This is a genomic window from Eubacterium sulci ATCC 35585, from assembly GCA_001189495.1.
Classification (GTDB): Bacteria; Bacillota; Clostridia; order Peptostreptococcales; family Anaerovoracaceae; genus Eubacterium_B; species Eubacterium_B sulci.
In genome coordinates this window covers 230,685-346,027 of sequence record CP012068.1, presented here as the reverse complement: position 1 = coordinate 346,027, position 115,343 = coordinate 230,685, and the positions used below count along the sequence as shown (strand labels likewise).

Below are 115,343 nucleotides of genomic sequence, written 5' to 3'. Positions count from 1 at the left end.
GAGTCTACCTTTTGTGAAACAAGATAGATGCTATAACTAAAGCTCTTCTTAACTGCGATTCTAGCATTATCGGTTTTAAGGCTTCTTAGGAAGCGTCTTAACCTATACCTTCTGATTGCAATTATGATAATCAAAATGAGAATTGCCAAAAGTATTCCCAAAAGCACGAGAAGCTTCGCATATGTGAACACTAGAGTCTGGCTATTTATAGGGTTTTCAATATCCTGATTAGTGTCCTTATTCTCCTCGTCTTTCTCAGAGCTATCGCTTGAGCTTCCTTCGGCACCCTTTCCACCACCGAGTTCTGATTTTAGAGCGTCATCGGTCTTAGTAAACTTAATCTCGCCTCTATACTTTGGCGTTACATCAAAAGGTACCCAGCCTACTCCATCGAGATAGTACTCGCACCAAGCGTGAGCGCTCTCTTCTGTTACTGTTACGCTTGCTGGCTTTGATACGGAATCCTTATCATCTGAGCTACCATCTGCAATCATTTTTTCTGTGATGACATAGCCTTCGACATATCTTGCGGGAACGCCGTAATATCTAAGCATCTGAGTTGCTGCACTTGCATAAAGTTCTGACTTTCCAACTCTTGAGTTAGTTAGAAAATATCCTAGCTCATCGCTTTCCCCAGAAGATGATGTGCTATCATCGTACTTTAGGTTTTTGTTTACAAAGTCAACTATTTTTAGCTTAGCTTCGCTGGTAGAAAGCTTCTTACTATCACCTAGTAGCTTCTTCAGTGTCTTTTTGTTTGATGCTGAAATCTCAAGATAGTTCTTATGTGCGAAGTCCCTATATACTGACTCCATGTTCACTAAATCAGCCTGATCCCCTGCACTAGACACTAGCTTTTTTTGGTTTACATAGGCTTCTTTGACGCTGCCCTCGCTATAGCTTAGCTTGTATGATTTAGTCTCCTTACTATTAGCTTCTATAACAGAGTCACCTATCCTTGAATCCATGTACATACCCTTCTTTTCCTGAAGGAATGAGTATGGCAGGTACAGGTTCTTACGATCTGCATTTACGAGCTTTATGCTGAGCTCTCCAATATTGTCTTTTCCATTTATCTCGAGATTGTTTTTCGCTAGTAATGACTCTCCATAGACTCCATTTTGTCTGAGCCAGTAGAATTTGTCTCTAGCTTCTGATAGACCCGTTCCCCTGAGATTAACCCACTTATTACCATCTAGATATTCTCCTACGAAGCCGCGAAGATACATAGGCTCAGCCTTTGACATAGTGATATCTAACTGAACTCTTTTATTCGGTTCAAACTCTCCAATTGATGAGAGATTTCCCCTTGCAAGCACTTTTGTTCCACCGTAGATTTTTCGGTGCATAGCTGACTTTATCGCATCGTTTGTCTTGCCTGCCGCCTTGATTGGAAGTACATCCGAGCTTATAAACGGTGCTATCGCAAGTAAAAGTATCAGAACTGTAGCAACCACGCTAGAAGCTAAGGCTCTGCCACCTGAAATCTTTAGCGTGCCACTGTTTCCTGCTAGCATGGCCCCTGAAATCAGAAGCACTATAGATGCAGCAAGGCTCGCTGAAACTGTAAAGATACCTAGGCCAGCTAGACAAATTTCAACAATAACTAGTGCTATAAAGGTGTAAAAGGCAGCCTTTCTTATGCTTAGAAGCACAAGTTCAAAGACCGCAATTGCAAGCATGAGCGTAAGAAAATGAACTCCTATCTTTGATGCCTGGCCCTCTATAAAGTTATCGTGTATCCTTCCCTGAGACTCGGTCATAGTCATAGATATTCTTTGCATAAGCGCTCTAAGACCCTCACCGAAATCTCTATGAATAATCAGTGTTGTTATAAGAAGAAGCACTACTAAAACTAATACTCCATATTGCTTTAGAACTGCTTTGATACCTGACAATTCCCCATCTTCGCTACTTGAAATCACAATTTCTATTGTAGCTATTAAAACCAAACTGATTATAATGGCAATCATAGAAAATCCAGCCTTTTGTAGGGATAGGCTTACAAAGGCGAGGTTCAAGATTGAAAGTGAAATAAAGAAGCTCAAAGCCGTCACTACAAGTTCCTTAGCAAAGCCACTATTAAGTTCCGATATTTGTATATTAAGTTTTGATTCATTAGCTAACTTTTTCAACTTAAACTCCTAAATCTAATAAAGAATAAGTTCTCTATTATTCTGTCTATATTCCTCATCAGATGCATCTATCAAAATTACCTTGCCGCTTGTAAACTCCTTGTCGAAGCTTGTCTTGCCAATAGATATGTAAATTATGTGCGTTGCATCGCTACTTCCATACATAGAAGTATAGCTATTTGCACATGTTATATCTGACTCTAGAAGCCTAGAGCCTATTATTTGAGATATAGCATCTCCCATATCTTCACTGAACTGCATGTCCTTGACCCAAGCTACATTCTCAGCCGGCTCGTTCCAAACAAGGACAAACTCAAGCTCGCTATCTATGAGGCTTTGGCATACTGATACGGCAAGCTCTGCGAGTGCCTCCTTCTGCTCCGATGAGGTCTCTCCCTTGAGACTCTTATCCACGAAAACCATAAGCTTCTTATCAAGCGGTAGCGACGGATCCCTCACAATAAGCTTGTCAAGCTTACCTGATAGCTTCCAATGTATCTGCTTTAGGCTATCCCCCTGCTCATATTCTCTGATTTGATAGGTCTCTGTCAGGTCCCTTCCCTTTTTGTATGGGGAATAGCTGTCGTTATCAAAGCTATCACTTTCGTGAAGGTCATAGCTTATAACTACATCAAAGACCTCTGGCAACATGGTCATGGCCTTTTCAGCGTGGACATCGCATTTAACATTGAATATGCCGAATATCCCTTCTAGGCTCATTTTCTCAACGCTACACCTAACTTTTCCGCAGTGATCGCTAGCTAGGTTAAACAAGATTTTCTTTTTCTCTCTTGCGCTTAGCGATAGATTGAAAGTCTCGTGCTTTTCATCACCCGTATATAGATTTACTATCTTAAGCTTAATCTTTAGCGAGATAATTGGCATCCAGCTGTCATTTCTAACTTCTAGGATTCCCTCTGCAGTTTTGTCCGTTCTTCCACCTGTGTTTATAAATAGTCTTGCCGACAGTTTACTTCTAATTGCAAAGTCTATCGCGCATGCTACGAGCATCACAAGAACAAAGGCGAAGAGAAGAGCCAAGGAAAATCTATTCGTCTCTACGATATTCAGTATGATTAATAAAATTAAAAGTGTAAACGAAATAGCTCTTTTCATCTATCTCTCCTACAACATTTTCTTAAATGACTCAGCAGCTGGCATCTCTACATCTTTGATGATATCAGCGAGAATATTCTCTGCGCTAAGCTCGTTTAATCTAGCCTTTGAATTTAGCATGAGTCTGTGTCCGCAAACATCTGCAAAGACAGCTCTTATGTCGTCTGGTGTAACAAAGTCTCTTGAGTTGACAAAAGCATAGGCCTTAGCCATCTGGCAAAGTGAAAGCGCTCCACGAGGGCTGACGCCAAGGCTTACCATTTCGTGCTCTCTAGTTTTCTGAACCAGTTTTGCTATATATTCGTAAACTGATTTTGCAATATATACTTCGTTCGCCTTCTGAATCATTTCCTTTAGTTCTTCATCAGAGACAACTTGCTCAACCTTATCAACTGGATTTTCTGTATGTCTATCAGCTAGAATCTCTGCTTGGCTTTCTACATCTGGATATCCTATGCTCAGCTTAACCATAAATCTATCGAGCTGTGAATTTGGAAGCATCTGAGTTCCTGCAGAACCAGCAGGGTTTTCGGTTGCGAGAACGATAAACGGATCTGGCAAAACTCTTGTTACGCCGTCAACTGTTACCTTTTTCTCTTCCATCGCCTCAAGAAGAGCCGCTTGAGTTTTACTTGAGGTTCTGTTGATTTCATCTGCAAGAAGAAGATTTGTTACAATAGCACCTTCCTTATAGCTAAGCTCTCCTGTCTCCTTATCGTAAACAGAGAAACCGATTATATCTGAAGGAAGCGTATCAGGTGTGAACTGTACACGCTTAGTATCTAGACCCATAGCTCTTGCAAAAGCTAGCGCCATTGTTGTCTTACCTACACCTGGAACGTCCTCTAGAAGGACATTACCCTTTGCGAGCATGGCCATCATAACCTTGGAGATAACCTCGTCCTTACCCTTGATTACACCCTTTACCTCATTGCTAATTTTTTCTATATGCTGATTCATCTTTTGCCCTTTCTATAAGTTATTATTAAAATCGAAGAATTTACCGTTTCCCTTTTGTAATAGTCTCAGTGCTGTAAGTGCTGAAATCGCCTGTCTAGTTGCCAGCACGTTCGTCTGCTTTCCTGTGCCAGAAGAATCTAGAGCCGTATCTATTCCGCCGTCCTCTGTCTCAAAGCTTAGAAGCGCACTTACCGGATCTCCACCATTTTTGATGAAGCGCTCATCTTTTGTTGGATCTATTCCAAGTGAGCAAAGTGCGAGAATAACCTGCGAACCCGAGTCTGAGCTATAGTGATTCTGAAAAGAAAAATATCCTCCGTCGCTTTGTTTCTCTGAAAGATATGTGAGCGCACTATCTATCGCAGTCTTTACATCCACGCTCTTTCCTGCAGCATTAGTGTAGACATCCTTTTTATCTATGTACGGAGCAAGTGCCTGAATTGCCATCGAAGTAATGTCTAGGTCGCTTCCTCCTTTGTTTAGACCAAAACCACCATCTTCCATCTGGTAGGCGATAAGTTCCTTTATGATGTCATTTTCACTGTATCTTGCTCCATCTGGTGTTTTGTAGTCACCGGCTTTGATGCATAGAAGTGAATATATCAAAGCATTGCTTCCTTGATAGTCTATTTTCTCTTCCTGACACCAGTTGAATATGCCGTCATTCACTAGGTCTATTGGCGTTCCGTCAGCTTTCTTTGCAAAGTTTCTCGGATCCTTTCCGAATGCGAGAAGTACCAAAATCATTCTGTGCCACTCTGTCGACTTATACTGGTCTAGCTTTTCATCGCTTTCATATGCCTTGCTTATGTATTTTTTTAGGTTTTTGAGGTATCCCTCTTCATCAAAGTTCTTATCTAGCCCCGCTCTCTTTTCGACTATTACCATCCAGTCGCTTATAGGGTCTCCCGCCTTGAAATAACTAGCATTTGTTAAAGATTCATCCGCCTTGATTCCGCCAATTTCGTGGCAGGCTGCATCCCATCTTTTGCTTATCTTCTCATAGTTTGTTTTATCATCACCACAGGCACTCAAAACAATGCTCATGACGAGAATCATTATAAGCGCTAGAGCAGTTACTTTTTTACTTGTCTTTCTTATCATGGATTAGTCCCCTTTGGTATAACATCTCTACGAGTAGTTCCACACACCTTACACTTGTACTCTATATATCCATCTTCCGTTGCCGTTGCTTCTTTCCTAGAAGTCTCTACCCATTGATGTTCAAGTTTAGGAATAACCTTCGTTTCCTTCTCACCACACACACTGCAAACTCTCTCTTCAAGCCCCTCTTCATCACAGGTAGCATTCTTTACGACCTTCCAGTCACCAAATGTATGCCTTGGCTCGTATCCTCCATTTATCCAGATTCCACAGTAGCTGCTAAGTTTTGTTGGTGGATAGGTTACTACAAGTCCTAAATCCTTACCATAAGCAAGAGTAAATCTAAGCGTGATATGGTTATTTCGTCCATTTAGGAAGTACTGCGACATTCCCTTTCCTGGATAGTTAACTCCATCTATGGTGTACATCCATCCCGAGCCACTTGAGTACTGGAATTCTAGAATTGAGTCTCTTACAACCTTTGCGAGTTTAGTGTAGTTTGAAAGGCCATCCTCAACAACCTTATCAGCAAGATTGCTAGGCACTGATGCTCCATCAGCGATTCCGCCCGCTCTAATTCCATTTAGGTAGAAGCCTGCATCCTTTGTCCCTGAGAAATCAGCCTTAAATCCATAGTAATCTAGTGCAGCAAGTATCGCATACGAAGCAGGTTCATCTTGCTTTACATCGTACTCAAAGCCATCGCCTAGAATTCCGAGTCCTATTGTTGTTGCATCAACTGTAACATAGCACTTACCGATTACATCGCCTGAATCGACAAAGTTATATATCAGGTCGTATTTCTTAAACGTAGAGTTACCCTCGTCATCCCAGGCAGTTACAGTTATAGTGTGATGTTCTGTGTCTCCCACCTTAGGATTTTCTAAAAAGAAACTGTACTCATATCTGCCGTTTCCTGTAGGTGGATCAGCAGCTCTTCCATCAAAGGTAACCCTCATATTATCATATGGAAGTGACTTTCCCTTATATGTTAAAGCCTGAAGAATCAAAGTGAAGTTTCTATTGCTAGTCTCAATCTTTGTTCCTTCAACTGCGTCTCCATCGACCCAAGCCTTGATTGTAGGTGGATGTTTACCAATGGTTGGATTCTTCTCGTCAGCCTTCTTAGCCATCAAATTGATAAGGAAGCTAACATGGTGAGTCGTCTTACCCTTCTCCTTGACAATCAAAGTGATAATGTTTTCGCCTCTAACGAGATGGGCCTTGAAATTCTTGCCATCGCCCTTTAGAGTCTTTCCGTTATCTCCCGTTGTGGAGTTTCGTATCCTTACTCTTAGCTCAGAGTCTTTCCCGCCATTCTCAAGATATGCGTAAAACTCAAGGTCATCGTTTTTGAACTGATTGTCAGTCACATCAGCGTTTTTCAGATCTGTCATAATCTTGAGCTTGCCGTCATTTTTCTGAGGGATTATAGTCGATTTTCCGATATTACCATTTCCCTCTTTGTCAGTAGCTCTATCGCTATTGGTAATGCCATCTAGACCACCCTTGCCCTTTTCAACACTAATGCTGTTGTTAGGCTTCTCCTCTTGCTTCTTATCCTTTTCCTGCTCCTTCTTGTCCTCCTTGTCAGATTTCTTGTCGCTCTTCTCTCCATCCTTAGTCTCACCGGAATTGCTCTTTCCGACTGAATTTTGATCATCATCTGAGCCATCTGCCTGCGAAAGCGCCATCCTCTCAGCCTTAACTGCAGTCACCTTAACATCAGGTCTAGAAAAACCTATAGGTTTGACAAGTAGTGCCCATGCAAGAAATCCTGCAAGAAGTAGCAGTATTGCAATTATGTATATTAAATTTTTCCTGCTGTCTTTGAAAAACTTCATCTAATTTACCCTATTTCGTATCGTAATTTTCTTTATCGTAGTCGACGGTATAGAACCAAAGTATCTCGTCACCGTCTTTAAGCTTGACCTCTGATGCCATGTAGTTTGGCAGCTTTCCGTTCACCTTGTACATCCATCCGCTCTTCTGTCCCGCTGAGAATTCATAGAGGTAGTTTATGCCTTTGACATAGCCCTTCTTGTCCTCAATTTGGACATCCTTCTCCTTGCAGGCCTTTTGGAGAACGTCCATGACGGTCGTCTCATCGCTCTTTATCTTGAAGCTAGATTTCTTGACGATAATGCCATCCTTTGGAACATAGTCTACAAGCGCCTTATCTGTAAGCATATCCATATTTGAGCTTAACTCATCGCAGCGTATCTCTATGGTCACCTTCGCATCTTCTGGCTTTTTGTCCTGTGCCTTTAGCTTTCCTGCAATCGAAAAGCCAATCGCAGCTATTGCTACAAGCGCTAGGCACAGTAAAATAAGGTTTTTCTTCAGTTTCTTATTCTTTTGTTTCCTTAAAAAATCCTGTTCCATATCTCTTTCCGTCCTCTATTTATATATTCCGTATTTTATCTTGATTCGCTCTAATTTGTTCACCATCGGAGTGCCTATTACAAACACACAAATTGCTGCCGTGAGCGCGTGGTAAAAGTCGTAGCCGACACCACTGACATATAGAGCTTTGAGAGCTTTAACTCCAATGCCTAGAGAACCTGGCTCGTTCATCGATAGGCACATTGCAGCAAAGTTCATAATCCCGCCGTATATGACAAAGGTTACAACAAAGGTAAATACCGCCATTGTTATATTATCAGCCTTGAGCTTACCCTTTTGAAATATTACTGCTAGTAGCAATCCAATTATCCCAAATAGATAGACTCGCCATCCGAAGAAAGTCTTATCGTTTCCTGGCCATACCAGAAAGCTGATATATGCAACCAGTTCCGAGAAAATAACACATAAGACTGGAGCCATCATCTTCTTGAAATTGCCAATGCTGTTTTGTTTGCTAATTTCACGATTGAATGCAAGTCCTGCAAGAAATCCTAAAAGTCCCCAGCAGAACATCTGCCACGGAGTCCAAGCTCCCTGCCCCATATAGAAATTGCAGACAAATCTCGACATTGCACCTATCAGAAAACCAGCTTCTGGTCCGAGTGAAATTCCTGAAATTATCACCATTGCTGTCCCTATCTGAACAGGAAAAGCTATGTGAAAAAATGTATGAGATGCAACTGTAAGAGCACTCATCATGGCTATCAAAACAACCTCTCTTGCGCGAGGCTTACGCCTTTCAAATATCATGAAGAACGGTGCCATAATCATCACCAAAATTAGAAGAGAAAGTGGCATGTATAGTCGCTTGCTACCTAGGAAAACCGTCAAAGCTATCAAAGCTGGGATGACTAGAAATATCAGCACAGCTGTTAGTGCAAGTCTCTTTCTTGCCGCCGCCATGTAATGGCTTTCGTTCTTTTTCTTCAGCTCATCAAAGCTTGTAACTAGAGCAGGCTCCTTATCCATGTTCTAGCCTCCTCTCCAGTTATGATACCCTCGCACCACTTTCTTGTCAGTTTGTTTTCAACCGTGGTATAGAAGTTATTTCCTGAGAAGAATTCCTTGGCGCTACCGCTTGTCGCTATTTCTCCATCAAAGAACATAGAGCAGCAGTCTCCGAATTCAGCGCAAAACTCTATATCATGGCTAACCATGAATATGGTCTTGTTCTCCTTGCAAAGGCTTCTGAGTATTCTTCCCAAAGTTTGCTTGAAAAATGGATCAAGTCCCTTGGTTGGCTCATCTAAGAGAAGAATATCTGGATTTGAAACCATGACCTTGGCAAGCGCAAGCCTTTGCTGCTCGCCACCCGAAAGATCATAAGGGTTTGCCTTTCTAAGATGCTCTATTTCCATAAGCTTAAGCATCTCCTCGGTTCTTTGAACCTTCTCCTCAATCTCAAGCTTTTGATAGCACATCCCCTCGAGAACCTCTTCCTCACAGCTAATCTCTGTGAATAATGCCTGAGGATTCTGAGGAACCATAGCAGCCCTACAGTTATCAGCAATTTTAACCTTGCCAGACTGAGGCTTTATTATTTCACAAATCGCCTTAAGCGTTGTACTCTTTCCGCTTCCGTTTCCACCAAGCAAGCAGTGAAGCTTGCCCTCTTCTATCTCTAGATTCAGTCCTCTTAGGACGTCATCTGCATTCTTTGCATATCTAAAATATAGGTTTTTAAGCTTTATAACAGGCTTTCCGCTGTTAGCTTCTTTTTCTTCAACTAGCTTTTGCACTCCAGCTTCCTTTAGCGTGAGCGTTCCATTTTCGAAGAGCTTCTCCATCAAAATTCGCCCTTCTCTCAGCGTCATAGGAAGGCTATCCTGCCATCTCACAAGCTCCTTTGGAAACAGCTTCATCACAGGAGGCATGCCGTAGTACATAGGATGTACCGATTCCTCATCGCCACTTCCCGCAAGCTGTATCGCAACTTCACTAGGCTTTGCATTTGCAATTATCCTGCCTTCGTCCATGACAATTGCCCTATCTGCAAGAGGGAAAATCTCTTCTAGCCTATGCTCAGAAATTACAATGGTTACTCCAAGCTCCCTATTGAGCCTGTGAACAGTGCTAAGAAAATCCCTTGCTGCAATCGGATCAAGCTGTGAAGCAGGTTCATCCAAAATCAAAACCTCAGGTTGCATAGCCATAACGGACGCAAGGTTCAAAAGCTGCTTTTGACCTCCAGAAAGCTCGCTGACTGACTTTCTAAACCAGGTCTGTATTCCAAAGTAGGAAGCCATCTCGGCAACCCTTCTCTTAATTACGCTATTGCTATATCCTAGGCTTTCAAGACCAAAGGCAAGCTCGTGCCAAACTTTGTCTGTGACGAGCTGGTTGTCAGGGTTTTGCTGAACATATCCTATTTTGCTCGCCGCATCCCTGTCGTTCATCTCCTCTATCTCTTCGCCATCAAAGCACACGCTTCCAAACTTATTTCCATAAGGATTCATGCTCTTCTTGAGATGCCTTAAAAGCGTACTCTTGCCACATCCAGATTTACCGCAAAGCACGACAAATTCCGACTCTGGAATACTCAGCGAAACACTGTCTAGAGCCAGCTTATCCGAGCTTGGATAACTAAAGCTTAAATTGTCGACCTTGATCTTTTCCATTTTAATTCTCCGAATAAATCTATTGCTAGCGGCATGATTAAAAGCGTCATGAAGGATATGAACCCTGCAAATTCAAGCCACTTAGGCTCGCTCTCAACCACTTTTATAACAGGATAATAGTAGAGTTTGTTTACTCCGACTGCATAAGATACCGTCGTAATTCCTCCAAGCACTATGCTTGCAAATAATGCCAAAAGGTCTGCGGACCTCAGTTTAAATAGATTATAGCTAGTTCTACCTTTGAGCCCGTAACCTCTTGCTGCCATGGAATCTGCACTTTCTATAGAAGATTCAAGCGACCATGAGACTAGAATCGACACCTCTTTACCTAGCTGTCTTATTTTGCCAATAAAGCTCTTTTCATCTCCTGCGTAGAGCGCTCTTTGCCCTTCTCTAATAAGCTCAAAACGAGTTCTCAAAAGTGGTACAAAACGAAATATCATAGAAAGCGTAAGACCTAGGACTGGTGCAAATCTGCCGAAAATATAGATAAGCTTTTCTGATGTCATGACAACATTGAAGCTCGAAAACCAAATCATCACACCGCTTAGCATCAGCGCCATAACAAATCCATAGCATGCCGCCTCAAGTGTGACCCTGTTATTTCCCAAATAGAAAAGCACCGTACTGCCATTGTGAGTAAACAGCGCATTTATAAGTACAGTCAAAAAAGACATAAATAAGATGATAAATAGGTTGTTTCTCAGGCTTTTGCTTCCCTTTAGCAACATATCATAGCTCATTCCTATGATAATTGCGCTTATGAGAAATAGAGGGGAGTTTGAAAACATCAAAATTCCGATGACGATTGTATAGTATGAAGCTGTCACCACAGGATGCATCAAAATGAAACGCCCTGTCTCTCCTATTCCTTCTCTAAACATCAATTTATCCTAATTTATATTCCATATTAAACTACACAGGCATACATAATAAGTATAGTTAAATCATGCCCTTTAGTCAAATATTAAAGGCCCTGCAAATGCAAATTTCACATTCACAAGGCCACTGATTTTACATTAATCAAAGTCCGATTTCCTTAGAATCAAGGATGATGGTAAAAGGCCCATCATTTACAAGCGAAACCTTCATGTCTGCACCGAAAACTCCGGTCTGAACCTTCCCATCTACCTTTGATTTAATATCTTCTACTATGTAGTCATAAAGCGATTCTGCCATATCAGGCGCGCCCGCATTCACAAAGCTTGGTCTATTTCCACGCTTGCAGTCAGCATATAGCGTGAACTGCGATATCAAAAGAAGCTCACCGTCAACACTCGCAAGATCTAGATTGGTCTTGCCATTTTCATCATCGAAGATGCGCATATTTATAAGTTTTTTGATCATCTTATCAGCGATTTCTTTTGTATCCTCATTTGATATTCCTATCAAAACGAGAAATCCCCTAGAAATCTCACCTGAGACCTTTCCATCTATTCTGCACGCAGCCTCGGAAACTCTCTGTATTACAAACTTCATATATTATCCTCTCTTCTTGATTTCGCCCCTCTTTTCGTAGAAATCTAAGCACCTTTCTGCCATGATGTCCATAGGGTCAAAGTAAAAGCTTCCAAGCGAAAGCTCCTTCCTAACAACTGAAAGCTCAGTGCAAGCAAGGACAGCGGCTTCGCAGCCCTCATCCTTCACATATTCCTCTATTTTTTGCCATATTTCTTCGTCAGCAGGCTTGCCACTCTTTATACATTCGTAGATTTCGTGCATGACTAGAGCTTGAACTTCGGCCTTTGGCGTAAATGCAATTACTCCACGCTTTGATAGCTCATCTTGGTAGAGCCTTGTCTCTATAGTTCCATCCGTAGCAAGAACGGCTACCTTCCTAGCACCAAACTCGCTAGCCACTGCCTCGGCAGTCTCTCTGATTAGATGAATAAAAGGAATATCAAGCTCATCTTCTATCATATTTACAAAGTAGTGAGCAGTATTGCAAGTCACCGCTATCGCTGTACAGCCTGCATTTTGGAGGAACATCGCATCTGCGAGAAGCTTTGACCTAACTGCTTCTATCTGCGCTTCATCCTTTGATAGAATTGCTCTAGTCCTATCTGGCATCCCTGCGTGACTCAGTAAAATCAAATTGAGATTCTCCTGGTCGCAGCTCGCATCTGTCTTACTACTTATCATGTCGTAGAAAACTGCCGATGCCATAGGGCCCATTCCGCCTATAATCCCTAACACAACCGTCTCCTTAAATTATATAAATTCTCTTAGTCCGTAAACGAGCTTGCCGCGAACTCCCCGGGTTGTCTTCGCATGGTAGAGCGAGCTTATGATGGACTCTTCTAGCGCTTCAACCGCTGGCTCAAACACCTTGTCTATCGCATCCTCATGAATAGCCTTCATCTCTACAAACTTTTCATCACTGTAGTGAGGCATTCTGTTTGCTGTTGAAAAGGCAATGGCTATATCTCCTGACCCGTTACCCATGTAGGAGCCCGTTCTGCCAAGTGCTATCGCTGCTCTATTTGCAATTCTCTCAAGCTGGCGAGACGAGAGCGGTATGTCCGTTGCTATGAGCATTATGATTGAGCCCTTATCTTTTGCAAGAGAGTCGTCTATATCAGACTTTAGCCTTTCTTTAACCTTTGGCAAAAGCTCGCTTCCGTAGTGTCTTCCGCCTATTACTAGATTTCCCTCTTCACCAAAATTTGAGAGAACCAATGCTCCAATCGTATATTCGCATCCATCCAGCTCTACGCATCTAGACGCAGATCCTATTCCGCCTTTGAACCCCAGGCAGCACATTCCTGTGCCAGCACCAACTGCGCCCTCCTCAAAGTCAGGACTACTTTCTTCTGCAAGTCTAAGAGCTTCTCTAACATGTTCTTCTCTTACATGAAGCCCTCTGATGTCGTTCAGCCTGCCATCATTACACTCAGTCACAAGCGGATTCACAGTTCCCGTACTTACGCCTATGTCCTCGTTTTGCTCTAGGCAATACTTTGTCAAAGCAGTCGTAGCCTCTCCTACGGACAAGGTATTTGTCATTATTATAGGAGTCTCTATATTTCCGAGCTCCTTAAGCTGAACTATGCCAAGGCTTTTTCCAAAGCCGTTGAGTACAGAAGCTCCAGCTACCACCTTTGATCTAAAGATATTTCCCTCATGAGGAAGTATGGCTGTAACCCCTGTGTTTATCTCATTATCCTGTATAGTCACGCTAGCGACCTTTAGGCCCTTAACATCTGTAATCTTATTCAGCTTTCCTCTTTTCCATTTGTGGTGCAATTCAAGACCGCAGTCTTTTGGAAGTCCCATTTAGATTCTCCTTATGATTTAAAATTGATGAGTATTCACTAGCTATCCCTAGTGCATGAAGTCATAGGCTGTAATGTATTCCTTGAAGCTATCACACCTATAAACCACCGTATGTGCATCTACTAGCTCTGCTCCGATATAGTTTGCTGCATTGCTAGCATCCTTGTGCTCCTTGAACATAAACTCTAGTTCAAAATGCTCAGGCATATCTATGCACTTAATTTCACCCTTCTGCAGGCGTTTAACTGCCTCATATGCCTGTGCCTTAATCAAATCACAAGCATCTAGCGGATGAAGGCTGAAAGTAGCTCCGCCAATTCCTTCTTTGACTGCAGCCACGCAAACGCCAGGAAGTTCTGCCTCTGCCTTATCGCAAAGGGCCTTGTCCCCAGCAATTAGTCCAATTGGAACACCATGGTTTGCACATATCAAAACATTATTGTCCATCTCTGATATAAGCTTGCCGTTTAGCTTTGTCGCCATTAGTCTCGCATATGTCATTGTGTGAGCTAACGGGTTCTTGTTGCTATATCCCTCTGAGTGGTATCCGACCATGAAAGCAAGGTCGAAGTCTCTATCCACAAGAGCCATCATCGAGTCTGTCGAAGCCGCCCATCCGCGGATAAGCTTAACCCCCCTTGGAAGCTTGTCAGGAATTAGGTTTAGTGCACTGTCGTGGCTGTCCTTAACAACTACTTCATCTGCTCCTGCTTCTAGCGCTCCAAGACAGGCAGCTGAGACCTCTCTAGTCATCTGCTCGCAGGCCCACTCGTATCCAGTTCCGCCAATTCTCTCTGTCTCTGTCCAGTCAGTTACATTTGTAACGCCTTCTATATCTGCACTTATGTATACTCTCATCTTGTCCTCCTATATGTTATATCAAAATTAATTTTTCTTGGGTTTGGGCTCATGCCCTTAGCGATATTCTACCATAAAAATTAATCTTATAGAACCGTTTCCCCTAATGTATGCACGCTGATATTTAACTTTGATATGCCAGCTCATCTGCCTATCTTCTCAGCTTGAAAATACCTTGCTCAAAGGGTATAATTAAACAAATAATCTAGGCGGTAAAATCGCTATTACATAATGCAGAAAGGAGCGAGGGCTCGCCCTCAGCCATATAGATATGAATGTCAATTTTAATGTAAAAGAAAAGGTTGATAGCATCTACCCAGAGATTGTAAAAATTAGAAGGCAGCTTCACGAAAATCCTGAGCTAAGCCAGCAAGAGAAAGAAACCTCAGCACTTGTTTGCAAGGTTTTAGATGAGCACGGCATAAGCTACCAGAGCGGTATCGCAGGATATGGTGTTGTTGCCCAAATCGGTCATGGTTCTAGAGCTGTTGGAATTAGAGCAGATATGGATGCTCTTCCAGTATGTGAAAACACCGGGCTTCCTTACGCATCAAAGGTAGAAGGCGTTATGCACGCCTGCGGACACGATATGCACACAGCTATCCTACTTGGTACGGCCATGCTCCTCAAGGAGCTTGAGCCTGAGATAAATGCAAATGACAGCGCTGTGAAGCTATTTTTCCAGCCAGCAGAGGAAACCATCGGAGGAGCTAAGCAGTTAATTGAAGCAGGCTGCATGGAGAATCCTAAGGTCGATAAGGTCATAGCCCTGCACATAGATCCTAACTACAAAGCTGGCACTGTGGTTCTAAAGTACGGTCCTATGAATGCGGCGACTCAGGAATTTGAGCTTACTGTAAACGGCAAGGGATGCCACGGTGCTCACCCTGAGGGAGGTGTCGATGCGATAGTTATGGCAAGCAACATCGTCACATCAGTTCAGACCATATCCTCTAGATTTAACGCACCGACGACACCTGTAATCGTGACAATAGGTAAGTTTCAGGCAGGCGAAGCTCCTAATGTAATCGCAGGAACCGCAAAGCTCAGAGGAACCATGAGAGCCCTTGAACCTGCCGTTATGGATTCAATCAGAAATAAGTTTGCTCAGATTGTTGATGGTATTTGCGCTGCCTATGGTGGAAGCGCTGATATATATTGGCACAATGATGGATATCCTGCTTTGATTAATAGCGATTCAGTATGCGCGCTTGTCGAAGGTGTTGCTAGAGAGCTTTACGGAGATGAGGCAATTGCAATAATGCCTGAGCCTAGCCTTGGCGCTGATGATTTCGCCTATTTCGCCATGGCTGCAGATAGCTGCTATTTCAATATTGGTGTCACTCCAGAAAACGAAGATAGCTATCCTCTGCACAACGAGCACCTTGCTCCTAGCGAGGAAGCAATGAAGGTCGGAATTGCGGTTGAGACCTGCTCAGTACTCAGATTGCTTTAATCAAAGTTCAGCTCTTTTGATTAGCTAGACCACTTCTGATAGCTTAAGTTTTTATGTACAAGCATATCTCAGAGTGATATAATTTTATATTGAGTATAATTTAAGTTTTAAAGAGAAAATATATGTCAATAGAAATTAAACCCATTACAATTGAAGAATTTGCAAGCAGGCAGTACGACTTTGACTGTATGAATTTTCAGCAGTCTGCGGAGATGGCTTTATGCCAGAGCGCAAGAGCTGTTTATTTAGATACCGAAACTGTAAAGATTCTTAAGGACGGTCAGTTCATAGGCCAGAGCATTATAAATTACAGGAGCATATTCAGGTTTTTCAAGGAAGCCTGCATCCTAAACGGACCACTTCTCGATTACTCATCCATGAGCAAAGATGAGCTCAAGGAAGTCTTCTCTGCACTTCAAGCTTACATGAGAAAGAAGTGCGATGAGATAAGGATAAATCCACCTCTAGTTCATTTTGTTCTTAATGACGCCTTAGAAACAGAGGAAACGCTGAATGAACACGTTAAGTTAGCATTTGATGAACTCTCATTCAAAAACTTTGTAGACAGAAGCTGCGCTGAATCCATAGACCAGATTTTCGTTAAGTCCCTCAAGGGCTACGCTTCCTTTGATGAGATTTCAAAGGAGCTATCAAGCGCGTTCAGAAGTAGTATCAAAAAATTCTCTGAGTCATGCGTAAAGGTTCGCGAAATGGATGAAAGCGAAATAGGCGACTACTACAGAGTCTATTCTGAGACAGCAGAGCGCAAGAGTTTCGCACTTCAGACCGAAGAATACTACGTTCTTCTTAAGAAAAACTTCGGTGACAAGGCTAAGATTATGGGAGCATTCCTAGATTGCAAGGAATACGAAAACTATATTGCTTCTAATATAAGCATGTTCGAGGATAAGATTGCAGAGTTAAATCAGCAGGCACAGACCAAGAAAACCAAGGGTCAGCTAAACGATGCAAACGATAGACTTAGAAGCTTTATCAAGCGCAAAGAGGACTACGAAAAGCTAGGTATAAGCGAAGATATTGTCCTTCTTTCATCATATGTCCTCGTATGCTACGGCAAAGAGGTAATCATAATGAGTGGTGGTTCTATCGAGAAATACCTCAATTTCGGAGGTTCAACTCTCATCAACTGGGAGATGATTAGGTATGCTTTTGAGAATGGCTACGAAAGATATAATTTCCATGGAACTATAGAAACCGACCAGATTACAAAGGCCAAAGGAAATTACCACTTCAAGAAAAATTTTGGAGGCAACTTGCAGATTTTGCTAGGAAGCTTCATTAAGAATGTAAATCCTATACTTTCTTTGATAAAACGCGTCAGAAAGGCTCATTAGTCACTGACAAATACACGGTTAACACCTTATTCAAAAGGAGAAAATATGTCAATAGAAGTCACACAAATAAGCTTAGAGAAATTCGAGCAAAGACAGCTTGATTTCAGTAGGTCTGATTTCATGCAGAGCGCAGCCTTTGCACGTACTCAGCTTGGGATGGGAAGCTATGTGGGTCTTGAAGCCGTCGAAATCACCGATGGAGATAGGCTTATAGGACAGAGTATTATAACATATAGACCGCACATGAAGTTTTTCAAGAAGGCATGCATATATCAGGGCCCTTTGATGGACTATAGCGATCTTGTGCTCGTCAAGGCTGTTATATCAGCTATTGAGCTCTATGTTAAGAAAAAGGCGCAAATTCTAGAGTTTCATTCCTCAATAGAAAATCTCATATATAACGATAAACTAGAGGTTGAGGAAGAGAAGAACAAGGATCTTTTTGATATGATATGTGATCTCGGTTTCAATAGAACCATTGATCGCACAGGTTCTGGCTCAATCGACCAGATTTTTGTCAAGAGACTTGAGCAGTTTACTGATGCCGAAGATATATACAAGAGCTTTTACAGCTCGCTCAGAGGAAGCATCAAGAAATACAAGGAATCTCACATCAGAATCAAGGAGCTAAACATGGATGAGCTTCCTGAGTTCTACGACATACTCGAGAAGACATCCGAACGAAAGAGCTTCTTCATCCAGCCACTTGAATATTTTGAGACGATTAAGGCTGAATTTGGCGAAAATGCCAAGTTCCTAAAAGCATATATCGACTGTGAGGAGTACACAAAATATCTCGATGATAACATCGCTTTGTTTGAGAACAGAATCGCAGAGCTATCAGAAAGAGGACAATCCAAGAAGACCAAGGGTCTCATCACCGATGCCAAGGACCAGCTAGGAAGCTACCAGAAGCGTAAAAGAGAGTTTGAAGCGCTGAATATCACTACACCTACGGTAAACCTTTCATCCTACCTCTTCATGTGCTACGGAGATGAGGTAATCTTCCTCTTTGGCGGTTCCTATGCCGAGTACATGCATCTAGGTGGTGCAACTATGCTAAACTGGGAAATGATAAAATACGCCCACATGAACGGCTACCCTAGATACAACTTCTACGGCACAATAGAGACAGATCAGGCTATAAACTCAACAGGCAACTATAATTTCAAAAAGAGCTTTGGCGGAAATCTAATCCTGCTAGGTGGTTCATTCACCAAAACCCTTAGCCCACTAGTGAAATTCCTAGACAAGATAAGAAAATAGAGCAAAACAAAACCGATGATTTTGGTACCCCATTCTCATCGGTTTTTTCGTCATCAATATATGCTGTCAAAAGCGGATTATCAGAAAATAAAATACCCCTCTATTTATCTTCTACTCTGATCTTATTCTTCTGACTTGCAATGCTGTCTCCGGCTCTTCTCGCCGTGCTGTGGTTATTCGCTGCCGGTACCATAGTATCTAACACGGAACGGCTTTGATTTGGTTTATCCTTTTTCTTAAAAATATTCTTAAGCTTCATCTCAATTCCTTTCCTCACTTATAAGTCTTTAACTAACAATATCGCTGTTAATACCATTATACCTTCTAAAAAGCAAAATACAACAGATTAATTTCTCTCTATCAAATTGTCGCAATATGCACAGCGTATTTCCCCATTTGCTCCGGTCTTAAAACGCTGAGGAAGTTCCTGCTCGATTTGGGAAATGCACTTAGGATTTCCGCATTTGCAGCCCTTATCATCCTGCGCCACAGTCTTATCTCTAAGAGTTCCTGCACTTCCCTCAAGAAGTGTCAAAATAAGCGACATCCTCATAAACTTTCCATATAGCGCCTGCTTAAAATAGCACGCTCTCGGATCATCGTCAACATCAACGCTTATTTCGTTTACCCTAGGTAGCGGATGCAGAACGCTCATGCTTTCCTTAGCGCTAGCTAGCTTTGCTCTTGTCAAAACATAGCTATCTTTGAGTCTTTCGTACTCATCAAGGTCATCAAAACGCTCCCTCTGAATCCTCGTCATATAGAGTATATCAAGCTTTGGCATAGCCTCCTCTAGGGATGTCGTTTCAACAAAAGGCACATTATTTTTCTCTAAAACCTCTGTCTTTATATACGCTGGAAGCGAAAGCTCCTTAGGTGATATGAGAACAAAGCTAACCCCTTCGTATCTTATCATCGCCTTTATCAAGGAATGCACAGTTCTTCCGTACTTTAGGTCACCACATAGGCCGATAACCATATTATCGAGTCTGCCGTGCTCCCTATATATGGTCAAAAGATCTGCAAGGGTCTGTGTTGGGTGTGCGTGACCGCCATCTCCTGCATTTATAAGTGGAATTGAAGCACTTTCTGCTGCGACAAGAGGCGCTCCCTCGTATGGATGTCTCATTGCGATTATATCTGCATAGCAGCTAATCACCTTTGCTGTGTCCGAAACGCTTTCGCCCTTTGATACAGAAGCACTTGAAGCCGATGAAAAGCCTAAAACATTTCCGCCTAGCTCCATCATCGCTGCCTCAAATGAAAGCCTTGTCCTTGTCGACGGCTCGTAGAAAAGTGTCGCAAGCTTCTTTCCTTCACAGGCATTTCTGTACTTTACCGGGTTTTCCATAATGTCGCAAGCTTTTTTGATCATGGCATCGAGTTCTTCAACGCTAAGCTCGTCAATGTCTATGAGACTCCTTGGTTTTTCATTTGATATTAAAGCATCTGAAAACTTTAAATCCATCATTATTTTATCCATCCTTCGTCGCTTGGATTATTTCTGAAAGCAATAAGTCTTTCCCTATCCTCTGGTCTTATGTAGCTTTCGTCTACGGCAACCTCGCTGATTACATCAAAGTTTGTCAGTGAAATATTCTTTAGATTTTCCTGAGCCAGTCTATCTAGACCCTTCTGCATTCCGTAGGTGAAAATGCTCACGATTCCAAGAACCTCTGCGCCTGCGTTTCTAAGAGCTGTAGCCGCATCGATAACGCTTCCTCCAGTTGAGATTAGGTCTTCAACTATTACAACCTTATCACCCTTGTTAAGCTGACCCTCTATCTGATTTCCTCTGCCGTGATCCTTTGCCCCAGAGCGAACATAGCCCATAGGAAGTCCAAGAATGTGAGCTGCTATAGCCGCATGAGCGATCCCTGCTGTTGCAGTTCCCATAATTACATCAGCCTCAGGATACTCTTCCCTGATTACATCTGCGATGGAGTTTTCTATCAAAGTTCTAACCTCTGGTGCTGTTAGCGTAAGTCTATTATCACAGTAAACTGGGCTTTTGATGCCGCTCGCCCATGTAAATGGCTCATCTGGTCTAAAGAAAACCGCTTTGATTGAAAGCAAGCCCTTTGCTACATCTTTTTCTCTCATAACTTTGCTCATTTCTTCCTCACTTCCTATATCTATCCGATAAACTCCTTGCAGCATCTCTCGTATGCTGAAACAACGTCCTCAGCCTGAGTAATAGGCCTTCCCACAACTATGTAGTCAGAGCCGATTTTATTAGCCTCAGCAGGTGTCATAACTCGCTTCTGATCTCCCTTTTGTGAATCAGCAAAGCGAATTCCCGGAGTTACAGTTACAAAATCATCTCCGCACGCGCCGTGTATTCCCTCAGCCTCCTGAGCAGAGCAGACAACGCCGTCAAGACCAGCCTCTTTAGTCATCTTAGCATAGTGTAAGACAACATCAACAAGTGGCTTTTCTATCAAAAGGTCGTGCTTCATGGCCTCTTCATCTGTAGATGTAAGCTGAGTTACCGCTATCAGAAGTGGCTTATCAGCCTTCTTTCCTTCTCTTTCACAGAAGCTCTCGTAGCCTTCCTCAAGTCCAGCCTTAGCAGCCTCCATCATTCTCTTTGTTCCAGCTGCATGTACATTGACAATGTCTGCGCCTAGTCCACCTAAGACTCTCATCGCACTTGCCGCAGTATTAGGTATGTCATGAACCTTTAGGTCGACGAATACCTTGTGCCCTCTAGCTTTTAGCTCCCTGACCATATCAGGTCCCTCAGCATAGTAAAGCTCCATGCCTATCTTAACAAAGGGACGAAGCTCCCCGAATTTCTCTAGAAAATCTAAGGTCTCACGCTTGCTTGAAAAATCACATGCTATTATTACATCTCTTCCCATTAAATCGCCGCTCCTATTATTTCATTCAAATCTTTTATTCCGTACTTTTCCATAGCAGAAGGTAAACCTTCAATGATTTCCTTACATGCAAAAGGATTAACCAAATTTGCTGCACCAACCTCTACAGCCGTTGCACCTGCCATCATCATCTCAAGCACATCTTCACTTGTAGTTATTCCACCCATGCCTACTACAGGAATCTTAACAGCTTTAGCGACCTGGTATACCATTCTTAGAGCTACTGGAAATACCGCGCTTCCCGAAAGACCGCCCATGACATTTGCAAGTACAGGCTTTCTAGTCTTAAGGTCTAGTCTCATAGCTTGCAGAGTATTTATCAAAGCAACCGCATCTGCACCAGCATCCTCACAAGCCCTTGCAATCTCCACAATATCAGTTACATTCGGCGAGAGCTTCATAATAACTGGTTTATCACTCACTCTCTTAACCGCTCTTGTCACATCAGCAGCACATGAAGCATCAGTACCAAAGGACATTCCGCCGCCGTGAACATTTGGGCAGCTGATGTTAATCTCAAGCCATCCTACCTCATCCTGAACAGCCATCTTTCCCGCAGTCTCTACATATTCGTCTATTGAAAATCCGCTTACATTCGCTACAATTTTCTTATCAAAGCATTCCCTTAACTTCGGAAGTTCCTCTGATATTACCCTATCAACACCAGGGTTTTGAAGACCTACGGAGTTAATCATTCCGCCTTCGGTCTCAGCAATTCTAGGAGTAGGGTTACCAAACCTTTCCTCGCCTGTCGTTCCCTTACATGAAAAGCTTCCGAGTATGTTTATATCATATATCTCTGCGAACTCATATCCATATCCAAAGGTTCCACTAGCAGGAATTACCGGGTTATCAATCTCTATGCTGCAAAGCTTAACTTTTGTATTTACCACAGTATTTCCTCCTTTCTCATAACAGGACCTTCCTTACAGATTCTCTTATTACCTGTCAAAGTCCTACATGAACAACCCATGCAAGCACCAAAGCCGCAGCCCATTCTCTCCTCAAAGCTAAACTGTCCGCTTCCGGGACTTGCAGCATATACGGATTTTAGCATCGCCTCAGGACCACAAGTGTAGATATAGCTGTGCTTTATATCTGCGATAGGCTTATCAACAAAGCCCTTAATTCCGTAGCTTCCATCAGCTGTCGTAATTACAAGCTCATCAGCAAGCTTTGAGAACTCGTCCACATAGAACATATCCTCAGCTTTGTTGAAACCAAGCAGAACCTTTACCTTCTTCCCCTCTGAAACCAGCCTCTTCGCAAGAAGGTAAAGGGGCGGAATACCGACACCTCCGCCTATCAAAAGCGGCTCGCCTCCAGCCTCCGAAAGCGAATATCCATTGCCTAGCCCAACGAGAACGTCTAGCTCCTCGCCGGCCTCATACTCGCTGAGCTTAGCTGTTCCTCTACCCATTATCTTGTATATTATAGTCAGCTCGTCCTCTCCGAGGTCGCAGATTGAAATCGGTCTGCGTAGGAAAAATCCCTTGAGCTTGATATTTATAAATTGTCCTGGAGCTGTTATAGCCGAAACATCGCCTGCGAGTCTCATTCTATAAATGCCCTCGCTTAGCTTCTTGTTTTCGACTATCTTCAAAATCCTTTGCTGCATTTTATACCTCATATACTCTTTGATCTTGCATATATCGGGTCTTCCTAGGGGCACGCCACCGCACCCCTAAGACCCTCATATTTTCATCAAGGAGTGTAATTACGCATCTATCGTTGAAATCGTCAGTGTCATTTCCTCAAGTACATCGAGCAGAACTCTAACTGTATCCAGTGAAGTTAGCATGGTTACATTGTTTTCCGTTGCTGAACGTCTAATCTTGTGACCATCGCTCTCCTGTCCGAATGAGCCGATATCCTTAGTATTCAAAACATATGCCATGTGGCCCTGATGTATTGAATCTAGTATCTCGTGGCTTCCCTCACTGATTTTTCTCAGCATTCTCGTTCTGATTCCATTTTCCTTTAAGTAAAGAGCAGTTCCCTCAGTTGCCTCAATATTGAATCCTAGGTTATAGAATCTCTTTATCAAAGGAAGTGCCTCATCCTTATCCTTATCAGCAATCGTTGCAAATACAGTTCCGTAGTTCTGAAGGTGCATTCCCGAAGCCTGAAGCGCCTTATATAGCGCTCTGTTTAGCTTGTTATCGTATCCGATTGCCTCACCAGTAGACTTCATCTCAGGTGAGAGGTAAGCATCTAGTCCCTTTATCTTGTTGAATGAGAATACAGGTGCCTTTACATAGTATCTCTTCTTCTCCTCAGGATAGATATCAAAGAATCCCTGCTCCTTGAGGCTCTTGCCCAATATAACCTCTGTCGCAATGTCTGCAAGGCTATATCCAGTTGCCTTTGATAGGAAAGGTACGGTTCTTGATGAGCGCGGATTAACCTCGATGATAAATACATTCTCCTCTTCATCTACGATGAACTGAATGTTATAAAGTCCTATGATTCCAATGCCTAGTCCTAGCTTCTTCGCATACTGAAGGATGATTCCCTTAACCTTATCGGATATGCTAAAAGTAGGATATACGCTGATTGAGTCTCCTGAGTGAATACCTGTTCTCTCAACGAGCTCCATTATACCTGGGACGAAAACATCTCTGCCATCGCAGATTGCATCTACTTCAACTTCCTTGCCCTGGATGTACTTATCTACTAGAACTGGCTTGTCATTGTCTATTTCTACTGCAGTCTTTAGATAGTGTCTGAGCTGATTTTCATCTGCAACTATCTGCATAGCTCTTCCGCCAAGAACAAAGCTTGGTCTTACAAGTACTGGATATCCAACAGCCTCTGCAGTTTTGATACCCTCTTCGATATCTGTTACAGCCTTTCCTCTTGGCTGTGGAATATTTAGATCTACGAGAACTCTTTCAAAGCTGTCTCTGTTCTCAGCTCTTTCGATAGCCTCGCAGTCAGTTCCGATAATCTTAACACCTCTATCCTCTAGTGGCTGGGCTAGATTAATAGCTGTCTGTCCACCTAGTGAAGCGATAACTCCTTCTGGATTTTCAAGAGCGATTATGTTCATAACATCTTCAGGTGTCAAAGGCTCAAAATAGAGCTTATCAGCCGTTGTGTAGTCTGTTGAAACAGTCTCAGGGTTATTGTTTATGATAATAGCCTCATAGCCTTCTTTTCTTATGGTCTGAACTGCGTGAACTGTCGAGTAGTCGAACTCTACACCCTGTCCAATTCTTATAGGACCAGCACCTAGCACGAAGATTTTCTTCTTATCGGTTACTATGGAATCGTTCTTTCCGCTATATGATGAATAGAAGTATGGGATATATGCTCCTGTGTGGCATGTATCTACCATTCTATAAACAGGGAGCATTCTGTTTTCCCATCTTAACTTGAAAACATCAAGCTCTTCCATGCCCCACTGTCTAGCAACTTCGATGTCTCCAAAGCCCATCTTCTTTGCCTCAAGAAGTACATCCATATTGCCCTTGTTTTCTGCAAGCTTTCTCTCCATCTTAACCATATCTGCAAATGTTTCTACAAAGTATGGCGTAATCATCGTGATTTTAGCAATAGTTGAAACATCTATATCTCTTCTTAGAAGCTCACAAACTGCAAAGATTGCATCGTCTCTAAATGTCTTTATGTACTCGAGCATGTCCTCATTTGACATCTCAACAAACTTATTCATTCTGAAATGGTCAACACCGATTTCAAGTGAGCGAACTGACTTGAGAAGACACTCTGCAAGGTTTGAACCTATACCCATAACCTCACCAGTTGCCTTCATCTGAGTACCTAGCTCATTTGATGCGCTAGCAAACTTATCAAATGGGAATCTTGGAAGCTTTGCAACAACATAGTCGAGCACTGGCTCAAAAGCAGCTGTTGTATTTGCTACCTCTATATCTTTAAGGAGCATTCCCATAGCAATCTTTGCTGTAACCCTAGCAATTGGATATCCGCTGGCCTTTGATGCAAGAGCTGATGAGCGAGATACGCGTGGGTTTACCTCTATCAAGAAGTACTTGCTCGAGTTAGGATCTAGAGCAAACTGTACGTTACAACCACCTTCAATCTCAAGTTCTCTTATAATCTTTATAGCACTGTCGTTTAGCATCTTTAGGTCGTGGTCTGAAAGAGTCATGATTGGTGCTACAACCATAGAATCTCCGGTGTGCACACCCACAGGGTCAATGTTTTCCATTCCGCAGATGGTAATCGCATTGTCCTCAGAGTCACGCATTACCTCAAACTCAATCTCCTTGTATCCCTTAACACTCTTTTCTATCAAAACCTGATGAACCGGTGATAGCTTAAAAGCATTTGTTCCAAGCTCGTCTAGCTCCTCTTCATTATGAGCAAAACCGCCGCCTGTTCCGCCGAGTGTGAATGCAGGTCTTAAAACTACTGGATATCCAATCTTCTTAGCCGCTTCCTTAGCCTCATCTAGATTATAGGTGATTTCTGATGGGATTGTTGGCTCTCCAATTGACTGACAGAGTTCCTTAAATAGCTCTCTGTCCTCAGCTCGTTCAATACTTCTGATGCTCGTTCCTAGAAGCTTTACATCGCACTCCTTAAGCACGCCCTTTCTGTCTAGCTGCATGGCAAGATTTAGTCCTGTCTGTCCGCCTATGGCAGGAAGAATTGCGTCTGGTCTTTCGTAACGAAGAATCTTTGCCACATATTCCAGTGTCAAAGGCTCCATGTAAACCTTGTCCGCTATCGTCGTATCCGTCATTATAGTTGCAGGGTTTGAATTTACTAGAACTACTTCGTAGCCCTCTTCCTTGAGCGCTAGGCAAGCCTGTGTGCCCGCGTAGTCAAATTCAGCAGCCTGTCCGATTACGATAGGACCTGAACCGATGATAAGTACTTTTTTGATATCTGTTCTCTTTGCCATTTTATACCTCCAAAAATATATATGAATTTGAATTATTTACTCTCTAGTTTGCCATGCTATTATCTGCAATATGCTATCTTGCCGTTGCAGAGCGTAAGCATGCACTGTCCCTTAACCTTTTCTCCCTCAAAAGGCATCGCTCTTCCCTTTGTCAGGAACTCATCTGAGCGAATCTCATATTCCTTCTCAAGATCAAAGATTGTAAAGTCAGAAGCCGCTCTCTTTATTCCAAAGCGCTCACGCGGAGCCTTAGTCATAAGCTTTATCAATTGCTCTAAGCTCAAAACTCCCTCAAGCACTAGCTTCGTATATAGCAGTGGAAACGCAGTTTCTAGACCAACTATACCGAAGTAGCTATCCTTAAGCCCCTTGTTCTTCTCATCTAGGGTATGGGGCGCATGGTCAGTTGCAATCATATCCACGCTTCCATCTAGGATTCCTTCTATCAAAGCCTCCTGATCCTGTCTTGATCTGATCGGAGGATTCATCTTATACCAGCCATCTTCCTTTAGGCCCATGTCATTCATTATCAAGTAGTGAGGTGCTGTTTCGCATGTAACATCCACGCCGCTCTTCTTTGCATCTCTTATGAGCTCAACGCTCTCCTTACTAGAAATATGGCAGGCATGGAACGGGCATCCTGTCTCATCAGCCAGCTTGATATCACGCTCAACCTCACGCCATTCACTCTCGCTGCAGATTCCAAGGTGATTATTCTGCCGTGCATACTCACCATCGTGAATATATCCGCCTTTAACTAGGCTCTCCACCTCGCAGTGTGCTACTAAAATCTTACCTAGCTCTTTCACCTGATACATAGCCTCTCTCATGAGAGACTCGTCCTGAATTCCTCTTCCATCATCAGAAAACGAAATTGCATAAGGCGCCATAGCTTCCATATCCGCAAGCTTCTCACCCTTTTCTTCAACGCTTATAGCTCCGTAAGGATGAACATTTATTACTGCATCTCTTTTGATGATATCTAGCTGCTGTTTAAGGTGTGGCAAACTGTCTGGCACTGGCTTTAGGTTTGGCATTGTGCAAACATCTGTGTATCCGCCTGCAGCTGCCGACCTGCTTCCCGTTCCTATAGTTTCCTTATATGAAAAACCCGGCTCACGAAAATGCACATGCACATCGCAAAAACCGGGAAAAATAGCGTAGCGAGAATCATCAAAAAGCTCGCAGTTAAGGCTACTATCAGCAGTCTTTTCTACAGCTTCTATTACTTCTTCTTTATTTAGCATATATAGCTTTGTGTTATTTAGAGTCATTGGTCTTCCTTTCGATTCCTAACCCTTGGAATATATTCTATTTTGAAACAAACCCTTCGTCTTGCAATAAAAAAACCTTGCCGACGACAAGGTGAGTATACAAAAACATCATGCACAGGGCACGTTATGAGTATATATATTCCAATCTTGCCGATCTCTCTGTATCGTATTAAAGATTATAGAAATACTAACACAAAAGCATTTTAATGTCAATAATTTCGAAGTAATTCGGACTAAAAAAGCCCAGATTTCTCTGAGCTTTATCTTGCTGATTATGATATATTTTATTTGGCATTTTACAGACCTTTTTTAACATGTAGAAAGTATGAGTATCCTAATGGAATCAGATTTCCTATAAGCACAGCCGCAAGGAAGCTATAGAAAATATCAAACATTCCTATAGCTGCATTTATAATTACTAGAATGCCTATAATTATATTTATCACACCTGCTAGCCTATTAGTTTTATTCCAATTTTCCTCGTTAGCATATGTCCACGGTAGTAAACAACCGATGGTATAATTCTGCCTAGTCTTAGGTAGGTAATTTCCTATGATTATGTATGTAATTCCTAAAAATATGCCTAAAAACAAACTAATATTAAAATGTATCCCTAGATTATATATATAGATAACGGCAGTCAAGGCTAATGATAAAGATGGAAGAATCCACATATTAATCCGATAAACTTTGCTACTGATATTTTTCTTGCGAGAATCTGCAGCTATTATCATTGCCATAATTAGATGCACTGCTAATAGAATAAATGGCGCTATTATAACTGCAAACCATTTTTCTCTATAGCCATCTGCTTCATTATCAAAATTAAAATGTACAGCCATAGAATCAGGAAGCTTATTCCAAAGCAGCATTCCTACTAAAATAGGTAGTAATATAACAATACTTGTCAGAATTAAAGTCTTTTTATTCGTCTTCATATTTGACATTTGATCCGTCCTCCTTCAAATTCGTTATCCACAACGTAAAGGATTTATAAATTCTTTTTAACATGTAGGAAATATGAGTATCCCGCCGAAACTATAATCACTAGAAGTATAGCAATACCTATAATCGCTGGGCTATCAGGCAGATGTATAAACCTTCTCATAATCGTATACATTCCTAATAACATATATAGGATTCCAGCTAGATGATGGGTTCTATTCCAGTTTTCTTCATTTGCACATGTCCATGGAAACTTCATCCCTAAAGCACCATTTCTTTTGATCTTAGGGTAATAATTTCCACCAGTTATGAGAAATACACCGACCAATAGGTCCGTAAGTAAGGACGGATCTATTTTAATTCCTAAAATATATGGATATATAATATACGATATCCATATAGATATTAATGGATCTACGCATATGATGAGAGTATACATCTTTCCAATAGCCTTCCTACTTGGTGACTTAGATAATTGTATTGCCAAAAGCAAATGGAAAAATAGAACTGCAAGTGGCATTACGATAACTCCCATAAATTTATCGCTAAAGTCTACGGTCATAAAATTTAAATCTACCGAAAAAGCGATACTGCTTGCATGTTTATTCCATGATAGCAATCCTGCTAATAAAGGTAGCAAAATCAATATACTTGTCAAAATTGTGGTTCTTCTATCCCTTACTAACATTTGATCCGTCCTCCTTCAAATTTGTTATCCAAAGCATAACTTCTTCCAGAATAGATACGTTTAATTGATAGTAGATATAGTTTTTTTCTTTAGTCTCAAATATCAGATCTGCCTTTTTAAGCACCTTCAGGTGATATGAAATGGTTGCTCCAGTTGTATCAAAATTTGATGCTATCTCACCTGCGGACATGGGCCCTGCTTTAAGAAGCTCTAGAATTTTTCTTCTTTCTGGATCTGATAAAGCCTTAAAGGTCTCAGCAAAAGCCATACTCCAACCACCTTCCTTTCTATTATTTAGATAATTATCTAAATAGAATATAGTCCTATCAAATACAAAAGTCAATAGCTATTTAGAAAATTTTCTAAATAGTTTTATTCATCTTCTTGCTTTGATGCAATAAAAAATGGCCCCGCATATGCTGAGCCATCTTATATATAGTGTTTATCTTAACTTTATTTATTTAAACAAATTTAAGCCGAAGAAGCTGTCCATCTGTCCGGCTAACACGAGAATCATGATCGGTGGAACTATCCATTTTAGACAGAACTGGTAGTAGCCCTTCATTTTAAACTTCTTCTCATTGTCCGTTCCCTTATTTTCGATTTCTGCATCGAGCCAGCCTGGCTTAATCCATCCAAAGATTACAGCTGTAAGTAGTGCCGCTATAGGCATAAATATACCCTCTGAGAATAAATCAAAAAAGTCAAGCAAGGAACCAAGTCCTAGTGGATGTGGAAGACTACTCTCTCCTAGCGAGTCAACTGCTACAAGAGCTCCCTCTAGAGCTATGAAGACACCTACTGCAAGGCTTATCTTAGTTCTATTAACTGGTTTGTTCTTCTCGATTGCTCTATCCATAATAGCTGAGCTTACTGCTTCAACGAGCGATATGGATGAAGTTATTGCTGCTATGAATACAAGTCCATAAAAAAGTGTTCCAAACACCGGACCGAGCGAACCCATAGCTGAGAACACTGTCTGAAGTGTGATAAATAGAAGTCCAGGACCAGCTGCTGGATCCTGACCTGAAGCAAATACTGCAGGCATGATTGCAACACCAGCCATCACTGCAATTAGCGTATCTGCGATAGGGATTATAACTGCATTCTCCTGTAGATCCTCGTTCTTCTTCATATAAGAACCGTACGTAACCATGATAGCCATACCAAGCGATAGTGAGAAGAACATCTGTCCACTAGCGCTAGCTAGCACGCTTATCCAGCCTGTTCCCTTGAATACATCAAAGTTAGGCTTAAAAACAAACGCAAGTCCTTCAGATGCACCTGGTAGGGTTACACTTCTTACGATAACTATGCAAAGCATTACAAAGAGCGCTGGCATAGCTATAGCTGAGAATTTCTCTATTCCCTTGGATACTCCTACACTTGTGATTAAAACTGTCAGGAATACGAATATTACTGTGAATGCAACTGTCTGAACAGGGTCTGTGTAAAAGCCCTTAAAGAAAGCTGCAGAATCAGCCCCATTTACACCCCATGAAGCGCCAAAGAAGTCACCGATGTTTGCTATTGTATATTTGATGCAGTAGCCTCCAAGCATCGAATAAAAGCCCAAGATTAGCACTGGCGAAATCCATGACATCCATCCGATGAAAGTGTACTTTTGGCTGATTCCTCTATAGGCTGCGATAACGCCCTTACCTGTCTTTCTACCGAGAGCTAGCTCTGAAAGCAAAATTACTACACCTACTAATGCTACCATTATTAGATATATGAACAAGAAGGCAAATCCGCCACCCTTACCCATTACATAAGGAAACTTCCAAAGGTTTCCTAGTCCAACAGCAGAGCCTATCGCAGCCATTAGAAAGCCGAACCTACTGCCCCACTGTCCCTTTTCGTTTTGATTCTCCATGTGATATTTCTCCTATATTTCATCTATTGCTAAAACAATCCTAGTTTAAAGAATGAATCTATCTGTCCGAGCAGAATGAAAAGCATGAATACCGGTGCTATGTACTTTAAGCAAATGTGCACGAAATTCTTGCTCTTATAACTGCTACCCTTCTGTATTTCGTCATCAATATATGTTGGGTAGCACCATCCGAGGAATATGGCCATGAAAAATCCTCCAAGTGGCATCAAAAGTCCTTCGCCGAATAGATCAAATGTCTCTAGCCATGTCTCAAAGCCAAATAGGTGCTTAAGGCCACCTGTTCCAAGTCCATCTGCTGCTACTAGTAGTCCGCCTAATGATGTAATGATACAAACTATAGCAGTTATTTTTCCTCTTCCTGGCTCCTTGCCTTTTTCGATATTCATATCGATGAAAGATGCAACTCCGCCTTCTAGCATAGCGATTGAGCTAGAAAGTGCTGCAAGGAACACTAGTAGATAGAACGCTGTTGCAAACCATGGTCCTGCTGCGCCCATTGACTTGAATACCATCTGAAGAGTTACAAATAGCATGCTTGGGCCCTGTGCGGGCTGAAGTCCAGATGCGAATACCGCAGGGATAGTTGCTACACCTGCTAGAATAGCTGCAAGCATATCAGCAACTGGAACGATAAAAGCATTGCGCTCTAGATTTTCCTTGTCATCAAGGTATGAACCGTAAGCAATCTGGCATCCCGCTGCAAGTGAAAGCGAAAAGAATAGCTGCCCCCCCGCTAAAGCTAGGACACTGATCCAGCCTGTTCCCTTGAATACCTCGAAATTAGGCTTGAACATGAAGGCAAGTCCTTCAGATGCTCCAGGTAGCGTAATGCTTCTAATAACTACGACAATAAGCATTACAAAAAGCGCTGGCATAGCCACTACCGAGAACTTCTCGATACCTCCGCCAATTCCCATTGTTACAATTACGAATGTCATGAGCATAAATAATAGCGTAAATATTATTGACTGTGTAGTATTAGAAATGAATTGTCCGAAAAACTGCTCACTTGCCCTTTCGCCTACACCCCATGAAACACCTAAAATATCACCAAAGTTAGCTACAAGGTACTTGATACAGTAGCCACCAAGCACTGTGTAGAACGGCAATAGGAAGAACGGTGTAAGTGTTGCAAACCAACCATTGAAGGCAAACTTCTTATTAATAGCCTTGTATGCACCTACTGGAGCCTTTCGCGATTTACGGCCTATGGCAAACTCTCCAATCATAAGGCAGTATCCGATACAAACTACCATGACAACATATAAGAGCAAAAAGGCAAAGCCGCCGCCTTTTCCCATCTTATATGGAAAACCCCAAAGATTACCTAGACCTACGGCAGAGCCGATAGATGCCATAAGGAATCCGAAGTTCGACTTAAACTTTCCTCTCTTTTCAATATTGTCCATTAGAAACCTCCAATTTTTACCTGTGTTTTCCATAAAAGTTTGAACTCATAAACCCTTCCAAGGCTCTAATCCGAGCCATCACAAACTCTTTGCAAAAACACCAACGAATTTTATTGATCCTTAAAAAAAGAATCTTGTCCCATTATATATTTTCACAATCTTTGTGTCAATACCTAAATTTGATATAATATAATTTGTGTTTTATCACAAATTATACCTTTAATAATGAGTAAATTTAATGTTAATAAAATAAAAAAGAAGCATATCGCATAATTGACTTTTTGGGAGCTATAAACTCCCTTAATTCTGCAATAAGCTTCATATAAATTTGCTAATATTTCAGCCTTTACTAAATCTCTCTTCTGCCCTCTAGAGCCTTGAGAAGAGTAACCTCATCGGCATACTCTAAGTCGCCACCAATAGGGATCCCATTTGCAATTCTGCTCACCTTAACCCCAATAGGCTTAACCAATCTAGCAATGTACATAGCAGTCGCCTCACCTTCGATGGTTGGGTTTGTCGCAAGTATAATCTCTTTGATTCCCTCATCCTTTAGGCGCATAATGAGCGACTTGAGATTTATGTCCTCAGGGCCTATTCCGTCCATAGGTGAAATAGAGCCGTGAAGAACATGATATAGACCATTGAACTCACGGATTCTCTCCATGGCAATTACATCGCGAGGATTCTCAACTACGCAAATAACATCCTGCCTTCTGTTCTTATCACTACAGATTGGACACGGATCACTTTCCGTCAAATTTCCACAAATCGAGCAGTAACGCATAGAGTTCTTTGCTGCAACTATGGAATCAGCAAGCGCCTTTGCTTCATTATCATCAAGCGACAAAATATGAAAGGCAAGCCTCTGAGCTGTCTTCCCACCGATGCCTGGAAGCTTTGAAAGTTCTCCAATCAATCGTCCTAGCGGACGCGGATACTGTGCCATCTCTTAGGCTCCTACATAAGTCCCGGGATGTTTAGACCTCCCGTAACCTTGCTCATCTCTGTCTCTGAAGCCTCATCAATCTGACGCATAACCTCATTAACTGCAGCCATTACAAGGTCCTGAAGCATTTCCACATCATCTGGATCCACAACGTCCCTATCAAAATTCAAAGCAGTAAGTTCCTTCTTGCCATTTGCTGTTACGGAAACTGCACCACCACCTGCCGTAGCTGTGAACTCTTTTTCCTCAAGCTCTGACTGAATCATAGCAAGCTGTCTCTGCATAGCCTGTGCCTGAGCAATCTGCTGCTGCATGCTTCCGCCGCCACCGCCTCCTGGCATCTTTGGCTTAGACTTCTTTCCTGCTCTCATACCTTTTCCCATATCTGTTCCTCCTATTCGATTCGTGGCTTAATGTTAAATGAACTTTCGAGCGCTTCAGCGATTTTCTTCGCTTCCTCATCCTTGCTAGAATCAGCAGCTTTTACAGCGGTCTCTTCTAGATCAGCTGTATCATTTGCACTCCTCAAAATCATCTTTAGCGGTCTTCCGACCTCAGCTGCCACGGCCTTTGTAATAATTTCTGTATTCTTTTCGGCTAAACCCCTTACAAAATCACTGCAAGCGATTACCTTAAATTCTCTTTCATTTATACCAGCAAGACTTGTGTTCATACGAACCATGGAAATGCTTCCGTGTTCAGGAAGTCTATCCCAAACTCTTTCCCAAAGCTCATCCATCTCGTAAGATGAACCCGTGCTACTTGATATGTTATCTTGGCCTACCTTAGGCTGCGTAGCTACCTGTGCTTTCACCTCAAGTTCTGAATCCTGTACTTCCTGCGAAGCCTCTGGCCTTGCTCCTTCATCAAAATCCTCCCATGGAGGAATCTCCTGTGTTTCGCTAGACTCAAACTTTGATGGAATCTCAGCTTGTAGCTTTTCGGGCTCGCTAGGTTTAGCCGCCGTCCTATCCTTTATCTGCTTACTAGATTTTTGTATTGGAGAACTAGGCGTGCTTTCAATAAAAGCAGTAGGCGCTGCTCCTCCATCCCTTATACCATTTGCAAGAACTACTATTGCAAGCTCCATAAGAGTTCTTGGCTGAGTAGAGTATCTCGCATCGTTTATCGTATTTGCCAGTGTCAAAATCGAGCTATTTATTGTAGCAAGATCCATCCCCTGACTCTGTCTCTTTAGCTTTTCTATGTTCTCACTGGACATATTCAGTAGATTCTCTGCATCTTTGATATACTTTGCTATCAAAAGTGATCTATAATGTGCCATCCAGTCATTAAGTAGCTGCTTAACATCCTTCCCCTCGGCAAGAACTTCATCTAATAGAAGTAATGCCCCAGAGGTGTCGCGAACGCAAACCTTTTCGGTCAGCTCTAGGAAGAATCCCTCTGATACGGTTCCGAGAAACTCTAGCACAGTCTCTCTATCTAAAACCTTGTCGCTTCCTGCTAGGCACTGATCGAGCAAAGATAGACCATCTCTGACAGAACCATCAGCATTCGCTGCAAGAAGTTTAAGTGCAGAATCTGTGATTTCCACACCCCTCTTTTCGCAAATTGCCTTCATCTGTCCTGCGAGCTGGTTTTCGGAAACACGTCTGAAATTGAACCTCATACACCTTGAGAGTATTGTCTGCGGAAGTTTCTGCGGATCTGTAGTCGCAAGTATGAACATGATTCCCTCAGGCGGCTCCTCAAGAGTCTTGAGCAAAGCGTTAAACGCAGCCGTCGAAAGCATGTGCACCTCGTCTATGATATAGACCTTGCGTCTTCCTACGGAAGCAGGATAATTTACACTATCCCTGATTTCTCTAACGCTCTCTACACCATTGTTTGACGCTGCATCTATCTCTATCATATCTATGAAGGTCCCAGCTTTGATAGAAAGGCAGTTATCACAACAACCACAAGGTTTTTCACCATCTGAAGTACAGTTCACGGCCTTTGCAAGGAGTCTTGCCATAGTCGTTTTACCCGTACCTCTCGTACCGCAAAACAGATAAGCATGTCCTATGGTGTTACTTGCTATTTGATTTTTCAAAACACGCACTATGTGTTCCTGGCCTATAACCTCATCAAAGGTCTCTGGCCTTTCGGTGCGATAAAGCGCTTTATACATTCTGAAGGCTCCTAACAAAATAAAAATCGCCCTTTGATAGCTCCGCGTGACGATGAAGAAGGCTTATCTGCGGCACATAAGAGCTTCCGCTTATTGCTGCTTCCTTCCGGACCTGACAAGGTTCACGGCGTCCTATTGCGCAGGACCCAAACCATGCCAAACGAAGCTATTAAAGGGCGATATAAAACTACCCTATATTATATGTTGTTTGTGAACTTATGTCAATTCAACTTTGGCTTAGTCCACGATTTTGTGAGCGAATTCCTTTACCTGCCTGTAACTCTGTAGAGTTCATCTGTTTTAGGAGGATCAATTTCTTCTATATTTCCATCTGATTTCTTTAGCATTAGGCCTTCATCAGCCCCTGTAACTCTACCGATCTTGCTGACCATAACGCCGTTATGACATAGTTCAGCGCATATATCATCAGCTTTTTCGGGGCTCGCTACGATTATCATGCAGCCACTTGAAATAAGTCTCTTCCAGTCAGCGGAAAAATACTCACAAACTTTTTCGGTCACTTTGCTAACTGCAATCTTATCTTCATCTAGCAAAACACCAAGCTTGCTTATATTGCACATTTCCCATACTGCACCGAGAATACCACCTTCTGTGACATCATGCATACCGTGAGTTCCAATCTTGCCTGCGATTACGCCTTCCTTTACGACGCTTACATCATCAAGCATGAGCTTACCCTCTGCAAGCTCATCAGAACTTAAGACATTGGATAGCTCTTCCTCGTAATCTGAGCAGATTATACCAGTTCCTTCAAGGCCTGCCTGTTTGGTCATCAAAATGACATCTCCAGCGCGCATATCCGATGCCGACTGAGATTCACCCGCCACAACCTTACCAAATGCTGTAGATACTATAACAGGCTGGTTTACCGCTTCGGTTATTTCTGTATGTCCACCAACAATCTCGACTCCGACATCTTCGGCACTTTTTGCCGCCTGCGCCATTATCTTCTCAACATCATCTTCAGTAGTCCCTTTCGGAAGCATCACCGCAAGAGTTATGGCAATTGGCTGCACGCCATTGCTTGCAATATCGTTACATGAGATATGAATTGAAAGCCTACCAACATCGTTTATTGACGATGTTATTGGATCTGTTGAAATCACGCAATCGTAGTCACCGTAGCCTACAACAGCACAGTCCTCACCAACGCCTGCTCTGACCTTTACATCCTCGCTTTTGTATTTAATTTTGTCTATTACTATCCTCTTAAGCACATCGCTATCGAGTTTTCCAACCGGAAGCATTCTTTCCCTCCTGAGACTAGTCCATTAGCAAAGATAAATCTTCACTTTCTATACAATTCTTTATTTTCTCTTCATCTATGACTGCGATGCCAAGCTCTTTCGCCTTCTTGTTCTTTCCTGAAGTCGATGCAGTATCGTTATTGATTAAATATGAAGTCTTTGCACTTACCGAGCCCGAAACCTTACCGCCAAGTGACTCTATCAAAGCCTTAAGCTCATCTCTATTCGCATAGTGGTTGAGCGAACCAGTAATTACAAATGTTAGGCCTTTGAGCAAAGCGCCAGTCTCTTCAAAGCTCTCATCTATATCAAGCTCTGCCTTAAGGCGGGCAAGCTTAGCCTTGTTCTCTTCGTCATCAAAGAAGGAGACATAAGCCGCTGCCATAACATCACCGATTCCATCTATCTCAAGCAGCTCGGACTTTGATATCGATTCAATCTTGTCCCACTCGGCCTTGCATGCCTTTGATATAAGCTTTGCATTGGCAACGCCAATCCCTGGGATTCCAAGCGCATAAAGAAGTTTTTCAGGCTTAACCTTTCTCGAAGCATCAATTGCCTTTTGCATATTATTAAAGGATTTCTCTCCAAAGCCCTCAGTCTTAACAATCTCATCCTTATGATTCTCTAGGTGGTAGAAATCTGCTAGCTCCTTTAGGTATCCAGCATCTGCAAACTTCTCAATAGTTGCTTCAGATAATCCGTCAATATTCATTGCATCGCGAGAAACGAAAAGCGTTAGACTCTTGATTCGCTTTGCTGGGCACTTAGGGTTTGGACAATTTATCGTCTTTACTCCCTGCTCGTTTTTGATTATCACTGGAGTGTCGCATGCTTGGCAGGTCTTAGGTAATTCTAGATTTCCACTTCGCGTTAGATTTGCTGAAATCTGAGGGATAATCATGTTTGCCTTGTATACCTCTATCGTATCTCCAATTCCAAGAGCAAGCTCCTCAACTATGCTTAAATTGTGAACTGATGCACGCGAAACCGTCGTACCCTCTAGTTCAACAGGGTCAAAGACAGCAATCGGATTTATAAGGCCTGTTCTTGAGGCGTTCCACTCAATCTCCCTCAAAGTAGTCTTCTCAGTCTGGTCCTGCCACTTAAATGCAATTGAGTCCCTAGGGAACTTTGCCGTCGTTCCAAGGCTTGCACTATACTCAAGGTCATCAAAGGCCAAAACGAGTCCATCTGATGGAATTGGGTTTTCGTGAACCTCGGACTCAAATAAATCAACAGTTTCAATTATGTTATCAGCGTTTACAAGTCTTTCTTTAACAGTATCAAAGCCCTGATCTTTTAGCCAATTAATCTGCTCACTTCTCTTCTTGAAGTTAATATCCTCAGCACTCACAAGCGTAAATGCAAAGAATCTAACCCTGCGCGATGCAGTAATTTCACTATTTAACTGTCTTACTGAGCCAGCGCAAAGATTTCTAGGGTTCTTGTACTTGCCAGCGCCATCCTCAATTTCGCTATTGATCTTATCAAAGTCGGCATAGGAAATAACTGCCTCACCTCTTAGCACAAGAGCTCCCTTATATGCAATTTGATGTGGAAGGTTCACAAAGGTCTTCGCATTCGCAGTGATTACCTCGCCTACATCGCCATTTCCACGAGTAACAGCCTTAAGCAGCTTTCCGTCCTCATATGTCAAAACTATGGTTAGACCATCTAGCTTCCAAGATAGAATTCCTTGATGATCTCCAAGCCAGTCCTTGAGTTCTTCCCTGCTCTTAGTCTTATCTAGCGAAAGCATCCTCGAAGGATGAACCTCCTTAGGAAGCTCCGAAAGAATTTCATAACCCACCTTCTGAGTTGGACTTCCCGCAAGGATTATTCCACTTTGCTTTTCGAGCTCGACAAGCTCGTCATAGATTTTGTCGTACTCAAAATTGCTCATGATTTCCTCTCCACGCGCATAATATGCCTTCGAAGCCTCATCGAGCACCTTTATCTTTTCCTGCATCAAAGCCTTTACATCAGCCATTACCTAATCTCCTATATCAAAGCTATAGCTTCTTTAAAACCGCAATACCCTTTGCCATCTTCTTAAGTCCGACCTCATCAAAGATGATCGAAATTGTCTTATCATCCGCTTCTATAACCATACCCTCGCCGAACTTGCTGTGCTTAACCCTGTCACCAGATTTAAGATCATCGCCACCTGCTGCAACCTTCTTGGTGTGTGCCTTGGAATAGCTCAGCGAATCGAAAGGCTTGTAGCCAGCCTTATTGGAACTCATGTATCCATCAAAACTACCTGTGGAAACACCTGGCCCTGTAAACTCATCGCCAAGGAAGCTATCGCGCTTCTTCTCAAATATTGCATCTCCCATAAGAAGTTTCTTATCTATTTCTCTAAGGAAGGTAGACTCTCTCTGATATTCAGTTCTTCCGTAGAGCATTCTCCTTGTCGCACCTGTAAGGAAGAGTCTCTCCTTTGCTCTAGTCATGCCGACATAACAAAGCCTTCTCTCCTCTTCCATTCCCTCTGGCGAATCAAAGCTTCTTGCCCCTGGGAAGAGACCATCCTCCATTCCCGGAAGGAAAACAACTGGAAACTCAAGCCCCTTAGAACTATGCATGGTCATGAGAACAACCGCATCCTGAGTCTCATCGTGGTTGTCAACCTCTGACATGAGGCTAAGTCCTTCCATAAATTCCTCAAGACTAGGCTCTGCACTATCGTTTTCGTAGTTTTCTATAACCGACTTGAATTCCATAAGGTTTTCTATTCTGCTTTCGGCCTCGACAGTGCGCTCAGCCTCTAGAGCACTAAGATATCCCGTATTAACCAGAAGCTGGTCGTAGATATCTGCAACACTTAGTGAGTCAGCCTCTTCACGACAAAGCTCAATAGTCCTTGCCATTCTCTTTACGTCCTCAAATGCCTTCTTAGGAAGAGTGTCCAAAACCTCATCTTCCCAAAGAGACTCCATAAGGCTCTGACCCCTTACCTCAGCAAGAGTAAACAGTTTCTCAAGTGTCTTAGCACCGATTCCACGTTTAGGCTCATTGATGATTCTCGTCAAAGCAAGATCATCCTTAGGATTGATCACAAGCCTCATATAGGACATCATGTCCTTAACTTCCTTGCGGTCATAGTATCGCATTCCGGAAAGAACCCTGTAAGGTATGCCTCTTCTAGCAAAGACATCCTCAAGAGATCTAGACTGCGCATTAGTTCTGTAAAGAACCGCAAAATCGCTGTACTTGAGGTTTCCATTCTTTAGGATGTTTATCTCCCTTGCGATGAAGTCAGCCTCATCCTTTTCGTCCTCTGCCTTGAAATAGGTAATCTTCTCGCCGGCCTCTTTATCCGTCCAAAGCTTCTTCTGCTTTCTTCCTGTATTATTGGAAATTACTGAGTGAGCCGCAGCGAGGATGTTACCCTTTGATCTATAGTTTTGCTCAAGCTTGATTAGCTTAGCATTCTTAAAGTCCTTCTCAAAGTTTAGGATATTTGTTATGTCAGCACCACGCCATTCGTAGATACACTGGTCGTCATCTCCAACAACGCAAATATTGCCGTGTCTCTGCGAAAGCAGTTTCACAAGTTGATACTGGATGTGGTTCGTGTCCTGATACTCATCCACCATTATGTATTCGAATCTGTCGCTATACTCAAGAAGCACGCTCTCATCCGCCTTGAACATTCTCAGAGTGTTGAGCAAAAGATCATCAAAGTCCATTGCATTGTTATCCCTCAAAGCCTTCTCATACATCTGATACGCCCTAGCTAGAAGCTTATTCTTCATACCTATGGCATTCTCGGCAAACTCCTGTGGTGTAACGCCCTGCTCCTTCTTATCGCTTATAACCGATGCGATATACGCAGGCTTAAATTCCTTGCTATCTAGGTTAAGCTCTTTGCAAATATTCCTCACCAATGTCTTCTGGTCAGCAGTATCGTAGATTACGAAATTCTTGTCATAGCCGATAACTCCTGCGTGCTTTCTCAGCATTCTAAGGCACATAGCGTGGAAAGTCATCACCCACATGCCATGAATCTCACCACAAAGTCCCTCTATTCTCTCGCGCATCTCATTAGCCGCCTTATTAGTAAAGGTTACTGCTAATATCTTGTACGGACTTATGCCTTGCTCAATCATATAGGCAATCCTGTGAGTCATAGTGCTTGTCTTACCTGAGCCAGCTCCAGCAATTATCAAAAGCGGCCCATCTATACATCTGACCGCCTCTTGTTGTTTATCATTAAGTTTGTTTAAATCCATCTTATTCTCCCGCATTTATTTTATCATATCTGTATGGGGAATAGTATTAAAAAAGTTTTCCAAAAATATAGCGCTAGGCTCGCTCTCTCTACTCTCCACGGTAAATGTAACATCATCTCCGCAACAGCTCAAAATATGCAAAAGTATGCCCTTCATGTCCATATCCTTGCTATCAAGCCCTCCGTGCTGATCTGCAGTTCCGTCATTTGTGTGAAGATGAAAATGTCCAAGCACATCCTTTAGAACATCTATCCACTCGTAGATATCATACTTTGATTTTATTGCGTTAGCATGTCCAACATCTAGGCAACATTTGATGTTTTTCCTGTCCGTTCCTTTGATAACATCTCGCATAATATATGGATCCTCATCAAAGACATTTTCTACATAAAGCGTAAACCCTTCAGGAAGTTTATCCGAAATCCTCTGCCAAAACTCAATTGAGCGAGGCACATGCCAGTCTCTATGGTACATCAAAGGTATAAATCCACTGTGCACAACCATATCCTTTACACCAAAATGCTCGCAAATCTCAATGCTTTCCATATACCTATCCATCATTAGCTCAATTGCCCTTGGATCCATCGCATCCGGTGTCAGCTCTGTAAAAGGTCCGTGCATAAAGAGTTTTCTTCCATTTACACCAGCCTCAGCAATTTCATCCTCTATTCGCTTAATAGTTTCCTCTCTATTCTCAGGGTCTAAATTGCTCGAAATACAAAGATCATTAATCTCTAAGCTAAAACCGTATTTATTTGCAGTCTGAGTAGCACAATCTGAAAAAGTCGCAAAAAAAATTCTATCCCTAAAATCTCTCATAGTCTATCCTTCTATAAATTTATTACGTCCCTTGCTTTTATGTATCTAAGCTCGCAAAACATTTATCAAAAAAGCAAAAAAGCAGGGTGACGAAGCCTGCTTCTTGCCAATTATGAAAAAGAATGAAAAGCCGGCTCCACAACTAAAAAGAGCTGTGGCATGCCCCACAGCCCGTATTTGCTGATTGTTATTTTTCCCCATCACGGTTCACCGCCGTTTAGGAAGATTCTATGCAGGTCTCCTGGCTCGCAGCTTATCATATATAACTACCTTCCCGGACGCTCCAGTGGCTCACCTTACGATGAATGCTATATAAATACTGCTTACAGTGGCGGGACCGCACAGGCTTTTACCTGTTTCCCTCTTAGCCCAAGACAAATGCCTCAGGAACATAAAATCATATTTAACTACAATATTATTATATATTCCGCAAATATATAAGTCAACAGTCAAATCCATAAAACATAAGGGCTTAAGCCATGTATTTTAAAGTTTTTACAACAAAGTTGAAATTAATAAATAAGTTTTATGGTTAGCTTTAACTAACTTGTGGTATATACGATTTGTATATGTTAAACGTACAAATCTAGACCTAAGGTCTAATGAAAAAAGGAGAAAAAAGATGTCATTAATTAACAAGGAAGTTTCCGATTTTAAGGTTAATGGTTATTACAATAATGAATTCAAAGAATACAAAAAGGAAGATATTCTAGGAAAGTGGAGTGTTTTCTTCTTCTATCCTGCTGATTTTACTTTTGTTTGCCCAACAGAGCTTTCAGACCTACAGGACAAGTATGAGGAATTCAAGAGCGCTGGCTGCGAAGTATATGCAGTTTCATGTGACACTCACTTTGTTCACAAGGCTTGGCACGATAGCTCTGAGCTAATCAAAGAGCTAACATACCCAATGCTTGGCGATCCAACTCATGCACTAGCAAAGGACTTTGATGTATTCATCGAAGCAGATGGAATTTCTGAGAGAGGAACATTCATCATCAACCCTCAGGGAAAAATTGTTTCCTATGAGGTTAATGCAGGAAACGTTGGAAGAAATGCCGAAGAGCTTCTACGTAAGCTTCAGGCTTGCCAGTTCGTTGCTGAACATGGAGATGAGGTTTGCCCAGCTAGATGGAGACCAGGAGCAAAGACACTAAAACCTGGAATCGACCTAGTAGGTAAGCTCTAGAAGATGCTTTTAAACGAGTGTGGATTCACACTCGTTTTTTTATACGGGCAAATACGACTACTCGTTTTCTGTTATTTCATTTTTTTCTGTTAATGATTGAATTCGTAAAATTTATATGTTATATTAGAAATGCCTACTACATATATCAATCTCGATAAAATACATGTAACAATAATTGAAAGGAGTCGGTCATGGATTTAAAACCCCTAATGCAATTTGCAACTGATCATCAAAAAACTATTTTAATGATCTATATTTTAATTCTTATTGTCTCCGCATTGAATTTTGTCTGCATTATTGTCGCTAGTAAGAAGGCAAGGTCTTTTAACCCAGCATCGCCAATACTTGCTATAACAAACGCCTTTCTAGCTATGGCCTCAACGCTTTTATTAGCGGTTTGTGTCCTCTTTTTGGATACTTCTAAGGCTTTGTATGATAGCTTTGATTATCTCGTCTCAGGGGTACTTTTGCCAATTACAATAGTGATAGACGTAATTGGAGGAATTGGAATTTTCGTGCTTGCCTTTGTGGTATTGCATTACAGAAGGAAAGCATAACTATATTTAATTAAGCATATAAAAAGAGCAGGGACACAAGTTCCTGCTCTATTTATTATCTTATACGAGCTCCAAGAAAACTACTTCAGCACCATCGCCACGGCGAGGTCCTAGCTTTAGGATTCTTGTGTATCCACCGTTACGCTCAGCGTACTTAGGTGCGATCTCTTCGAAAAGATTATTGACTACTGTTTCGTCAAATATATATGCCAAAGCCTGTCTTCTGTTATGAAGATTGTCAGTCTTTGCCAAAGTGATAAGCTTTTCAGCAGTTTTTCTGGCTTCCTTAGCTCTACAATCAGTTGTCTGAATTCTGCCTTCTCTGAGTAGATCAGTTACAAGGTTTCTCAGCATTGCTTTTCTGTGAGCTGTAGGCCTGCCTAGTTTTCTATATCCTGGCATATCCTTCTCTCCTTATAATTCTTTCTATTCTTCGCTTGGTCTAAGTGAAAGTCCAAGCTCAGCTAATTTTGCTTTAACTTCGTCGAGTGACTTCTTACCGAGATTTCTGACTTTCATCATCTCTTCTTCGGTACGAGCTGTCAACTCTTCAACAGTATTGATCGATGCTCTCTTTAGGCAGTTGAACGAACGAACTGAAAGCTCAAGCTCTTCGATAGTCATCTCCAAAGCTTTTTCCTTCTGATCTTCTTCCTTCTCTACCATGATTTCAAGATCATCTGCAGCATCATCAAGCTTTACGAACAAATTGAGGTGCTCCTGCATAATCTTTGCACCTATTGATACACCTTCCTCTGGTGAGATTGAACCATCTGTCCAAATCTCTAGGATAAGTCTATCAAAGTCTGTAACCTGCCCTACTCTTGTATTCTCTACTGTGTAGTTTACTCTTCTTACCGGAGTAAAAATTGAGTCAACCGGAATCACTGAAATCGGTGTGCTCTCATCCTTATTCTGCTCTGCTGGAACATAACCTCTGCCTCTAGCAAGGTTTATTTCCATAACCAAAGTAGCATTTTCTTCGAGTGTAGCAATGTGCAATTCAGGGTTAAATATCTCTAGCTCTGAATCTCCGATTATGTCTGCTGCTGTAACCTCCTTAGGTCCAACTGCATTTATAATCACACGCTTGCTGTCATCACCGCTTAGCCTTAATGCCAGCTTCTTGAGGTTGAGTATGATTTCAGTAACATCTTCTTTGACGCCTGGAATCGTCGAAAACTCGTGTAGAATTCCATCGATTTTAATCGATGTTACAGCTGCGCCTGGAAGTGAGCTGAGAAGAATTCTTCTCATGCTGTTTCCAAGTGTTATTCCGTATCCTCTTTCTAGAGGTTCAACAACGAATTTGCCGTATGTACCATCCTCGCTGACTGTCTTTGATATTGTCGGTTTTTCGATTTCTATCATTGAAAACCCTCCTTTTCATCCAATCAATAATAGCGACTGTAATATAGTTTCTATTATTTGGAGTACAACTCGACGATTAAACGCTCTTCGATAGGTGTGTCAATCTGATCTCTAGTTGGATCAGCTAGAACTTTACCCTCTAGCTTGTCTCTATCTACTGAAAGCCAAGCTGGAACACCAACCTGCATCTCTTTGATTTCCTTAAACTTAGGAGAGCTCTGGCTCTTTTCCTTTACCTTGATTACGTCTCCAGCCTTTACGATGTATGAAGGAATGTTTACCTTCTTACCGTTTACTGTAAAGTGGCTGTGAACTACAAGCTGTCTTGCTTCTCTACGTGTTGTAGCAAGTCCCATTCTGAAAACAACGTTATCAAGTCTTTCTTCTAGCATGATAAGAAGGTTTTCACCTGTGATACCCTTCTTTGATGCAGCCTTCTTGAATGCTGTTCTGAACTGTCTTTCCTGAACTCCGTAGATAAACTTTGCTCTCTGCTTTTCACGAAGCTGAAGTCCATATTCACTCATCTTCTTGAAACTCTGCTGAGGCTTTCTATTGGATTCTTTGTAGATACCCATGTGGCTTGGATCCAACTGAAGAGATCTACATCTCTTTAGGATCGGGTCTTTATTTACTGCCATTTTCTTTGCTCCTCCCTTCTGCTATACTCTTCTTCTCTTTGGCGGTCTGCAACCGTTATGAGGAATAGGTGTAATATCTTTGATCAATGTGATCTCAAGACCAGCAGCCTGGAGTGCTCTAATAGCAGCTTCTCTACCTGCGCCTGGTCCCTTAACGTAAACTTCAACAGTCTTAAGTCCGTGCTCAAGAGCTGCCTTTGTTGCAGTCTCAGCTGCACTCTGTGCTGCAAACGGTGTTGATTTTCTTGAACCCTTAAATCCAAGTGATCCTGCGCTTGACCATGACAGAGCGTTTCCGTCCATATCTGTAAGTGTCACCAAAGTATTGTTAAAGGTGGACTGGATATGAGCCTGGCCTTTTTCAACGTGCTTACGGTCTTTTCTCTTTTTTCTTACTGTTTTCTTTACAGCTTTAGCCATTTTATCCTACCTCCTTCTTACTTTTTCTTTCTGCTTACAGTCCTCTTAGGACCCTTACGCGTTCTAGCATTAGTTTTTGTTTTCTGACCTCTAACAGGGAGTCCTCTTCTGTGTCTGATTCCTCTGTAGCTTCCGATTTCCATGAGTCTCTTAATGTTTAGAGACACCTCTCTTCTTAGGTCACCTTCTACTGCATAATCTGCTTCGATGATTTTTCTGATTCTACCAGCTTCATCTTCGGTCAGATCTTTGACTCTAGTATCTGGATTGATTTCAGCCTTTGCAAGAATGTCTTTAGCTGTATGCTTTCCGATACCATAGATATAGGTTAGACCGATTTCTACCCTTTTTTCTCTTGGTAAGTCTACACCGGCTATACGAGCCATACGTTTCCTCCTTCTCCTATCTTCCGTCACCTTGCCGGGGGTGATATAGACAGGCGATGTACAATAAATAAATTTTTACAGATAGCGGCCCGGTCTCGCTACCCAATTATTAACTTTTATTTAGCCTTGCTTCTGCTTATGCTTTGGATTTTCGCAAATAACCATCACTTTGCCATTTCTCTTAATGACTTTGCATTTTTCGCAGATTGGCTTTACTGATGCTCTTACTTTCATTTTTTCCTCCTCATCTACCTTTGATTCTCTCTGTATGTCAAAGGCTGGGCCTATTTATCACGCCATACAATACGTCCGCGAGTTAGGTCATAAGGTGATAGCTCAACCTTTACCTTGTCCCCCGGGAGAATCCTAATGTAGTTCATGCGGATCTTACCCGATATATGCGCAAGAACCTCAAATCCGTTCTCAAGCTTTATCTTGAACATTGCATTAGGCTGTGCATCTACAACAGTGCCCATTGCTTCTATGGTGTCTTTTTTCGCCATATCCTCTACACCTCTTCTTCGACTAAAGTTAGCACTTCCGGCCCATTCTCAGTAATTGCTACCGTGTTTTCGTAATGAGCTGAAAGCTTTCCGTCAGCAGTTACTGCCGTCCAATTATTCAACAGTGTTTCTGTTTCGTATGTTCCGACCGCTACCATCGGTTCAATTGCTAGGACCATACCTTCTACAAGTCTTGGACCACGTCCAGCCTTTCCGTAGTTAGGTATCTGTGGATCCTCATGCAATTCTCTTCCGACTCCGTGTCCAACAAAGTCTCGGATTACTGAAAACCCTTCCCTCTCGGCCTTCGCCTGCACTGCATGCGAAATGTCTGAAAGTCGGTTTCCTACCTTGGCAAACTCTATTCCCGCAAAGAAGCTATCTCTTGTCGCATCTATAAGACGCTGTGCTTCCTCGCTGATTTTGCCTACAGGATATGTTCTTGCGGCATCGCTTGTATATCCTTTGTATGTCGCGCCAACATCGATGCTGACTATGTCACCCTCTTGAAGAATTCTCTCGCGATCCGGAATTCCGTGCACAATCTCTTCGTTGAGCGATACGCACACATTTCCCGGGAATCCACCGTAACCCTTGAAGGTCGGTGTCATTCCGTGCTGCTTTATAAATTCGGCACAGAAGTTATCGATTTCCCATGTGCTTATTCCCGGCTTTATGAACCCAGCAAGCTTGTTTAGTAGCTCGCCTGTAACCTTGCAAGGAACACGCAACAATTCAATTTCTTCTTTGGATTTGATTACTATCATGACTATTCACCTAGAACTTCTACAATTTCAGCAAAACACTGATCAAGAGGTGTTGAGCCATCTAGCGTAGTAATGTTGTTAGCCTTTGTGTAATAATCAATAAGCGGCATAGTCTGTTCTTTGTAAACGGTAATTCTGTTCTTTACCGTCTCCTCCGTATCGTCAGCTCTCTGCACTAGCTCTCCTCCGCATCTATCGCAGATTCCTTCTACCTTTGGCGGGATGTTGACTACGTGGAAGCTTGCTCCGCACTGCTTGCAAACACGTCTTCCTGTGAGTCTGAAGATGAGCAAATCATCGTCTACCTCTAGATTGATAACGTGATCAATCTTTCCACCGTGTGCCTGCATGAATTCATCAAGCTTTTCTGCCTGATAAACCGTGCGAGGAAAACCGTCAAGAAGGAAGCCCTTCTTGCAGTCGTCTCTCAGCAATCTGTCCGTGGCGATTTCAATTACTAAATCGTCTGGAACAAGTTCGCCTTTATTCATGTATTCTTGAGCTTTCTTACCGAGCTCAGTTTGCCTCTTAATATTGTCGCGGAAGATGTCACCCGTTGAAATGTGTGGAATTCCATACTTTTCAACAATGCGTACTGCCTGAGTTCCCTTTCCTGCGCCTGGAGGCCCTAATAGAATTGTTCTCAGCAATTTTCTAACTCCTTCTATTTAAGGAATCCTTTGTAATTCCTCATTACCATCTGATTTTCTAACTGTCTCATTACATCTATTGCAACTCCGACTACGATTAGTAGCGAGGTTCCGCCAAAACGAATGTTTAGACCGGTATACTGGCTGATCAGCGTTGGCAATGTAGCTATTATAGCAAGGAACAGTGCTCCTACTATAGAAATTCTACCCATCACTTTCGCAAGATACTCAATTGTAGCCTTACCAGGTCTAATGCCCGGAATGAAACCACCGTTTGATTTCATGTTCTGTGCAACTTCGATTGGGTTAAAGCTTATTGTTGTATAGAAATAGTTAAATGCTATGATCAAAATGATATTGAATATAGCGTACACCCATACACCAGGACTTCCACTTGGTGATAGCCACTTCGTTACGAATGCAGTGAAGCCTGAATCCGACTTTAGGAAGTAGGTAATTGTAAGTGGAAATTGCAGCAGTGATACTGCGAAAATTACAGGAATAACACCTGCCTGGTTTACCTTTAGCGGAATATGTGTTGACTGACCGCCGTACATCTTTCTACCTACTACACGCTTTGCATACTGTACTGGGATTCTTCTTGTACCCTGCTGGATAAAGATTACTCCTACAACTACAAGCAGTGCAAATGCGATGAATAGGATTAGTGTGATGATGTTTATAGCGCCTTCCTTATACTGAAGAGCGATACTGCGAACATCTGAAGGGATTCTCGCAACGATTCCAGCAAAGATCAGAATTGAGATTCCGTTTCCAATACCGTTTTCGTTAATCTGCTCTCCAAGCCACATCAGGAAGGCTGTTCCTGCTGTTAGCACTAATATTATTACTACTAAGCTGAACCATGTCTGGTCAACTACCGCACGTCTGAATAGACCGATGGTCAATCCGAACGCTTGGATGAGAGCGAGGCCCACAGTCATGTAGCGAGTTATTGTCGCCATCTTCTTGCGTCCCTCGTTGCCCTCTTTTGCTAGCCTTTCAAAGTACGGAAATGCTACTGTTAGTAGCTGTACTATGATGGAGGCTGTTACATATGGTGTGATACTTAATGCGAAGATAGTAAAGTTACTGAAAGATCCTCCGGAGAACAAGTCGAACAGGTCGAATAGTCCGCCCTGATTCTTGAACATGCTCGCTAGCTGAGTTCTATCGATTCCTGGAACTGGTATGTGTGAGCCAACACAAAAGATGACTAACATCATGACAGTAAAGATAATCTTAGCTCTCATTTCCGGAACTTTAATTGCCTGCTTTACGGTCTTTAGCATATCCATATCAGATCACCTCTGCCTTTCCTCCAGCAGCGTTGATTTTTTCAGCAGCAGTCTTTGTGAACTTAACTGCCTTTACTGTGAGTGCTCTATCGAGCTCACCATCACCAAGAATCTTAACTCCGTCAATAACCTGCTTAACAAGTCCAACTTCTCTTAGAAGCTCTGGAGTAACCTCAGTGTTTGCCTCAAATCTGTTGAGGTCACCAACATTAACTGTAGCGTATTCCTTCGCCCACTTATTGTTGAAGCCTCTCTTTGGCAATCTTCTATATAGTGGCATCTGTCCACCCTCGAATCCGAGTCTAACTCCGCCACCACTTCTTGAATTCTGACCGTTCATACCTCTACCAGCAGTCTTACCCTGTCCAGTAGCAGTACCTCTGCCCTTTCTCTTGCGGCTGTGTGTTGAGCCAGCAGGAGCTTTTAGTTCATGCAGTTTCATTAGCTTGCACCTCCTATCCTACAGTTCTTCGACAGTAACAAGATGAGTTACTTTTGCGATAGCACCACGAGTCTGAGGTGTATCTGCCAATTCGACTGAATGATGCAATTTTCTAAGTCCTAAGGCCTTTACAACCTTCTTGTGCTTAGGAATAGCGCCAATAGTACTCTTTGTTAAAGTAATTTTCAACATTTTTGCCATTTCGCTGCCTCCTAACCCAATATTTCTTCAGGCGTCTTGCCTCTTAGCTTTGCAACCTTCTCAACTGTAAGCATTCCCTTAAGACCTTCGAGTGTTGCAAGAGCCATGTTTCCTGTGTTACTTGAGCCAAGTGACTTAGCTCTTACGTCCTGAATACCAGCTGACTCTAGTACTGTTCTTACTGATGAACCAGCGATAACTCCAGTACCCTGTGCAGCTGGCATGATTAGTACTCTGCCTGCTCCAAAGATACCTAGGTTTCTGTGTGGTATCGTTGTTCCTACGATTGGAACATATATTAGTTTCTTCTTAGCATCTTCTGTAGCTTTTCTTACGGCTTCAGGAATTTCCTGCGCTTTTCCGAGTCCTACGCCGACATGACCTGCTTTGTCGCCTACAACAACGGTAACGCTGAATCTCATATTTCTGCCGCCCTTAACAGTCTTAGCAACACGTCTGATATTAACGATGCTTTCTGTTAACTCGAGCTTTGATGCATCAATAGTGTTACGCATTATTTTTCCTCCTCCGTTAGAATTTCAGTCCGCCTTCGCGGGCACCCTCAGCTAGTTCTTTGACTCTGCCGTGATATAGGAATCCGCTTCTGTCAAAAGAAACAACTTCTATACCCTTAGCTACAGCCTTCTTAGCTACTGCTTCACCAACTTTTTTAGCAGCCTCTTTGTTGCCACCATATCCGATTTCAGAAGCAATATCCTTGTCAAGTGAAGATGCTGATACAAGTGTTACCTTGTTAACATCATCAATAATCTGGCAAGAGATATTCTTGTTTGATCTAAAAACGCAAAGTCTTGGTCTTTCAGGAGTTCCGGTTAAATTTTTTCTGACGCGTGCGTGTCTTTTAACACGTCTGTCATTTCTGCTCATCTGTGCCATTCTACTTCACTCCTTTCTTACTTAGAACCTGTCTTGCCTTCTTTACGACGGATAACTTCATCATCGTATCTGATTCCCTTACCCTTATATGGTTCAGGTTCTCTCCACGCTCTGATCTTCGCCGAATAGTTTCCTACAAGACCCTTGTCTATACCTTTAACTACTACTGTAGTAACGTCCTCTGCAATGGTTTCGATGCCATCAGGATCTGTCATTACTACTGGATGAGAGTAGCCAAGATTCATTACCAAATCCTTACCCTTCTTCTCAACCTTGTATCCTACGCCCTTGAAGATAAGCTTCTTCTGGAAGCCCTTTGTAACACCTTCAACCATGTTGTTTACAAGTGCTCTTGCAAGACCGTGCTGTTCTCTGTGACTTCTGTGGTCACTATTTCTTGTGAAGACAACCTCGTTGTCCTTCACTTCGATATTAATATCTGCGCTTAGCTGTTCCTGTAGCTGACCTAGCGGTCCCTTTACAGTGATAACATGATTGTCATCAACCTTAACTTCTACACCGGCTGGGAGTGCAACAGGATTCTTTCCTATTCTTGACATACTGTTTACCTCCTACCAAACATAGCAAATAACTTCGCCGCCAACGCCTAGCTTTCTAGCTTCCTTATCGCTGATGATTCCCTTTGATGTTGAGATGATAGCGATACCGAGTCCGCCAAGAACGCTTGGAACCTCGTTAGCCTTAGCATAAACCTTAAGGCCTGGCTTTGAAATCTTCTTGATTCCGTTGATAACTTTTTCTTTGCCGGCGCCGTACTTCATCTGTACCTTGATTACGCCCTGCTTGTTGTCTTCTATGACTTCGAATCCGCCAATGAATCCTTCGTTTAGTAGAATTTCAGCAATTGATTTCTTCATGTTTGATGCTGGAATTTCAACAGTCGCATGACCTACTGTATTGGCATTTCTGATTCTTGTCAGCATATCCGCGATTGGATCTGTCATTGTCATTACAATATTCTCCTTCCTCTTGCACAGTTTCCCTCTTGGGACTTGTGCATTAGTTCTTGCCTCAGTTTACCAGCTTGCTTTCTTTACGCCAGGAATTTCTCCCTTGTATGCAAGCTCTCTGAAACAAATACGGCATATTCCATATTTCTTCAACACTGAGTGTGGTCTTCCACAGATGTTGCATCTTGTGTAAGCACGTGTTGAATATTTAGGCTTTCTCTGCTGTTTGACTTTAAGAGCTGTCTTAGCCATAATAACCTCCTACTTCTCAAACGGCATTCCGAGAAGTTCAAGAAGCGCTGCAGCTTCCTCATCTGTCTTAGCCGTTGTTGTGAATACGATGTTCATTCCCTTTACAGTTTCAACATCATCATAGTTGATTTCTGGGAATATAAGCTGCTCTTTGATACCCATGGAGTAGTTTCCACGTCCATCAAATGAGTTCTTGCTTACACCCTTAAAGTCTCTTACTCTTGGAAGAGAGATGTTGAAGAACTTATCAGCGAACACGTACATGTTGTCGCCTCTAAGTGTAACCTTTGCTCCAACTGGCATTCCCTGTCTAACCTTGAAGTTCGCGATTGACTTCTTAGCCTTTGTAACAACAGGTCTCTGTCCACTGATTAGGGCTAGCTCCTGGATTGCAGATTCCATAATCTTTGAATTTTCTTTTGCTTCACCAAGTCCCATGTTGATTGTAATCTTTACAAGCTTTGGTACTTCGTTGACATTTGCATAGTTGAACTTATCTTTAAGTGCTGTGAATACATCACTCTTATATGTTTCTCTTAGTCTTGCTGTCATTATGCTCTCCTCCTTTCTTAGTCGATTTCTTTACCAGTTTTTCTGTCGACTCTGACCTTCTTGTCTCCGTCAACCTTATAACCGATCTTTACAGCCTTCTTGGCTTTTGTATCATAGTACATTACATTTGATGCATCGATTGGACCTTCAACGTGTCTAATCTCTGCAGGTGCTGTACGTGTCTGCTTCTGATGCTTTGTCTGTACATTAACGCCTTCAACAACTACGCGGTTCTGCTTAGGAAACACCTTGCTTACCTTGCCTGTCGCGCCCTTGTCTTTACCAGCGATGACAATAACTGTATCATCTTTCTTGATGCGCATTCCAGTCACCTCCTATAGTACTTCTGGTGCTAGAGATACGATCTTCATGAATCCGTTTTCACGAAGCTCTCTAGCTACAGGTCCGAAAATACGCGTTCCAACTGGAGTCTTATCAAGCTTATCTTTGATGATTACAGCTGCATTCTGGTCAAACTTTACATAGCTGCCGTCTGCTCTTCTCGCACCCTTTTTGGTTCTAACTACTACTGCCTTAACAACGTCACCTTTCTTGACAACGCCGCCTGGTGTGGCATCCTTAACAGCGCAAACGATTACGTCTCCGATATTTGCATAACGACGACTTGTTCCGCCTAGGATTCTGATGCACAGTAACTCCTTTGCACCTGAATTATCAGCCACTTTTAATCTTGTTTCTGTCTGAATCATTACTTGGTGCCTCCTTACTTAGCTTTTTCAACAATGTTGACAAGTCTCCATCTCTTATCTCTTGAAAGAGGTCTTGTCTCCATAATTCTTATTCTATCGCCGATGCCAGATTCATTATTCTCATCATGAACCTTGACCTTCTTAGTTCTCTTTACAGACTTGCCATAAAGGGAGTGCTTTACGAGGTCTTCTATCGCAACTACGACAGTTTTATCCATCTTATCGCTGACTACAACGCCAACTTTGGTTTTTCTTCTGTTTCTTTCTGCTGCCATTTTTCAGATCCTCCTTTCCTATGCCTGAGCTTTATCAAGCTCTTTTTCCCTGATTATGGTTTTAACTCTTGCGATGTTTCTCTTAACTTCTCTCATTCTTAGAGGATTTTCTAGCTGTCCGGTGACATGCTGGAACCTAAGATTGAAAAGTTCTTGTTTCATTTTGTCGAGCTCAGCTCTGAGTTCAACATCTGTCATCTCTCTGATTTTATTTAGTTCCATTATGCTTCACCACCCTTTGCTAAACTCTCTTTAGCAACAAATTTTGACTTAACCGGCAGCTTGTGCATTGCAAGTCTCATAGCTTCTCTAGCCTGAGCCTCTGTAACCTCGGCAATTTCAAACATTACTCTGCCTGGCTTAACAACTGCAACCCAGTATTCAGGAGCACCTTTACCGGAACCCATTCGAACTTCTGCTGGTTTCTTTGTTACTGACTTATGTGGGAATATATTAATGTAAACCTTACCACCTCTTTTGATAGATCTTGTCATAGCGATACGAGCAGCCTCTATCTGGTTAGAAGTGATCCAGCCACATTCTGTTGCAACAAGACCGTACTCACCGTAGGCAATCTTATTACCCTTGGTAGCAACGCCCTTCATTCTACCTCTGTGAACTCTTCTATGCTTAACGCGTTTTGGCATTAACATGGCTTAGTTCCTCCTTCCTTCTATTCTTCAGTCTGCGGAGCTTCCTCAACCTGTGGTGCTTCTGCTTCTACTGCAGGAGCTGGCTTTGGTGCTCTAATTCTCTTGTTTGCAGCCTTTGGAATTGATGGCTTTCCATCACGGCTGTTTCTATCGTTTCTTTCACGACGGTTATTGTTCTTGCGACGATCTCCATCTCTTCTGTCGCGTCTGTTACCCTTGCGCTCAGTCTTCTCACGCTTTTCTTCACGAATTGCACTCTGAAGACCCTTGTCTAGGATTTCGCCGTGGTTAATCCAAACCTTAACACCGATCTTACCGTATGTTGTATCTGCTTCAGCAAATCCGTAATCGATGTCAGCTCTGATTGTGTGTAGTGGAACGTTACCCTCTGCGTACTTCTCGCTTCTAGCGATTTCTGCACCACCAAGTCTTCCTGAACAAAGGATCTTAATTCCCTTTGCGTTAGCCTTCATGGTTCTCTGCATAGCCTGCTTCATAGCTCTTCTGAAAGAAACACGTCTCTCTAGTGCCTGAGCAACACTCTCTGCAGTTAGCTGTGCATCAAGCTCAGCTCTTCTTACCTCTACGATAGAGATGTCTACATCCTTACCTACTAGCTTAACAAGTGCAGCCTTGAGTTCGTCGATTCCGCTTCCCTCTCTTCCGATTACCATACCAGGGCGAGCAGTAAGGACAATTACCTTTACCTTATTCTCTGCGGCTCTTTCGATGACAACCTTTGAAACGCCTGCTGCATAAAGCTTTTTCTTTACGAATGATCTGATTTTATTATCTTCAACAAGCATATCAGCAAAGTTTGCTTTGCCGGCATACCATTTTGAATCCCAGTCTTTGATTACGCCCACTCTTAGGCCGTGTGGACTAACTTTCTGACCCATTCATGAACCTCCTATTCTTCGCCTTTTTCCTTTAGAGTTACACTTACATGGCTCGATCTCTTTAGGATCATTGACGCTCTGCCCTGAGCTCCTGCTCTCCATCTCTTCATTGTTGGACCCTGATTGATCTTAATCTCTGCAACATATAGATTGTCGCGGTCCATGTCAAAGTTGTTCTCTGCGTTCGCTGCCGCTGATAGAGCAACCTTCTCGACGATTTCGGAACCCTTGCCAGGAGTGAACTTGAGGATAGTCAATGCCTCGTTCAAGTCTTTGCCTCTTACCAAGTCAGCAACAGGCTTTAGCTTGATAGGAGACATTCTTACATATTTTGCAATTGCTTTTGCTTCCATTTGATTATCTCCTTTTCTTATCTAACCTTAGATGATTTATCTGCGGCATGACCCTTGTATGTTCTTGTCGGAGCAAATTCTCCGAGCTTGTGGCCTACCATGTCTTCTGTGATATATACAGGAACATGTTTTCTGCCGTCGTGTACCGCGATAGTGTGACCTATCATCTGCGGAAATATGGTCGATGATCTTGACCAAGTCTTTAGGACTTTCTTGTCGTTAGCTGCGTTCATAGCCTCGATAGCCTTAAGCAACTTCGGTGCGACGAAAGGGCCTTTTTTGATCGATCTGCTCATTGTCTATGCTCCTTCCTTATTTCTCATTTCTTCTCTTAACGATATACTGGTTAGATGGCTTGTTCTTCTTCCTTGTCTTGTAACCAAGAGTTGGCTTACCCCAAGGAGTAACTGGGCTCTTACGTCCGATTGGCGAACGGCCCTCACCACCACCGTGTGGGTGATCATTAGGGTTCATTACAGATCCTCTTACGTGAGGTCTTCTACCCATATGTCTTACCTTACCAGCCTTACCGATCTGGATGTTAGCGTGATCTTCGTTACCAACTTCGCCGATTGTAGCTCTGCAGTTGATAAGAATCTTTCTAACTTCTCCGGATGGTAGTCTTACCTGTGCGTACTTGTCTTCCTTAGCCATTAGCTGAGCGCCATTTCCTGCTGATCTAGCAATCTGTGCGCCCTTACCAGGCTTCATCTCGATACAGTGGATAACTGTACCTACAGGGATGTTTGCGATTGGAAGTGCATTTCCGACTTTGATATCGGCCTCTGGACCTGAGAAGATCTTGTCTCCTACCTTTAGTCCGCTTGGTGCGATGATGTATCTCTTCTCACCGTCTGCGTATACTATCAAAGCGATGTTTGCAGTTCTGTTAGGGTCGTACTCGATAGTAGCAACTCTTCCTGCGATATCATCCTTGTTTCTCTTAAAATCTATGATTCTGTACTTAGCTTTAGCTCCGCCACCTCTGTGTCTTACAGTAATCTTACCTCTTGAGTTTCTTCCTGCGTGCTTCTTAAGAGCAACTGTAAGTGACTTTTCCGGCTTGGATGCTGTGATTTCCTCAAAAGTTGAAACCGTCATTCCTCTCAAGCCAGGAGAGGTCGGATTATATTTTCTGATTCCCATATTATGCCTACCTCCTATTACAAGCTCTGGAAGAATTCGATTTCTTTGCTATCAGCAGTTAGCGTTACGATTGCCTTCTTATAAGCTGCTCTTCTGCCTTCGGTTCTTCCCATTCTCTTGAGTTTTCCGTCCATGTTCATAACATTGACTTTCTTAACTTCTACACCAAAGATTTCTTCAACTGCCTGCTTAACTTCTGTCTTGTTAGCATCAACAGCAACTTTGAATGTGTATTTCTTGTCCGGTGCAATATCCATGCTTCTCTCTGAGATTACCGGCTTGATTATTACGTCGTATGGAGTTTTCATTATTTATATACCTCCTCGATCTTTGCAACTGCATCCTTTGTTAGAATGAGGCTACCGTGATTTACGATTTCATAAACGTTCATCGTATTTGCTAGAACCGTTCTAACTCCAGGGATGTTTGCAGCAGACTTTACAACATTGTCGTCCTTCTCTGCTGTTACGATAAGTGCCTTCTTGCCAGCCTTGACATTTGATAGCACCTTTACCATCTCTTTTGTCTTTGGTTCGTTCATCTTTAGTTCATCTAGAACGATTAAATCATTGTCAGCAACCTTAGCTGAAAGAACTGACTTGAGAGCCAATCTCTTTAGCTTCTTAGGAACTGCATATCTGTAATCCCTTGGCTTTGGAGCGAATACGATACCGCCTCCGATCTGTGAAGGATCTGTGCTGCTTCCCTGTCTGTGACGTCCTGTTCCCTTCTGTCTGAAAGGCTTTCTGCCGCCGCCTCTGACTTCTGATCTTGTCTTTGCAGACTGTGTGCCCTGTCTCTGGTTTGCTAGGTAGTTAACTACTACTGCATGCACAGCGCTTTCGTTAGGCTCGATAGCGAAGATTTCATCTCTAAGTTCTAGAGTTCCTGCTTCCTTGCCTTCCATGTTGAGCATTGTTACTTTAGCCATTGTGTGCTTCCTCCTTTCCTACGGTCCTATTTGTCCTGACCCTTGACAGCGTAGCGAACTCTTACGAGGCTTCCCTTGCCGCCTGGAACCGCACCCTTGACCAGTAGAAGGTTCCTGTCAGTGTCGATCTTTACTAGTTCGACATTCTGTACTGTAACTGTTTCGCGTCCCATTCTTCCTGGGGATTTATTTCCCTTGAAGACTCTTGACGGATAAGTAGCACCGGCTAAAGCACCAGCCAATCTCTTGTGTTTGGAACCATGAGTCATAGGACCTCTGTGATGTCCATGTCTCTTGATGTTACCCTGTGTACCCTTACCTTTTGATGTTCCGGTAACGTCTACCTTCTTGCCAGCCTCAAAATCAGCAACTGTGATTTCCTGACCTAGCTCGTAGTTCTCACCTTCTTCGATAGCAAACTCTGCAAGATACTTCTTAAGTGGTGAACCACTCTTAGCGAAGTGACCTGTTAGAGGCTTGTTAACTCTATGAGCAAGTGTATCCTCATAGCCAACCTGCACTGCATTGTAGCCATCTGTCTCGACAGTCTTAATCTGAGTTACTACCTCAGGTCCTGCCTGGATAACGGTAACAGGAACAACTTCTCCTGTCTCCGCGAAAATCTGTGTCATGCCGATTTTCTTTCCTAAAATTGTTTTCATATCTTTCCTCCGATTCTTACATTGGACCGCACTTATGTGCGTTCTTCTAAGGGGAGTGTCCCTTACTTGTTAATTGTTACAGCTTGATTTCTACATCAACGCCAGCTGGAAGATCGATTCTTGTAAGTGCATCAGCCGTCTGTGGTGTTGCATTTGTGATTACGATCAAACGCTTGTGTGTTCTCTGCTCAAACTGCTCTCTGCTGTCCTTATACTTGTGAACAGCTCTTAGGATTGTTACAACTTCCTTCTCTGTTGGAAGTGGAATTGGTCCTGATACATCAGCACCTGTTTTCTTTGCTGTCTCTACAAGTTTTGCAGCTGATCTGTCAAGCAAAGCATGATCATATGCTTTTAGCCTGATTCTGATTTTCTGAAGTTCGCTCATTTTTTCCTCCTGTTTTCTTTTGTACTGTTTTCGCTATGCTTGTACAAGGTGTTCTAACGCCGGTTTTTCCAAGGCGTACAATCTTTTTGCTTACTTTATACACGCCTCCGTGCGTTTGTTTAGTTTTTACGCAAATCAAATCGGCGAACGCCTTCGCCCCCTTCTTGAGGGGACATTTCTCAGCAGAAATTACCTGATAGCTCAGCAACTTCCTGCGTCTTCGCCCAAAGCAAGCCATATTATTGTATTATACTTTGATTCAAATTACAAGTCTTTTTTCGAAAAAGTTTTAGCTATTTTTCATTATTTTTCTATAGATCAAATCTTGTATTTTCAACGCTTGTAAGTTTTGATTTATGTCCACGCATATTGGTGTTTGTTACAGTGCATTATTCAGGGTTTAATATATTTTGTTATATCAAAAGCTACTATTAAAGGTATAGCACTCTAAATTATCGTGTGGGTGCAAAAAATCCCTCCATAGGATATGATTGATTTGCAGTCACAATATATCACTATGAAGGTAGGAATTTATCATTCCAAATATTGATTTTACCATACTTATGCTTGATGAATTACACAGCCGGGAATTATCAAGACGTAATTCAAGTTATCTTTGTATATTAGTAGATAACGAAAGACGAACCGTTTGGGATATACTTGATTCAAGAAGCAAAATGACACTTTCGCTATTCTTCTCCAAGATTCCTAGGGAAGAAAGAACAAAGGTGAAATATGTTACTATTGATATGTGGGAACCGTATAAAGATGTCGCAAGAACATACTTTCCTAACCGCGTAGTAGCTGTAGATCCTTTCCATGTCATAAAGCACCTTACCCAAGGTTTTGAACGTCTTAGAATAGACTTAATGAACATGTCACCATATGGTTCAAATGCATATTATCTGCTTAAGAAATGGAGCCATCTTCTTACAAAAGATAGTGTATACCTTGATAATGACAAGGTATACAATTCACGCTTCAAATGCAAACTTAACAGAAGGGACTTAAGAGAAATGATATTCAAGACTTTTCCTTAATTATCTAAAGCATATAGCCTTAAAGAGCTTTATCGAAATATGAATAAAGACTGCTCATATGATGAAGCTATTAATGTTTATGATGATATGCTTAAAGCCTTTAAAACATCCGGAATTAGGCAGTTTAATGAGTTTACAGAGATACTCATTAACTGGAGAGAGAAAATCCTAAACTCATATCTTAGACCGTATGATGACAGAAAACTATCTAACTCATTCACTGAAAATGTTAACGGAAAACTGCGTACTTACCTATCAGTATCGAGAGGAATTAGCAATTTTACACGCTTTAGAAAGAGAGTTATCTATTCCCTTTCACGAGATGTTCAATATGCACTAAACGATAGTCTACATAGTGATAGTGTTCCTAAAAGAAAAAGAGGTACATACAAGAAAATTAGAGAATGAGCATTCAAAAAGCACTTCAAGCTCAAATACTCGAAGTGCTATTGATTTTATTGGTACTCACACGATAATTTAAAGTACCAATAATTATTCTAAGTTACTTTTTCTATTGACTGTCCTTAAGAAATAAATGATTTACTTTATATGCAATATCCCAAAATAAAAATCTGTAAGTCAGGATGTAGCATAAAATAATCGGAACCATATACTCAAAGCTAAAATATTCATACTTATTAAAAACATAATAGAAAGTTATTAATAGTAGCGAGCTAAATGAATCTATAGAATTAAAAAGCCCTACTTTATTATAAATATCTTTAGCTTTTCTTATGTTGAATACATCTTTTAACTCATCCGATAAAAAACCTTTTAATATTGCAAATCCCACAACATATGAAATGTACAATAAAAATGCACTAATATTCATTAGATATGACACTACACATACTATTATAGTGAATAAAACTAACATTCCATGCATGCCTCTATCAATTATGGTATATAGACATTTCTAGACCACGACACGACTGGAATATCTTTACCAACGGGAACTGTTTTTAGATGATTTTTTACAGCCCAAGCAACAATACCTCCAACGGAAGCAGAAAGCGCTGCTGCTACGCCTGCTGCCCATGGGCCTGCTTTAGCAAGTTCCTTTAAATGCCACCCTACAAAACCTGCCGCAAAAGCACCAGCCGGAACTGCTGCCATCGACCTTACTTTTGGACCTAATTTTAAATATATACCTACAAAACCAAATGGCTGAATAGATGGAGTGTCTGTATCACTAACAACAGTAGCATCCTCACTAATAACCAAACTAGAATCTAATTGTTCAGCAAAACTATTCAATTCATCAGAAGTGAATGATGTCATTATTTCTGCATCTTTTTCAGATATTCCTAAAGAAATAAGCTCAGACTTAGTAGCAGTGAAATGTATATCACCATTGCTATCTTTTGTAAAATAATGACTGATATCTGAAGAAAGTCCATTCTGAACTTTTGCTTGGTATGAATTTGAACTTTTCATATCTGCTGCAAATACACTGGAAGATGATATGAATATCATACAACACACCAATAACATTGATATTATCTTTTTCATTCTATTGCCTCCTATCGTAATCAAGTTTCTAAATTCATAAATCATTTAAATCTACATAGTATGGTAGCAAAACGCTGGAATTTTTTAAATTCTTTATTATCTTGCTTTTTTATAAAAGTGCATTGATATAAATATCTCCATTTCTATACCTTTGAGGATTGATATAATTCATAAATTTTCACCTCCTTATATACTTATATAATTTTATATTTTAGATTTTGAATACTGTTTCAGCTAGTATTAAGCTAATTATTACAACATGTACGCCTATACATACCCGTACTATCTAAATCAAAAATTGCATACATACAAGTTCCTATAAGCAGTAGCTATTTCATTAACTACTTTTAGCGATGGCGTTTCATCACCCACCTCTATTAAACTTATATACTGCCTTGTAATGCTTATATTTTCTACAAGTTTTGCTTGTGTAATATTTTTCATTTTCCTAACTTCTCTAATTCTATTTCTCTTCTCATTAGTCATCTCTAACTCTATTTAATTGTAGTATAACTTATTCGAAAGACTTTTACAAGTATATATTGCCGAATTTATTTTATTTTTTTCTCTATTCCCGTATATCCTAAATTTTGGAATATCTACTTTTATTCATATTTTTCCGCGATTAAGGAAATAGTATGATATAATATTTTGTATCAATGAGATTATCTGTTATGAAGTGTAAAATAACCTTACAGGAACGCTTAAAAGATTTAAGAGTTGCTCATAATTTGAATTTAGAGGAATTAGCTAAACTAACAGGTATTTCAAAATCTGCTTTAGGTAACTATGAAAATGATGATTATAAAGAAATCAATCATGGTAATTCAGTTACACTTACACAGTTTTATAATGTTTCTACCGACTATTTACTTTGTCTTACAGAAAATAAATGTACTCTAAATTATCGTGTAGGTGCAAAAAATCCCTCCATATGATATTATTCATTTGCAGTTACAATATATCACTATAGAGCTATTATTGTATGTAACAATAAAAAATTATTGTTTTTAAGCCATTTATGCAAATAAAAGAGGCTATCCTGCATTTGCAAGATAGCCCTTCTATTAAGCTATTGGTTGAATTTCTCTTCTATTTCCTTTGCGACATCATCTGCTCCGTGGCAATGACTACAAGAACATCCGTCACCACCTCCGCACCCTGAACAGGTGCTCTCGCCTCTGAGCTGTTTTCTGATATTTCTTACCACAACTCGTCCGCTAAAGAAAACGATGACGGCGAGTATTCCAATCGCAATTGTATATCCTAAATATGGAGACATATCTCACCATCCTTTCTTCTACCAATACTCGGTAGAAATTTATTTTGCGTCTGCAGCCTCAACTGCAGTAACTGACTTGCTTGAGTGTTCTGGCTCTGCGCCCTTTCTCACTAGCAGGTATACTATACCCGCAATTAACACTAGTGAAACTATAGGACCTACTCCGAAACCGGACTCTCCAGTTATGACACCACCAATATTGTATGCGATTAGAGATATGCAATATGCCCATCCAGTTAGCCATCCGATTGCAGCCCATGTCCATTTACCATTACCCATCTCACGCTTGATAGCACCGATAGCAGCAAAGCAAGGAGCGCATAGTAAGTTAAATACTAGGAATGCCATTCCAGCAGGACCACTATAATCCTTTGCTACATTTGCCCAAATCTGTTCACCATTATCTCCGAGTGCTTCCTTAGAGTCGTCGTAGTTATATAGCACACCAAATGTACCTACAACCTGTTCCTTAGCAACAAGACCTGTTACTGTAGCAACAGTTGGTTTCCATGATCCAAATCCTAGAGGTCTGAATATAGGTGCAACTGTATCACCAACGCTTGCAAGAAGCGATGCGTCCATAGGGTTAACCTCATCTAGGCTTATATGTCTCTTCTGAGCTAGTTCCTTCTGGTATTCAGCTGTTGCAACATCCTTGTCCTCGAACAAAGTGGCAACCTTACCGAACTTACCATTTACAAATCCGTAGCTCGTTAAGAACCATAGGATTATTGAAGCAATAAGGATAACTGATCCAGCTCTCTTAATAAATGAAAATGCACGATCAAATGCAGTACGAAGAATGTTCTTAACCGATGTGATGTGATAAGCTGGAAGCTCCATTACAAACGGTGCTGCATCTCCTGCAAAAGCCTTGAATTTCTTTAAAATTATAGCTGATAGTATAATTGATACTATTCCAATGAAGTAAGCTGATACAGCAACATAAGCTGAGCCATTGAATATAGCACCTGCGATAAGCGCTATCATAGGAAGCTTTGCTCCGCAAGGCATGAAGGTTGCAGTCATAACTGTTAGCTTACGGTCTCTTTCCTGCTCGATTGTACGTGAAGCCATAACGCCCGGTACACCGCAGCCTGTTGCAACCATGTAAGGGATAAAGCTCTTTCCTGAGAGTCCGAAGTGGCGGAAGATTCTATCCATAACGAAGGCTACACGAGACATGTATCCGATATCCTCAAGTATTGAGAGGAATAGGAACAGAACGAACATCTGCGGAATGAAGCCTAATACAGCTCCAACACCTGCGACGATTCCGTCATTTACTAGACCGAAGATCCAGCTTTTGTCTGAGATGCCAAGAGCTCCAAACAATGCTTCAAGGCCCTTAGGAACCCACTCCGCAAAGATTACATCGTTGGCATAGTCTGTCATCTTCTTACCAATTGAGATTTTCCAATCACCCATTGATATAGCATAGACAAAGAACATTATCAGAACAAATATAGGCAGACCAAAGATTCTGCTTGTAACGACCTTATCAATCTTATCAGATGTGGTCATATTGTCCTTTGTTCTAATCTTATGAACCGAATCTGCTGTTATATTTGCAATGTATGAATATCTTTCATTTGTGATGATGCTCTCTGAATCATCATCCTCAGCTGTCTCACATGCCACAGTAATCTGCTCGATTTCATCAGCCTTATCGCCAAGTGAAATAGACTCCATAACCTTAGGGTCTCTCTCGAAGATCTTGATTGCATACCAGCGCTCTAGCTCTTCAGGTACGATTCCCTTGATGTCAGCTTTAATCTTAGCAATAGTTTCTTCTATTGCATCAGCAAAGTTTCCATCCACGTTAACCAGCTTATGCGCTTCAGCAGCTTTAATTGCTAGCTCTGCAGCTTCCTTGTGACCCTCTCCCTTAAGAGCACTGATTTCAATAACAGGGCAGCCTATGCTCTTACTGAGTGCATCTACATCAATAGTGTCACCGTTCTTACGAACAAGGTCTATCATGTTGACAGCGATAACTACAGGAATACCAAGCTCAAGTAGCTGTGTCGTCAAATATAGGTTTCTCTCAATATTTGTACCATCAACGATGTTCAAAATCGCATCAGGTCTCTGTGTTACGAGATATTCTCTCGAAACAACCTCCTCCAATGTATATGGAGAAAGCGAATATATACCTGGAAGGTCCTGAATAACAACATCCTTGTTACCCTTATATCTACCTTCCTTCCTCTCTACTGTAACGCCTGGCCAGTTGCCGACGTACTGGTTTGCTCCAGTTAAAGCATTAAAAAGCGTTGTTTTACCACAGTTAGGGTTTCCAGCTAACGCAATTGTAATTGCCATTATTTACTCCTTTCGATTAAAAGTTTTGTCCTAGAATTATTCTTCTACTTCTATCATTGCAGCATCTGCTTTGCGAATAGAAAGCTCATAGTTTCTTATGTTGAGCTCCATTGGATCGCCTAAAGGAGCTAGCTTTCTAACGTAGATTTCTACTCCCTTTGTAATGCCCATGTCCATGATTCTTCTTTTAACTGAACCCTCACCATGAAGCTTTATTACCTTTGCGGTTTCGCCAACTGGTACATCGCGTAAAGTTCTCATAATTTCCCTCCTTAAATTAAAGCGGATTTACCACTATTTTATTTGCCATTTCCTTAGTGATTGCTAGTTTGGAATCCTTAACTTTAACAATTAAGTTTCCGCTCTGTGCCTGTATAATATCAATCTGAGTTCCCTCTACAAAACCCAAATCAGCCAGTCTCTGTTTGACCGCTGGCGCACCACCGACCCTTACTACTACCACAGTTTTTCCTGTCTCTACCATACTTAGTGGCATATTACTCACCTCCACGATCTCTAAAATCCATTTTTTCGTTTACATCTTAGTTTATACTAACTAACTAGTATTTGTCAATGCTAACTAATACACAAAATTTAAGGACCTCTAGCAATTTTTTTTAACTTAACCGAGGTCCTTTTTATTAAAATTTAGTTTGCATTAGAAGAGTTTTGATTCTACAGATTTAACCACATATTCCTTGTCTTCTACAGCCTTCTTCAGAATATCATCGGAAACTTCCTTTGATAGCTTAACAACAGCTACACCCTTTTTGTGGTTAACATCTGCGTTCTTAACGCCATCCACTTCCTCCAAAGCCTTCTTTACAGTAGCTTCGCAGTGACCGCACATCATTCCTTCAATTTCCATCTTCTTTTTCATTTCACTTTCCTCCTCAATGAAATCGTTTGTATTATTGAATTTTATTTTTTTATCCTTTGAAGCGCTATGCACATCAAAGAGGTTTAATCTTAGCGCATTTGATACAACACAGAAACTTGATAGGCTCATTGCTAGTGCACCGAACATCGGGTTCATTGTCCATCCTGTCAAATGAATCCACGCACCTGCCGCAAGCGGAATTCCTATTACATTATATATGAAAGCCCAGAATAGATTTTCATGTATGTTCCTTAATGTCGCCCTCGAAAGTCTTATAGCTGCAGAAACATCGCTGAGCTTACTGTTCATCAAAACCACATCGGCTGCATCTATAGCTATATCCGTTCCTGCACCAATGGCGATTCCCATATCTGCCCTCGTCAAAGCTGGAGCGTCATTGATCCCGTCTCCAACCATCACGACCTTGCCTCTTTTCTTTAGATTTGATATAACTTCTTCTTTGCCGTCAGGCTTAACACCAGCGATTACATTTTTGATGCCTGCCTGTTTTGCAATGGATTCTGCGACTAGCTGATTGTCGCCAGTAAGCATAACAACCTCAATTCCCATGTTATCGAGTTCTTTGATAGCCTGAGCGCTTTCCTCCTTAATCGGATCTGCCACAGCTATGACACCTGCTAACCTTCCGTTCTCACAGAAGTATAGAGCAGTTTTTCCTTCCTTTGATAGCTCGTCTATTCGTTTTGCAAAGTCTTCGTTTATATCCGCGTATTTCTCTATAAAATCACGATTTCCACCTGCGAGCTCTATTTCTCCTAACTTTCCTTTGAGGCCGTTTCCGGCAACCGCAGCAAAGCCTGTCAGTTCGCTTGACGAGAGATCCACACCCTTGCCTTGCACATAGTCAGTGACCGCCTTTGCTAGAGGATGCTCGCTGTATTTTTCCAAGCTTCCTGCGATTTTGATGAGCCTCTCTTCATCAAATCCATCTGCAACAACAATATCCTTTACCTTAGGATTCCCTTCGGTTATGGTTCCAGTCTTATCTAAAACTACATATTGAGCTTTTCCTGTTTCTTCAAGAGACACCGCAGTCTTAAATAGTATTCCGTTTCTGGCCCCGACACCGTTTCCGACCATGATACTAACTGGTGTTGCAAGTCCAAGCGCACAAGGACAGCTGATTACAAGAACCGCTATTCCTCTAGCTAGCGCAAAGCCAGGTTCTCTTCCGACTAAAAGCCATATTACCATAGTTACAAGTGATATTGCGATTACAGCAGGCACGAATACTCCTGAGACTTTATCTGCAATTTTTGCAATTGGAGCTTTTGTAGCTGCAGCATCGCTGACCATACTGATTATCTTTGATAGCGTTGTGTCTTTTCCTACCCTAGTTGCTCTACACTTTATGTATCCTGCTTGATTTACAGTTGCTGCAGAGACCTGATCTCCAACCGTCTTATCCACTGGAATGCTTTCTCCTGTCAAAGCAGATTCGTCCACAGAGCTTTCGCCCTCTTCGACAAATCCGTCAACTGGGATGCTAGCTCCAGGCTTAACAACAAAGATATCTCCTATTTTAACTTGTTCAATAGGAACTTCCTTTTCCTCGCCATTCTCAAATAGTATCGCTGTCTTTGGTGCAAGCTTCATTATGCCTTTTAGGGCGTCGGTAGTTTTTCCTTTTGATCTTGCCTCTAGCATCTTTCCTACAGTGATTAAAGTCACTATCATAGCGGCCGATTCAAAATAGAATTCGTGCATATATGCTTCGACTTGAGCAGTATCTCCGGCAAGCTGTGCGCCTGTCATCGCAAGAAGTACATAGCTGCTCCAAGCAAATGAAGCCCCTGAGCCAAGCGCTACGAGCGTATCCATATTAGGCGCTCCATGAATAAAGGACTTAAAACCACTTACGAAGAACTTTTGATTTATGACCATGATGATTCCCGAAAGAAACATCTGCACTATTCCCATAGCTACATGGTTTCCATCCATAAATCCTGGAAGTGGAAAGCCCCACATCATATGTCCCATAGATACATACATCAAAACTAATAAAAATCCGAGCGATGAAATCAGCCTTTTTTTGAGCACTGGAGTTTCATGATCTTCGAGAATGCTCTCATTTACACCTGACTGAATAGCAGACTGAGCATCTTCTTCGTCTGCTACTTGAAGCTTTGCTCCATATCCCGCATCTTCTACAGCCTTTATTATCTCAGCGCTGGATGCACTTCCATCAACACCCATTGTGTTGGTCAAAAGGCTGACAGCACAATTATCCACACCCGGCAGCTTTGATACAGCCTTTTCCACTCGAGCCTGACACGCAGCACAGCTCATTCCCGTTACTATATATTTTTCCATAGCCTATACCTAGCTCCTTCCTACATTACCTCATCATCTTCTGTAAGGTATTAACGAGTTCATCTACGACCTCGTCCTTACCATCTCTTATATCATCAACCACACAGCTTTTTATGTGATTGCTAAGAAGCACTCTGCTGAAACTGTTTAGCGCAGCCGCAGTTGCACTTGCCTGAACAAGAATATCTGGGCAGTATGCATCGCTTTCTATCATGGATTTGAGACCACGAATTTGACCCTCTATCCGGCTCAAGCGATTTATCAAATCCTTATATTCTTTTTCATCCCTATGCTTTGTTTTATGACAACACGTCTTGCATACCTTGTTACAATCAGTCATCTTCTTCCTCCGACTCTATATATCATACTTAGCATTATATACCCCCTAGGGGTATATTCAAGCATTTTCTACAAAAAAAACGACGGAACTAGTCCGTCGTCCTTTACAAATATTGTTTTACTCTGATTTTTTGCCCTGCTCAAGTTCTAGTAAAAATACTTTCTTATCTAGTCCTCCACCGTAGCCCGTAAGCTTTCCATCGCTTCCGATTACTCTATGGCATGGAACTATTATAGAAATATCGTTATGTCCAACTGCTCCGCCTACAGCTTGAGCAGCCATCCTCTCTATTCCTCTTTTGCGAGCAAGTTCCATAGCAATTTCACCGTAGGAAACCGTCTTTCCATATGGAATTTCTAAAAGTCTTTTCCAAACCTCTAAACGAAAATCAGTTCCGATGAGGTGAAGCTTTGGTGTAAAGCCAGGTTCCCTTCCATCAAAGTAAATATCTAGCCAGGTCTTAGCCTCCTCAATGAATTTAGCTGCATCGCAATCTTGCATTTCAGCTGGCTTATGCCTAGCATCCGCACTTTCGCCCTCAAACCAAAGACCCGTAAGCCCTTGATTATCAGCGCATAGCACTATATCGCCAATTGGCGATACGTATTTTCCGCATACTTGCATTTGCAAATTCCTACATTTTGGAGAGTAGGTAGTATACGCAGAATCTTACGCCTGCACCTGTTCCACCAACGTGGTTATACCCCCAAGCTGATTCTGCATACGCAGGTCCAGCAATATCAAGGTGAAGCCACTTATCCTTGTATTCAGGCTTAATAAATCTATCTAGGAAGAGCCCTGCAGTGATTGCACCACCACTTCCACCTGAAACCGAGTTCTGAATATCAGCAACCTTTGACTTAATCAAAGGCCTTAGATGTCTATTGAACTCCATAATTGAAAGTAGCTCTCCGCTCTTTTCGCCATTCATCTTGAAATCATGTTGCAAGTGTACATTGTTTCCGATGATTCCAGTTGTATAAATTCCGATACCAACACTGATAGCCCCAGTTAAAGTTGCCATGTCAAAGATATAATCAGGCTTGATCATGTCCTGAGCCCATGATAGACAGTCAGCAAGAACGAGTCTTCCCTCTGCATCTGTGTTTGTAACTTCAATAGTCACCCCTGCACGTGTTCTAATAATATCATCTGGTTTATATCCTTTGCCACCAATCGCATTTTCTGTACATCCAAGGACCGCATGAATCTCAAAAGGTAGCTTCATCTCAGCAGCTGCCTTAATCACACCTAGAGCAGCCGCAGCTCCTCCCTTATCTGACTTCATTGTTAACATTGACTGACTTGGCTTTAGTGAAAGTCCTCCTGTATCGTATGTCAATCCTTTTCCGACAAACGCGTACCTACCCTTGCATTCTCCACTTGGCTTGTATGTCATATGCACTAGCACTGGATCATGTGGCGAAGCTTGATTTACCGCAAGAAAGGCGTTCATATTCTGCTCTTTTAGATAATCCTTGCCGAAAACCTCACAGCTAACGCCTTCTAATTCAGTTAGAGCCTTAGCGTCCTCCGCCATCTTCTGTGGTGTATAAATCTGTGGAATTTCATTGACTATGTCACGAACATAGTTAGTAGCACCAGCAATCTTAAGTCCTCTGTCAAGGCCCTTCTGCGCTGATTCTAGGTCTGAATCTGCAAGCTCACATAGAACAACTTCCTCTAGAGTTGATGCCTCTGCATCGCTCTTGTACTTGTCAAATGAGTACATTGAAAGCTCAAACCCCTCAACAAATGCAGCATAAGTATCCTCAGCTGAAACATCGTTTGCAAAAAGCTTAGTCTTTAGACTCTTAATCTTGTGCGCCTTAATTTTGCTAACAACCTTTGCTAGAACAAGTCTTAGCGATTCTAAATCCTTATCCTCAAGACTAGCATAAACTCTGCGTGATGTTGGTACATCCATTACATCTCCTTCGCTGAACTTACATAGCTCAAGAACATCCTTATCCGCTAGATTTTCTATCTTGTCTCCTTCTACAAAGCAAAGCTCGTAATCACAGCTTAGCTCTGAAAGAGGCTTATTTGATAATTTGTACTGCATATTATCATCCTCCTTTAGTTAAATTTAGTTTTAAGAAAGACTGTGCACATGACCAAGGCCCGCACACAGTCCATTTTACATTAATTAGTGTTTTTGGTTGAACGCTTCAAGTCCTGCATACTTTGCATTCTCGTCAAGCTCTTCCTCTATGCGAAGTAGCTGGTTGTATTTAGCAACTCTCTCACTTCTGTTAGGAGCTCCTGTCTTAATCTGTCCTGCGTTAAGTGCTACTGCAAGATCAGCGATTGTTGTATCTTCAGTTTCTCCAGAGCGGTGTGAAACAACTGCTGTATAACCTGCCTTCTGAGCCATCTTGATAGCCTCGATTGTCTCTGAAACTGAACCGATCTGATTTAGCTTGATTAGGATTGAGTTAGCGCAACCCTGCTCGATTCCCTTGTGGAGTCTCTTAGTATTTGTAACAAATAGATCATCGCCGACAATCTGAAGCCTATCGCCGAGCTCTTCTGTCATCTTCTTCCAACCTTCCCAATCCTCTTCATCAAGACCGTCTTCGATTGAAACGATAGGATATTTATCAACCAGTGACTTCCAGTGTGCAACTAGCTCAGCTGATGTGAATTCCTTGCCACTCTTTGGCTGCTTGTACTGGCCCTTAGCACTGCCCTTCCACTCACTTGCTGCTGCATCCATGGCGAGAACGAAGTCCTTGCCTGGTTCATAGCCACAATCCTTGATTGCCTTTAGGATGTACTCTAGAGTTTCCTCGTCGCTTGATAGGTTAGGTGCATATCCACCCTCATCACCTACTGATGTAGCATATCCTTCTGCCTTGAGAAGCTTGCCTAGCTTGTGATATACCTCAGCGCACTGACGAAGACCCTCTGCAAAGCTTGATGCTCCAACAGGCATAATCATGAATTCCTGTGTATCAACAGTGTTGCTTGCGTGTGCACCACCGTTTAGGATGTTCATCATAGGTACAGGAAGAACGTTTCCGAACTGTCCTCCTAGGAATCTATATAGCGGAATGTCTAGTGAGTTAGCTGCTGCCTTAGCACAAGCAATAGAAACCGCAAGAATAGCATTCGCACCAAAGCGTGACTTATCCTCTGTTCCATCAGCCTCTATCATCGCCTTGTCTATAGCGTAGATATCTGAAGCATCCATTCCTAGAAGAAGCTCATCGATCTCATTGTTGATAAAATCAACGGCCTTGAGAACTCCCTTGCCGTCATATCTGCTCTTATCACCGTCTCTGAGCTCGAGCGCCTCAAATTCACCTGTGGAAGCTCCACTTGGTGCAGCACCTCTGCCCATGCTACCATCCTCTAGATATACTTCAGCCTCAACAGTAGGATTGCCACGTGAATCCATAATTTCTCTACCTATAACCTGTACGATTTCCAAATAAGCCATATCTCTCATTCCTTTCAGTTACTTGAATTCGTTTCATAATTAATTCAATATACGGCTGCATCTTGCAGTGCGTTATATATTCTTTTCGATAGGCATTAAGCCTACATCCCTATTATAGTTTATTCCCCAAATCTATGCAAATACGAAAAACTTATTTTTCTTGTTTTGATGAGAAATAGTTGTAGTATAAAAGGCCTGCTACAACGACTGCACATCCCATAATCTCCCACTGCGTTGGGAACTGTCCTAGGAATATGATGCTCAGGATAATTGCAAACACTGATTCTCCAGATTCCCAAGCAGATACATAGAGCGAATCGACATAGCCGAAGCAGAGGTTAAACACTGCATGTGCACCTATCTGGCATACCAAAGTTAAACCCAAAATCAAAGCATAATCCTTGAGTGAGTAGCCTAGCACTGGTGTCTTTGTTGCAATTACCCCTATGGTAAAACAAATCCAGCAGGCTAAGAATACGAGAAATACATATACTTTTCCACTAACTTCCTTTCGGACTTCGTTTCCAATTGCAAAATATAGTCCCATGAAGATTGCTGCAAGAAAAGCAAGAATATCACCAATGAAGTTTCCCTGCGAAAGCTCCCTGTAATCAAAACCAGCAACCATAGTTCCACCCAGCAAGGCGAGAACGATTCCAAGAATTTGTCTCACGCTCACCTTACGCTTAAACACGAAAACCGTTAAAATTATCACTACGAGCGGATGAAGCGCTGCTAAAACGACTGCACTACCTATGTTCGTGAGCTTAACTGCATTGAACCAGCAAAAGAAATGTCCAAACAGAAATGCTCCTGCAAGGAAGGTGCTTATGTGGTTCTTCTTTGATACAGAAACAAGTTCTTTTCGCTCTTTTATAAGCACTGGTATTGCAAAGAATGGAAGCCCTAGTGTGAGCCTCCAGAAACCTATGGCCATTGAAGGCGCCTCAATCGCTCTACCAAAGATGCCCGATGACGAACCTGCAATCACGGCTAGCACTACTATTATTTTTACATACTTTTCTAAGAAGCTTGGTCTTCCGCTATCTAGCTTAGATATATTTTTCTCTGTCATTTCCTTATTATCTTTCTCCTATATATTTAAATTCATATAAATTCTTTCTCTTTGCAAGAATAGAATATTGATATATACTTTACTCAGATAAAAATCTGAAAGTGAGGATATCCTATGAAATTTTTCATTGCTGACGCATTCAGCGATACACTCTTTGGCGGCAACCCAGCAGGCGTTGTGCTTCTTCCAAGTGGCACAGACTTTCCGTCAGATGAAACCATGATAAAGACCGCAGCTGAGCTTCGCTACTCAGAGACAGCATTTATAAAGCAGCTCTCAGATAACGAGTTCAATGTTAGATATTTTACTCCAGTTGCCGAGGTTGACCTCTGTGGACATGCCACAATTGCAGCCTTCTACTGCTTGATGAGTGCAGGAGTAATCTCTGAGAATTGCCAGTGCCTAAACCATACAAAGGCAGGTGATATCAATATTGAAGTCAAGGATTCCTTCGTAATGATGGAAATGGCTGCACCAAAGTTCATGCACCTTATGGATAACCCACTTGAACTTGATAGGATTTATGAAATAATGGGCACTGAGTACGATGCAAGCCTAGAGCTTCGCCCAATGATCATCTCAACTGGTCTTCCAGATATAATGCTGCCGGTTAAGACAAAAGAAGAACTTGAGGCACTTCAGCCAGATATGTTCCTTTTATCAAAGGTATCTGAGGAATACAAGGTTACAGGAGTTCACGCATTTACCCTTGACTCAGAGGATGGCGTTACCGCGCACTGCAGAAACTTTGCACCTCTTTACGACATAGATGAGGAAGCTGCAACTGGAACAGCAAGCGGCGCTTTGACCTACTACCTCTACCTGAACAGATGCATTGGTGCTAGTGATAGCTGTAACCTAGTTCAGGGAGAAGCTATGGGAAGACCATCAGCCATACTCACTGAAATCAACGCTGATTCGAAGGCTGGCGGCTCAGTTGACTGCAAGATCAAAGTTGGAGGCAAGGCAGCTCTACTCGCAAGTGGCGAGATAATGCTATAAATTAGATATCAAAGGCTTGTGTGCTTCTTGGAGCTTGCACAAGTCTTTTTTGATGCAACGAGCTTAATCTATAGATTATCTATCATCACATTCATCCATTTTTTGGATAGATACCTCTTAAATACAACAATGAATTTCACTATCTCTTCCGTCTTTACCAAAATCACAGCTAAATAAATTGGAAGATGCCACCATATCGCCGATGCAAAGGCGAGTGGTACTGCAACCAGCCAAACACATCCTGACTCAGCAAGCATGGCAAAGCGTGTATCTCCACCCGCACGAAGAGTACCAGTAATCTGTATTCCATTATGCAGATTGATGGACATGAATGCACCATGAATCAAAAGTATTAAGAAAGTATAGTACTTTCCGGTCTCCGATAGGTTGAACAGTTCACTAAGTGGCTTTGATAGAAGCATCATTACAAGCCCCGTAACCGCGCCAAGAATTACTCCCACCTTAAGCAGATATTTAGAAGCTCTCCAAGCCTCTTCCTTATTGTTTTCTCCAAGTCTTTGCCCTATCAAAGTCAGACTCGCATCCCCTACACTAAAGGCTGCAAAGAAGAAAATACTTGTAATCGAAACCGCTGCCTGAAAGCCCGCAAAGGCAGTCGTTCCAATGCGATTAAACGCGGCCGCATACATAGTCTGTCCAGCACCCCAGAGAACCTCATTTGTGGTAGTTGGGGTTGCGTTTTTGACGATTCTTTTCACAAGTTCTTTATTGTAATCAAAGTAGTCACGTATTGGCCCCTTAAACATATTGCTATTTGAGAATAGAAATCCCGTAACAATCAAAACCTGCATGAGCCTTGCAATCACTGTTCCAAGAGCAGCACCTTGAACGCCGAGCATAGGCATTCCAAACTTTCCATAAATGAAAAGATAATTTAGGAAGGTATTCGTGGTAAATACAACTACACTGACCACCATAGGAACCTTCGTCTGTTGTGAAGTCTGAAAGCCCATAAGTACAGGAACTGAATATGCTATAAAAATAAACTGAAGACTGTTTGTCCTCATGTAAATCACAGCAAGATCAAGTACCTGCGGATCATTTGTATAAAATGATAGTATTTCTCTAGTAAAGACATTGCCCAAGATAAAGAAAATGGTGCTTACTGCAAGCATTGCAGTCACTGAAAATCCTATGCACCTTCTCATATTCTTTTTGTCATTTGAACCATAAAACTGCGCAACAAAGGTCGCTGTTCCGCTTGTCATTCCATATATAAGCATGTAATGAATCATGAAGATTTGAGTTCCGACACCAACGGCCGCAAGCTCAACCTCACCTAGAAAGCCAACCATCAAATCATCCACAAGCCCAAGGGTCGTAGACACTACTCCTTGAATCGCAATTGGCACTGCGATTTTAATAAGCTGCCTTCGCAGAGCCGCTTTCTCGCGTCTTTCCGTACTGAGACGTTCTGCCATTTCCATGTTTTTCTCCGTATCCCTATATCAAAAATAGCGCTCGCTTTGGACGAGACGCTAATTTATTGCTATAACTTTGTGCCCTATCTCGCAAAATCATTTATTCGCAAGGCACGTTCTATTTCTCTTTTGCATCAAGCTCTTCAGAAACCTTTGCTCCATCGCTTTTGAAGTGCGCCTTCTTCTCCTCCTGAGCGATGTTAACAGCCTTGATGCGAGGCATCTTATGGTTTGGATCTGTTAGGAACACATATAGATATGCACCTGCTATGAGTGCTAGAACCACAGCATCCTTGTAAAGCTCTCGGCTGATTAAAACAGCAGACATCCCCATAATCGCGCTTATGCCGTAGAGCATGATTACAGTGCGTCTCTGTCCATATCCATATGCCATGAGTCTGTGGTGTAAATGTTCCTTATCTGCTCCCATGATAGGCTTGCGATTAACCATTCTTCTCAAAATCGCAAATGAAGTATCAAAGATAGGAATTGCGAGAACCACTACAGGAACAACAACCGCAATCATAGTCGATCTCTTAAGAGGACCTACAACTGATAGAATTGCAATCATAAATCCAAGGAACAAAGCTCCGCCATCACCCATAAAAGTCTTTGCCGGCGAGAAATTAAAAGGCAAAAATCCTATGCAGCTTCCAGCAATAGCAACCATGGCTATACAAACTATTGGCATTCCTGCTATACCGCCATGAATGTAGGCTATATAGGCAATGCAAAGTGCTGCAATAGCTGAAATACCCGCAGCAAGACCATCAAGTCCATCTATAATATTTATTGTATTTGTGATACCAATTATCCAAAGAACTGTAACCACAAAGCAAATAGCTGTATTGAAATGCAGTCTTCCCTCGCCAAGGTAATTTGCTATAAAAGATATCCTCATATCCATAGAAAACATTAAAACTGCAATTGCCGTCTGGCCTATGAGCTTAACTATAGCCGGAAGATTCTTGAGGTCATCGACCACACCAAGCAGGTACATTAGAGCTCCTCCGAGCATAGCAACCCTAATCTTCGGCTCATCCCACTGTAATACAGCAAGAGTTACCATTACACCAGCAAATATAGCAAGGCCTCCAAAACGAGGAATTGGCCTCTGATGCATCCTTCTCCAGTCCCTAGGCACATCTATTGCGCCTATTAGGTGAGCAATCTTGATGCTTATTGGAGTAAACACAAAAGCAACCACGACTGACATACCAAAAGCCGCTAATATTTCATATATATTTAGATCTACATTTGAATCCATATCTACTCCTGATCAAATAAATTCTCAAAATAGATTTCTGCTAGGTAGAGCCCGCATGGTGGTGCCGTATGACCCGCTTGCTTCCTATCGACACTTGAAATTATTGATTCCATATCGCTCGGTGCTTTTTTCCCACTGCCAATCTCAACCAAGGTTCCTGTGATAATTCTTACCATGTTGTAGAGAAATCCATCACCACAGACTTCTATCTGCACCTCTGAGCCGCCCCCAGCCTTATCAATTCTGCTAGTTTTCGCAGCACTTATAGTCCTCACTGTAGTCTTGCGGGGATTTCCTCCAGCCGACTGAAACGCAACAAAATCATGAGTTCCAACTAGATACTTGCAAGCCTCATTCATAGCATCAACATCTAGCTTCTCATCTACAAAGTAACAATAGTTGCGTTCAAATACGCTGACGCCCTCATCGCATACCCTATATATGTACTTCTTCCCCTTGCAGTCAAAACGCGCATGAAAATCTTCAGATTTTTCTTCTGCTGATAAAACTCTAATCGCACTGAGCTTACTACCAGCACCGTATCTCCCACCTGAAAGCATATTGTTTACGGCACGCGCGATTCTGTCTGTAGGTATCTCAATATCCTCCTTGAAATTGCAACACTGAGCAAGTGCATGAACCCCCGCGTCAGTTCTGCTCGTTCCCGAAACCTTAATCGGTTTTTGGCACACCAAACTCAGTGCTTCCTCGAGCTTTCCCTGAACGGTTATCTGTCCGTCCTGCTCCTGCCAGCCATGAAATAGGCTGCCGTCGTATTCCAATGTCAAAAGAATATTTTTTTCCATAAACAACATTATATCAAAATTGCCACTGTACAGCTATATAAAATATTATATAAACCTAATGTCCCAGAAGAATATAAGGTAAATCGCTGTGATAATCGCTATGTACGGTGCCATAGGAAGATATTTCTTTAGCTTGTACTTGGGCTTTGCTGCTGCATATACAAAGAGAAATATCGCATGAAGCGCAAGTAGCATGTAGCTTCCCATCAAAATAAAAAAACTACCAAAACTTCCGCAAATAAGACCAATTGCTGTAAAAAGTTTGATATCTCCACCGCCCATCGTATTCTTGCGATAGCACAGCTTTCCCATCAGTGCAATGACAAAGATAATCACAAATGCGATTAATCCACCAGACAAGATTTCCCAAACTCCATCCTTATATGGAATAAATCCGATGCTGCAGACAGCAAGTAAAATTATCAGTTGGTCTGGCAAAATATTGTATTTCACATCAGCGATAGCAAGTTCAAGAAGAAGCCATAGCGTAAAACTAGAAGCTAATGCAAACTGCAAGTCTTCCCTTATCAAGGTCATATTTAGGATAACAAATAGCATACTGAAAATATACTTCCACGGCATGCTCTTAACCCTTTGCACATCCATGCTCATAAGCTCCTCAGGCGGATCCTCGTCGTAGTCACAAAGCCATTCTGCCGGCATTCTATTAAACAAATACACCGCTGCATTGCCCTGAAAAATCGATAAAAACACTGCGCATCCATATATAAAAATTTTAAAAATCAAATCTGTATTCATCAAAATCTCCTCAGCAATATGTTAACATGTATCACCATGAGTTAAAAGTAAAACCAAAAAATCCCCAAATGCAAAAACCCGCATCCACTAAAGCGTGAATACGGGTAATTTAATCTATCTACAAATTTTACTCTGTGAACAACGGAGTTGAATAGTAGCGATCTCCACTGTCAGGAAGAAGCGCAACTATTGTCTTTCCTTTGTTCTCAGGCAGTTTTGCAAGTCTTAGCGCAGCGCTCAAAGCAGCACCAGAAGAAATTCCAACAAGTACACCTTCTTTATGTGCTAGAAGCTTTGCAGCTTCAAAGCTCTCATCATTGCTAACCTTAAGAACCTCATCAAACACTGACTTGTCAAGTGTATCCGGAATGAATCCAGCTCCGATTCCCTGAATCTTATGAGGACCAGCTGCCTCCCCAGAGATTACAGCTGAATCTTCTGGCTCAAGAGCAACTACCTTTACACTAGGCTTCTTGCTCTTAAGGTATCTTCCTGTTCCAGAAACTGTTCCACCAGTACCTACACCTGATACGAAGACATCTACCTCTCCATCTGTATCTTCCCAAATCTCAGGACCTGTTGTCTCCTCATGAGCCTTAGGATTTGCAGGGTTCATGAACTGTCCTGGGATGAAGCTATTCTCAATTTCCTTTGCGAGCTCCTCAGCCTTTGCGATTGCACCCTTCATTCCTTTTGATCCATCTGTCAAAACGAGCTCTGCTCCATAAGCCTTAAGTATATTTCTACGCTCAACACTCATGGTCTCAGGCATTGTCAAAATGATTCTATATCCCTTTGATACTGCTACTGAAGCAAGCCCGATTCCTGTGTTTCCTGATGTTGGCTCAATGATAGTGCTTCCCTTCTTTAGCAGACCCTTAGCCTCTGCATCCTCTATCATAGCTCTTGCGATTCTATCCTTAACACTGCCTGCTGGATTTAGATATTCTAGCTTAACTAAGACTCTCGCCTCAAGATTTTCCGCCGCCTCGATGTTCTTTACCTCAAGCAGTGGTGTTCCTCCTATAAGCTCTGTTACATTCTTGTAAATCTTTGCCATGTCTACACCTCCTGAAATAAACATTTCATGTCATAAATTATATTAAATAGTTATAAGTAATTAATACCTAATATTGTCTTATAGTGAAAATATTACCCTTTATTTTTTTGTTTCAATCACACAAAAATAAAATTTATCCTATTTATTTCTACGAACTCTTGTATCTTTTAAGTCATAGTTTTATAATTATTTTGTTAAGTTAGCCTATGCTAACTTTGGTGCACAGATATTGCAAAATCCTCTTTTGATGTATGTAAACTACGCTATGTATCAAAATTGGATTGTCATAAAACTTTAGGAGGACAGTAATGTTTTTACAAATTGAAGAAATCAACAAATCCTACGGCTACGGCGACAGCCTTGCGAAGGTTTTGAATGGTATTAGTCTGGATATAAAGCGTGGTGAGTTATGTGTTTTGCTCGGTCCATCAGGCTCTGGCAAATCAACACTTCTAAACATCATCGGCGGCATAGAAAGCGCAGATTCAGGTTCCATTGTTATAGACGGTTCTGCAATAGAGAGCATGAATCAAAAGGAACTTTCTAACTACAGGCGTAACCACCTCGGCTACGTTTTTCAATTCTACAACCTAATTCCTAACCTCACGGCTAGAGAAAACATAGAGGTCGGAGCCTATCTTAGCAAAAGGCCACTAGATATCGACGATTTAATTGAAACTCTTGGTCTTACGGAGCACCAGCACAAACTTCCAAATCAGCTTTCGGGCGGGCAGCAGCAGAGAGTTTCTATAGGTAGAGCCATTGTTAAAAACCCTGATTTGCTGCTGTGTGACGAGCCGACTGGCGCGCTTGACTACAATACATCAAAGGAAATTCTCAGCCTTATCAGCGAGGTTAACAAGAAATATCAAAGTACAATTATCATTGTAACCCACAACGATGCAATCAAGAATATGGCTGACACTGTAATCACGCTTCGAGACGGCACTGTGAGGGAGTCTTACCACAACCAGAGCAAGATTTCAGCAGCTGATCTAGATTGGTAGGTGTGACATGCGAAACCCTTTAAATAAACGAACTAAACGCGAGCTAAAACACGAGTGGGGAAGATATTTAGCTATATTTTGTTTTATAACTTTGATGATTGGATTTACATCCGGTATGCTTGCGACCGACCATAGCATGGAAGTTACATATAATGAGAGCTTTGAAAAATACAATATAGAAGACGGCCACTTTCGCCTTTCTGCTGCTCCTGATGAAAGTTTTATAAAAAATATTGAGGACGAAAACGATGTTAAGCTCTATGACATATCATACAAGGAAGTGACAGCCGGCAAAAATAAATATCGTATATTTGTAAACCGTGAAAAGGTTAACAAAGCGAGTCTCATGGATGGCAGGCTTCCAGAGAAGAGCGATGAGCTTGGCATAGATAGACTCTTTGCCAAAAACAATTCCCTAAAAATCGGCGACACCGTCAAATTGAAAGGTAAGAGTTTTAAGATAGTCGGACTCATAGCTCTTTCCGACTACAGTGCCCTATTCCCAAAGAATACGGACACAATTTTTAATGCTCAGGACTTTACAGTAGCAACAGTTACAAGCGAGGGATTTGATCGCTTAAGCGATGCTGCAACAACACCTGTATTCGCATGGAAGAATAGTAAAAACCTTAGCGAAACTAAGCAAAAAAAGCTCTATGATGACTTAGCTAAGTATATTGCTGTCAAGGCGGCCTATCAGCAAATCACTCTTGATGAATTCATACCGGCCAAGGAAAATCAGGCAATAATATTTACGGGAAACGACATGGGTAGGGATCAATCCGTAATACTCGTTTTGCTTGCTATAGTCATGATTATAATGGCGTTTATCTTTGCTATTACAACGCTTAGCATGATAGATAAGGAATCGAAATCTGTCGGAACTCTGCTTGCATCTGGATACACACGTGCCGAACTAACATGGCACTATATGAGAATTCCTATACTCATTAGCTTACTCTCTGCGATTTTGGGAAATATCCTAGGATACACCTATTTTAAAGGCCTCGTTGCAGGGCTTTACTATAATTCCTACTCGCTTCCTCCATTTAAGATGACTTGGAGTTCATATGCTTTTTATGCGACGACAGTTTCGACGATAATCATAGTTTTGCTCGTAAACCTTTTGATTATCAGCTATTCGCTCAGGCGTTCGCCGCTTAAGTTCCTAAGACATGACCTTAAGAGAAATAAATCAAAGAATGCTACCAAACTTCCACCTTTGAGCTTTATGTCTAGATTCAGGCTGAGAGTAATCCTTCAGAATAAAGGAAACTTCCTAGTTTTGTTCCTCGGAGTTGTCTTTGCTAGCACGCTGATGATTTACAGCATGACAATGCAAACGCTCTTTATTCACTACAAGGACACGGTAGCCAAGACCGCTCCAGCAAAATACCAGTATGTGCTAAAAACTCCTACTGAAACCGCAAACAAGGATGCAGAAAAGATTTGTGTAAACACCCTAAAATACAAGCAGAAAGGATTCGAAAATCCAGACGATATCTATGTTTTAGGCGTTCCTGATAAGTCAGCATACTATAAGAATATGCCTAAACTACCTAAGGACGATAAATCCGTCCTCGTAAGTGATAGCTACCTTCAGAAATACGACCTCAAGGTCGGTGACAGAATAAAGCTTACAACTGAATACAAAGACAAAAGCTACACATATAAAATTGCTGGAAGCTATGAATACAAGCAGGGACTTTCAGTATTCATGAGACAAAGCCTCTTCAGAAAGGACTTTGATAAACCTGACGACTGGTTCAATTCATACCTTACAAATGAGAAACTCAAAGACATTCCGGAAAGCAATATACATGTTATAAACACTCCTGAGGATTACACTGCCATAGCAGATCAAATGCTTAATTCCATGGCAGGTATCTTCGAGATGGTAGTGCTCGTCTCAGCAATAATGAGCATCATCTTAGCCTACCTAGTCACAAAGGTTATTCTAGATAATAATGTAGTTTCAATATCCCTTATAAAGATTTTGGGCTACAGAAGCTCTGAAATTGCAAAGCTATATGTAATTTCAAGTGCGATAATTTTCATGATAAGTCTTGTTTTGAGCATACCTATCGGCACTAAAATCATGGCAGTATCATACAAAATATCGACAAGCTCCTTCTCAGGCTGGGTAGATTTATACATCAGTACATCCGTATACGTCAAAACTTTGATAATATCAGTAGCCAGCTTTGTCGTATCAGCTGCTTTGCAGTTTAGACACATCAAAAGGATTCCGATTTCTGAGGCGCTCAAAAACAACGAGTAGCCCTTTTGATGGAATGTCGCTGTCGCCCTGTGGATTTAGGCGCGCGACCACGCAGGCCTCGCATTTTGATAAAAAATTGTATAAAATTATTTTTCCTGAAAAATGTAACCGATGTTACATAATTATCTTTTGTGTATATGTATAATATAGACATAAAAGATAGCAGATGGGCCGAGGCTCATATTAGGATAATTGATTTTAAAAGGAGAATAGACATGAAACCATTAGATTTAAACCGTTCAGTACACGACCTAGTTAAAGAATACCCTGAACTACAGCAGATTATGTACGATCTAGGATTCACAGAGATAAACAAGAAAGCAATGCTCAACTCAATTGGAAAGATCATGACAATTCCAAAGGGTGCAAAGATGAAGGGCATTTCAATGCTAGATGTTGTTAGCACTCTCACATCAAAGGGCTTCCAGCTCGTTGGCGAGATGCCAAGCACAATAAACCTAGACGGGGCAGGTAGCGAAGATGTTAAGCCTTCTGGCGCACCTGAATCAAAGGAAGAAAGAACAGCACTTCTCAAGGGCTACCTAAAGAGACTTGGAGAAGGCGAAGAACTAGAGTCTGTTAGAGCTGATTTTGTTGAGAAGTTTAACAGTGTTGACGCTTCAGAGATCATGCAGGCTGAGCAGGAGCTCATCGCAGAAGGAACTCCAATTACTGAGATTCAGAAGCTTTGCGACCTACACTCAGCACTTTTCCACGGTGCAACACAGGAGGAGAAGATTGCAAATGCTGGTAGCGCTGTAATCGAGTCAATGAAGGCAAAGAAGCAGGAAGAGATTAAGAACACTCTAGCTGCTAACAGCACTGGCCAAATGAGCACAGCAGAGGAAAGAGAAAAGCTTCAGCAGGACAAGCTTCAGCTTGCAGCAACCCTAATTGCAATCCCTGGCCACCCACTCGAAACTCTGACACGTGAAAACGATGTTCTAGCTCAGAGAATCAGCGACACAAGAGCCGCTATCGAAAACAAAGCTAGCAACGAAGAGATTCTAAATAAGTTTGAAGGCGTAAGAGAAATCGCTATCCACTATGCGGAAAAAGGCGACCTCATCTACCCTCACCTAAATGTAAAGTACGGAATTTCAGGTCCATCAAATGTTATGTGGACTGTTGACGATGAGATCAGAGATGAGATGACTGCTCTAACAAAGAACCGCGCTTTTGATGACGCATGGTTCGAAAGGGTTTCAGCAGTTTTGACAAGAGCCGAAGAGATGATCTACAAGGAGTCAAATATCCTCTTCCCTATCTGTGCACTTAACTTTGCTACTGAAGAGTGGTATAGAATCTATCACGACTCCAAGGACTACGCAGACTGCATGGGCATCGTTGCCAATGTTTGGCCAGAGGCTGAGGAATATGAGAAGACAATGTTCGATAAGAAGCCAGAAGGTGAAACTGTTGAAAATGCTACATCATCGTCTAATAGCGATGAAATCGTAATGCCTGGCGGACACGTTACTCTTGAGCAGCTAACTGCTCTTTTGAACACAATTCCAGTTGAGATTACATTCGTAGATGAAAACAATATCAACCGCTACTTTAACGAAGGACCAAAGCTCTTTAAGAGACCTTCTATGGCTATAGATAGAGAAGTTTTCTCCTGCCACCCTCCTAAGATTGCGCCAATGGTTAGAACAATCATCGAGGACTTCAGAAACGGCGTTAGAGACGAATTCCCAGTATGGGCAGAAAAGCAGGGCAAGACAATGCTAATCAAGTACATGGCAGTGCGTGATAAGGACGGAAAGTACCTAGGAACAGCCGAGTTTGTTCAGGAGATGGACTTTGCAAAGGAACACTTCCAGAGCGAAGATAAATAGCAAATAAACGAGAAAAGCCCGCTTGCGTTGCAAGCGGGCTTTTTGTTGATGTAACTATTTTACAATGGCATCAATTGCCCTATTTGATATAAGATCGCTGTCCCCAAGAACAATCTGATCCTTTATCGAGTTTTCTTTTACATATTGCTTTGCAAATTCTGTATTTCTCTCATTGATCAAAAGCAATGGTGCCCCACGTTTTTCCGCAAGCACACCTCCGCAAAGACCGTCAGGGAAATTACCTCCATAACCTATAACAACACTTTTAGGATTCTTAAAGAAATGTTTTGCTACTGCAACCGAAGTTTCAAAGCGATCAGCACCGAAAACTCTACCTACTTTTCCAAGCCCGCTTAAGCTGGTTTCGACTGCACTGCTTACAGTTCCGCTATCTCCTATTAGAGTGTAATTTCTAGATCTAATGCTCTTTAGATATGCTATTTGCTCTGCTGTAAGAGTCTTTCCAACAAGTAGTAGCGGACGACCTGTCGCTGAAGCAGAGAGGCTATCTGCGAATCCGTATCCTGAGCAAACTAAAATTTCTTCATTATTCACCTTAGCTTCTTTTAGAATTGCTAAGTTTGTTGCAAAACGATCTTCTCCAGCTAATCTCTTAACTGTAAAGTTTCCATCAAGTCTAGTTCTAACAACCTCTGGGACAACATCAGATTCTCCGAGCAAGTAGACCTTGCTTGACTTGCCTGGCCTTAGATTTGCCTGAATGTATTTTATAGTCTGTTCTGTGTTGTTTCTATTTACTAGTAGAAGTGGTGCATTATTTACCTTTGCTAGATATGCTCCTGAAAGTGCATCAGCATAGTTGTCTCCATATGCTACAACTGCTGTGTCAAACTTATCCTTACCTTGCTCCTTTTTTAGGGCATCAGCAATCTTTATAGCAGTCTCATATCTATCTTCTCCCGCAAGTCTCAAAGGTTCCTTTGCAGGCTCTTCTTTCTGCTTTAGCTTAATTGTTAGGTCGAGGAATGCAGTAGGAGGAATGTATGTGACATCTGTCTTTCCATTCTTATCCTGGTACATTCTTGACCCTGTTTGGAGTCTGATTTCAAAGTCCTCATCATCCAGGCTAAGCGGATTTGTGTTGTAACCTATGTACTTTGTTATATCCCTAGTCTTACCAGTGCTGTATACCGCCTCAACTTTAAGTCCTGTTGGATCAAAAGTTTCTCCAACTGTGTACTCAGTTTTCTTAGGCTTCTGCGTAATCCTAAGCTCTTTGATTGTAGGTCCTATCATGAACATATGCGATGAATCGTTTTTGAAGTATATATTTCCGTATTCATCAGCAATAGGGCTACAAATTACATACTGAGCATGGGCACCTGATGGAGTGAAAAGTGTAGGCGCAACTGTATACTGGTTCTGCCTGTTATCTGTTTCAATCTGTACCTCAGACGGCGCAGTTTGACCTGGTTTATCCTTGATAACTCTCATCTTTCCTGGTGTCAAGTTCTCAAAAAAGTATACGTATACACTTTGATCATCCTTCTCGTATGCTGTTGTAAGCAAGCTGCTTGCCTGTGGATATCCTCTAGTTTCAATTGAGTATGCAATAGTGTTACTCTTAAGGTCGATTACTGAGATATTATGTCCACTATACGGAGCAAAGTTACCACTTCCTCCTACGCCAATATATGCTCTTCCCTTATAAATTACGGGAGTTGATGCACTAAAAGGAATGTATGACTTTGAGCTACCTGATAGGTATTTCTGGTAGTTCTTTGGAAGGAGCGAAAGCGTTTTGATGGAATCTCTATCAAAGCTTCCGTCCTCATTTAGCTTGACTGAGCAGAAGTATCCGCCCTTTGTAACAAAGTAGTACCTTGCTGTTTCCTTATCAAACATTACTGTGCTTCTGATATCGCCAACAAATGTATCTTTGATTGAGTCAATTACTCTTCCATTTATCGGATCAAGTGAAAGAAGCTCGCCATAAGCTGTTCCTGTGCTCTTTCCGTCATCTGATCCGACAACGATATAGGTTCTAGCCTGCTTTGATGCAACTTCTATCGCACCAGCATTTCCGTTTCCTACATAAGCACCTGCCCAGTAGTAACCACTTCCTTCGTGAACCCATGAAGCTGATTTAACTTCATCAGTTCTTGTTGGGTCCTCATCTGTAACAGATAGGCAAACAAATTCTGCACGGCTTTCCTCCCCAACCCAGAAGCCTGTGTAGATATATCCATCTTTGTAGGCAATTGGGCAGTTTGGTTGTCCTCCACGAGGCGCTTCGTAGATCCAAAGTGACTCTAGAGTCTCGGCATCAAAGGCCTGAATTGTTCCATCTTCTAGACCCACAAAAATCATACCCTCTGCATAGGTAGGCGCGTTAATCGCAAATGAAGATTTCTTCTTCATCTGAGCAGTTTTTACGATTTCTCCTGTCATGGAGTCGAACTTCAAAATTGTTGTTCCTGCATAGTTATATATGTATCCATCTACCATAATTGGGCATCCAAGCGAGCCGTACATGTCGGCAGATCCAAACTTTGTAGCCCAATATAGAGTAGTTTCCGAGGCATTTCTTGGAAGTGGATAGTTCAGTACTCCGTTGTTATTTGTGTCGTATCTGAAATTTGGCCACTCCGCCTTTAGATCCTTGTTCAGCTTAGAATTTACTGGAGCCTTTACAAGGGCAACATTTATTGATGTCTGATTTTCCTGTTTAAAAGTCTTTGACTGAGCAATATAGTCAGCATGTGTAACCGTGTAAGTATATGATGTTCCCTTAACAAGAAGGAAGCTTCCGTCTGCCTCTGGGCTTACAGCTTTTCCACTCTTCTCGTTTTTTAGGCTTATGCGTGAATCTTTAGGATTTGTGTTAAATCTCACGCTTACAGGCTGAGCTTTTGTTACCTTCACAGTGTACTTGTTGCTCACATTTCCTGTTTCTGCATTTATAACTTCAATTTCAACATCTTCTTCTGACTTGCTTGCATCAAGTTCTAGGTTTGCTTTGATAGCCTTGCCATCTTGAGTTCGGACGTACTCCTTACCGCGAATCTTTGCGACATATTTGCCCAAAGCCTCTTCACTTTCATCTCCGCCTGGGAATGTCAAACTTAAATCAATTGAACTTACATCGCTAGAAACTTCGGCCTGATACTTGTTTACTGTGTCGATATAGCCAGTCTCTCCATTTGCATAAAGATCTACAGCATTTCCAAAGTTATCTGTAATGTCAAGCGAATGAAGTGTCGTGCTTCTCGCCGTGCTAATTTTGTATTCCTGATAGTATGTGACATTGCCTGAAGTCTTGGATACTATCATATTCACGGAATTATTGAGTCCGCCGACATTAACTAACTTATTAATTTTCTGTGAGCTCACACCCTTTAGCCATTTTTCAGCCTTAGTTTTTACTCCATCGTATGTAGTGTATTCACCCCTAGAAATTGTGACATCTTCGCCAGCTTTTTCAATCTTTACATCAAAAATTTCCGAGTAATCTGGAACGACATACTTATAGCTATGATCCTTCCAATCAAAACTCTTACCATTAGCTTCCTTAAATGGAACAGGCTTATTTACATTGAAGTTTCTTGCAGTTGAAAGCGAATTTATCAAAGCTTCCTTGACTGGAGTCTTTGCCTCAAAAGTATTTGCTTTACCAGCTTCAACTTTGATAGATGCCTTTGCGTGGTAATCCTTATCTAAGGTTGAAATCCACTCGTAGTTACCAGCTCCAACATTGAAGATAGCCTCTGTGTCCTTAACCTGATCAGCCTTAATTTCGCCACCCATCTGATTTACAAGTTTTACGTCAACGCCCTTTGCTTTCTTGACCGTAACCTTATAGCTAGGCACCTTATTGATATCTACTCTGTACGAATTCTCGGTATATGTATTTGTGTTCATTACCGAAATATTTACAGAGCCCTGACTTGCATTAACCTCGTGCTTGCCTGCTTCAACGAAATTATCATCTATTCGGATCAGATATCCTTCTGCTGCACTTCCGAAGCTTGCATTCGCGTTCTTTCTCTGTGTTGCTAAATCAAATGTAAGCTTATCATCCGTAGTATCAAATCCATAGCTCATAGTCTCAGGATCAAAATTAATTGGTATAGAATTTCCATTCTTATCAGTCACCGCAAGCTTACTCAGGGTTGGTAACCTTTGAGTATCAACCGGATAGTACTGTCTCTGAATATAGCCGTTCTCTAGCTGGTGAACCACTTTAATCTTAAAGCTATCTGCAGACATTCCATAATTGATTACATTCTTTAGCTTTCTATTATTGCTAGCCCATGGTATTACATTCTTTGATTCACTCTCATCTCCATAGTCTCTGCCATCATATACGCCTTTGTAAACAGCATAAAGCTTGTACTTCCAAGAATATCCCTTTGGAGCACCATCATTTGCTTTAATATTTACATAGAGATCTGAATCTGCATCGTATGGCTTTGTTGTAACATTATATCCACTCTTAATTGTGTGAAGTTCTGTCTTAGCTGGATTTCCCGACATAAACTTCATACCAGCAATCATGTTATCAAGCATCAAAGGAGTATCGATTACCTTCTTCTCCCCTGCAGCCACTGTAAATGTTCCACTGACTTCGTTCTGCCCATATGTCACAACAAACTTGTATTCACCGCTGTTTAAAGCAAGTGCAGCTCCATTTGTTCCCTTAAATTCCTTGCCATACTTATTGACAGCAGAAACACTAGCACCACTAACAGCCCTGCCATCCATGGTCACATTAAAGCTTACTTTTGCCTTTTCCTGCGAATTCCAGTCCTTGTACTTCTTATAGGCATCCTTAAGCTCATTCGTCAAAGCCACAGCTTTTTCCTTATCGGCCTTTGGAAGCTCGCTTAGTGCCTTGTCATATGCAGCCTTGACATCGTCAAACTGTCTCTCCTCTTCGGGCTTGCTTTTGTGATCAGCTAGGAGAGCAACAAGCGCCTGGTATTCCTTTGTTTTGACATCGGCATCAAGTCTTTCTGTGAAAACTAGTGCTCCAGCGTCCTTACCTAGTCCGCTAAGGTCGTACTTATCTCCATTATAGTATCTGACGTAGTTTCCAACCTTACCGTCAATTTTCTTAATCTCTGTCTCTAGGTTCTCAAAATTGTGTCCACTGTTCTTGAGTGCAACCCAGATTGGTTCATTGTCTAGCACCCAAACATTGTGTGGCTCAAAGATGAGTCCATCCTCTTTGTTCATTGCAACCACAGCGAAATGTGGCTCATCAAGCTTATTCTTGGTCTCATCGACCGTCGAAGGCTTATCAGCTGCTGCACGTGGCTGCGCTGCTCTTTCACTTACCTGACTATCACTATTAGCCGTGTTTTCTGGAGTCTCTCCAGTATTCGCAAAGGCGAATTGAACACTGCTAAGCGTCATCGCAACAAGTAAAACAAATGCCCATAATTTTCTAGTTCTGCTTGCTTGTTTCATTTGCATTTCCTTTCATAAAAATAGTTTACTTTTTTGAAAATAAAAAAGTCGCTCAAATGCGACCGTATTTACGCAACAAAAAAACATAACTCCCATGTACATCGCAAGATGGAGTCTAAGGTATCTGGCTTGTCATAATAAGATTAGACTTACAGTGGCGGGACCGCACAGGATTCGCACCTGTTTCCCCTATATAATATAATTATATAATAAATTTTTACCCACCGTCAAATGAATTGAGCTAAGTGAAATATAGATTCATTAGCTTGAAATCAACATATTTTTCATCTATTTTGAAATATGATTTATACACCCCAATACTCTCAAAACCGTGTTTCTTATAGAGTCTAATAGCCCTCTCATTGTCACTTCTGACAGCAAGTTCAATGATTTCAATGCCACTTTTTTCGGCAAAGTCAATCACCGTTTCCATGAGCCTACTGCCAAGACCCTTGCCCCATTCAGACATCAAAACGGTAATCCCCAGCTCAGCACGATGGCTCATCCTCCTCGGAAGACCATTTAGGCTGACTGTACCCACGACCTCTCCATCTTTGATAGCAACATAAAGAACAGAGCGAGGAGCTTCATGCATCATCTCTATATATTCCTTCTCGCCTTCGAGCGATATAGGAAATCCATCTGCTCCAAAGGAAAGGTTATCAGTTTCAGAGCCCACTCTTCTTGAATGCTTCATGCATGCTGCCGCATCGGCTGCAGTTGCTTCTCTGATAATAATGTTTTGCATCGTTTGCTCCTTATGTAGTTTTGTTTAGGTATTATCACCTAATATAATGATATTCGATACCATTTAGCGATATAATTGTCATTTAAAGCTTCGGGGTGTTTCTCGACGGCTGAAACAAATAACTTAGTTAGTCCATCCCACTTATCAATATTGCCTGCAGGGTACAAATCCCAACCTAGTTCATCCAGAGTCCAATTGCTCTTGATTGCATTCTTCTTCATTGAAGTGGTCACCCAGTTTTCCTCATTGTCCTCTCCACCTCTAGAAACAGGAAAAATATGATCAATCGTTGGAATCAGTTCCATATATGCAATATGCGTATCCGTCATTTTCCAGTGGGCTTGATAAGGGAACTCTTCTGGGTAGAAAAACGATATCAATTTCAACGCTCCTGGGTTTAAAAGTTTTTCTCCAGTATATCTGTCAATAAATCCATCTCTCCTAAATTGCTCCATCTTTTGTCTATAACTGTAATTTCTAGGTCTAGGATTAGTTATAACAGGTTCAAAAGGGTATTCTTTTACCAAGATTTCACAGGCTTCTTTAAATCTATCATTATTTATTTCACCTAAGACGCTTTCAACTATTTCTACAGACATAATATAGACAGCTCCTTTTTATAGAATTATAGTATTCACATTTAAATCTTTATATCAATGTGTCTTTTCTTATCTCAATCAGATATGACCGAGTTTACGGTTCCGAGATTCCTAGGTCTGTGAAATCCCTCTCATCTGCATCCTGGTGCATCCACGCATAAACTAGAGCTGCTTCTTGCTCTACATTAAGTCCATTCATATTGATTCACCTACTTATTGCTTTTCTTCAAGTTGCAATCACGACAGAGCATCTGGCAGTTCTCAGTGGTTGTGTGACCGCCCCTGCTCCAAGGCTTGATGTGGTCTGCCTGCATCTCCTCAAACTCAAACTCTTCACCGCAGATTGCACACTTGTGATGCTGTTTCTCGTAAGCTGCCAAGGCATCACGTCTATCAAAGGCACGGATGGACAAGGCACGCTCAGAGCCAGTAAGCAGGTACTCATAAATGCCGGATTTCTTTGTCACATCCTCATCGCCAAGAAGCCTCTGCACTTCAAGTTCAAGCTTCTTAGGGTCTAGGTCTGTTCTCTTTCCATGTTCGTTATAGAACAAGCCCCAAGCCAGACCCTTCATCTCCTTGCGCTTCTTCGGGAAGATAGCCTCTACCCACTCAATAACAGAGCGGAAGTAGCTCCACAATGCTTGAGCGGTAGGCTCGTTTTGATGCTTTGCCATATAGCCTTCGATGGTTTCACCATCTGCGGCAGCAGCCCAGCTAATAGCAGTCTCCAAGTACTCCTGACGGATGGATTCACCCTTGAGGTAATCGCCCGCCAACGTATCAGCAGCACATCCCGTCTTCGAGAAATAACGCTTTGCATCAGAAACCCAAGAGCCAGCATAAATGGCGTTTCTCAGCTCTTGGTCAGTCAAAGGTTTACCAGCAATATTGATTATCTTGAACCAGTCCAGCTTCTCTGAGTCGGTGCCATCGCATACATAGACAAACAGCTCATAATCAAGAATCTGGTCTTGCTGGTCAGAAGGCAAGTTATAGAAATACTTGTCATCGACCGAGAAAGTACCATCGACGTACTCACACAGAGAAATTGTTCTCTGCTGTCCGTCTAGCACTTCATAGGTATCCTCGCCTGTACAGCACCAATACATCACATTCAACGGCAATCCTCGGCGTACCGTTCGGATAACCTCATCTCTCTGTGCATCTTTATAGACGAACTCTCTTTGATATTTTGGTCGAATATCAAGCCGTTCATCATACCCAACAACGCCTTCTTCGTCATCATTGAAATATCCCTCTGTGACCTCTCTAACAGTCACTTTTCTTTGTTCTATCTGCACGATTTACACCTCCCTCGGAGCTTCTGGATGTTTGTTTCTCACAAGCACGCGTGCATATGTTTTTACAAATAGTTCTCCATCAACATCGTAATAAGTCTTTCCCTTAGGCGGTACTTCAACCTTTATTGCCGCACCATCATTGAGCTTTGTTACCTGAGAGCGTTTACCATTTTTATCAATTTGAACCTGCTTTGGATATATTTTGCTTGCCACTCCACACCATGATTGCGTTACACCCAATATCTCAAATTGGTCTGGGCTGTACTTATCGAGGAACGTAATGGGAACACCCATCATGCCTGCATAGTCACACGGAATATCAGACGTGGCATCTACATTGATTCCGTCATAATTGTCGTAGCTACTGTAGTTTTCAGGACTGTATTTCTTAACCAAAATTAATTCTTCATGGCGCTGTCTATAGTCGATGTTCGTCCACCAACGCACGCCCTTTACACGAATGAACTTACGACCGTCTGCATCAACTCCACAGCCAGAGGCATTGAGAGGGTAATCATCAGGAACGTAGAATGCCCTATCTCCAGAATGGATGCTTGCTCCAATCCAGATTTTATTATTCATAATCAGTGGAAATACCTCTTTGTATGTGATGGCATTCACGTTTCCAATGATGATGAACTTCTTCTTATGTTCCATAAGCGTTGCTACGTAGTCTCTGAACAATGAGAATGGCGGATTCGTCACAACAATATCTGCCTCATCCAAAAGTTCAAGACACTCCTTAGAACGGAAATCTCCATCACCTGCAAGCTCTGTAAGCTCGTTCTCACCAGACTTGAACAGCTCTGCTACGTCGAACATATCAACGCCACCGTCGCCCGTCTTGTCATAGACCGTAGTAACGATCGCCTTATATGGCTTGTCCCGGTTCTCCTCTTCACCACCGATGACATCAAACAGGGTCAGCTGCTGGTTTGCTATAGGAGAGGTTGCATAACATGTGGCAATGAGTTTCTTCAGCTCTAACTTGTTGAAGTTCAAAACAAAGTACTTGAAGAAGTTGGATTCAAATGGGTCGTCGCAGTTGCAGAAGACTGTCTTGCCCTTAAAATGCGCTCTGTAATAACGCATCTCCTTCTCAATATCTGTTAGCTGAGTATAAAACTCATCTTTCTTTGCTTTTGTGGCGTTGCTAAGACCAGAATTTCCTGCCATTTATGCGTCCACCTCCTCTGAGTGTTCTTTTACCCATTCATGGATGATTGCTGCAATGGAGGTCTCCTGCTGTGCTGCCATCACCTTGAGCTTCTTCTTATTGCCAACCGTCAAAGACAAGGTAAGCGTTGTCTTCTTCTCATCGCCCTGCTCTGTGCGCTTCTGTACATCATTAGCCATAAGTTCTCTCACTTTCTTAATCATATACGTATATGATTATATAGCTAAACGCCTCATTAATCAATCTATTTAGACCTCCAGCAAGACCGTCTGAAGACGGTCGAGATTGCAAGAAACAAAGGAGGATCCCATGGATTTCAACGATTACATCAAAACCTACGAAGACCTATCAAGTCAGGTGTGAGGGATGGTTCTCGCCAACGAGATTGCAAGCCGTCCGCTATAGCTGATAAATGGTGATTTGGACAATGAGATATTCCAGTACTTCATCATTTCCGACCCCGATTTCCTGCTAGAGCACACCGATGAGGTGGTCTTCCACGACGAGGAGCTAGACCTGTACATCTGGGCAATACCAAATTGTTTTAACGAGTCTCTTGTAAATGCCATTGTTATAGTTTCCTTTCTGTTTAACGTCCTGCGAGTGCTTACGCTCGGACTACCTTGCTTGTCCTGTTTTACGTCGTATGAACAAACGACAAAAAAACCATCCCCACGTTGAATGATATGTACCCTCTTTACTGGACACCCAGTAAGGAGGGTATTTTCATGCGTTACAGTCATGAGTATAAGTTAGAGTGTATTGAGCTATATCGACAAGGAATATGGCCTGAAACACTAGAAGGAATAAAAACATCAAACTTTCATCAAATGGTTCGATACTGGGTTCGTATCGAAGAACAAAATGGACCAGATGCATTAAAGCACTTAGGTAATAACAAAGTGTGGACCCCTGAAGCGAAATATGAATTAGTTGCTAAAGTATTAGCAGGACAATCCTACAAATCAGTTGCTGTTTCTGCAGGTATAAATAATGGAATGCTATATACGTGGGTTCGCAAATACAAAGAATTAGGTTACAATGGTCTTGTGAATGAAAAGAAAGGTCGCAAGAGCAAGAACCCTGATATGAAAAAGAAAACGATTGAACCCAAGCCTTTAACTGAATCAGAACGTGAAGAGTTAATCAGACTAAGAGCAGAAATTGCGGCAATGAAAGCTGAGATTGAAGTAGTAAAAAAAAGGATCGCCTTGAGACAAGAAAGATGGGCTGCGCAACTCAAGGCGAAAAAGCAGCAATCATCAAAGCGCTCAGAGAAGAAGGATACCAATTAAAGCACCTACTAAAAGGTTTAAATATGCCTAAATCAACTTACTACTACGAAATCAGTAAAGTTGATACTGTAGGCTTTAGAAATGCTGAACTCACTGAAGAAATCAAGAAAATATTTGATCAGCATAAAGGCAGATATGGTGTGAGAAGAGTGTATAGAGAGCTCTTAAGACGTGGAAATATTGTTAATCACAAAAGAGTACAACGTATCATGCATTCCCTTGGATTGCAAGGCAAAAGACCTAAGGAAAAGTATCACTCATTCAAGGGTGAAGTAGGTAAAGTAGCACCAAACATAATAGATAGGGACTTTACAGCAACAGCACCACTTCAGAAGTGGACAACTGATGTATCTCAGTTTAACTTTTCATGGGGAAAGTGTTATCTTTCTCCGATAATTGACATGTACACAAATGAAGTTATTTCATATGATTTATCGATGAGTCCAAACCTAAATCAAATCAAGAGAATGTTAGAGATGGCATTTAAAAAGTTCAAATCACTTACAGGATTAATATTTCATTCAGATCAAGGATGGCAATATCAACATAATTACTATCGTCAGGAACTAAAAAACAGAGGAATTATCCAATCGATGTCTAGGCGTGGCAATTGCATAGATAATTGCATTATGGAAACATTCTTTGGACGTCTAAAGAATGAAATGTACTACGGCTACGAGAAAGAATATGAATCATTTGAGAGCTTTTCAAAAGCACTAGATGAATACATAAGTTATTACAACAATGAAAGAATACAAAGAAAAACAAAATGGATGCCACCTGTAAAGTACAGGATAACATCCATGTGTTCCGCTTAGTTCATAACATGTGTCCAGGATTCTGGGTACATATCAGAACGTGGGGTTTTTCACATTCGGGCATAGCCCTTGCTCCTCGCTACGCGTCCAACGCGTAAACGCTTCTGCCAACTGCGTTCACTTAGTTTACTTTTTCTTTTTACTTAAATATCCAACTTCGGCTATACTTAATTGATCTCCCAACTTATCTTCTTCAAGTTGATTTCTTATGTACTCCGCAATTCGGCTCGTGTTTTTACCAACCGTATCTACATAATATCCTTTGCACCAAAACGACCTATTTTTATATTTATATTTTAGTTCGCCGAATTGCTCATATATTAGCGTACTACTTTTACCTTTTAAGTACCCTACAAAGCCTGAAACTGCCATTTTGGGTGGTATTTCAACCAGCATATGTATATGGTCAGGACATACCTCAGCTTCGATAATATTTATCCCTTTCCATTCACACAGTTGTCTTAAAATCTTTCCTATTGCTACTTTTTTCTGTCCATAAAACACTTTTCTTCTGTACTTTGGTGCAAATACTATATGGTATTTGCAATTCCATTTCGAATGCGATAGACTATTTATGTCGTTAAGACCCATGATCTCCTCCTCCTAGGATTTTGCAGTTGGCAGACCGCAATTATATCCTAACGGAGAGAGGATTTCTGGTCAAACGCGTAGCGTACACTGAACCCCACGTCCAACGCGGGGTTTTCTTATTACAATAAAAAACATCGCTTGCTTGCGATGTTTAATAACAATATTTTTTCAAATTAAAAGACCAGGAGCCCTAAGGTCATCCTGGTACGTTCCGTGTTTAATACAATTGAAAATCGAGTTCTTGTACTATTTCATTAAGTGACCGATTGTCATAAAACGTATCACTCATTAAATCATCCGCATTTGAATATTCTTTCCACAACTCTCCAAACCATGCTTGGTATTTTGGCTTAAAATCATCTACAGTTGCGGTGACTCCCGCATTTTTATTGTGGTAAATAAATGTTACATCTGATAGACAACTCTCTATCTCCGTTTTCAGTTCTTCTTTTGTCATTTTCATAATATATCCTCATTAGCTAACAATAATATAAATATTTTAGAGATAAGCAGACGGCCCGGCCACTCCGACATCGCAACAGCTTTAAATGTTTATAGCCACTTTTACCCAGCAGAGGAAAGCAAAGCGACGTCAATTTTAGATAAAATTCGTGTATAATTCGTATATATATAAAATGAACCGTTGAAATTTCAACGGTTCAGCTTGTTTTGGTGGAGATGGCGAGAGTCGAACTCGCGTCCGAAAGCATTTCCACTCGATTTTCTCCGAGCGCAGCTGATGAATAAATTTTCGCCGTGGCAGCCGCTCATCAGCAGACTACTACCACAGTTATCCCGTTAGTCCCTTACGGTTACGGGCCTCACCGCAAAGTTTTCCTACATAGTCGATGCCGACATCAGGTCTGTAGGTGAACCTGAATAGGCACGCGGGCTGCTAATTACGCAGCAAATGCGAGTTTGTTGTTATTTTTAGCGTTTATATTTAACGTCCGACTTTTTACGTGGATCCGGAACCACGGCTCGCTTATCGGGCTTCTACACCCCCGTCGAAACCTTTACATCCCCATGTTCATGAGTCAAAGCTTCGCCTTGCTTATATCTGATATACCCTAGCAAAACAGGATTAAGCAGTCTCTCTGCCCGTCCTGCAGCTAAGGAATCTATCTCTGCTTCATTGCGCGCTCCATGTTTCTTGAAGCATCGCGCTTTGCTATAGCGTCTCTCTTATCGTAGTTCTTCTTGCCTCGAGCAAGAGCTATCTCTAGCTTCGCTAGGCCTGCCTCGTTTATATACATGGTCAAAGGAACTAGCGTGAGACCTTTTAGCTTGGTTGCACCAATTAGCTTGCGAATCTCCCTCTTGTGAAGAAGAAGCTTTCGCGGTCTGAGCGGATCTACATTGAAGCGATTTCCCTGCTCATAAGGGCTGATATTCATTCCGTATATCATCATCTCTTCTTTTTCGATTCGCGCGTAGCTTTCTTTGATGCTGACCTTACCAAGACGTGCTGACTTGATTTCGGTACCCGTGAGGACAATTCCTGCCTCATAGGTCTCCTCTATGAAATAGTCATGACGTGCCTTCTTATTGTTAGCTATCATTTTTCTTTGTTTATTTGCCATTTCAATCCTCTAATTCTTGTACGGATTGTGAATTGTGCCGAACTTACGTAGTGGGAATACCCTGAATACGACCTTGCCGACAATGTCCTTGTATGAAACAAGCCCTACACTATCGGATCTGCTATCGATGCTCACGGCTCTGTTGTCACCCATGCAGAACAGGTGATCTGCCGGAACCACTAGCTCTGTAATATCTCCGGTCGTGTAATGATCCATTGTGTAACTATCGTCGATTTCCTTGCCATTTATATAAACCTTGCCATCGTGAATGTTAATAACGTCGCCAGGCACACCTATTACTCTCTTGATAAGCATCTTGGTTTCGCCCTCGGCGTCCTCTAGCTTGGATTTGAATACGATTACGTCACCTCTCTCAGGCTGTCCTCCAAATAACTTGTAGGACTGTTTACTGATAAACAGATAATCGTTCGTGTAGAAGTTAGGCTGCATGGAGCGTTGCTTTACAATTGTTGGCTTGATGAACTGCATCACAAGGATGGCAATTACAACCGCAATTGCAACGTCCTTGCCCCACTCTTTGATGAATCCACCCGTTGTCTTCTTCGCTGGCTCCGCCTTCTGATTGCGTCTTCTACGACGTCTTGAAGGTGTCTGCTCTCCTGAGCTTACTGCTTGCGAAGCACTTTCTGACCTAGCTCTTCGCGATGCTCTATGTGCTAATCCTGCGGCTGTGCCTGCTGTTTCTCCCGAAAGAGCTGCGGCTTTTTCGGACCTTTCTGCGACTTCCCCAGTTACGGCAGGCTCTGAGTCTGCATCAGCTACATCCTGCTGAGTCTGACTTGGATTGCTGCCAGACTCCTGGCTCAAGCCCTCTTCAGATGATTCTTCGCTTTTAGATTTATCTATTAGTGGAGGTTCATTCTTCAGGTATTCCTTGAGATCTGGCACTTCCTGAGTATTAAATTTGTTCTCGATTTTGGATTCTTTTTCCATCTTTCTCCCTAAGTAACCCTCTATATATCCTCTGAAATTCTTCAGGCAATTCACATGTCAAAACCTTGCCATTCATATATGACAAAGTTCCATCCTCTATCAAAAATTTTAACTCATATGCGTGAAGTAACTGTGTGTTTAGTGAAAATTTACGTGACACAAACTGATTTACCTTCTTGTCACCATACTTAACATCGCCGATTACAGGATAACCTGCCTTGGACATATGAAGTCTTATCTGGTGTGTTCTTCCGGTTACTATCTGCACCTTCACTAATGTGTAGCCATTGCATGACTCCACTGGTTCAACAAAGGTCTCCATGCTGAGAGCCTTGCCTCCCATGCGAGCAGCCTGCTTCTCACTTACGATGGAAGCGAGGTTTTTCTCCCTATCCTTGACCATGAAATCCTGTAAGTGGAGCTTCTCTCTGAGCTCGCCCTTGACTATCGTCATGTAGAACTTCTCTATGCTTCCTCGCTCCCTAATATGCTTGTTCAGCTCCCTTAGGGACTGTGCATTTTTACCAAAGAGCACTATGCCAGTCGTATTTCTGTCAAGGCGATTAACAGGTGCTGGAGTAAAGGATTTCTCCACGCGTGGGTCATAATCACCCTTTTCTATCAAATAGTCTACGACCTGGTTTGCCAAATGGTTTTTCTTCTCAAAACTATCTCCATGAGTAAGAAGCCCAAAAGGCTTGCTTACCGCGATGATGTGCGCATCCTCATAGACTACAGTAAACTGTCGCTTTGCTCTATTGCGTGGTTTTTCCTTAGTTAAGGAAGCCAGCTCATCGTCTGATATGTAAAGTGACATCTCGTCTCCAACCTGTAAGATGTAGTCTTCCTTACATCTTTTGCCGTTGATCTTGATGTCCTTTCGTATCGCCTTATATATTCGAGAAAGCGGTGCATTATTCAAATATTTTCGTAAAAAACGGTCCAGTCTTTGGCCGGATTCGTTATCATTTATTCCTATTATCTTCACAAAATAATTATATACCATCCCCAAACCTTATGCAAAATGTATTTGTGTAAAACTGTGAAATATGATAAATTATAAGTAACTCTAAGAATTTTAGGAGGCAAGCATTTTGAAAAGGTTAAAGGATTTTTTCTATAATTTCAATGACATAGTCATCGTGCTCGGCATTCTAGCTATTGCAGCTTTTTTGATTCTGTGGCGCGTCGATATAATAATGCGTTATCCAAAGACAGTCGCTGCTCAGACCGTTCAGACTAGCCAGAAGACTGAGGATACCAAGGCTAAGGACACATCCAAGGATAAGGACAAGAAGAACGAGAAATCTGATAAGGACAAGAAGGACAACGATAAAAATAACTCCGAAAAGAGTACCGTAGAGGACGGAACTATTTGGAAGGACGGAGTCCTTAAGAACAATATGTCAGTTAAGGTTCCATCAGGAACAGCTACAGATGCAGTTGCCGGACTAGTTGAGGCAGGTCTTTTTAAGTCGTATGACGATTTTGCTGCTTTGTCAGAGCAGCTTGGTCTAGACCCTACATCAATTATCCCAGGAACCTACAAATTCGATGCAGGCGAATCACAGTCTGACATCATAAAAGCAGTGTTATCTAAATAGCCTCAGTTCAGGCTCAAGTCTCCGCGTCGCCATTGGCACGCGGTTATTTTAAGGGAGGAGTACAATGGCACTTATAACAACAAAAGAGATGTTTAAGAAAGCATTAGTGAACGACTATGCAGTAGGCGCATTCAATGTGAACAACATGGAAATCATTCAGGGTATCGTAGATGCGGCAAGCATAGAGAACGCACCTTTGATTCTTCAGGTTTCTGCTGGCGCACGTAAGTACGCAAAGCCTGCATACCTGCTAAAGCTTGTAGAAGCTGCTATCGAAGACACAGGTCTTGATATCGCACTGCACCTCGACCACGGAGAAGATTTTGATATATGCAAGAAGTGCATCGACGACGGTTTCACATCTGTTATGATTGACGGATCAAAGCACCCATTCGAAGAGAATATTGCTTTGACAAAGCAGGTTGTTGAGTACGCACACGCTCACGGTGTTGTAGTAGAGGCTGAGCTCGGCAAGCTAGCTGGAGTAGAAGATAACATCAAAGTTGATGCACGCTCCGCTACATTTACCGACCCTGACGAAGCAGTTGAATTCGTAGAGCGCACAGGCGTTGATTCACTTGCTATCGCAATCGGTACAAGCCACGGTGCTTACAAGTTCACAGGCGAGCCTTACCTCGACTACGAGAGACTAAAGAAGATTCACAGCCTTCTTCCAGACACACCGCTTGTTCTACACGGAGCATCTTCAGTTTTGAAGGAATTCGTGGACCGTTGCAACGAGTTTGGTGGACAGATTCCAGGAGCACAGGGTGTCCCTGAAGAGATGATTAGAGAATCCACTAAGTACGGAATCTGCAAGGTTAACATCGATACAGATTTGAGACTTGCTATGACAGCTGAGATTCGTCGCGTTTTGATAGAGAATCCTGCAGAGTTTGACCCACGTAAGTATCTAGGACCTGGACGCGATGCGATTACAAAGATGGTTCAGCATAAGATTAAGAATGTGCTAAACGCAAGCAACCAGAGATAGTTTAGAACTTTTTAATAGACATTAAACAAGGGGCAATTTTCTCCTTGTTTTTTTATCTGTAAATATTGACAGCTATATATCTTTTTAATATAATTGACCAATCTTTGTTGTAAATCAAATTAGGTATATTTTGATAAGAATAGAAAAGGAGTAAATGATATGGATCAGAAGAAAGTCGCAATTCTAGGCTGGATGGGAACTTGCCTATCAATAGTAATGTACGTTTCATATGTCTTCGTAATCATGGGAAATCTAGATGGAAATAAGAGTGGATTTGTTCAACCCCTAGCTGCAACATTTAACTGCATAGTGTGGTTTGCCTACGGATTTTTTAAGGAAAAGAGAGATTATCCTATCATGGTTGCAAACGCTCCAGGAATCGTGTTTGGATTCCTTGCTGTTTTGACATCAATTTTCTAATAAGTAAATTTGAATATTTGCTTTTACACTAGAAAACCCTTTGACCAGTTAATCTCGGCCAAAGGGTATTTTTCTTGTATTCACTTATCAAAGCATCCTAGCCTTCTAGGTGAAGCTCCTTAATTAGAGCTTGCTTCATATCGTATAGCTTCTGTGAAAGGTCAACGTAGTATGTCTGTGGATTTTCAAATCTAAGCATCTCATCCCAAAGTGTGTCAATCTGATTCATGCAATATTCCTTGATTTCTTCCACACTGCGTGACTTATGCACATTCTTACCCTTGTCAAAGAGCTGAACACGAAGATTCTTAGCCTCGAAGTTGCTTAACTTCTTGCGCTTCCAAACAGCCTTAGGGTCAAAGATCTCGTATCCATCAACTTCTTCAATAGTCTCCCCATCAACAGTCATAACGTCTGCTAGAACTTTACCGCTTGTCTTGTCTGTCAAACGATAAAGAGTCTTAAATCCCGGATTTGTAATTTTCTCAACGTTCTCAGATACCTTAATCTTAGGTATTGTAACTCCGTTTTTCTCTAGCGCTACGAGCTTATATACTCCACCAAAGACTGGTTCAGACTTTGATGTTATTAGTCTTTCTCCAACACCAAAGGCGTCAATCTGTGCTCCTTCAAGTATTACATCTCTAATGATGTACTCGTCTAAAGAGTTACTTACGGTAATCTGACAATCTTGCAAGCCCGCGTCGTCAAGCATCTTACGAGCATGTTTTGTTAGATATGTCATATCACCACTATCGATTCTGATGCCCATCTTTGCTGGCTTTATCTCTTTGAATACCTTGATTGCATTTGGGACACCAGACTTGAGGACATTATATGTGTCTACAAGCAGAACGCAATTTTCTGGATAAATCTCAGCGTATTTCTTGAATGCTTCGTACTCAGATGGGAACATCTGAACCCAGCTATGCGCCATTGTTCCGAGCGCTTTGATGCCATAGTCTCTGTCAGCTATCGTACATGCTGTACCTGCACATCCACCTATATAAGCGGCTCTTGCCCCGTATACTGCTGCTGAAGGACCGTGAGATCTTCTTGTACCAAACTCTAGAACCGGTCTTCCCTGCGCTGCTCTAACAATTCTACTTGCCTTTGTTGCAACGAGGCTCTGGTGGTTTACAATCAGTAGTATCATAGTCTCTACGAACTGTGCCTGCATAACAGGACCTCTTACTGTCAAGATCGGCTCATGTGGAAAAATTGGTGTTCCCTCTGGAACTGCCCACACATCGCAGCTGAACTTGAAGTTACGAAGATACTCGAGGAACTCCTCGCAGAAACTACCTTTAGATCTAAGGTACTCTATATCTTCTTCTGTGAATTTTAGATTATCAAGATAATCTACAACCTGCTCAATGCCGGCCATGATAGCGAATCCGCCACCGTCTGGCACCTTGCGGAAAAACATGTCGAAATACGCGATTTCGTCCTCTATTCCTGCCTCCAAATAACCATTAGCCATGGTTATTTCATAAAAGTCTGTAAGCATTGTCAGATTCATTGTTTTAAACATTTTGATACCTCTACGTTTAACAATTACATTAGTTAGTCAGATATATTGTAACAAAAATAGTCGTTATTTCAACCTTAATCCCCATTTTTGTTCAAAAGTGGCTTTAGATAGTGCCCCGTATAACTTTGCTTGCAGTTTACTATTTCTTCAGGCGTTCCGCTGAAAACTATCTGTCCACCCTTGTCACCACCCTCTGGTCCAAGGTCGATTATGTGGTCAGCACACTTGATTACTTCTAGATTGTGTTCAATTACAACTACTGTGTTTCCGGCATCGACTAGCTGCTGGAGCACTGATACCAGTTTATCAACATCGGCAAAATGAAGTCCTGTTGTCGGCTCATCCAATATATAAAGTGTGTTTCCGGTGCTTCTCTTTGATAGCTCTGTAGCAAGCTTTATTCGCTGTGCCTCTCCACCTGAAAGCTGTGTCGAAGGCTGTCCGATTTTGATATATCCTAGCCCCACGTCTTGAAGCGTCTTTAGGTGACGCATTATGCTTGGAATGTTTTTGAAGAACTCTACTCCCTCATCTACGCTCATATTTAGCACATCAAAGATACTCTTTCCCTTGTATTTTACCTCAAGGGTCTCTCTGTTATACCTCTTTCCACCACAGACCTCACAAGGAACATAGACATCTGGCAAGAAGTGCATCTCTATCTTGATTATTCCATCGCCACTACACGCCTCACAACGTCCGCCCTTTACATTGAAGCTGAATCTGCCTTTGCCAAAGCCTCGCATCTTTGCCTCTGGCAATGCTGCAAATAGATCTCTTATCTTGGTAAACATTCCAGTGTATGTAGCTGGATTTGAGCGTGGAGTTCTTCCAATCGGGCTTTGGTCTATGTCTATGACCTTATCTATGTTCTCAAGACCCAAGATAGCCTCGTGCTCGCCCGCATTTGCATGAGTGCGGTTGATTATCGCTGAAGCTCCTTTGTTGAGGATTTCGTTAATTAGGCTGCTCTTGCCTGATCCCGAAACACCCGTCACACAAACAAACTCTCCTAAAGGAATATCTACATCGAGATTCTTTAGGTTGTTTGCACGCGCACCTTTAATTGTAATTAATTTGCCATTACCTTCTCTTCGATGTTCTGGCAGTTCTATTTTCTTTGCTCCTGACAGATACTGCCCTGTGATAGAGTTCGGATTTGCTTTGATTTCCTCTGCAGTACCCTGAGCCACGACCTCACCGCCGTGAATTCCTGCTCCTGGCCCAATATCCACAATCTGGTCAGCCGCATACATGGTATCCTCATCGTGCTCTACAACAATCAAAGTATTTCCGATATCAGTAAGCCGCCTTAGCGTTGCTAAAAGCTTGTCATTATCCCTTTGATGTAGCCCTATGCTAGGTTCATCTAGTATATATAGCACGCCGACAAGACTAGAGCCTATCTGGGTCGCAAGTCTTATTCTCTGAGACTCACCGCCTGATAGGGTTCCCGCCGATCGAGATAGTGTCAAATAGTCTAGACCTACATTGACGAGAAATGAAAGTCTCTCTTTAATCTCCTTTACAATCTGCCTTGCGATAAGCATGTCCTTTTCGCTGAGCTCAAGATTTTCGATAAAGCTGAGAGCATCGCGTACCGGTAAATCCGAAAGCTCCGCTATATTCTTTCCTCCGACAGTGACTGCCAAAACCTCAGGTCTAAGCCTCTTGCCCTGACATGCCTCACACTTGTGAACGGTCATGAACTTGCCCATCCACTCCTTCATCAAATCAGAATTCGATTCACGATAGCGTCTCTCAAGATTTACAATAAGCCCCTCAAAGGTATGTTCCCTCTGCTGAACTTTGCCTCGATTACTTGTCAGCTCATACTTCAGCTTGCGGTCACCCGTTCCGTAGAGAAGCTCATCCTTGAACTTCTTAGGCAGATCCTTGAAAGGGGTGCTTAGGTCAACCTTATGCATCTCTGCTAAAATCCTGATGACGTCCCAGTAGTACTTTGTGAACTGCATCGTTGCAAAAATACGGCTCAAAGCACCTTCTTCTATGCTCTCATCCTCTTTGATAATCGCCTTTTCATCTACCTTTTCGGTAAATCCGATACCATTACAAACAGGACATGCGCCAAATGGATTGTTAAACGAGAAGGTTCTAGGCTCTAGCTCCTCGATTCCAATACCATGGTCTGGGCAGGCTAGCTTTGTTGAAAACATTCTCTCCTTGCTATCCTCACCAGTTCCAAGTTGTGCTAGTACAAGACCCTCACCCTCTTTAATGGCAAGTTCCACAGCCTCTGAGATTCTTCCCTGCTGTCCGTCCTTGATAACAATTCTATCTATGACAATTTCAATATTGTGCTTGTTGTTTTTCTCGAGCTTGATTTCCTCTTCATTGATTTGGTATAACTCGCCGTCAATTCTAACTCTCGTGAAACCTTCACGCCTTATTCTATCTATGAGCTTCTCATGCTGACCTTTTCTGCCTCTCACAACAGGGGCGAGAAGAATCAACTTGGTTCCTTCTTCATATTCCATCAAAGCATCGACAATCTGGTCCACGCTCTGACTGCTAATCTCACGTCCGCAAATATGACAGTGTGGCACTCCAATCCTCGCATAAAGAAGTCTCAAATAGTCGTGAATCTCCGTCACTGTTCCAACGGTTGAGCGCGGGTTCTTGCTCGTCGTCTTTTGGTCTATGGAAATCGCTGGAGAAAGTCCCTCTATGAACTCGACATCTGGCTTTTCCATCTGTCCGAGAAACTGTCTTGCGTATGAAGAAAGGCTCTCAACATAACGACGCTGTCCCTCCGCATAAATCGTATCAAAGGCTAGCGATGACTTTCCGGAGCCTGAAAGACCCGTAAGCACAACCATCTTGTCGCGCGGTATCTTCAAATCTATATTTCTAAGGTTGTTTGCTCTCGCACCCTTTATATATATCTCGTTTTGCATTTACAAAATCCCTTCCATCCCATAAATATCTTTAATCTACATCAAAGCCTATAGCCTTGACTTATACTCAAATACAATATCTCTAAGCTCGGCTGCACGTTCAAATTGCAAATCCTTAGCAGCCTGCTTCATCTCTGCCTCAAGCTTCTTAACCAGAGCCTTAAGTTCCTTAGTAGTAAGCTCAGAAGCCTTCTTACCCTTATAGTTCTCCTCGCCATCAGCCTGCTTGGTCGCTTCAATAACATCTCTAACTGACTTAGAAACGCTCTTAGGCGTGATTCCATGCTCTTCATTATATGCCGACTGAATCCCTCTACGTCTATCCGTTTCGTCAATTGCTGCCTGCATAGCCCTGCTAATATGATCAGCGTACATGATAACTCTGCCGTCCACATTTCTCGCAGCACGCCCTATGGTCTGAATCAAAGAAGTCTCTGTTCTCAGGAAGCCTTCCTTATCAGCATCCAAAATCGCCACAAGCGATACCTCAGGAATATCAAGACCCTCTCTGAGAAGATTGATTCCAACCAATACATCAAAAACACCAAGTCTCAAATCCCTGATAATCTCAAGACGCTCAAGCGTATCAATCTCCGAGTGCAGATACCTCACTTTGATGCCTGCCTTCTGTAGGTACTCCGTTAGACCCTCTGCCATCTTCTTCGTCAAAGTGGTGATGAATGCTCTCTCACCCTTCTTCACAACAGCGTTTAATTCACCTATGATATCGTCAATCTGATTCTCAGTAGGTCTAATATCTATAGGCGGATCGAGAAGACCCGTCGGTCTAATAACCTGCTCAGCTGTAATTCCCTCGGACTGCTCCTTTTCGTAAGCTGCAGGTGTTGCACTACAGAACATTATCTGATGAATTAGACCTTCCCACTCATCAAACTGCAAAGGTCTGTTGTCCAGCGCTGAAGGAAGGCGGAATCCGTACTCCACGAGCGAGCTCTTTCTCGAGCGGTCACCGGCATACATCGCCCTAAGCTGTGGCAACATAACATGCGACTCATCTATAATCGTGATGAAGTCATCTGGGAAATAGTCTATCAAAGTATATGGTCTAGCACCTGCCTCAAGGCCGTTTATGTGTCTCGAATAGTTCTCTATACCTTTACAGGTTCCGACCTCTCTGAGCATCTCCATATCATACCTAGTTCTCTGCTCAATTCTCTGAGCCTCAAGAAGCTTTCCCCTATCCTTAAACCACTTGATTCTGTCCTCTAGCTCCTGCTCTATCGTAACGAGAGCCCTCTCCATGTTCTCCTTTGATGTAACGTAGTGAGATGCAGGGTAAATCGCCACGTGATTTCTGAGTCCGATAATTTCACCAGTCAAAGGATTCAGCTCCTTGATGGTCTCTATCTCGTCACCAAACAGCTCAATTCTCACCGCATGGTCAGCACCAGCAGGAAAAATATCTATGATATCACCTCTAACGCGAAATGTTCCTCGGTCAAAATCAACATCGTTACGCATGTACTGAATGTCGACTAGCTTCATCAAAATATCCTTGCGCGATTTTTCCATACCTGGGCGCAGCGAAAGAACCTGATTCTCGTAATCAAGCGGGCTACCTAGACCGTATATGCAAGAAACGCTGGCAACTATGATGACATCGCGTCTCTCTGAAAGCGCCGCAGTCGCACTATGCCTTAGCTTCTCAATCTCTGCATTGATATCTGAATCTTTCTCGATATATGTATCTGTCGAAGGAACATAGGCCTCTGGCTGGTAGTAATCATAGTATGAAACGAAGTACTCAACCGCATTCTCAGGGAAGAACTCCTTAAACTCCCCGTGAAGCTGAGCTGCAAGCGTCTTATTATGGCTGATTATCAAAGTAGGACGATTTAGTTCCTTGATGACATTCGCCATAGTAAAAGTCTTTCCTGATCCAGTAACACCAAGAAGAGTCTGCGCCTTCTTGCCGCTTCTGAAAGCCTTTACCAATTTTTCTATCGCCTGTGGCTGATCCCCAGTCGGAGCAAATTCCGAAACGAGCTTAAACCCTGACATAAAGCTAAATTCCTTTCATCTATCTAAAGTGCACTAAGTACTTATACACCAATTTCATAGCTTTGATTATAAATCCTTAGCACATTTTTTGCAACATATGTTCTTTTTTTACATCAAAATAGGAGCCGGTCAAACCGACTCCTTAAATAACTTTTATTTGTTTAGCTCCTCTTGATACTTTGCAAACTCAGCTTCGTTAGCCCAAACAAAGTGATCAGGTCTAATTTCCATCCACTTTGGCTTATCGGTTGAGTAGTCGTGCTGTGAAGGATCGTAAACCTTTAGCACCTTCTGTTTCTCACGCTCTGGATCTGGCATTGGTATAGCCGAAAGCAGTGCCTGCGTATAAGGGTGCATAGGGTGTGCGAAAAGCTCCTCAGTCTCTGCAAGTTCAACGAGAACTCCCTTGTGAATTACACATATTCTGTCGCATATAAATCTCATAACTGAGAGGTCATGTGAAATGAACAGATATGTGAGTCCCATCTCCCTCTGCAACTTCGCCATCAGGTTTAGAACCTGTGCTCTGATTGAAACGTCAAGCGCTGAGATAGGCTCGTCCGCAATAATGAACTCAGGATTCATAACCATAGCTCTAGCTATACCTATACGCTGCCTCTGACCACCCGAGAATTCGTGTGGAAATCTGCTTGCAAACTCAGGCAGGAGTCCTACAGAATCTAAAGCCTCTGAGATTATTCTGTTACGCTCTTGCTTGCTGAGCTTCTTAGGTAGGTTTAGAAGTCCTTCTGCAATGATATAGTCAACCTTTGCACGTTCGTTCAGTGAAGCCATAGGATCCTGGAAAATCATCTGAATCTTGCGGGTTACCTCTTTGTCCTTTGCTTTAGAAATCTTACCACTTATGCGCTCCCCATCATAGATAATCTCTCCACTAGCCGTAGGGTTAATGCGTATGATGGCACGTCCAATTGTCGTCTTACCAGAGCCGGACTCACCAACCAAACCAAAAGTCTCACCCTTGTATATCTGGAAGCTCGCCTTATCTACAGCCGTAAATGGATTCTTGCGTGATCCGAACTGAACTGTTAGGTCACGAACGTCAACGAGAACCTTTTTGTCTTTCTTCTCTTTTTCGCTCATATTACAGCCTCCTCTCTGCAAGTCTTTGCACAGCTTCAGGTGGATCTATCTTAGGTGCTCGTGGGTCCAACAGCCATGTTCTAGCTTTATGAGTTGGGCTGACATCAAAGAATGGCGGCCTCTCAATAAAGTCAATATTCAAAGCATATGGATTACGAGGTGCAAAAGCATCACCTTTGATTTCCTGCAACAGATTAGGAGGCGTGCCTGTGATTGAATAGAGGTCCTCTCCTTTGATTCCTAGTTGAGGCAGTGAGCTTAGCAATGCCCATGTGTATGGGTGCTTTGCATTATAGAAAATTTCCTCGCACTTTCCAACTTCAATTATATCACCAGCATACATTACAGCAATTCTATCTGCAACATTAGCAACTACGCCGAGGTCGTGAGTGATATAGATAGTTGTCAGCTCAAGTTTCTGCTGAAGTGTGCGTATAAGCTTAAGTATCTGAGCTTGGATTGTTACGTCAAGCGCTGTTGTCGGCTCGTCACAAATCAAAACTCTTGGGTCACAGGCAAGCGCAATAGCGATTACTACACGCTGTCTCATACCTCCCGAAAATTCATGAGGATACTGTTTGCAACGTCTCTCAGGATCATTTATACCAACGTCCGTCAAAAGCTCTACCGCCCTCTTGTGCGCCTCTTCCTTGCTTACGTCTCGGTGAAGAAGTACTGTCTCCTCGAGCTGATGTCCTATAGTCTTAAGCGGATTGAGCGAGGTCATAGGATCTTGCATAATCATTGCAATCTGCTTTCCTCTAATTGTCAACCACTCTTTCTCGGTTGCATATGTTGCAAGGTCAACGACATTTTCGTTTCCATCCTTATCTTTATCCCTAAAATAGATATGTCCTGAATCTATTCTACCATTTGAATCCAGCATTCCTAGGAAGGTCTTTGTAAATACAGATTTACCTGAGCCAGACTCTCCTACTATGGCAATGCTCTCACCTCTGTGAATATCAAGGCTAATACCTCTAATTACATTGAGAGTATCACCTCTGAGGCTGAATTTTACATGGAGATCATCAATTGACAATACTACGTTGTTATCCATACTATCCATCAAATCCACCTCCTACCTGTGATTTCTTGGGTCTGCAGAGTCTGAGAACGCATTACCTATAACATAGAAAGCTATAGTTATCAGCGACAGAACTGCCGTTGGGAATATGAGCTGATATCTTAGATTTGGACTCATCATAAGCGTACGGCCCGAGTTAACTAGGTTACCTAGTGAAGGCACATCTGCTGGCAATCCAAGACCTATGTATGTTACGAACACTTCGTTACTGATAGCTCCAGGAATTGTCAAAGCCATTCTCAGCATGATAACCGAAACAATGTATGGCAATAGATTCTTTAGAATAATCCTATAGATAGGAGTTCCCAAACATCTGGAAGCCAAATTGTAGTCTCGATCTCGTATCATCAAAATCTGATTTCTGATAAATAGCGCCATGGAAAGCCATCCAGTGATACTCATTGCAAATATCAAAGTAAATATACTTCTATCCATTACATAAGCAAGAAGTACAAGAACTATTGTCTGAGGTACATTGTCAAAGATATTCCACAGCTCTGTGAAGAAGAAATCGAGCTTTCTGACATAACCCCAAAGAAGTCCAATTGTGATACCAACAACTGCTTCAACTAATGCTACGACAAATCCTATAAATAGTGAGGTTCTAGTTCCTGCCCATATACGTGACCACAGGTCTTGACCTGCGTTGTTAGTACCAAATATGAACTTTGCACCAGGCTGCTGGTTACTCATAGCACTTCCGTTAGGATAGAAAAATACATCGTTTGGCTTTGCCTGTCCAGGTAGCAATGGCTGAATAAATGTAAATGCTAACAAGGCAAACATTATAATCAAAAATGCAACAGCTACCTTTCTGTGTAAGAACGTATTAAATGTCGAACGCCAGTAGGAGTAGCCCTTAAAGCCCAGTCTCTCTGAATCTCTAAGGTCATGTACTGCAAAGCTGAATTTTTCAGCGTCTGACATCTTAGCTCCATCTATCTTTCCTTCCGTGACAGGTGCATCGCCTAGTCCACCACTCTCGATACGGTCAAGTTCCTTAGCAAGGGCCTCCGAAGCTTTGTCTTCTAAATTCTTGGACATATGATCCTTAATTGAAAACTTGTTCATTAACGAGCACCTCCCTTCTTGCTAAATGAAATTCTTGGGTCAATCATAGTCATCATAATATCACCTATGATTAGTCCTGCGATACTTAGTGCTGAGTAAATCAAAACTAACGCTTGGACAATGGTATTGTCCTGACCCTGAATGCTCTTTACAAGAAGTCCACCCATACCTGGAATCGAATATAGAGACTCGATATAGATTGATCCTACCAGTGTCAATAAAAATGATGTCGGTATATATTGGATAAGTGGAACAAAGGCATTTCTGAAAATCTGCTTATTCATAACATCCCTAGATTTCATGCCCTTTGCAACTGCAAGTTTCACATAATCCTTATTGCTCTCGTCTATCATATATCTTCTTAACCACATCGCATAGTATGAGATATTTCCTAAGGCCAAAGAGAATACAGGCAATATATATGTAATCCATTTACCTCGTGTAAATAATATCGGGATTCCTAAAATACTTGTTCCATACATTTGAATGAACAAGTAGTATACCACCGCTGGAACCGCGTTAATAAGCACGATAAATATAGTTCCAAGATGGTCAGGAATTCTTCCCTTGTAGCGTGCCATAACCCTTCCTAGTGGAATGCCTAGCAAAAGTGAGATAACAAGAGAAATCGCACCAAGCCACATTGATACTGGAATCTTATCTGCCAGAATCTTTGTGATTTCTACACCAGGACGATAACGGTTTGATTTTCCCAAATCACCGTGAATCAAATCCTTATAGAAGTGTCCAAGTTGTACAGGTAGTGGATCCTTTAGGCCCTTCATCTCTAGCTGTCTCTGTACTTGTGATTCTGTAAGTTTATCAAAGTTATTAAAATATCCTTCGATTGGCATGAGCCTTAACAAACAGAATACTATCGTACATACGATAAATAGAGTTATAAAGGAACGTAGGATTCGTTTTGTCAAATATGAAGCCATTTATAAGCCTCCCATCCTTAAAATTTGTGTCAGTTTATTATGTCAATTTTTACATCTAATAATAGCCAGAGAGACATAATCCCTCTGGCTATATTAACACCAATAATCACGCTAATTCATTTTGAAAGCTCTCTCAATAAATTACTCTTTTTCAGTAAGCTCTTTTTCCCATGTCTTTAGCTTCTTCTCAAATTCCTTAGTATTGAGAGGTTTCTCTAGGATGTGCATGCCCTTGTATCTGAGCGATGCTACACCATAAGGTGCATAAGCGCCTTCAAATGGATCTAGATAAGATGCTGTATATCCTGCATCTAGTCCATAAGGGACTACCATAGCATGGTCTATCAAAATAGCTTCTGCCTTTGCAAATGCCTCATATCTTTCGGCAAGCTTGTTTGGATCTGTAATCTTATTAGCAGTATCTATCTGCTTGTAGTACTCATCCATGATTGCCTTTGTTGATGCATCTGTACTCATGTATTCGCGTCCGTATGAGTTATCCTTACCGAAAGGATCTGCATATGTTAGCGGATCCGCATAGTCGCATCCATAGTTGTTCTTCATGAATCCGAACTTGTTGCTTCTTCTAATGTTTGTTAGGAAGCTCTGTGTAGGACCCTGCTCAAGAACTACATCTATATAGTCTGTTCCAAGTAGCCCTTCAAGTTGCTTTTCTAAGTATGTGCATTCTGAATCCCAGTCAGCAACTGCTGGATTGTATACCATTAGAACCTTAACTGGAAGTGTAGCACCTGAAGCTTGTAGCTCCTTCTTTGCCTTTGCTGCATATTCCTTAGCCTTATCTTCGTTAAAGTATGCATCAACGCCATCCTTATTAACTGCTAGGTCCTTAAATTCCTTCTGCTGTGTATAGTCTGTTCCGTCAGCTGAGACGAAGTTTGCCGGTGTAATTGTATTTAGTACCAAAGCCTCTGCATTATTCTCGTTAGAAATCTTCTTAGCACCGAGTCTATTCATTCCGTAGAACAATGACTTACGGAAGTTTTCATTATTTACTGCTATCTTCCAATTCTCTGGCTCGTATTTCTCATCAAACTTAGGATCAAACTGGAATGAGAAGAAGTAGCTATAGTCTGGAGTTACTCTTGTAGGGTGGAATAAATCCTTTGTCTTATCATTCTGCGACCAGCTCTTAGCCATTGTATTTGTAATTGTTGCCTGCTCGAGCTCGCCTCTCTGATACATCTCACCTGAAAGTGTTGCAGCTTCTGCATTATATGTATCTGTGATTGTCTCAATGTAAACCTGATCAGCCTCAAAGTAGTCTGGATTCTTCTGCATTACATACTTCTCACCTGCGCTGTATTCGCTTAAATAGTATGCACCACAGTACCAAAGCTGCTCAGCACTTACACCGTCAAGAGCCTCTGAGAACTTGTTCCAATCCTCTGCTGTCCACTTTTCGCGCTTATTCCAATCACCAAACTGCTTTAGCATATCTGATGAAGCTGGTGCAAAGCATCCATATGTTAAGCATGATAGGAAATATGGGCACTCTGCATCTAGTGTAAATACTAGAGTGTAGTCATCCTTAGCCTTGATTCCTACGTCCTTCCACTTAACTGTTCCGTTTAGCAATGCCTCAGAACCTGCGTCTGTGTTCTTAATCTTTGCCGATGGGAACATGTATGCTGCTGCCGCATCACACTTTAGTGCATATTCTGCTGAGTTTACAAAGTCCTGAGCCTTAACTTCACCCATTTCCTCGTGTGCAGAATTATACCACTTAACGCCCTTACGAAGCTTAAATGTCCAAGTCTTTCCGTCCTTAGATGTTTCCCACTTCTCTGCAAGTGCTGGCTTAATATGTCCTGTTGAGTCATACTGAATCAACCATTCCTGCGTGTTTGCCGGGATACCCATATCTCCGGTAAGTGTTGTGTTGAGGTAGTTCAGCGTTGTTACGTCAGATGAATACAGTGATCTGAATTCAGTTTTTCCTGAATCGTTGCTTCCGCCTCCACAAGCGGTCAGCACGCCAGCTACAAGAAGTACGCTGACTAGCGTCACAAAAATCTTTTTCTTCATTCTTTTGCCTCCTACAAACATTCGTCTTACTAGCGTTTAGATTTATTAGGTGGTATTTGGACTGCACAACAAATGCAGTCGTAACTTTCCTGTATTATAACACAAATCCATCACATATCTACTATTTTTTGATTATTTCGTTATGAAATTCGGTAATAGAAATAAGGCTCTTCCATTAGAAATTAAGACTTGACCTTTTACTTTGCTAAAGCGATAAACCTCATGTGCATATTTCAAGCCATCTGAGCTTTTATTTGCAGATTTGCTCTTTGAGCTCGTCCATGCTTTCCACAAGAGTCTTCGCCCCATTTTGCACCAAAAAATCTCTGTCTCTAAATCCC

The 115,343-nt window shown here is 41.9% G+C and carries 112 protein-coding genes, 1 other RNA gene and 6 pseudogenes (1 of these 119 only partly in view); 17 read left to right on the top strand and 102 right to left on the bottom strand.

Annotation, left to right across the window (positions count from 1 at the left end; translation table 11 throughout):
• Positions 1–350: 350 nt before the first annotated feature.
• The 13 genes and pseudogenes from ADJ67_01645 to ADJ67_01585 all read right to left on the bottom strand — a co-directional run bounded on the left by ADJ67_01645 (position 351) and on the right by ADJ67_01585 (position 14,473).
• Positions 351–626, bottom strand: a pseudogene (locus tag ADJ67_01645) (hypothetical protein).
• Positions 627–2,150: 1,524 nt separating this feature from the next.
• Positions 2,151–3,251, bottom strand: a complete 1,101-nt coding sequence (locus tag ADJ67_01640) for a hypothetical protein (GenBank protein AKT46528.1) — start codon at positions 3,249–3,251, stop codon at positions 2,151–2,153.
• Between the two features lie 9 nt (positions 3,252–3,260).
• Entirely contained in the window at positions 3,261–4,211 is a 951-nt protein-coding gene (locus ADJ67_01635) for an ATPase AAA (GenBank protein AKT46527.1), read from the bottom strand.
• 12 nt (positions 4,212–4,223) lie between these two features.
• Positions 4,224–5,315 carry a hypothetical protein gene (locus tag ADJ67_01630; GenBank protein ID AKT46526.1) on the bottom strand — a complete coding sequence of 364 codons (1,092 nt, stop codon included), beginning with the start codon at positions 5,313–5,315 and terminating at the stop codon, positions 4,224–4,226.
• Complete coding sequence (locus tag ADJ67_01625) at positions 5,312–7,159, bottom strand: hypothetical protein (protein AKT46525.1); 1,848 nt, start codon at positions 7,157–7,159, stop codon at positions 5,312–5,314. Before ADJ67_01625 ends, ADJ67_01630 begins: the two co-directional genes overlap by 4 nt.
• 10 nt (positions 7,160–7,169) lie before the next feature.
• Positions 7,170–7,550: pseudogene (locus tag ADJ67_01620) on the bottom strand (hypothetical protein).
• A 165-nt stretch (positions 7,551–7,715) separates the two neighbouring features.
• Positions 7,716–8,624, bottom strand: coding sequence for a hypothetical protein (locus tag ADJ67_01615; protein AKT47625.1), 909 nt, complete (start codon positions 8,622–8,624; stop codon positions 7,716–7,718).
• Between the two features lie 44 nt (positions 8,625–8,668).
• Positions 8,669–10,339 (bottom strand): cobalt ABC transporter ATP-binding protein, encoded by a 1,671-nt coding sequence (locus ADJ67_01610; GenBank protein AKT46524.1) that lies wholly within the window; start codon positions 10,337–10,339, stop codon positions 8,669–8,671.
• The gene (locus tag ADJ67_01605; GenBank protein AKT47624.1) at positions 10,312–11,181 is read right to left on the bottom strand and encodes a hypothetical protein; all 870 of its coding nucleotides are present in this window, start codon (positions 11,179–11,181) and stop codon (positions 10,312–10,314) included. Before ADJ67_01605 ends, ADJ67_01610 begins: the two co-directional genes overlap by 28 nt.
• A 181-nt stretch (positions 11,182–11,362) precedes the next feature.
• The gene (locus ADJ67_01600; protein AKT46523.1) at positions 11,363–11,818 is read right to left on the bottom strand and encodes a D-tyrosyl-tRNA(Tyr) deacylase; all 456 of its coding nucleotides are present in this window, start codon (positions 11,816–11,818) and stop codon (positions 11,363–11,365) included.
• Positions 11,819–11,821: 3 nt separating this feature from the next.
• Entirely contained in the window at positions 11,822–12,514 is a 693-nt protein-coding gene (locus tag ADJ67_01595; protein ID AKT47623.1) for a hypothetical protein, read from the bottom strand.
• A 36-nt stretch (positions 12,515–12,550) separates the two neighbouring features.
• Entirely contained in the window at positions 12,551–13,615 is a 1,065-nt protein-coding gene (locus tag ADJ67_01590; protein ID AKT46522.1) for a D-aminopeptidase, read from the bottom strand.
• A gap of 48 nt (positions 13,616–13,663) precedes the next feature.
• Positions 13,664–14,473 carry a hypothetical protein gene (locus ADJ67_01585; protein ID AKT46521.1) on the bottom strand — a complete coding sequence of 270 codons (810 nt, stop codon included), beginning with the start codon at positions 14,471–14,473 and terminating at the stop codon, positions 13,664–13,666.
• Between the two features lie 271 nt (positions 14,474–14,744).
• On the opposite strand from ADJ67_01585, the gene ADJ67_01580 reads away from it, so the two are divergent.
• From ADJ67_01580 to ADJ67_01570, 3 genes are all read left to right on the top strand, one after another.
• On the top strand, positions 14,745–15,929 hold the full coding sequence (locus ADJ67_01580; GenBank protein ID AKT46520.1) for a hypothetical protein: 1,185 nt from the start codon (positions 14,745–14,747) through the stop codon (positions 15,927–15,929).
• A gap of 122 nt (positions 15,930–16,051) precedes the next feature.
• On the top strand, positions 16,052–17,284 hold the full coding sequence (locus tag ADJ67_01575) for a hypothetical protein (protein ID AKT46519.1): 1,233 nt from the start codon (positions 16,052–16,054) through the stop codon (positions 17,282–17,284).
• A gap of 45 nt (positions 17,285–17,329) precedes the next feature.
• Positions 17,330–18,550 carry a hypothetical protein gene (locus ADJ67_01570; protein ID AKT46518.1) on the top strand — a complete coding sequence of 407 codons (1,221 nt, stop codon included), beginning with the start codon at positions 17,330–17,332 and terminating at the stop codon, positions 18,548–18,550.
• 346 nt (positions 18,551–18,896) lie between these two features.
• Here ADJ67_01570 and ADJ67_01565 read toward each other — a convergent pair whose 3' ends face one another.
• The 19 genes and pseudogenes from ADJ67_01565 to ADJ67_01475 all read right to left on the bottom strand — a co-directional run bounded on the left by ADJ67_01565 (position 18,897) and on the right by ADJ67_01475 (position 41,947).
• The gene (locus tag ADJ67_01565; GenBank protein AKT46517.1) at positions 18,897–20,021 is read right to left on the bottom strand and encodes an aspartate carbamoyltransferase; all 1,125 of its coding nucleotides are present in this window, start codon (positions 20,019–20,021) and stop codon (positions 18,897–18,899) included.
• Positions 20,021–20,653 carry an orotate phosphoribosyltransferase gene (locus ADJ67_01560; protein ID AKT47622.1) on the bottom strand — a complete coding sequence of 211 codons (633 nt, stop codon included), beginning with the start codon at positions 20,651–20,653 and terminating at the stop codon, positions 20,021–20,023. Before ADJ67_01560 ends, ADJ67_01565 begins: the two co-directional genes overlap by 1 nt.
• Positions 20,654–20,685: 32 nt before the next feature.
• On the bottom strand, positions 20,686–21,414 hold the full coding sequence (locus ADJ67_01555; GenBank protein ID AKT46516.1) for an orotidine 5'-phosphate decarboxylase: 729 nt from the start codon (positions 21,412–21,414) through the stop codon (positions 20,686–20,688).
• Complete coding sequence (locus ADJ67_01550) at positions 21,414–22,325, bottom strand: dihydroorotate dehydrogenase (GenBank protein AKT46515.1); 912 nt, start codon at positions 22,323–22,325, stop codon at positions 21,414–21,416. The genes ADJ67_01555 and ADJ67_01550 overlap by 1 nt, the downstream gene beginning before the upstream one ends.
• Entirely contained in the window at positions 22,319–23,050 is a 732-nt protein-coding gene (locus ADJ67_01545) for a dihydroorotate oxidase (protein AKT46514.1), read from the bottom strand. The genes ADJ67_01550 and ADJ67_01545 overlap by 7 nt, the downstream gene beginning before the upstream one ends.
• A gap of 99 nt (positions 23,051–23,149) precedes the next feature.
• Positions 23,150–26,323: a carbamoyl phosphate synthase large subunit gene (locus tag ADJ67_01540; protein AKT46513.1), complete on the bottom strand. Its 3,174-nt coding sequence runs from the start codon at positions 26,321–26,323 to the stop codon at positions 23,150–23,152.
• A gap of 59 nt (positions 26,324–26,382) precedes the next feature.
• On the bottom strand, positions 26,383–27,597 hold the full coding sequence (locus ADJ67_01535; GenBank protein ID AKT46512.1) for a dihydroorotase: 1,215 nt from the start codon (positions 27,595–27,597) through the stop codon (positions 26,383–26,385).
• Positions 27,598–27,893: 296 nt separating this feature from the next.
• Entirely contained in the window at positions 27,894–28,535 is a 642-nt protein-coding gene (locus tag ADJ67_01530) for a hypothetical protein (GenBank protein AKT47621.1), read from the bottom strand.
• A gap of 53 nt (positions 28,536–28,588) precedes the next feature.
• Positions 28,589–29,230 carry a hypothetical protein gene (locus ADJ67_01525; GenBank protein AKT46511.1) on the bottom strand — a complete coding sequence of 214 codons (642 nt, stop codon included), beginning with the start codon at positions 29,228–29,230 and terminating at the stop codon, positions 28,589–28,591.
• A complete protein-coding gene (locus ADJ67_01520; protein ID AKT46510.1) occupies positions 29,214–29,498 on the bottom strand; it encodes an ArsR family transcriptional regulator in 285 nt (94 codons plus the stop codon). Before ADJ67_01520 ends, ADJ67_01525 begins: the two co-directional genes overlap by 17 nt.
• A gap of 189 nt (positions 29,499–29,687) precedes the next feature.
• A complete protein-coding gene (locus ADJ67_01515; protein AKT46509.1) occupies positions 29,688–31,106 on the bottom strand; it encodes a sodium:calcium symporter in 1,419 nt (472 codons plus the stop codon).
• Between the two features lie 29 nt (positions 31,107–31,135).
• Positions 31,136–32,536, bottom strand: a complete 1,401-nt coding sequence (locus ADJ67_01510; protein AKT46508.1) for a sodium:calcium symporter — start codon at positions 32,534–32,536, stop codon at positions 31,136–31,138.
• 349 nt (positions 32,537–32,885) lie between these two features.
• Positions 32,886–33,485: a recombinase RecR gene (locus ADJ67_01505; GenBank protein ID AKT46507.1), complete on the bottom strand. Its 600-nt coding sequence runs from the start codon at positions 33,483–33,485 to the stop codon at positions 32,886–32,888.
• 11 nt (positions 33,486–33,496) lie between these two features.
• Entirely contained in the window at positions 33,497–33,856 is a 360-nt protein-coding gene (locus ADJ67_01500) for a nucleoid-associated protein (protein ID AKT47620.1), read from the bottom strand.
• Between the two features lie 689 nt (positions 33,857–34,545).
• Positions 34,546–35,619, bottom strand: a pseudogene (locus ADJ67_01495) (DNA polymerase III subunit gamma/tau).
• A gap of 266 nt (positions 35,620–35,885) precedes the next feature.
• Positions 35,886–36,887, bottom strand: coding sequence for an AIR synthase (locus ADJ67_01490; GenBank protein ID AKT46506.1), 1,002 nt, complete (start codon positions 36,885–36,887; stop codon positions 35,886–35,888).
• 16 nt (positions 36,888–36,903) lie between these two features.
• On the bottom strand, positions 36,904–38,880 hold the full coding sequence (locus tag ADJ67_01485; protein ID AKT46505.1) for a DNA ligase: 1,977 nt from the start codon (positions 38,878–38,880) through the stop codon (positions 36,904–36,906).
• Between the two features lie 22 nt (positions 38,881–38,902).
• On the bottom strand, positions 38,903–41,128 hold the full coding sequence (locus tag ADJ67_01480; GenBank protein ID AKT46504.1) for an ATP-binding protein: 2,226 nt from the start codon (positions 41,126–41,128) through the stop codon (positions 38,903–38,905).
• A 15-nt stretch (positions 41,129–41,143) separates the two neighbouring features.
• Entirely contained in the window at positions 41,144–41,947 is an 804-nt protein-coding gene (locus ADJ67_01475; protein ID AKT46503.1) for a hypothetical protein, read from the bottom strand.
• A 622-nt stretch (positions 41,948–42,569) separates the two neighbouring features.
• On the opposite strand from ADJ67_01475, the gene ADJ67_01470 reads away from it, so the two are divergent.
• Together ADJ67_01470 and ADJ67_01465 are read left to right on the top strand one after the other, a co-directional pair.
• Positions 42,570–43,133, top strand: a complete 564-nt coding sequence (locus tag ADJ67_01470) for an alkyl hydroperoxide reductase (protein AKT46502.1) — start codon at positions 42,570–42,572, stop codon at positions 43,131–43,133.
• Positions 43,134–43,324: 191 nt separating this feature from the next.
• The gene (locus ADJ67_01465) at positions 43,325–43,690 is read left to right on the top strand and encodes a hypothetical protein (protein AKT46501.1); all 366 of its coding nucleotides are present in this window, start codon (positions 43,325–43,327) and stop codon (positions 43,688–43,690) included.
• A 60-nt stretch (positions 43,691–43,750) separates the two neighbouring features.
• Here ADJ67_01465 and ADJ67_01460 read toward each other — a convergent pair whose 3' ends face one another.
• The 31 genes from ADJ67_01460 to ADJ67_01310 form a co-directional block, all read right to left on the bottom strand.
• Positions 43,751–44,092 carry a 50S ribosomal protein L17 gene (locus ADJ67_01460; protein AKT46500.1) on the bottom strand — a complete coding sequence of 114 codons (342 nt, stop codon included), beginning with the start codon at positions 44,090–44,092 and terminating at the stop codon, positions 43,751–43,753.
• A gap of 24 nt (positions 44,093–44,116) precedes the next feature.
• Complete coding sequence (locus ADJ67_01455; GenBank protein ID AKT46499.1) at positions 44,117–45,061, bottom strand: DNA-directed RNA polymerase subunit alpha; 945 nt, start codon at positions 45,059–45,061, stop codon at positions 44,117–44,119.
• Between the two features lie 53 nt (positions 45,062–45,114).
• Positions 45,115–45,702, bottom strand: coding sequence for a 30S ribosomal protein S4 (locus tag ADJ67_01450; GenBank protein ID AKT46498.1), 588 nt, complete (start codon positions 45,700–45,702; stop codon positions 45,115–45,117).
• Positions 45,703–45,723: 21 nt separating this feature from the next.
• On the bottom strand, positions 45,724–46,122 hold the full coding sequence (locus ADJ67_01445) for a 30S ribosomal protein S11 (protein ID AKT46497.1): 399 nt from the start codon (positions 46,120–46,122) through the stop codon (positions 45,724–45,726).
• Between the two features lie 17 nt (positions 46,123–46,139).
• Positions 46,140–46,508, bottom strand: a complete 369-nt coding sequence (locus ADJ67_01440; GenBank protein AKT46496.1) for a 30S ribosomal protein S13 — start codon at positions 46,506–46,508, stop codon at positions 46,140–46,142.
• Between the two features lie 120 nt (positions 46,509–46,628).
• Positions 46,629–46,742 (bottom strand): 50S ribosomal protein L36, encoded by a 114-nt coding sequence (gene rpmJ / locus ADJ67_01435; protein ID AKT46495.1) that lies wholly within the window; start codon positions 46,740–46,742, stop codon positions 46,629–46,631.
• 50 nt (positions 46,743–46,792) lie between these two features.
• On the bottom strand, positions 46,793–47,011 hold the full coding sequence (locus tag ADJ67_01430) for a translation initiation factor IF-1 (GenBank protein AKT46494.1): 219 nt from the start codon (positions 47,009–47,011) through the stop codon (positions 46,793–46,795).
• 5 nt (positions 47,012–47,016) lie between these two features.
• A complete protein-coding gene (locus ADJ67_01425; protein AKT46493.1) occupies positions 47,017–47,778 on the bottom strand; it encodes a methionine aminopeptidase in 762 nt (253 codons plus the stop codon).
• Between the two features lie 2 nt (positions 47,779–47,780).
• Positions 47,781–48,425, bottom strand: coding sequence for an adenylate kinase (locus ADJ67_01420; GenBank protein AKT47619.1), 645 nt, complete (start codon positions 48,423–48,425; stop codon positions 47,781–47,783).
• A 17-nt stretch (positions 48,426–48,442) separates the two neighbouring features.
• A complete protein-coding gene (locus ADJ67_01415) occupies positions 48,443–49,720 on the bottom strand; it encodes a preprotein translocase subunit SecY (protein ID AKT47618.1) in 1,278 nt (425 codons plus the stop codon).
• A gap of 7 nt (positions 49,721–49,727) precedes the next feature.
• Positions 49,728–50,168 (bottom strand): 50S ribosomal protein L15, encoded by a 441-nt coding sequence (locus ADJ67_01410; GenBank protein AKT46492.1) that lies wholly within the window; start codon positions 50,166–50,168, stop codon positions 49,728–49,730.
• 18 nt (positions 50,169–50,186) lie between these two features.
• The gene (locus ADJ67_01405) at positions 50,187–50,369 is read right to left on the bottom strand and encodes a 50S ribosomal protein L30 (GenBank protein AKT46491.1); all 183 of its coding nucleotides are present in this window, start codon (positions 50,367–50,369) and stop codon (positions 50,187–50,189) included.
• An 11-nt stretch (positions 50,370–50,380) separates the two neighbouring features.
• Positions 50,381–50,884, bottom strand: coding sequence for a 30S ribosomal protein S5 (locus ADJ67_01400; GenBank protein ID AKT46490.1), 504 nt, complete (start codon positions 50,882–50,884; stop codon positions 50,381–50,383).
• A 16-nt stretch (positions 50,885–50,900) separates the two neighbouring features.
• The gene (locus ADJ67_01395) at positions 50,901–51,266 is read right to left on the bottom strand and encodes a 50S ribosomal protein L18 (GenBank protein AKT46489.1); all 366 of its coding nucleotides are present in this window, start codon (positions 51,264–51,266) and stop codon (positions 50,901–50,903) included.
• Positions 51,267–51,283: 17 nt separating this feature from the next.
• A complete protein-coding gene (locus ADJ67_01390; protein ID AKT46488.1) occupies positions 51,284–51,826 on the bottom strand; it encodes a 50S ribosomal protein L6 in 543 nt (180 codons plus the stop codon).
• Positions 51,827–51,838: 12 nt separating this feature from the next.
• Positions 51,839–52,237, bottom strand: a complete 399-nt coding sequence (locus ADJ67_01385) for a 30S ribosomal protein S8 (protein ID AKT46487.1) — start codon at positions 52,235–52,237, stop codon at positions 51,839–51,841.
• Between the two features lie 66 nt (positions 52,238–52,303).
• Positions 52,304–52,489: a 30S ribosomal protein S14 gene (gene rpsN / locus ADJ67_01380; protein ID AKT46486.1), complete on the bottom strand. Its 186-nt coding sequence runs from the start codon at positions 52,487–52,489 to the stop codon at positions 52,304–52,306.
• A gap of 9 nt (positions 52,490–52,498) precedes the next feature.
• Positions 52,499–53,041 (bottom strand): 50S ribosomal protein L5, encoded by a 543-nt coding sequence (locus ADJ67_01375; protein ID AKT46485.1) that lies wholly within the window; start codon positions 53,039–53,041, stop codon positions 52,499–52,501.
• 17 nt (positions 53,042–53,058) lie between these two features.
• Complete coding sequence (locus ADJ67_01370; GenBank protein AKT46484.1) at positions 53,059–53,364, bottom strand: 50S ribosomal protein L24; 306 nt, start codon at positions 53,362–53,364, stop codon at positions 53,059–53,061.
• A 12-nt stretch (positions 53,365–53,376) separates the two neighbouring features.
• Positions 53,377–53,751 (bottom strand): 50S ribosomal protein L14, encoded by a 375-nt coding sequence (locus ADJ67_01365; GenBank protein AKT46483.1) that lies wholly within the window; start codon positions 53,749–53,751, stop codon positions 53,377–53,379.
• Positions 53,752–53,765: 14 nt separating this feature from the next.
• Positions 53,766–54,026 (bottom strand): 30S ribosomal protein S17, encoded by a 261-nt coding sequence (locus ADJ67_01360; GenBank protein ID AKT46482.1) that lies wholly within the window; start codon positions 54,024–54,026, stop codon positions 53,766–53,768.
• An 18-nt stretch (positions 54,027–54,044) separates the two neighbouring features.
• Positions 54,045–54,248 carry a 50S ribosomal protein L29 gene (locus ADJ67_01355; protein ID AKT46481.1) on the bottom strand — a complete coding sequence of 68 codons (204 nt, stop codon included), beginning with the start codon at positions 54,246–54,248 and terminating at the stop codon, positions 54,045–54,047.
• A complete protein-coding gene (locus ADJ67_01350; GenBank protein AKT46480.1) occupies positions 54,248–54,679 on the bottom strand; it encodes a 50S ribosomal protein L16 in 432 nt (143 codons plus the stop codon). Before ADJ67_01350 ends, ADJ67_01355 begins: the two co-directional genes overlap by 1 nt.
• Before the next feature lie 20 nt (positions 54,680–54,699).
• On the bottom strand, positions 54,700–55,578 hold the full coding sequence (locus tag ADJ67_01345) for a 30S ribosomal protein S3 (protein ID AKT46479.1): 879 nt from the start codon (positions 55,576–55,578) through the stop codon (positions 54,700–54,702).
• A gap of 11 nt (positions 55,579–55,589) precedes the next feature.
• Complete coding sequence (locus ADJ67_01340; protein AKT46478.1) at positions 55,590–55,931, bottom strand: 50S ribosomal protein L22; 342 nt, start codon at positions 55,929–55,931, stop codon at positions 55,590–55,592.
• Between the two features lie 17 nt (positions 55,932–55,948).
• Entirely contained in the window at positions 55,949–56,227 is a 279-nt protein-coding gene (locus ADJ67_01335; protein AKT46477.1) for a 30S ribosomal protein S19, read from the bottom strand.
• 16 nt (positions 56,228–56,243) lie between these two features.
• A complete protein-coding gene (gene rplB / locus ADJ67_01330) occupies positions 56,244–57,077 on the bottom strand; it encodes a 50S ribosomal protein L2 (protein AKT46476.1) in 834 nt (277 codons plus the stop codon).
• 17 nt (positions 57,078–57,094) lie between these two features.
• Complete coding sequence (locus ADJ67_01325) at positions 57,095–57,385, bottom strand: 50S ribosomal protein L23 (protein AKT46475.1); 291 nt, start codon at positions 57,383–57,385, stop codon at positions 57,095–57,097.
• Positions 57,385–58,008 (bottom strand): 50S ribosomal protein L4, encoded by a 624-nt coding sequence (locus tag ADJ67_01320; GenBank protein AKT46474.1) that lies wholly within the window; start codon positions 58,006–58,008, stop codon positions 57,385–57,387. Before ADJ67_01320 ends, ADJ67_01325 begins: the two co-directional genes overlap by 1 nt.
• A gap of 26 nt (positions 58,009–58,034) precedes the next feature.
• Positions 58,035–58,670 carry a 50S ribosomal protein L3 gene (locus tag ADJ67_01315; GenBank protein AKT46473.1) on the bottom strand — a complete coding sequence of 212 codons (636 nt, stop codon included), beginning with the start codon at positions 58,668–58,670 and terminating at the stop codon, positions 58,035–58,037.
• Between the two features lie 76 nt (positions 58,671–58,746).
• Entirely contained in the window at positions 58,747–59,058 is a 312-nt protein-coding gene (locus ADJ67_01310) for a 30S ribosomal protein S10 (GenBank protein AKT46472.1), read from the bottom strand.
• 677 nt (positions 59,059–59,735) lie between these two features.
• On the opposite strand from ADJ67_01310, the gene ADJ67_01305 reads away from it, so the two are divergent.
• Both ADJ67_01305 and ADJ67_01300 read left to right on the top strand, forming a co-directional pair.
• A complete protein-coding gene (locus ADJ67_01305) occupies positions 59,736–60,098 on the top strand; it encodes a hypothetical protein (protein ID AKT46471.1) in 363 nt (120 codons plus the stop codon).
• Between the two features lie 39 nt (positions 60,099–60,137).
• Positions 60,138–60,506 (top strand): hypothetical protein, encoded by a 369-nt coding sequence (locus tag ADJ67_01300; GenBank protein AKT46470.1) that lies wholly within the window; start codon positions 60,138–60,140, stop codon positions 60,504–60,506.
• A 103-nt stretch (positions 60,507–60,609) separates the two neighbouring features.
• On the opposite strand, the gene ADJ67_01295 is transcribed toward ADJ67_01300, so the two are convergent.
• The 3 genes and pseudogenes from ADJ67_01295 to ADJ67_01285 form a co-directional block, all read right to left on the bottom strand.
• Positions 60,610–60,975 (bottom strand): hypothetical protein, encoded by a 366-nt coding sequence (locus ADJ67_01295; GenBank protein AKT46469.1) that lies wholly within the window; start codon positions 60,973–60,975, stop codon positions 60,610–60,612.
• A gap of 20 nt (positions 60,976–60,995) precedes the next feature.
• Positions 60,996–61,340, bottom strand: a pseudogene (locus tag ADJ67_01290) (hypothetical protein).
• Between the two features lie 561 nt (positions 61,341–61,901).
• The gene (locus ADJ67_01285; GenBank protein AKT46468.1) at positions 61,902–62,096 is read right to left on the bottom strand and encodes a hypothetical protein; all 195 of its coding nucleotides are present in this window, start codon (positions 62,094–62,096) and stop codon (positions 61,902–61,904) included.
• A 188-nt stretch (positions 62,097–62,284) separates the two neighbouring features.
• On the opposite strand from ADJ67_01285, the gene ADJ67_01280 reads away from it, so the two are divergent.
• Complete coding sequence (locus ADJ67_01280) at positions 62,285–62,548, top strand: hypothetical protein (protein AKT46467.1); 264 nt, start codon at positions 62,285–62,287, stop codon at positions 62,546–62,548.
• A gap of 134 nt (positions 62,549–62,682) precedes the next feature.
• Here the strand turns inward: ADJ67_01280 and ADJ67_01275 are convergent, their stop codons facing one another.
• The 10 genes from ADJ67_01275 to ADJ67_01230 all read right to left on the bottom strand — a co-directional run bounded on the left by ADJ67_01275 (position 62,683) and on the right by ADJ67_01230 (position 73,291).
• Positions 62,683–62,892, bottom strand: a complete 210-nt coding sequence (locus tag ADJ67_01275) for a hypothetical protein (protein ID AKT46466.1) — start codon at positions 62,890–62,892, stop codon at positions 62,683–62,685.
• Positions 62,893–62,931: 39 nt separating this feature from the next.
• The gene (locus ADJ67_01270) at positions 62,932–65,217 is read right to left on the bottom strand and encodes an iron transporter FeoB (protein AKT46465.1); all 2,286 of its coding nucleotides are present in this window, start codon (positions 65,215–65,217) and stop codon (positions 62,932–62,934) included.
• A 36-nt stretch (positions 65,218–65,253) separates the two neighbouring features.
• Entirely contained in the window at positions 65,254–65,478 is a 225-nt protein-coding gene (locus ADJ67_01265; protein ID AKT46464.1) for an iron transporter FeoA, read from the bottom strand.
• A gap of 16 nt (positions 65,479–65,494) precedes the next feature.
• Positions 65,495–65,713: a FeoA family protein gene (locus ADJ67_01260; protein AKT46463.1), complete on the bottom strand. Its 219-nt coding sequence runs from the start codon at positions 65,711–65,713 to the stop codon at positions 65,495–65,497.
• Positions 65,714–65,875: 162 nt separating this feature from the next.
• The gene (locus ADJ67_01255; protein ID AKT46462.1) at positions 65,876–68,431 is read right to left on the bottom strand and encodes a Cu2+-exporting ATPase; all 2,556 of its coding nucleotides are present in this window, start codon (positions 68,429–68,431) and stop codon (positions 65,876–65,878) included.
• 25 nt (positions 68,432–68,456) lie between these two features.
• Positions 68,457–68,771 (bottom strand): CsoR family transcriptional regulator, encoded by a 315-nt coding sequence (locus tag ADJ67_01250; protein AKT46461.1) that lies wholly within the window; start codon positions 68,769–68,771, stop codon positions 68,457–68,459.
• A gap of 117 nt (positions 68,772–68,888) precedes the next feature.
• Positions 68,889–69,395 (bottom strand): 6-O-methylguanine DNA methyltransferase, encoded by a 507-nt coding sequence (locus ADJ67_01245; protein AKT46460.1) that lies wholly within the window; start codon positions 69,393–69,395, stop codon positions 68,889–68,891.
• A 10-nt stretch (positions 69,396–69,405) separates the two neighbouring features.
• A complete protein-coding gene (locus ADJ67_01240) occupies positions 69,406–70,836 on the bottom strand; it encodes an aminopeptidase A (GenBank protein AKT46459.1) in 1,431 nt (476 codons plus the stop codon).
• 84 nt (positions 70,837–70,920) lie between these two features.
• On the bottom strand, positions 70,921–72,216 hold the full coding sequence (gene eno, locus ADJ67_01235; protein ID AKT46458.1) for an enolase: 1,296 nt from the start codon (positions 72,214–72,216) through the stop codon (positions 70,921–70,923).
• 151 nt (positions 72,217–72,367) lie between these two features.
• A complete protein-coding gene (locus ADJ67_01230) occupies positions 72,368–73,291 on the bottom strand; it encodes a hypothetical protein (GenBank protein ID AKT46457.1) in 924 nt (307 codons plus the stop codon).
• A 114-nt stretch (positions 73,292–73,405) separates the two neighbouring features.
• Between ADJ67_01230 and ADJ67_01225 the strand changes: the two genes are divergently transcribed.
• Positions 73,406–74,293, top strand: a complete 888-nt coding sequence (locus ADJ67_01225; protein ID AKT46456.1) for a hypothetical protein — start codon at positions 73,406–73,408, stop codon at positions 74,291–74,293.
• A 68-nt stretch (positions 74,294–74,361) separates the two neighbouring features.
• Here the strand turns inward: ADJ67_01225 and ADJ67_01220 are convergent, their stop codons facing one another.
• The 5 genes and pseudogenes from ADJ67_01220 to ADJ67_01200 all read right to left on the bottom strand — a co-directional run bounded on the left by ADJ67_01220 (position 74,362) and on the right by ADJ67_01200 (position 79,627).
• Positions 74,362–75,741 carry a hypothetical protein gene (locus ADJ67_01220; GenBank protein ID AKT46455.1) on the bottom strand — a complete coding sequence of 460 codons (1,380 nt, stop codon included), beginning with the start codon at positions 75,739–75,741 and terminating at the stop codon, positions 74,362–74,364.
• Between the two features lie 247 nt (positions 75,742–75,988).
• Positions 75,989–77,002, bottom strand: a pseudogene (locus ADJ67_01215) (hypothetical protein).
• A 2-nt stretch (positions 77,003–77,004) separates the two neighbouring features.
• On the bottom strand, positions 77,005–77,808 hold the full coding sequence (locus ADJ67_01210) for a hypothetical protein (GenBank protein ID AKT46454.1): 804 nt from the start codon (positions 77,806–77,808) through the stop codon (positions 77,005–77,007).
• A gap of 45 nt (positions 77,809–77,853) precedes the next feature.
• Positions 77,854–78,168: pseudogene (locus ADJ67_01205) on the bottom strand (hypothetical protein).
• 526 nt (positions 78,169–78,694) lie between these two features.
• Positions 78,695–79,627 (bottom strand): cysteine synthase, encoded by a 933-nt coding sequence (locus tag ADJ67_01200; protein AKT46453.1) that lies wholly within the window; start codon positions 79,625–79,627, stop codon positions 78,695–78,697.
• Between the two features lie 308 nt (positions 79,628–79,935).
• Here ADJ67_01200 and ADJ67_01195 point away from each other — a divergent pair, with 308 nt between their 5' ends.
• From ADJ67_01195 to ADJ67_01185, 3 genes are all read left to right on the top strand, one after another.
• Positions 79,936–80,634: an ABC transporter ATP-binding protein gene (locus ADJ67_01195; protein ID AKT46452.1), complete on the top strand. Its 699-nt coding sequence runs from the start codon at positions 79,936–79,938 to the stop codon at positions 80,632–80,634.
• A gap of 7 nt (positions 80,635–80,641) precedes the next feature.
• Positions 80,642–82,915 carry a hypothetical protein gene (locus ADJ67_01190; GenBank protein ID AKT46451.1) on the top strand — a complete coding sequence of 758 codons (2,274 nt, stop codon included), beginning with the start codon at positions 80,642–80,644 and terminating at the stop codon, positions 82,913–82,915.
• Between the two features lie 215 nt (positions 82,916–83,130).
• The gene (locus ADJ67_01185) at positions 83,131–84,756 is read left to right on the top strand and encodes a histidine kinase (protein ID AKT46450.1); all 1,626 of its coding nucleotides are present in this window, start codon (positions 83,131–83,133) and stop codon (positions 84,754–84,756) included.
• 54 nt (positions 84,757–84,810) lie between these two features.
• On the opposite strand, the gene ADJ67_01180 is transcribed toward ADJ67_01185, so the two are convergent.
• The 6 genes from ADJ67_01180 to ADJ67_01155 all read right to left on the bottom strand — a co-directional run bounded on the left by ADJ67_01180 (position 84,811) and on the right by ADJ67_01155 (position 94,220).
• On the bottom strand, positions 84,811–90,189 hold the full coding sequence (locus ADJ67_01180) for a hypothetical protein (GenBank protein ID AKT46449.1): 5,379 nt from the start codon (positions 90,187–90,189) through the stop codon (positions 84,811–84,813).
• Between the two features lie 241 nt (positions 90,190–90,430).
• Positions 90,431–90,937 carry a GNAT family acetyltransferase gene (locus ADJ67_01175; protein ID AKT46448.1) on the bottom strand — a complete coding sequence of 169 codons (507 nt, stop codon included), beginning with the start codon at positions 90,935–90,937 and terminating at the stop codon, positions 90,431–90,433.
• 38 nt (positions 90,938–90,975) lie between these two features.
• Entirely contained in the window at positions 90,976–91,536 is a 561-nt protein-coding gene (locus ADJ67_01170; GenBank protein AKT46447.1) for a hypothetical protein, read from the bottom strand.
• A 209-nt stretch (positions 91,537–91,745) separates the two neighbouring features.
• The gene (locus ADJ67_01165; GenBank protein AKT46446.1) at positions 91,746–92,840 is read right to left on the bottom strand and encodes an HNH endonuclease; all 1,095 of its coding nucleotides are present in this window, start codon (positions 92,838–92,840) and stop codon (positions 91,746–91,748) included.
• A gap of 3 nt (positions 92,841–92,843) precedes the next feature.
• The gene (locus ADJ67_01160) at positions 92,844–94,016 is read right to left on the bottom strand and encodes a modification methylase (GenBank protein AKT46445.1); all 1,173 of its coding nucleotides are present in this window, start codon (positions 94,014–94,016) and stop codon (positions 92,844–92,846) included.
• Entirely contained in the window at positions 94,017–94,220 is a 204-nt protein-coding gene (locus ADJ67_01155; protein AKT46444.1) for a hypothetical protein, read from the bottom strand.
• Between the two features lie 525 nt (positions 94,221–94,745).
• On the opposite strand from ADJ67_01155, the gene ADJ67_01150 reads away from it, so the two are divergent.
• Positions 94,746–95,312, top strand: a complete 567-nt coding sequence (locus ADJ67_01150; GenBank protein ID AKT46443.1) for a transposase — start codon at positions 94,746–94,748, stop codon at positions 95,310–95,312.
• 23 nt (positions 95,313–95,335) lie between these two features.
• Positions 95,336–96,130, top strand: coding sequence for a transposase (locus tag ADJ67_01145; GenBank protein AKT46442.1), 795 nt, complete (start codon positions 95,336–95,338; stop codon positions 96,128–96,130).
• 126 nt (positions 96,131–96,256) lie between these two features.
• Here ADJ67_01145 and ADJ67_01140 read toward each other — a convergent pair whose 3' ends face one another.
• The 6 genes from ADJ67_01140 to ADJ67_01120 form a co-directional block, all read right to left on the bottom strand.
• Positions 96,257–96,721, bottom strand: a complete 465-nt coding sequence (locus ADJ67_01140; protein AKT46441.1) for a transposase — start codon at positions 96,719–96,721, stop codon at positions 96,257–96,259.
• Between the two features lie 3 nt (positions 96,722–96,724).
• A non-coding RNA gene (locus tag ADJ67_08205) (Hfq binding sRNA) lies at positions 96,725–96,834 on the bottom strand.
• A gap of 104 nt (positions 96,835–96,938) precedes the next feature.
• Entirely contained in the window at positions 96,939–97,184 is a 246-nt protein-coding gene (locus ADJ67_01135; protein ID AKT46440.1) for a hypothetical protein, read from the bottom strand.
• A gap of 658 nt (positions 97,185–97,842) precedes the next feature.
• Positions 97,843–98,304, bottom strand: coding sequence for an SsrA-binding protein (locus ADJ67_01130; GenBank protein AKT46439.1), 462 nt, complete (start codon positions 98,302–98,304; stop codon positions 97,843–97,845).
• A 9-nt stretch (positions 98,305–98,313) separates the two neighbouring features.
• Positions 98,314–98,847 (bottom strand): hypothetical protein, encoded by a 534-nt coding sequence (locus ADJ67_01125; GenBank protein ID AKT47617.1) that lies wholly within the window; start codon positions 98,845–98,847, stop codon positions 98,314–98,316.
• A gap of 376 nt (positions 98,848–99,223) precedes the next feature.
• Positions 99,224–100,246 carry a hypothetical protein gene (locus ADJ67_01120; protein AKT47616.1) on the bottom strand — a complete coding sequence of 341 codons (1,023 nt, stop codon included), beginning with the start codon at positions 100,244–100,246 and terminating at the stop codon, positions 99,224–99,226.
• 106 nt (positions 100,247–100,352) lie between these two features.
• Between ADJ67_01120 and ADJ67_01115 the strand changes: the two genes are divergently transcribed.
• From ADJ67_01115 to ADJ67_01105, 3 genes are all read left to right on the top strand, one after another.
• A complete protein-coding gene (locus tag ADJ67_01115) occupies positions 100,353–100,862 on the top strand; it encodes a hypothetical protein (protein ID AKT46438.1) in 510 nt (169 codons plus the stop codon).
• A gap of 64 nt (positions 100,863–100,926) precedes the next feature.
• Positions 100,927–101,856, top strand: a complete 930-nt coding sequence (locus ADJ67_01110) for a fructose-bisphosphate aldolase (GenBank protein AKT46437.1) — start codon at positions 100,927–100,929, stop codon at positions 101,854–101,856.
• A gap of 159 nt (positions 101,857–102,015) precedes the next feature.
• Positions 102,016–102,276 (top strand): membrane protein, encoded by a 261-nt coding sequence (locus tag ADJ67_01105; protein ID AKT46436.1) that lies wholly within the window; start codon positions 102,016–102,018, stop codon positions 102,274–102,276.
• 97 nt (positions 102,277–102,373) lie between these two features.
• Here the strand turns inward: ADJ67_01105 and ADJ67_01100 are convergent, their stop codons facing one another.
• The 9 genes from ADJ67_01100 to ADJ67_01060 form a co-directional block, all read right to left on the bottom strand.
• Positions 102,374–103,810: a nicotinate phosphoribosyltransferase gene (locus ADJ67_01100; GenBank protein ID AKT46435.1), complete on the bottom strand. Its 1,437-nt coding sequence runs from the start codon at positions 103,808–103,810 to the stop codon at positions 102,374–102,376.
• Positions 103,811–103,884: 74 nt separating this feature from the next.
• Positions 103,885–106,728: an excinuclease ABC subunit A gene (locus ADJ67_01095; GenBank protein AKT46434.1), complete on the bottom strand. Its 2,844-nt coding sequence runs from the start codon at positions 106,726–106,728 to the stop codon at positions 103,885–103,887.
• Between the two features lie 48 nt (positions 106,729–106,776).
• Positions 106,777–108,750 (bottom strand): excinuclease ABC subunit B, encoded by a 1,974-nt coding sequence (locus ADJ67_01090; GenBank protein AKT46433.1) that lies wholly within the window; start codon positions 108,748–108,750, stop codon positions 106,777–106,779.
• Positions 108,751–108,903: 153 nt separating this feature from the next.
• The gene (locus ADJ67_01085; protein ID AKT46432.1) at positions 108,904–109,854 is read right to left on the bottom strand and encodes a peptide ABC transporter ATP-binding protein; all 951 of its coding nucleotides are present in this window, start codon (positions 109,852–109,854) and stop codon (positions 108,904–108,906) included.
• Position 109,855: 1 nt separating this feature from the next.
• Positions 109,856–110,923: a peptide ABC transporter ATP-binding protein gene (locus tag ADJ67_01080; GenBank protein AKT46431.1), complete on the bottom strand. Its 1,068-nt coding sequence runs from the start codon at positions 110,921–110,923 to the stop codon at positions 109,856–109,858.
• Between the two features lie 12 nt (positions 110,924–110,935).
• Positions 110,936–111,985, bottom strand: a complete 1,050-nt coding sequence (locus ADJ67_01075; protein AKT47615.1) for an ABC transporter permease — start codon at positions 111,983–111,985, stop codon at positions 110,936–110,938.
• Between the two features lie 26 nt (positions 111,986–112,011).
• Positions 112,012–112,953 carry a peptide ABC transporter permease gene (locus tag ADJ67_01070; GenBank protein AKT46430.1) on the bottom strand — a complete coding sequence of 314 codons (942 nt, stop codon included), beginning with the start codon at positions 112,951–112,953 and terminating at the stop codon, positions 112,012–112,014.
• Between the two features lie 141 nt (positions 112,954–113,094).
• Entirely contained in the window at positions 113,095–115,002 is a 1,908-nt protein-coding gene (locus tag ADJ67_01065; GenBank protein AKT46429.1) for a hypothetical protein, read from the bottom strand.
• Positions 115,003–115,252: 250 nt separating this feature from the next.
• A protein-coding gene (locus ADJ67_01060) for an HAD family hydrolase (protein AKT46428.1) crosses the window boundary here: on the bottom strand, positions 115,253–115,343 show its 3' end. The gene runs 560 nt beyond the window's last position; the window shows 91 of its 651 coding nt (coding positions 561–651); its start codon lies off the right edge, out of view; it ends in the stop codon at positions 115,253–115,255.

Excerpts from the sequence above, each read along its gene's own strand:
- ADJ67_01365 (AKT46483.1), bottom strand. The coding sequence starts at position 53,751 with ATGATTCAGACAGAAACAAGATTAAAAGTGGCTGATAATTCAGGTGCA.
- ADJ67_01145 (AKT46442.1), top strand. The coding sequence starts at position 95,336 with ATGCCTAAATCAACTTACTACTACGAAATCAGTAAAGTTGATACTGTA.
- ADJ67_01075 (AKT47615.1), bottom strand. The coding sequence starts at position 111,985 with ATGTCCAAGAATTTAGAAGACAAAGCTTCGGAGGCCCTTGCTAAGGAA.
- ADJ67_01585 (AKT46521.1), bottom strand. The coding sequence starts at position 14,473 with ATGAGAGTATACATAAGTGCAGATATAGAAGGCGTTACAAATGTAACT.
- ADJ67_01415 (AKT47618.1), bottom strand. The coding sequence starts at position 49,720 with ATGCTAAAGACCGTAAAGCAGGCAATTAAAGTTCCGGAAATGAGAGCT.
- ADJ67_01395 (AKT46489.1), bottom strand. The coding sequence starts at position 51,266 with ATGGCACAGATGAGCAGAAATGACAGACGTGTTAAAAGACACGCACGC.
- ADJ67_01140 (AKT46441.1), bottom strand. The coding sequence starts at position 96,721 with ATGGGTCTTAACGACATAAATAGTCTATCGCATTCGAAATGGAATTGC.
- ADJ67_01375 (AKT46485.1), bottom strand. The coding sequence starts at position 53,041 with ATGACAGCAAGACTAAGAGAAACATATAAGAGTGATGTATTCACAGCA.
- ADJ67_01555 (AKT46516.1), bottom strand. The coding sequence starts at position 21,414 with ATGGGAAGAGATGTAATAATAGCATGTGATTTTTCAAGCAAGCGTGAG.
- ADJ67_01260 (AKT46463.1), bottom strand. The coding sequence starts at position 65,713 with ATGCCACTAAGTATGGTAGAGACAGGAAAAACTGTGGTAGTAGTAAGG.
- ADJ67_01570 (AKT46518.1), top strand. The coding sequence starts at position 17,330 with ATGTCAATAGAAGTCACACAAATAAGCTTAGAGAAATTCGAGCAAAGA.
- ADJ67_01575 (AKT46519.1), top strand. The coding sequence starts at position 16,052 with ATGTCAATAGAAATTAAACCCATTACAATTGAAGAATTTGCAAGCAGG.
- ADJ67_01610 (AKT46524.1), bottom strand. The coding sequence starts at position 10,339 with ATGGAAAAGATCAAGGTCGACAATTTAAGCTTTAGTTATCCAAGCTCG.
- ADJ67_01390 (AKT46488.1), bottom strand. The coding sequence starts at position 51,826 with ATGTCAAGAATAGGAAAGAATCCTGTTGCACTCCCAGCCGGTGTAGAA.
- rpsN (AKT46486.1), bottom strand. The coding sequence starts at position 52,489 with ATGGCTAAGACAGCTCTTAAAGTCAAACAGCAGAGAAAGCCTAAATAT.
- ADJ67_01630 (AKT46526.1), bottom strand. The coding sequence starts at position 5,315 with ATGATAAGAAAGACAAGTAAAAAAGTAACTGCTCTAGCGCTTATAATG.
- ADJ67_01565 (AKT46517.1), bottom strand. The coding sequence starts at position 20,021 with ATGATGGATTTAAAGTTTTCAGATGCTTTAATATCAAATGAAAAACCA.
- ADJ67_01295 (AKT46469.1), bottom strand. The coding sequence starts at position 60,975 with ATGTTAGTTTTATTCACTATAATAGTATGTGTAGTGTCATATCTAATG.
- ADJ67_01250 (AKT46461.1), bottom strand. The coding sequence starts at position 68,771 with ATGACTGATTGTAACAAGGTATGCAAGACGTGTTGTCATAAAACAAAG.
- ADJ67_01150 (AKT46443.1), top strand. The coding sequence starts at position 94,746 with ATGCGTTACAGTCATGAGTATAAGTTAGAGTGTATTGAGCTATATCGA.
- ADJ67_01225 (AKT46456.1), top strand. The coding sequence starts at position 73,406 with ATGAAATTTTTCATTGCTGACGCATTCAGCGATACACTCTTTGGCGGC.
- ADJ67_01520 (AKT46510.1), bottom strand. The coding sequence starts at position 29,498 with ATGGCTTTTGCTGAGACCTTTAAGGCTTTATCAGATCCAGAAAGAAGA.
- ADJ67_01265 (AKT46464.1), bottom strand. The coding sequence starts at position 65,478 with ATGAGAACTTTACGCGATGTACCAGTTGGCGAAACCGCAAAGGTAATA.
- ADJ67_01210 (AKT46454.1), bottom strand. The coding sequence starts at position 77,808 with ATGGAAAAAAATATTCTTTTGACATTGGAATACGACGGCAGCCTATTT.
- ADJ67_01540 (AKT46513.1), bottom strand. The coding sequence starts at position 26,323 with ATGGCAAAGAGAACAGATATCAAAAAAGTACTTATCATCGGTTCAGGT.
- ADJ67_01155 (AKT46444.1), bottom strand. The coding sequence starts at position 94,220 with ATGATTAAGAAAGTGAGAGAACTTATGGCTAATGATGTACAGAAGCGC.
- ADJ67_01275 (AKT46466.1), bottom strand. The coding sequence starts at position 62,892 with ATGTCTCCATATTTAGGATATACAATTGCGATTGGAATACTCGCCGTC.
- ADJ67_01080 (AKT46431.1), bottom strand. The coding sequence starts at position 110,923 with ATGGATAGTATGGATAACAACGTAGTATTGTCAATTGATGATCTCCAT.
- ADJ67_01230 (AKT46457.1), bottom strand. The coding sequence starts at position 73,291 with ATGACAGAGAAAAATATATCTAAGCTAGATAGCGGAAGACCAAGCTTC.
- ADJ67_01280 (AKT46467.1), top strand. The coding sequence starts at position 62,285 with ATGAAGTGTAAAATAACCTTACAGGAACGCTTAAAAGATTTAAGAGTT.
- ADJ67_01545 (AKT46514.1), bottom strand. The coding sequence starts at position 23,050 with ATGCAGCAAAGGATTTTGAAGATAGTCGAAAACAAGAAGCTAAGCGAG.
- ADJ67_01485 (AKT46505.1), bottom strand. The coding sequence starts at position 38,880 with ATGGCTGATGTAAAGGCTTTGATGCAGGAAAAGATAAAGGTGCTCGAT.
- rpmJ (AKT46495.1), bottom strand. The coding sequence starts at position 46,742 with ATGAAAGTAAGAGCATCAGTAAAGCCAATCTGCGAAAAATGCAAAGTC.
- ADJ67_01530 (AKT47621.1), bottom strand. The coding sequence starts at position 28,535 with ATGAAGACGAATAAAAAGACTTTAATTCTGACAAGTATTGTTATATTA.
- ADJ67_01385 (AKT46487.1), bottom strand. The coding sequence starts at position 52,237 with ATGACAATGACAGATCCAATCGCGGATATGCTGACAAGAATCAGAAAT.
- ADJ67_01480 (AKT46504.1), bottom strand. The coding sequence starts at position 41,128 with ATGGATTTAAACAAACTTAATGATAAACAACAAGAGGCGGTCAGATGT.
- rplB (AKT46476.1), bottom strand. The coding sequence starts at position 57,077 with ATGGGAATCAGAAAATATAATCCGACCTCTCCTGGCTTGAGAGGAATG.
- ADJ67_01360 (AKT46482.1), bottom strand. The coding sequence starts at position 54,026 with ATGGCAGCAGAAAGAAACAGAAGAAAAACCAAAGTTGGCGTTGTAGTC.
- ADJ67_01460 (AKT46500.1), bottom strand. The coding sequence starts at position 44,092 with ATGCCAGGATATAGAAAACTAGGCAGGCCTACAGCTCACAGAAAAGCA.
- ADJ67_01350 (AKT46480.1), bottom strand. The coding sequence starts at position 54,679 with ATGTTAATGCCAAAACGCGTTAAGCATAGAAGAGTTCACAGAGGTAGA.
- ADJ67_01595 (AKT47623.1), bottom strand. The coding sequence starts at position 12,514 with ATGGGCCCTATGGCATCGGCAGTTTTCTACGACATGATAAGTAGTAAG.
- ADJ67_01640 (AKT46528.1), bottom strand. The coding sequence starts at position 3,251 with ATGAAAAGAGCTATTTCGTTTACACTTTTAATTTTATTAATCATACTG.
- ADJ67_01515 (AKT46509.1), bottom strand. The coding sequence starts at position 31,106 with ATGGAGAATCAAAACGAAAAGGGACAGTGGGGCAGTAGGTTCGGCTTT.
- ADJ67_01130 (AKT46439.1), bottom strand. The coding sequence starts at position 98,304 with ATGGCAAATAAACAAAGAAAAATGATAGCTAACAATAAGAAGGCACGT.
- ADJ67_01430 (AKT46494.1), bottom strand. The coding sequence starts at position 47,011 with ATGGCGAAAAAAGACACCATAGAAGCAATGGGCACTGTTGTAGATGCA.
- ADJ67_01370 (AKT46484.1), bottom strand. The coding sequence starts at position 53,364 with ATGCGCATCAAGAAAGATGATACAGTTATTGTCATCGCTGGTAAAGAC.
- ADJ67_01525 (AKT46511.1), bottom strand. The coding sequence starts at position 29,230 with ATGTTAGTAAGGGATAGAAGAACCACAATTTTGACAAGTATATTGATT.
- ADJ67_01510 (AKT46508.1), bottom strand. The coding sequence starts at position 32,536 with ATGGACAATATTGAAAAGAGAGGAAAGTTTAAGTCGAACTTCGGATTC.
- ADJ67_01320 (AKT46474.1), bottom strand. The coding sequence starts at position 58,008 with ATGGCTAAAGTAACAATGCTCAACATGGAAGGCAAGGAAGCAGGAACT.
- ADJ67_01345 (AKT46479.1), bottom strand. The coding sequence starts at position 55,578 with ATGGGTCAGAAAGTTAGTCCACACGGCCTAAGAGTGGGCGTAATCAAA.
- ADJ67_01505 (AKT46507.1), bottom strand. The coding sequence starts at position 33,485 with ATGGCACAGTATCCGCGTCCGCTAGGACGATTGATTGGAGAACTTTCA.
- ADJ67_01325 (AKT46475.1), bottom strand. The coding sequence starts at position 57,385 with ATGAAAACTCCATACGACGTAATAATCAAGCCGGTAATCTCAGAGAGA.
- ADJ67_01635 (AKT46527.1), bottom strand. The coding sequence starts at position 4,211 with ATGAATCAGCATATAGAAAAAATTAGCAATGAGGTAAAGGGTGTAATC.
- ADJ67_01285 (AKT46468.1), bottom strand. The coding sequence starts at position 62,096 with ATGACTAATGAGAAGAGAAATAGAATTAGAGAAGTTAGGAAAATGAAA.
- ADJ67_01300 (AKT46470.1), top strand. The coding sequence starts at position 60,138 with ATGAATAAAGACTGCTCATATGATGAAGCTATTAATGTTTATGATGAT.
- ADJ67_01255 (AKT46462.1), bottom strand. The coding sequence starts at position 68,431 with ATGGAAAAATATATAGTAACGGGAATGAGCTGTGCTGCGTGTCAGGCT.
- ADJ67_01190 (AKT46451.1), top strand. The coding sequence starts at position 80,642 with ATGCGAAACCCTTTAAATAAACGAACTAAACGCGAGCTAAAACACGAG.
- ADJ67_01560 (AKT47622.1), bottom strand. The coding sequence starts at position 20,653 with ATGAGAGAAAAAGATGTAGCAAAGGGCTTGCTTTCAATCAAAGCGGTT.
- ADJ67_01195 (AKT46452.1), top strand. The coding sequence starts at position 79,936 with ATGTTTTTACAAATTGAAGAAATCAACAAATCCTACGGCTACGGCGAC.
- ADJ67_01410 (AKT46492.1), bottom strand. The coding sequence starts at position 50,168 with ATGAAACTGCATGAACTAAAAGCTCCTGCTGGCTCAACACACAGCCGC.
- ADJ67_01490 (AKT46506.1), bottom strand. The coding sequence starts at position 36,887 with ATGCTTCCGGTTGGAAAACTCGATAGCGATGTGCTTAAGAGGATAGTA.
- ADJ67_01270 (AKT46465.1), bottom strand. The coding sequence starts at position 65,217 with ATGGCAATTACAATTGCGTTAGCTGGAAACCCTAACTGTGGTAAAACA.
- ADJ67_01440 (AKT46496.1), bottom strand. The coding sequence starts at position 46,508 with ATGGCTCGTATAGCCGGTGTAGACTTACCAAGAGAAAAAAGGGTAGAA.
- ADJ67_01625 (AKT46525.1), bottom strand. The coding sequence starts at position 7,159 with ATGAAGTTTTTCAAAGACAGCAGGAAAAATTTAATATACATAATTGCA.
- ADJ67_01065 (AKT46429.1), bottom strand. The coding sequence starts at position 115,002 with ATGAAGAAAAAGATTTTTGTGACGCTAGTCAGCGTACTTCTTGTAGCT.
- ADJ67_01475 (AKT46503.1), bottom strand. The coding sequence starts at position 41,947 with ATGAGAGATTTTAGGGATAGAATTTTTTTTGCGACTTTTTCAGATTGT.
- ADJ67_01450 (AKT46498.1), bottom strand. The coding sequence starts at position 45,702 with ATGGCAGTAAATAAAGACCCGATCCTAAAGAGATGTAGATCTCTTCAG.
- ADJ67_01335 (AKT46477.1), bottom strand. The coding sequence starts at position 56,227 with ATGAGCAGATCGATCAAAAAAGGCCCTTTCGTCGCACCGAAGTTGCTT.
- ADJ67_01590 (AKT46522.1), bottom strand. The coding sequence starts at position 13,615 with ATGGGACTTCCAAAAGACTGCGGTCTTGAATTGCACCACAAATGGAAA.
- ADJ67_01425 (AKT46493.1), bottom strand. The coding sequence starts at position 47,778 with ATGATAGTAATCAAATCCAAAGAAGAAATTGAATTGTTGCGTGTTCCT.
- ADJ67_01445 (AKT46497.1), bottom strand. The coding sequence starts at position 46,122 with ATGGCTAAAGCTGTAAAGAAAACAGTAAGAAAAAAGAGAAAAGACCGT.
- eno (AKT46458.1), bottom strand. The coding sequence starts at position 72,216 with ATGGCTTATTTGGAAATCGTACAGGTTATAGGTAGAGAAATTATGGAT.
- ADJ67_01500 (AKT47620.1), bottom strand. The coding sequence starts at position 33,856 with ATGAGAGCAGGAAAGAAGTCTAAGCCAAAGATGCCAGGAGGCGGTGGC.
- ADJ67_01600 (AKT46523.1), bottom strand. The coding sequence starts at position 11,818 with ATGAAGTTTGTAATACAGAGAGTTTCCGAGGCTGCGTGCAGAATAGAT.
- ADJ67_01245 (AKT46460.1), bottom strand. The coding sequence starts at position 69,395 with ATGCAAGTATGCGGAAAATACGTATCGCCAATTGGCGATATAGTGCTA.
- ADJ67_01340 (AKT46478.1), bottom strand. The coding sequence starts at position 55,931 with ATGGAAGCAAAAGCAATTGCAAAATATGTAAGAATGTCTCCTATCAAG.
- ADJ67_01220 (AKT46455.1), bottom strand. The coding sequence starts at position 75,741 with ATGGAAATGGCAGAACGTCTCAGTACGGAAAGACGCGAGAAAGCGGCT.
- ADJ67_01465 (AKT46501.1), top strand. The coding sequence starts at position 43,325 with ATGGATTTAAAACCCCTAATGCAATTTGCAACTGATCATCAAAAAACT.
- ADJ67_01085 (AKT46432.1), bottom strand. The coding sequence starts at position 109,854 with ATGAGCGAAAAAGAGAAGAAAGACAAAAAGGTTCTCGTTGACGTTCGT.
- ADJ67_01135 (AKT46440.1), bottom strand. The coding sequence starts at position 97,184 with ATGAAAATGACAAAAGAAGAACTGAAAACGGAGATAGAGAGTTGTCTA.
- ADJ67_01100 (AKT46435.1), bottom strand. The coding sequence starts at position 103,810 with ATGTTTAAAACAATGAATCTGACAATGCTTACAGACTTTTATGAAATA.
- ADJ67_01160 (AKT46445.1), bottom strand. The coding sequence starts at position 94,016 with ATGGCAGGAAATTCTGGTCTTAGCAACGCCACAAAAGCAAAGAAAGAT.
- ADJ67_01110 (AKT46437.1), top strand. The coding sequence starts at position 100,927 with ATGGCACTTATAACAACAAAAGAGATGTTTAAGAAAGCATTAGTGAAC.
- ADJ67_01175 (AKT46448.1), bottom strand. The coding sequence starts at position 90,937 with ATGCAAAACATTATTATCAGAGAAGCAACTGCAGCCGATGCGGCAGCA.
- ADJ67_01105 (AKT46436.1), top strand. The coding sequence starts at position 102,016 with ATGGATCAGAAGAAAGTCGCAATTCTAGGCTGGATGGGAACTTGCCTA.
- ADJ67_01405 (AKT46491.1), bottom strand. The coding sequence starts at position 50,369 with ATGGCAAAAATGTTGAAAATTACTTTAACAAAGAGTACTATTGGCGCT.
- ADJ67_01070 (AKT46430.1), bottom strand. The coding sequence starts at position 112,953 with ATGGCTTCATATTTGACAAAACGAATCCTACGTTCCTTTATAACTCTA.
- ADJ67_01095 (AKT46434.1), bottom strand. The coding sequence starts at position 106,728 with ATGCAAAACGAGATATATATAAAGGGTGCGAGAGCAAACAACCTTAGA.
- ADJ67_01580 (AKT46520.1), top strand. The coding sequence starts at position 14,745 with ATGAATGTCAATTTTAATGTAAAAGAAAAGGTTGATAGCATCTACCCA.
- ADJ67_01535 (AKT46512.1), bottom strand. The coding sequence starts at position 27,597 with ATGACTCTAAATAACACAAAGCTATATATGCTAAATAAAGAAGAAGTA.
- ADJ67_01400 (AKT46490.1), bottom strand. The coding sequence starts at position 50,884 with ATGCGTAACACTATTGATGCATCAAAGCTCGAGTTAACAGAAAGCATC.
- ADJ67_01170 (AKT46447.1), bottom strand. The coding sequence starts at position 91,536 with ATGTCTGTAGAAATAGTTGAAAGCGTCTTAGGTGAAATAAATAATGAT.
- ADJ67_01090 (AKT46433.1), bottom strand. The coding sequence starts at position 108,750 with ATGTCAGGGTTTAAGCTCGTTTCGGAATTTGCTCCGACTGGGGATCAG.
- ADJ67_01470 (AKT46502.1), top strand. The coding sequence starts at position 42,570 with ATGTCATTAATTAACAAGGAAGTTTCCGATTTTAAGGTTAATGGTTAT.
- ADJ67_01200 (AKT46453.1), bottom strand. The coding sequence starts at position 79,627 with ATGGCAAAGATTTACAAGAATGTAACAGAGCTTATAGGAGGAACACCA.
- ADJ67_01355 (AKT46481.1), bottom strand. The coding sequence starts at position 54,248 with ATGGAACTAAATAAAATCAGAGAGATGACAGATGTTGAACTCAGAGCT.
- ADJ67_01455 (AKT46499.1), bottom strand. The coding sequence starts at position 45,061 with ATGATAGAAATCGAAAAACCGACAATATCAAAGACAGTCAGCGAGGAT.
- ADJ67_01310 (AKT46472.1), bottom strand. The coding sequence starts at position 59,058 with ATGAGCGAACTTCAGAAAATCAGAATCAGGCTAAAAGCATATGATCAT.
- ADJ67_01315 (AKT46473.1), bottom strand. The coding sequence starts at position 58,670 with ATGAAAACAATTTTAGGAAAGAAAATCGGCATGACACAGATTTTCGCG.
- ADJ67_01240 (AKT46459.1), bottom strand. The coding sequence starts at position 70,836 with ATGCAGTACAAATTATCAAATAAGCCTCTTTCAGAGCTAAGCTGTGAT.
- ADJ67_01615 (AKT47625.1), bottom strand. The coding sequence starts at position 8,624 with ATGGCGGCGGCAAGAAAGAGACTTGCACTAACAGCTGTGCTGATATTT.
- ADJ67_01605 (AKT47624.1), bottom strand. The coding sequence starts at position 11,181 with ATGCATCCTGTGGTGACAGCTTCATACTATACAATCGTCATCGGAATT.
- ADJ67_01185 (AKT46450.1), top strand. The coding sequence starts at position 83,131 with ATGAAACCATTAGATTTAAACCGTTCAGTACACGACCTAGTTAAAGAA.
- ADJ67_01305 (AKT46471.1), top strand. The coding sequence starts at position 59,736 with ATGACACTTTCGCTATTCTTCTCCAAGATTCCTAGGGAAGAAAGAACA.
- ADJ67_01180 (AKT46449.1), bottom strand. The coding sequence starts at position 90,189 with ATGAAACAAGCAAGCAGAACTAGAAAATTATGGGCATTTGTTTTACTT.